Genomic DNA, 107,431 nt, shown 5'->3' with positions numbered 1-107,431 from the left:
GCATCTACCGGACGCTTAATGCCTCATCGAACCAATGAATGCGGCTTGACAGACATAGAAGAGTCCACCGAGGCCACACCGCACTCAAGGGTCAGCCACCCGCCAGCCGTGTCACCAACCTCCGTGGGTAATACACCTAGTTGGGCTCGTGGGCTCAAGTGCTGAGAGGTGCGGCAGCAACTGTGGGGAACGTGGGGGAGGAGGAGCCTCCCACAGGTTCCACCGTGATGCCAAGGGCCGCCGCCGAAGCGATGCCCTTCACCACGGCAGGCTTGGACAGCGCCGCTTCGTCCATCAGCCCCTGTGAAACCGGCGCCGATCCGTCCTTGGGGATCAGCCACATCTGGTAGACCTTGCCGGCCGGCGGTGCGGGAACCCCGTTCATCTTGACCACGACGGCGTCTTTGGAGGACGAAATCAGGACTGTGGCGGTACCTCCGGCGGAGACCGGCACCGACGCCTCACGGACGTCTTCTGCGCGGATCACCTGGTTGAGCGGATCATTCTGGTCTGCAAGGTAGGCGCCCACGCCCACGCCGCCAAGCGCGATCACGGCCGCTGCGGCAACACCGGCGAGCCAACGGCGGGCACTGCCCGGCCGGCGTCGATCTTCCCTGCGCTGACGGGCTGCGGATAGTTCGTCGCCGTCCACCGTGGGTGCAGGCTGATGCAACGGTGTGGCCTCCGGCGCGGCCGCGGCTGCCTGACCGGAACCCTGGGCCGGGAGCTGTGCCATGATACGGGCAAAGAGGTCCGACGGCGGCTCTTCCTCGGCAGTGAACGTCTTGGCCAGCGTTTCCCTGGCTTGGCGCACCCGCTCCTGGAATAATCTCTGCTCAGCCTCGGGGGCTGAGGAGATGTATTGGTCAATCGCCGCGCGCTCGGCGTCGGTCACCGCATCAAGGGCATACAGTTCCGCCAGGTCGACGGCGCGGCCCGACGCGAGATCGGCCGGCACGGTCTCGCCGAACGTCCCCCGGCTGCTGCTGCCCTGACTATTCATTTCTGTCATCTCAACTCACCCCCAGACAGGTCTTCAATCGGATCAGTCCATCGCGGATGCGGGACTTGATGGTGGGCACTGCTGCATTGAGCCGTTCCGCGACTTCCCTGTAGGTGAGTCCGCCATAGTAGGCGAGCCGAACAGATTCCTGCTGTGTTTCGGTCAGTGTCTCCAGGCAGCGGACCACGGCCTCGGCCTCGAGTTTGCTGCCCACCTCGTCGGACACGGAATCGTGGTCGATGTCCTGGCTGCTCGCGCCGTAGCGGGCTTCGCGGTCTGTTGAGGACTGCGAAGACCGTACTTTGTCCACCGCCCGCCGGTGCGAGATGGTCATCAGCCAGGAGAGTGGACTTCCGGCGTCGGGGTTGAACTTCGCGGCGTTCTGCCAGACCTGGATGAAGACCTCCTGGGTGGTGTCCTCACTGAGTTCCGGGTCAATCAGGACCCTCCGGGCCATGCCAAAAACACGGCGGGACGTCAACTGGTAAAACTCCGCGAACGCGTCCTGGTCGCCCTGGGCAATGCGGCCCAGCAGTGTGGCAAGGCGTTGGCTGACGTCGGTCGGTGACTCTGTGACGGCTGCAGGGGCCTCATAATTCGGCGCGTTGGGAGTTTCCATCACTTCCAAGCATAGGTGTCCGGGCATTGGTTCAGGAGCAGCCAGGCCCAGGTTGCCGCAGGTGCCAAGCAGGCCTGGCAGATCCGTGCTCCTTGCGGCCTCCGCTGCCCTCACCTGCCGCTCCTTGTCCACTGTGGAATGTCTCAGGAGTGATTCGTGCCAGGAAGGTGTGTGGATTGGCCGGTTCAGGAAAAATCCGCCAACCTCTGGAGTGCCGCCGCGATCCGCCTTGGGCGGCCTGGTCAGGTTTTGGCTCCGGCGAATCCTTGCTGCCGCCACGCCTCATAGACCGCGATGGAGGCAGCATTCGCGAGGTTAAGCGACCGAAGCGCTGGGAGCATGGGCAGCCGCACCGTGGAGGTCACGTGTGGGTCGTGTTTGATGTGTTCAGGCAGGCCCACGGATTCCTGGCCGAACATCAGGACATCACCGGGCTGGTAAGCGATGTCCGTGTAGCTGGCGGCCCCGTCTGAGGTGAACGCGTACACACGCTCAGGCTCGAGCGCGATCCAGGCGTCTTCGATGCTCTTGTGGACGGTCACCACTGCGAGGTCGTGATAATCCAGGCCGGCGCGGCGGAGCTTGGCATCAGAAAAATCGAACCCCAGGGGTTCCACCAGGTGCAGCTCGGCACCGGTAATGGCTGCGAGCCGGATGGCATTGCCGGTGTTGCCCGGAATTTCGGGGGAGTGGAAGAGGATGCGGAACACCATCCCATCCTAGCCACTGCGGTCAGTGCATGCCCCGCAGAAGCCTGGCAAGCACGGACACATTGACCGTGTTGGGTACCGGGCCTGAGGAGAGGAACTGCTTGAGGCCGCGGACCAGCCCGGCAGCGTTTACTACCTGGACCGTCTCGAGGGCATCCGCGGACCTTCTGTGGCGGTCGATCACCGGCTCATGCAGGTTCCCGCCGGGGCTGTGCACAACGGTCCAGCCGGTGACGTTCATTTCAGGGAAGATGTCCTGCATTGCGCGGACAACGTGCGCCAACTGTGGAGGAGGGATGGAACGCCCACCGTGGTTCAGGGTCCTGCCGTCCCAGGCGTACGCGCCTTTGGGCAGAAGCATGGAACCGATAACCGCCAGGCGGTAGCCGGACAGCAGCACATGGTCGATGTGGCTGTTGTCCGCCGGTGACTGTAATCCGTTGATAAGCCGTGCGGCCGGTATGGCAGGCAGGATCTGCCTGCTGATGAGTTGAACGGTCCGCATTTCGCGCTGGATGCGGGCATCGGCTCCGAAGATGCCGCGCTTCCTTGGCATGCCGTGCACCTGTTGGCTGGCCTGGACGAGCGGAATGAGGGGGACCGCGCCGGCCCGCTCGAATGCGGCCGGGTCGTAGGGCGGAATGTAGACAGGGGCGTCGCCGGCCGTGTTGCGCGGCGTGTTGGGACGGTGGACCGTGGCTGACGCGTGGCTTCCGGCAGCCGGCGCGTCAAAGTGCGGACCGGCATCGGCGTTGCCAGAATCGCCCCCGGTCCCGGCAGCGTAGGAGCGGTCGTAGGCGCTTCTGCGTTTGGGATCGATGAGTGTTTCGTAGGCTGCGGTGACGCGGCGGAAGGCGGCAGCGTCACCGCCGTGATCGGGATGAGCCTTGCGGGCCGCACGGCGGTAAGCAACTTTGATCTCCTTATCAGTGGCTGTCACGGCGATACGGAGCACCTGGTAATGGGAGTTGCTGCTCTCGGTCAAGCACTTGTCCTTTTGTTGGTGTGGCCAGTCCACAGCGACGGGGAGGGCCCATAGTCAGGTAGGCCCAGTTTAACGGCCTATTCTGACAACGTCCGCGCCGGCAGTTGAGGTTCCCGTGGCTGGCATCATCGGCGCCAGTGGATGTGGATTACGCCTGATGCGCGGCCCGACGGCGGATCCTGGCGTAGCTGCCAGGGCCTGGTCCGCAGTCGGACCTGTTTCCATTCCGCACTGAAGGACCGCCGCGACGTTTAGACTCTTTGAGGGGCGGAGCGAAGTACGCCCGAGGCGCCGGACAGCCGGCCAGGCATTGGGGTGGAATGAAATCACGGGGGACCACAGCAACGTCGGCGACGACGCTGCTCACCGCATCTTTGTTGGGTGCCGCAGTGCTGGGCGGCTGCAGTATTGACGTCCAGGACCCGTCCGCCCCCAGGGTGGAACACTCGACCCCCGGACTGGCCACCCCCACCATCACCCCGGGCCATGACGCCGAGGCGGTGGCAGCCAAGGACCTTCCCTTGGCCGCCGGCGGGACACTGGCGTCCGGAACTCCTGTGGGCATTTCCGACGGGCTGAAAGACGCGCCCGGCTGGAAGCCAGTCAAGGAAAACGTCGCGGGGGAGAGCCAGTATGCCAAGAGCGATGGCTGCCTCGTCGCCGCGAAGGTGCGGACGAACCAGACCCCTCTGGTCGCCACTGATGACCGGGCCTCCACAGTTGGCCTCTTCGCCTACCTTGATCCGAGCATCCTCCCTGAATACCTCAAGACGGAAACCCTGCGCTGGGGCGGAGAGCCGGACAAGCCCGGCCCCCGTGTTGAGGTGCTGGTGCTGGAGCAGCCAGTTGCGCCGGGAGCGAAGGCGACGGCCGTCATGGCCCGTTTGTTTAGTATTCCGGCCTCGTCCGTCTACATTTCGGTTTCGTGCCCCGACGCGTCCACGCTGGCAGCGGCGCGCCAGGACGTGGCCGCCCGCCTGATCATCGTTCCCCCATCCACTTGAGCCCTCTCTCTTTTCCTGGCTTGATGCCAGGGGATCTTCCGGAGGGACGTGCGCTGGTGAGCATAACGCCGCCGACCACCAGCAGGCCGCCCAGGATTTGGGGCAAACTGATGGCCGCGCCCAACAGGACCGTGATGACGGCCGTAAAAACCACCATGAGGTTGAGGTAGTTGCCCGCCGTCCCAGGGGTAGTCGTCTTGAGGGCCAGGTTCCACAGGAGGTAGGCGCCGAGAGAGGGGAAGACCGCGATGTAAGCCAATGACCAACTGCCGGCTGCCGTCCCGGGCAGCTGTGCTCCTGTTGCCACGGCGACCGGAGCGAGGACCACAGTGGCCATCGCAACCTGAACTGCCGTAGCGGAGATCGCAGGGATCGGCAGGCGGCGGGCGATGATGGTGTAGAAACTCCACACGGCAACAGCGCCCAGCATCAGGAGTTCGCCCAGGTTGAAAGAAAACCTCAGCAACCGCTGGAAGTCACCGCCGGTCAGGACAAGCAGAACCCCGGAAAGCCCCAATCCGATGCCTCCCCAGCCGAGGACGCCGGGCCGGTCGCCGAGTACCACTGCAGCCAGGACAACGATCAGCGCAGGGTTGGCCGCCGTGATGAGCGAGGCATTCAAGGCGGATGTGTGCAGCAGTGCGGTGTAAAGAAGCAGTGTGTAGCCCCCCATGCCAAGGAAGCTAAGGAGTAGCAGCGTGGGCCAGTGTCGCAGGACAGCCCGCCAATCGGGGCGGTCCACTATCTGGGCCAAGGCAATTAACGGCAGGGCAGCGAAAGCCCAGCGCCAGAAGGTCAGTTCCACTGGAGTCATCGACGTCACCGCTGCCTGTCCCACCACAAAGTTCCCGGACCAGAAGAGCGTGGCCAGGACAAGGCAGATGGAGGCTTTGGGGGACGTTTTCACCGCTCGAATCTATACCAGGGCCGGCGGCTAGAATTGATGGGTGCCCGTTTACCTCGATCATGCAGCAACCACGCCCCTCTCCGCAGAGGCGCTGGCTGCCCTGACCCGGGAGCTGGCCCGCACCGGCAACCCGTCTTCCCTCCACGGCTCCGGCCGCCGGGCGCGCCGCTCAGTTGAAGACGCCCGGGAAACCCTTGCCGCAGCCGCCGGGGCGCACCCCTCCGAAGTCATTTTCACGTCCGGCGGTACGGAGGCGGACAACCTGGCCGTCAAGGGCCTGTTCTGGTCCCGATCGGGTGAGAACCCCGCCCGGCGGCGCATTCTGTGTTCCGCCGTCGAGCATCATGCCGTGCTGGACACCGTGGAATGGCTGGAACGGCATGAAGGTGCTGTGGTCACCTGGCTCCCGGTGGACGGCGACGGCGTCGTTGACCTTGCGGTCCTCAAAGCAGAACTGGCGCGGGAACCGGAAACCATTGCCCTGGTGACCGTGATGTGGGCAAACAACGAGGTGGGCAGCATCCAGCCCATCCCGGAAATCGTTGAGCTGGCCCACGCGGCCGGCGTGCCGGTCCATTCGGACGCAGTCCAGGCTTTTGGCTCGCTGCCCATCAATTTCAAGGCGTCAGGGCTGGATGCGATGTCCGTTTCCGGCCATAAGATCGGCGGGCCCGTTGGGGTTGGGGCATTGTTTCTGGGACGTGCCGTCAAGCTGACCCCCGTGCAGCATGGCGGCGGCCAGGAGCGGGACGTCCGCTCCGGAACCCTGGACACTGCTTCCATCGCCGCCTTCGCTGCGGCGGCCGAAGCCGTAACCGTCAGCCTTCCCGAGGAATCAGCCAGGATCACAGCCCTGCGCGACCGGCTCATCGACGGCGTACGGCGGTCCATCCCGGAAGCCGTCCCTCGGGGAGCCCCTGATGGGGGACGGCTACCCGGCAATGCGCATTTCACCTTCCCCGGCTGTGAAGGCGACTCCCTGCTCTTCCTATTGGACCTCGCCGGGGTGGAATCGTCCACGGGATCTGCCTGCACAGCCGGAGTACCGCGGCCCTCGCACGTGCTCCTCGCCATGGGACTGGACGAGGAAACCGCCCGCGGCGCGCAGCGGTTCAGCCTGGGCCACACGTCAACGGAAGCAGATGTTGACGCGCTGCTTGCGGCACTCCCGGATGCCTATTCCAGGGCTCGGGCGGCCGGGATGGCCGGGCACGAATCCTCCATCCAAACCGCAGGGACAGTGGCTCGTCAGGCCTCCGGCAGGAGCACCTGATCCAGGCCAGTTGAGGCGTCTGCAAGCCGCTCGGGCCTCACCTGGTGGCGGCCCGAGATGAGGGCTTTGATGACCTTCTGCGCGCCGGGGCCCTCCCTGCGGGGCCAGTTGACGCTCATGCCGGCCACCACGCGGGAGTCGCGCTGCCAGAACGCGATGAATTCCTTGTCCTCGAGCGAACCCCGGATCACCGGTTCCGTGCCGGTTGCCAGAGCGGGGAATCCTGAGTATTCCATGCTGACCTCGAACTGGTCCGTGTAGAAGTACGGGATGGTGCTGTGCGTGGCGTCCTGGCCCAGCATCGCCCGGGCTGCCACCTTGCCGCCGTTCAGGGCGTTGGACCAGTGCTCGCTGCGGTAGTGCTCTCCGGTGAACGGGTGCAGGGCGTTGGCGACGTCTCCTGCCGCGAAGATCCCCGGAACGCTGGTCCGCAGGGACGCGTCGGTGAGGATGCCGTTGTCTACTTTCAGTCCCGCAGTGTGTGCCAGACCGACGGCGGGTTCAACTCCCACGGCAATCACCACAACATCGGCAGGGAGGTCTTCCCCGCTGTCGGTGACCACTGCGGTGACGGCTCCGTTGGAACCCCTGAGTTCGTGGGCTGACGCCGGAAGCCTGAAGTCCACGCCGTGGGCTTCGTGAAGCGACCGGAAGAACCGGCCCAACTCCGGGCCGATCGCGGCGGCCAGCGGAACGTCTTCCAAGCCGAGCAACGTGACGTTGTTGCCATACGTAGCCGCGGCTGCTGCCAGTTCCATGCCTATCCAGCCGGAGCCGATCATCACTACGTTCTTTCCGCCCTGGTCCAGGGACTTCCGCAGCCAGCGGCTGTCATCAAGGGTGCGGAACGTGGTGACCCCTGATAACTCGCTCCCCGGCAGCGGAATGGTGCGCGGTACCGCGCCAGTGGCCAGCAGCAGCGACTGGTACGGCAGTGCCGTTCCGTCGTTCAGCAACACCGTGCCCGCGTCCGGCCGTATACCGGTGACGGACGCGCCAAGGCGGAGGTCGACGTCGTTCTCCTCGTACCAGTCCCGCGGCACGACCGCGGCTTTGTCTTCGCTTTCCCTGCCCAGCAGGTAGTCCTTCGAGAGGGGCGGGCGAATATAGGGGTTGTGGCCCTCGCTGCCAATCAGGATGACGGGGCCGGAGTATCCCTCGGACCGGAGCGTCCGCGCAGCAGTGGCACCTGCCAGGCCTGCCCCTACGATCACGATGTTTCCGTCAACCTGTCCTGCTGCCATGGTGCCTGCGCCTCCTGGGTTCGGTAGCTCAACTATGGCCGAACCTTGCAGGCATTAGAATAGGTAAGCGTGCATTGTGTTTTCCAGCGATGCAGCCAGGCTCCCAAAGCCCCACACAACCCCAAACACACTTCCACCCAACGGAAAGCCAGCATGCGAGTTTTAGCAGCCATGAGCGGCGGAGTCGACTCCGCCGTTGCCGCAGCACGTGCCGTCGAGGCCGGCCACGACGTCGTCGGTGTCCACTTGGCGCTATCCAGGATGCCCGGCACGCTACGGACAGGCAGCCGCGGCTGCTGCACCATCGAAGACTCCCGCGACGCCTGGCGGGCGTGCGACGTGCTCGGGATCCCGTACTACGTGTGGGATTTCTCCGAACGTTTCAAGGAGGATGTGGTCCAGGACTTCATCGACGAGTATGCTGCGGGCCGCACTCCGAATCCTTGCATGCGCTGCAATGAGCGCATCAAGTTCGCGGCGTTGCTGGAAAAGGCCATCGCCCTCGGCTTCGATGCTGTCTGCACCGGCCATTACGCCAAGGTCATCGAAGACACTGACGGTAACCCCGAACTGCACCGCGCAGCAGACTGGGCCAAGGACCAGAGCTACGTCCTCGGTGTCCTCACCCATGAGCAGCTCAAGCACTCCATGTTCCCGCTGGCCGACGCTCCGTCGAAGGCCGAAGTCCGCGCCGAAGCAGAACGCCGCGGATTGTCCGTGGCAAACAAGCCGGACAGCCACGACATCTGCTTTATTCCCGACGGCGACACCGCAGGCTGGCTGGCGGAAAAGATCGAGATGACCGCCGGGGACATCGTTGATGAAACCGGCACCAAGGTAGGCCAGCACCCCGGTGCCAACGCCTTTACCGTAGGCCAGCGGAGGGGCTTGAAGTTGGGCACCCCTGCCGCCGACGGGAAGCCGCGCTTTGTGCTGGAGATCCGGCCGAAGGAAAACAAGGTCGTGGTGGGACCGGAGGCACTCTTGGCCATCGACGAGATCCGTGGAATCAAGGTCTCCTGGGCTGGTCTTCCCATCGCGGAAATAGCCACGGGTGAGGACTTCGACTGCTACGCCCAGGTACGCGCGCATGGTGACCCCGTTCCGGCGACCGCCCGGATGGAAGCACCTGGGGCAGGCGAAGTTTCGGGGCAACTGGTAGTGACCCTCACGGAGCCGCTGCGCGGCGTCGCCCCCGGGCAGACGGTAGTCCTGTACCAAGGCACGCGAGTGCTGGGCCAGGCCACCATTGACGCCGCCCGTTCGTTGCAGCGCGCGCAGTTGTAGCCAGCCTAAGCCGGCGCGAATCTTCGGTAGAGGCCCCACCCGCCACGCGGGTTGGGGCCTCACCCGCATTAAAGTGAGAGTTCGAACCCATTCAGGTAAATTTTGTGTCTCAACTCACATAATGAATCGATTCACAACAGCTTGGTCTGATTGAATCTAGGCATCAGGACAGCGCGCTGCCCGCTCAAGCAAATACACCCCATTAGCGGGCGGCGAACGCGTACTCATCGAACAGAAAGTTCACAGATGATCAAGAGCACCAAAGCCTTGCGGAGCGCTATCGCGCTCGCGGGTGTTTCCGCTTTCGCATTGACGGCCTGCACGGGTCCCTCAGGTGGTGGCGGCGGAACGTCCACCGAAAGTGCCGGTGGCGGCGCCATTACCTACGGAACGACGGACAAAGTGGTCACGCTCGATCCCGCCGGATCCTACGACGGCGGTTCCTTCATGGTGATGAACCAGATCTATCCATTCCTGCTCAACTACAAGCCCGGTACGGCCGAAGCCAGCCCCGACATCGCGGAATCGGCATCGTTCACCAGCCCCACGGAATACACCGTCAAGCTGAAGTCTGGATTGAAGTTCGCCAACGGCAACACCCTCGACTCGTCCGACGTTGTGTTTTCGTTCAACCGGGTGAAAAAAATCGACGATCCCAATGGTCCCGCCTCCCTGTTGGCGAATATGGAGAAGATCGAAGCCACCGACCCCGACACCGTAGTATTCACCCTCAAGGCCGCCAACGACCAGGTCTTCCCGGGCGTGCTCGCGTCCAACCCGGGGCCGATCGTCGATGAGCAGGTGTTCCCGGCTGACAAGGTCATGGACGACGACGCCATCGTCGCCGCGAAGCCGTTCGCCGGCCAGTACACCATTGAAAGCTATAAAAAGAACGAACTTGTCAGCTTCAAACCAAACGCCGACTACCAGGGCATGCTGGGCAAGGCCTCCAATGACGGCGCTACGCTCAAGCACTACGCCGACCCCAACAACCTCAAACTCGACGTCCAGCAGGGCAACATTGACGTTGCGGGCAGGATCCTGACTGCCACGGACATCGCCGACCTTGAGAAGGACTCGAAGGTCAAGGTCCACAAGGGCCCGGGCGGGGAATTGCGGTACATGGTATTCAACTTCGACACCATGCCGTTCGGAGCGAAAACCCCCGACGCCGACCCCGCCAAGGCCCTGGCCGTTCGCCAGGCAGTGGCTCACCTCGTGGACCGGGATGTCATTGCCTCGCAGGTCTTCAAGAACACCTACACGCCGGTTTACTCCTACGTTCCGAAGGAGTTTGAAGGTGCAACAGAGCCCCTGAAGAGCCTCTACGGTGACGGCAGCGGCAAGCCGAGCCTCGACAAGGCCAAGAAGGTGCTCGCGGATGCCGGCGTCACTTCCGTTGTGGACCTGAAGCTGCAGTACACGGACCGCTACGGCACCTCCGCGGCGGACGAATACGCGCTGGTCAAGGGACAACTTGAGAAGTCGGGCCTCTTCACGGTGGACTTGAAGTCGACAGAGTGGACCACCTACACCAAGGAACGCCGCGCGGATGCCTACCCGGTCTACCAGCTCGGCTGGTTCCCGGACTACTCTGACGCCGACAACTACCTGACGCCCTTCTTCATCCCGGGCAACTTCCTCGGCAACCACTACGAAAACGCAGCGGTCACCGAAGTCGTGAACAAGCAGTTGGTCACCGCGGACAAGGCCGAACGAAGCAAGTTGCTGGGCGAAGCCCAGGAAGCGATCGCCAAGGACCTCTCGACACTGCCGATGCTGCAGGGCGCCCAGGTCATGGTCGCGGGAACGGATGTGAAGGGTGTTGAAAAGACGCTCGATGCATCCTTCAAGACACGGCTCGGTGTGATGTCCAAGTAGGTCCACCAGCCACCCGGCTCTGACCACGCAAAAGGCGGGGCGCCTACCGGCGTCCCGCCTCCTTGCTGGTCAACGGCCAGCGCCCCGGGGGAGCCGCTGGTCCAGGCCACCACACAACGAGGTACCAATGACAACATTGATAGACGCGCCGCCAAGCGACGCAGACGGAATTCTTCCGTCCACCAAGAAATCCTCCGGCGGGGGGCTCGGCCAATACATCCTGGTCAGGTTCCTGCTGATTTTCCCGACGATTTTCATCCTCGTCACCATGGTGTTTTTCCTTATGCGGATCACGGGTGACCCCATTACAGCGGCCATGGGAGGACGGCTGCCTGAAGACCAGCTTCAGGAACGGATCCACAACGCCGGGTACGACCGTCCCATCCTGGTCCAGTATTTTGAGTATCTCGGACAGCTGGCCACCGGAAACTTTGGCCGGACCCTCACAGACAACCGCGCCGTATCGGAGATGCTGACAACCTACGGGTCCGCCACCCTTGAGCTGTCCATCAACGCGTTGTTGATCGCCTTGCTGGTGGGAATCCCGCTCGGGATGATCGCGGCACACCGCCGCGACCACGCGCCCGACGCCGTCCTTCGGGTCTTCGCGATCCTTTGCTACGCGACGCCCGTTTTCTTCGCGGGCATGCTGCTCAAACTCACCTTCTCCGTCTGGCTTGGCTGGCTGCCTGTCGCTGGCCGGGCCAAGACGTCCAGCGAACTCGCCCTGACGTCCCTGCAGGCACCCACAGGCATCTACTGGCTGGACGCGCTGCGCAGCGGAAACATGGCAGCACTCGGTGACGTAGCAGCCCACGCAGTCCTGCCCGCTGTAGCGCTTGGCCTGCTGACCGCAGGTATCTTCCTGAGGCTGGTCCGAACCAATGTGATCGGGACCCTGGGCAAGGACTACGTCGAGGCCGGCCGCTCACGTGGAGTGAGTGAATTCCGGCTCGTGACGAAGCACGCCTACAAGCCGGCGCTCATTCCCATCATCACGGTGATGGGCCTACAGATCGCAGTGATGCTCGGCGGGGCAGTGCTGACAGAGAAGACCTTTGAATGGAAGGGCCTGGGATTCCAGTTGGCCAACTACCTGACGGCCCGCGACTTCGTGGCCGTGCAGGGCATCGTGGTCCTGCTGGCCATCATCGTCGCCATCACCAACTTCATCGTGGACATTTTGGCCGCGCTGATCGACCCCCGCGTGAGGTACTGACATGAGTGTGACAGCAGGTCCTGAGCCCCTCGTTAATCCCCGGGCAGCGTTTTACAAACGGCTTCCCGTTATTTCCCATTTCAATAAGAGCGTCGGACTGCAGCGCGGGATGCTGGTGGCCGGCCTCATCCTGACAGGCCTGTTCCTGCTCACGGCCCTGTTCGCACCGCTGATTGCGCCCTTTGGCTATTCACAACTCTCGGACGAAGCAGGCAATTTCCCCACTCAAGAAGCGCCGGGCGGCCAGCACCTGCTGGGCACCACGGTGGGAGGATATGACGTTTTCTCCCGAGTGGTGTGGGGTGCCCAGACCGCCGTCCTGGTAATTGTGGTCGCAGTCCTCATGTCCATTGTTATCGGTGTGGTTCTTGGACTCGTCAGTGGCTACTTGGGCGGCTGGCTTGACCGGATCCTTGTAGTCATTGCGGATGCCGTTTACGCCTTTCCATCACTCTTAGTTGCCATCGTCATGGCCATCGTCATCAGCGGCGGACAATCAAGCCTGATCGGCGGCATTTTCGCTGCCGGAACCGCCATCACCATGGTGTTCATTCCGCAGTACTTTCGGGTGATACGGGCCGAGGCAGTCAGGCTGAAAGCCGAGCCGTTCGTCGAGTCCGCCAAGGTGGTGGGAGCATCGAACATCCGCATCATGGGGCGGCACATTTACAAAAATGCCACCCGCACGCTCCCGCTGATATTCACCCTCAACGCCTCCGAAGCCATCCTCACCCTGGCCGCACTCGGCTTCCTGGGATTCGGTATTGAACCGAGCTCCGCTGCCGAATGGGGCTTTGACCTCAACAAGGCTCTGGCGGACACCACGTCAGGGATCTGGTGGACGGGCCTGTTCCCGGGCCTCGCCATTGTCCTGACCGTGGTGGGCCTGACGTTGGTGGGCGAAAGCATCAATGACCTGAACGATCCGCGCCTTCGCGGACGCAAGGCGGCCGGAGGCAAGGGCGGACCGGGTTCGACTGCCGGCGCTCAGGCTGCCATCGACGTGGAAGTGAGAGGATCTTGACCATCAACCTTGGTTCCGTAGGGGACAGGCACAGCCCGGCAGGCCAGCCGGTCCTGGAAATAGACCACCTCAAAGTCACCTTTGCCACCGACGGGGGCGATGTCTACGCCGTGAAGGACGTCAGCCTTGAGGTAAAGGCCGGAGAAGTCCTGGCCATTGTCGGGGAATCGGGTTCCGGCAAGACGGTGACCGCCAAGACAATTCTTGGGCTGCTCCCGGAAACGGCCACCAGCGGCGGGGCCGTGCTGATCAACGGAAACAACGTCATCAGCGTGAGTGCATCGAAACTGCGGCAGATCCGTGGGCGCGATGTGGCCATGGTGTTCCAGGAGCCCTCCACAGCCTTGAACCCGGTATTCACTGTGGGCTGGCAGATTGCCGAAGGCATCCGTGCCCATGCCGGCGGAGGGAAACGCGTCTCCGGCAAGGAAGCGAAAGCCCGGGCCATTGAGGCGCTGCGCAAAGTGGGGATCCCGGATCCGGAACATCGAGTGAACTACTATCCGCACCAGTTCTCCGGCGGCCAGAAGCAGCGCGTTGTTATCGCTGCGGCCCTGGCCCTGAACCCGGGGCTGATTGTGGCCGATGAACCCACCACGGCCCTGGACGTCACGGTGCAGGCTGAGATTCTGCAACTGCTGCGGGACCTGAGGGACAAGTACGGGACCTCCATCGTGCTGATCACACACAACATGGGCGTGGTGGCCGACCTGGCCGACCGCGTCGTAGTGATGTATCAGGGCGACGTAGTGGAGGAGGCAACCTCCCGCGTGCTTTTTGCCGAGCCCAAACAGGATTACACCAAGAAGCTGCTGGCGGCCGTACCCCACCTGGGGCACAACTCGGCGTCGGAGGGCATGACGGAACGCGCCCACCAAAAGGCCAAGGTCCTCGTGGAGGCGAGGAACCTGACCATCGAGTACCCCGGCCGGCTGGGGACACCGTCCTTCAAAGCCGTCGACGGCGTCAGCTTCACCGTGTCCGAAGGCGAGGTTTTTGGGCTCGTGGGGGAGTCCGGCTCGGGAAAGACCACTATTGGCCGGGCCATCGCGGGGCTGAATCGGACCACAGGCGGCAGCCTGAAGGTGCTGGGATACGAGATGCTGAACCTGAAGGAGCGGACGTTCAAGCCGCTACGGAAGGACATCGGCTTCGTTTTCCAGGATCCGGCGGCTTCCTTCAATCCCCAGCTGACCATCGGGGACTGCGTCGCGGAGCCGATGATCATCCACACCAACCCGAGCCCGGCGCAGGCACGCAAACGCGTTGGAGAGCTGCTCGAATCAGTCCAATTGCCGGCGTCGTACGCGGCACGATACCCGCATGAGCTCTCAGGCGGCCAACGCCAGCGGGCCTCGCTGGCCCGGGCCCTCATCCTGAACCCGAAGCTGCTGATCGCGGACGAACCGACGTCGGCCTTGGACGTTTCGGTGCAGGCCAAGGTCCTGGAGTTGTTCAAGGAAATCCAGGCCGAATTCGGTTTCGCGGCACTGTTCATCAGCCACGATCTCGCAGTGGTGGACATCCTGTCCCATTGGGTGGGTGTCCTTTACAAGGGGAAACTCGTGGAACAGGGGATCGGCAGCCAGGTCATGGGGGCGCCGCAGCACGATTACACCAAACGCCTCATTGCCTCGCTTCCGGTGCCTGATCCTGAGGAGCAGGCACGGCGCCGGGAAGAACACCGGGCATTGCTGGGAATCTGACCAGCCAGCGGGGATGGACACTCCGGCCGAACGAGGCCAGAGTGTCCATCCCGGGGGCACGGAAGGGACGACGGCGGGATGGCTGCGGCGCGAGCTTAACACCGCAAGGGTTTTCCGCCCCTGCCCATAGACTTGGACCATGACGCAGCACAACCACGACGTTCCTGACTCAGAAACCTACGACGCCGCCGCCAGCTCGCTGGCCGGACAGGTGGACAACTCGGTCATGGCGGAACTGCTGTCCATCCGCTCCAGCATCGACAACATCGATGCCACCTTGGTTTACCTGCTGGCGGAGCGGTTCAAGGCCACCCAGAAAGTGGGCTTCCTGAAGGCTGCCCACCGTCTCCCGGCGGGCGATCCCGGCCGTGAAACAGCCCAGATTGCACGGTTGAAACGCTTGGCCGAGGACGCCCATCTCGATCCCGCGTTCGCCGAAAAATTCCTGAACTTCATCATCGGCGAGGTGATCCGCCACCACGAAGCCATCGCCGAGGACCACCAGGCAGCCGCGGAAAACCACGAGGCCGCCGTACACACGAACGTCGGCGAGGGGACGCAGCAGCCCTCAGGAATCCCCTCCGGGCCTCAGACGTCCGTCGTAGCGTGAGGAACGCCAGCCCACAAGAGCCAGGCCGGAACCCACAGGGGCAGGCCAACCTGGCCCTAAACCAGCCCGAGTCACTCCCTGCCGGTCCGCAGGAGGTAACCGCTACGGGTCTTGGTTCCTGGCCGGGGGAGGACCCCGTAGAAGCGGCCCGCATTATCCGCGGCGAACTCGGCAGTCCGCACTTACCGTTCCTGGCCGAACTTCCCGACCGCGGAGTGGGCTCGGATGCCCTGGGTCGCACGGCGTCGCTGCTGGTTGAAATGGCAGTGGATGTCCAGCCGTTCGGCTGGCGGCTGGTGGACCGCCCCGGCAAGGACGTTCGCCGGGCCGCGTCGGCGTTGTCAACCGACATCAACGTCCTCGCGGACGTTGCCGGAGCGGAGGATGCCCCCGCCAGGGAGCTGAAGGTACAGCTGGTGGGCCCCATGACGCTTGCAGCAGGTCTCCACCTGCATAACGGCGAACGCGCCCTCCTTGACTACGGTGCCCGCCGGGACGTAGCTGCTTCCCTGGCGGCCGGCGTGGGAAGCTACCTGTCGCGGGTGTCCGCGGCAGTTCCCGGGGCACGCCTCGTGGTCCAGCTCGACGAACCGGACATCGCTGCCGTGCTGGCAGGGACCATTCCGACGTCGAGCGGTTACCGCACGCTGCGTGCAGTGGCGGGGCAGGAGGCCACCGAGTCCTGGAGTGTGGTGACCGCCGCCCTGCGGGAAGCCGGGGCCGCGGAAATCATCATTGCCGTGCCGGAAATCGAAGCCCCCTTTGACCGCATCCTGGCTGCCGGGGCGGACGGCATCGCGGTGCCCCTGAAGGCCCTGACATCACGGCAATGGGAGCAACTGGCGGGCGCCGTCGAGGGCGGCAAACAGCTGTGGGCCGGCGCGCTGGACGTGGGCTCTGGGACCCTGCCAAAAGTGCCCGACGTCGTCGAATCCGTTTGGCGGCCGTGGCACCAGCTCGGGTTGCCGGCGTCGTCCCTGCGTACCTTGCGGGTCACACCCTCCGCAGGCCTCGCCGGACAATCCCCGGCGGTGGCCACGGCAGTGCTTACCAGGCTTACGCAGGTGGCCGACGGGCTGAACCAGCTGGCACTGGGGTAGATACAGTCCGACGTCGCCAGGCAGTGCTGCGGGCCGCCTGTCAGGTCCGGTCCTCCCAGCGGTCCGGATGCGCGTATCGGGGCAGGAAACTCCGGGCCGAACTCCCGCCCGCATAGGGACGCAGCCGGTAGTCAAAGCTGCCGGCATACACCAGGACCAGCCCGATCTGCGGCTGGAGAACTTTGACCTGGATGCGGTGTTTGCCATGTTCCCCGGCGGCAGGGTCCCACCACTGCTCGGCGTAGGCTTTGGCATCGAGAGCGGGAGGCAGCGGGATCCGGAGCGGGCCGAGGAACAGCCGGGAAGCTTCCGAAACACCCCGGAGGCGGCCCGATTCCGTGACGCTGAGGTTCAAGTCGGTAACCAGCCGCCGGAACCGGCCCACGTAGTCCACCAGCCGTGGGCCGTCGTTTGATTCAGTCACGCTGGTTGTGTCCTGGAAGATCCGGGTCCGGCCAGGGAACCTGATCTCGCGCCGGGCTGTCAGGCTGGACCGTCCAAAGGGATCTTCGTGGGCATGGTTTTCGATCCTGAAAGGAATGCGCTCGCCGTACTCGGGGAAGAAGGCCTCCTCCCCGGACGTCAGTTTCAGCAGCGGTTGCAGCCAGCGCTGCCTGCAACCGACGACGTCGAACACGCCTTCGCCGATGCCGTACTGCCCCGAACCGGGCACGAGTGAAAAGTAGTCCTGGAGTTCTGGCTGCAGCCGGTCGAAGTCCGCACCCAGAGCCTGCCGGTATATAGGGATATTCATCATGACCTCCTGGTGGCTAAATGGGCGCCGGCGCTTTTCCGTGATCTCACAATCTACCCGCCGCCTTCAGCCGGATATACATGTCTGCCAAGCGAGGCGGCAACTGGTGGGGTTCGGCATCCACGACTTCCACCCCGTGCTGGCGGAGCTGGGCGGTAACGGCCTCGCGTTCCAGCAGCGTGCGTTCGGCCGCAGCAGCCCGGAAAACGCCAGCAGCAGTCTCACGTTCCTTGAGCATCTGGCCCAACAGCGGGTCACGCACAGCGGCCACCACCACCACGTGCTGGGCTGCCAGCCGCGTGGCCACAGGGATAAGCCCTTCCTCAGGGGCTCCGCCTTCGAGGGACGTCAGGAGCACCACCAGCGAACGGTGGGCCGATACGGCCCTGATCTGGCCCGGGATCCCCTGCCAGTCCATCTCTATCAGTTCGGCCTCCAAGGGAGCCATGGCCTGAACAAGCTGGCCCAGGAGGTTTCCGGACACTGCCGATCCGGCCCTTGCCCGCGGGCGCCGGTCGAAGGCAAGGAAGTCCACCCTGTCACCCCCGCGTTCGGCCAGGACCGCCAGCAACAGGGCAGCTTCCATGCCGGTGTCCAGGCGCGGCTCATCCTCGATCCGCGCCGCCGACGTCCGTGAAGTGTCCAGCACAATGACCACGCGCCTGTCCCGTTCCGGCCGCCAGGTCCGTACGACGACGGCGGAACGGCGGGCGGTGGCCCGCCAGTCAATCGACCGGACGTCATCACCGCGCACATAGTCCCGCAACGAATCGAACTCCGTGCCCGCCCCGCGGATCTGCACAGCAGCTTTGCCGTCAAGTTCACGCAATTTACGCAGTTTGGACGGCAGATGCCGGCGGGAGTGGAAGGGCGGCAGGACGCGGAGGGACCCCGGGCAGGGCACGGTGCGCTGCCGGGCCGCAAGCCGCAGCGGCCCGTAGGAACGGAGGGTGACGTGCGGAGCCAGGAGGACTCCGCGCCGGACGGGCCGGAGCGTAACCTGCACGCGGCGACGCTCACCGGCGGGGATGTCCAACGGCTGGACCGGGTGATGCGCCCCGGCCGAGGGCTGCCAGGCGTCCCGGATGAACCCACGCAACTGGCGCCTGCCCTGGTTGCGGACCGTCAGGATTGAATGGGCCACGCCGTTCAGGGTCACCTGGCCCGGATCCTGGCGCTGGACCTCGATGGCGCGCAGGGACGCCGCGAGGCCAAGCTCAAGGCCCAGGATTGCTGCGAGCACAACGATAACGGCCAGGACGGTCCACCATCCGGGCAACAACAGCACCGGCAACAGCCCCAGCAGGGCAAGGACCACAAAGCGCCCGGACAGTGCCATCCCGGTCAGCGGGGAACGGCCACGGAGGCCAGGATGCTGGTCAGCACGTCATCCACCCGGACGCCGTCCATTTGCGCTTCCGGGTGGAGTGCCACCCGGTGCCGGAGGCAGGGCAACGCCAGGGCCTTGACGTCGTCGGGGGTGATGAAGCTCCTGCCGGACATCCACGCCCAGGCCCGCGAGGTGTTCAGGAGCGCTGTGGCTCCCCGGGGAGAAACACCCAGCTGGAATGAAGGTGCCGCCCTGGTGGCGCGGACCAGGTCCACGATGTAGCCGATGATCTCGGGTTCGACGGCGACGTTGGCCACCGCCTGCCGCGCGCGCTCAAGGTCCTGCGCGCCGGCGACTGCCCGGACACCAGCGCCGGCCAGGTCTCGGGGGCTGAATCCGGACGCGTGCCGACGGATCACCTCCATCTCCTCCGTTCGGTTCGGAAGCGGCATGGTGAGCTTGAGCAGGAACCGGTCCAGTTGGGCCTCGGGCAGGGGGTAGGTCCCTTCGTACTCCACCGGGTTCTGCGTTGCTGCCACGAGGAAGGGCGCAGGCAATGGCCGGGAAACTCCGTCCACCGAAACCTGGCGCTCTTCCATTGCTTCCAGCAGCGATGCCTGAGTCTTAGGCGGTGTGCGGTTGATTTCGTCGGCCAGCAGGATATTGGTGAAGACCGGCCCCTCGCGGAAACTGAACTCCGAGGTGTGGGAGTCGTAAACCAAGGATCCCGTCACATCGCCGGGCATCAGGTCAGGAGTGAACTGTACGCGTTTGGTGTCCAGGCTCAACGACGCCGAGAGCGCCCGAACGAGCAGCGTCTTTGCCACGCCCGGTACGCCCTCGAGCAGTACATGCCCCTGGGCGAGGAGCGCGATCAGCATCCCGGTGACGGTCGAGTCCTGGCCCACCACGGCCTTGGCCACCTCGTTCCGGACCTCCAGGAGCGCCTGCCGCGCAGGATCGTGCTGCATAGGGTCCAGGATCTGCGGGCCGCGGAGGTGTTCATTCATCGGGTTCTTACCTCGTTCTCTAGGTTGTCCAGCTCCTGGGACCATCGCACCAGCCTGGCTTCGTTCACTGGCCGTTCATTGATCAATTCCCGCAGGCTGCCCTCAGGCCGGTCGACAATCCGCGCCACGGCCCGGGCAACGTCATCGGCCGAGGCATCGGGTCCCAGCCGCAGTTCTTTGGCCAGCCTGACCAACGTACCCGCCCGGAGGTTGTCCCGGGCGCGGTCCACGGCATGGGAATCGTGATAGAGGCGCGCCCTGCCCTCCGCGGTTTCCGCGGCCTTAACCACCACAGGCAGCGGCTCAAAAACGAGCGGACCAAAGCGGCGGCCACGCCAGAGGATGGCAAGGGCGGCGACGAACACCAGCCATGGACCGAGGAACGCCACCCAGTCAGGAGCGAGATCGTTGAGCGTTTGCGGGGATCCGGCTCCGCTCACGTCGGCCAGTCCGGGAAGGTACCAGACCAAGTCGCCGGAACCACCGAGGGTGCGGAGGGCAAGGGCCGAATGGCCGCGTTCATCGAGCCCGGCGTTGCTGATCAGTTCAGTGCTTCCCAGGACTGACAGTGTCCCGTCTTCGGTGGTCGCGAGCAGGCCGGCCTCTGAACCGGGCGGGCGGTAGCACACAGTGTTCCCGCCATCGCCCTCAACGCTGTACAGGAATCCGGACTCCCCGGAAACCGTTCCCGCTGTTTCGGCGGCGTCGTTCCAGCACCCGGGCTCCAGCGTGGGGGAGGTTTCAGGCACCACCCCGGCCTGGCTGATTCCGGCGTCCAGCGCCGTCAGGGTACTGAGCCGCGGAGTCACGAGCACCACGCGCGTGGCCTCTACGGTGAGCCGTTCCAGCTGCGATTCGTCAAGGATGCCGTTCCGGTCGTACAGCAGCAGCGTTGAATCCGTGCCGGCCTGCAGGGCAGCCAGTGCCGTGCTGAAGGAGTCGACGCCGGCAACATCCACCCCGTGCCGGCCCAGGATTTCGCTGACTGCCCGTCCGCCGTCGGGCCCTGCATTCCTTATGGACAGGGGAACCGAGTCACCCTTCGGGGCCAGTTGCGTGATGATCGTGACGGCCAGCGCGACGGCGAACACCGCAGCCGCGACTGCCTGGCCGCGGTGGCGCCTGCCCCAGCCCGCCAGCCCGCCAGCGACGGGCTGCGGGGTTGCATCACCAGATACGGCTGGGTGGGCGTCGATGTCCGTTGTCATGGGGCGCCCACAGGAGAGGCCGGAGCGTCGCCGGGCCTCAGGGACTGCAGGGAAGCCTCGAGGGCTGTCATGGCCTCGTAGTCAGCACGCTCTGCGGCGCCGTGGCCGTAGCGGATCCGGTCGAAGGTCCTGGCGGCCCGGTCGAGTCGCTGTGCCTCAGGAACAAAAACGCCGGCCAGTTCGCTTGCCACTTCGTCTGCGGTCCTGCCCGGCCTGGCGTCGAGGATGCTTCGGTCTTCGGCGGCCCGGACCAGCGCACGGAATCGGTGCACGACGGCGGCGCCCCAGTCTCCGCGGTCCGCTGCGGCTGCGGCGCTTCCCCGGTAGTCCGAGGCACTGACGGAGGTGTCGTCGTCGAACACCTCCTGCGGCTTCTTCGTGCGGGCGTTCAAGCGCGGCCGTGCTACGACAATGGCGGCGGCTATCAGGACTGCTATGACCACCCCCGTCAGCGGCGCCGCAATATTTCCTTCCAAGCCGGAAGGGCCGTCCAGCGATGCGAGCCAGTCCAGGAAGTCGCGCCACAGCGCATCCAGCCAGCCAGGTTCGGCACTTCGGTACTCAGGTTTGGCCAGTTCCTCCACGGCCCAGCGGCGGGCTTCGTCGGCGTCGGGCAGGACGGGAGGTTCAACGGACATCGGGCCAGGCACGGTACACGGGTCCTGCATTGTTGGAAGGTCCACCCTGTGCTGGCCAGCCGTGTACCGGGATGCCGCGGCCTGGAACGCCGTCGGGCTCGGCCCCGGATTCCATCAGGCGCAGAAGTGCGATGTCCAGGCCATCCTTCCGCATCCTCAAGTCCAGGTAGAGCAGGGCCATCACCGCCGTCTGGAAGGCGTAACCTACGGCGCCGACAAGTGCGGTGACGATGGCGGTGATGACGGCCACGACCACAGCTGCTGCCATCGCCTGATCCGAGCCGCCATGGGGCGAGACAACAGACGTATAGAACGCCGGAAGCAGGCTCACAGGGATGGTCACCACCTGGGCGATGACGCCCACCATGATGGCCACCACCAAGGTGATTCCCAGGACCCGCCACCAGTTTGCCCGGGTCAGCTGCCAGGACCTGCGGAGTCCGTCGATGGCGCCCAGTTCCTCGATGACGACCGCGGCAGGGGCCACCAGGATTTTGATATAGATCCAGATGAAAAGAGCGAAGCCGCCGAATCCGAAGGGGATCAGGATGAGCGCGCCAATTCCACCGGCTGCAGCGATCACGGCGACCGCCAGGCCTACAAACAGTGCTACGCCCAACAGCCAGCCGAGGACTATCAGGCAGGCAAGCCGGATGAGTGCGCCGGCATGTGCCTTGGCCAGCGTCCACATTTGCCGGAAGCCCGTGGTGCGGTTGAGGACGGAACGGGCCACGGGCACCACCATGGCCCCTTGGAGGACTGCCGAAAGGAATACCGTCAGGACGACTACGAGCAGGGTTGCTGCCAGGAAGGCCAAACCCGCCGCCGCCATGTCTTGATCGTTGAGGCCCTCGATCCAGCTTTCCAGGGAGGCTGCGGAGGCCACCGAGCCTGCCGTCAGGACGGCGGTCAGGACCACGGCCAGCGACTGGGCCAGCAGGGCCGCGCCCAACATTGCCTTGGCATTGCGCCTGATGGTCTGGAAGGAGCCGTCAATGATTTCGCCGAACATCAGCGGCCGCAACGGGATAATGCCGGGTTTGGGCGGGGCAACGTATTGCGGCTGGCGGTAGGGCGGCGGACCGCCGTAGGGGTTGTAGGGCGGCTGGCCCCACTGCGTTGGATGCGCCGGGCCAGTGGGTGGTCCCCATGTAGGCTGGCCTCCCCATTGGGGCGGGCCGAAACCAGGTTGCGGCTGCCATGGCGGCCCGCCGCCCCGTGGTGGCTGCTGCACGTTCGGATCCTGCTGTGACAACCTGTTCCTTCCCCCGAGCGGAACCGGACACTTGCGGGCGGGCGCCTGTTGCCGCAGGTCAGCGGCCAAGGCGTCCGGCGAGGGCCGGCACGATCCCAGCCTATAGTTCCGGCGCCCGGCATCATAGCGTTGCGCCATGCCGTGGCGGCGATCAACAGGACAAAGGGTGGTCAATAAGGGAATATATAACTATGAAGGCACGCATCCTGGTAGTTGACGATGACGAAGCGCTGGCCGAGATGATCGGAATTGTCCTGCGCAATGACGGCTTTGAGCCGGTCTTCTGCGCTGACGGCAGCCAGGCGCTGGATGTGTTCCGTTCATCGAAGCCGGACCTCGTGCTGCTGGACCTGATGCTTCCCGGCGTGGATGGCATTGAGGTCTGCCGGCAGATCCGGTCCGAATCGGACGTGCCCATCGTGATGCTCACTGCCAAGTCGGATACGTCCGACGTCGTCCGCGGACTGGAGTCCGGTGCCGATGATTATGTCCCCAAGCCGTTCAAACCAGCCGAGCTTGTGGCGCGGGTCAGGGCGCGGCTAAGGCCGGGGGACCAGAAGGCTCCCGAAACCCTTCGGATTGCCGATGTCACCATTGATGTGGCGGGCCACACCGTCAACCGCGGAAACGAACGCATTTCCCTCACTCCGCTGGAGTTCGATCTGTTGGTCGCCCTGGCCCGGAAGCCGTGGCAGGTGTTTACCCGGGAACTGCTGCTTGAGCAGGTCTGGGGATACCGCCATGCAGCGGATACGAGGCTGGTAAATGTCCATGTACAGCGCCTCCGGTCAAAGATCGAACGGGACCCGGAGGCCCCGGAAGTAGTATTGACGGTTCGTGGTGTCGGCTACAAAGCAGGTTCCTGACCCAACAGGAGCAGATGGCGGACGCGCTCCGGATGTATCCGCAGAAGACCACGCTGCACGTCCGGAAGAACATCACGCTGCCCCTGAGCACACAGACTCTTTGGCGGCTGGTCTTGAGCAGCTTCCCTTCCGCGCCCGGATCTGGAAACGCCGGGCAGTCATCGTCGGCCTCCGTGTTGCCCGCCTCATCCGCACTGGTATCAGCCGGTTCTTCCCAGCCTTGCGGTACATCGTGCAGTCCCTGCATCGCCGGTGGCGCCGTTCCCTGCAATTCCGGACGGTCCTGACAACGCTGCTGCTGGCTGTGACATCGTTTGCCGTGGTGGGTGCCTACCTCTCGAACCAGATCGCCAACAACCTGTTCCAGGAGCGCCTTACCCAGGCCGAGTCCGAGACCCGCTACAACGTTAAACAGGTTCAGGACACCTTTGACGGTGCCCAGGTCACCGACCAGTCCAGCGTCATCACCCTGGTCTACGACACCCTGAACGCGGTCGAGGGCCGGGGTTCGGTGATCCAGCGGCGGTACGTTTTTGAAGCCATGCCGCAGCAGACCAAGCCCCGCAACCGCTGGGTGGAATCCCGGGCTTCTGACCAACTGACAGTCAGTGTCATCCCGCCGGACCTGCGCAAGGCGGTTCAGGAATCCGGCAAGGACCAGTACTGGGCCTCTACAGTGATTCCCGTGGGCACCGAAGACCGGCCCGGCATTGCCGTCGGCAACAAGGTGACCTTCAACGGAACAGTGTATGAGCTCTATCTGATCTACGACCTGAACACCGCGCAGCAAACCCTCGATGAGATCCAGAGCGTACTTTGGGCCGGTGGGGCGGTGCTGGTGTTGATGATCGGCGCCATTGCCTGGTACGTGACACGCAACGTGGTCAGCCCGGTCAGCCATGCCGCCGTGGTCTCCGAAAAACTGGCGGCGGGCCAGTTGCAGGAGCGCATGGTAGTCAAGGGCGAGGACGAGGTAGCCCGCCTTGGAGCGTCGTTTAACCACATGGCCGCCAGCCTGCAGGAGCAGATCACCCAGCTGGCCACGCTGTCGCAAATGCAGCAGCGGTTCGTCTCGGACGTTTCCCATGAACTGCGGACACCGCTGACCACCGTCCGGATGGCGGCGGAAGTGCTCTTCGATGCGCGCCATGATTTCGATCCCATCAACAAACGCTCTGCTGAACTGCTGTACAACCAGGTGGAGAGGTTCCAATCACTGTTGTCCGACCTCCTGGAGATCTCGCGCTTTGACGCCGGTGTGGCCATGCTTGACGCCGAACCGGAGGATATCCTTCAGGTCATCGCCCATGTCATTGAAGGTGCCGCGCCCGTGGCGGCTGAATACGGTTCGGAGATCGTCCTTCGGGCGCCGGCGGGCGGGATCGTGGTGGAGATGGACTCACGCCGGATCGACAGGATTCTGCGAAACCTGATCCTGAACGCCGTGGAACACGGGGAAGGAAAGCCCGTGACAATCACAGTGGCCGCCAACCAGACGGCCGTCGGGGTGGCCGTGCGGGACCAAGGCATTGGCATGACTCCTGCCGAAGCTGCGCGGGTGTTTGACAGGTTCTGGCGAGCAGATCCCGCCCGGGCGCGCACTACCGGCGGAAGCGGGCTGGGGCTGTCCATTGCCATGGAAGACACCAAGCTTCACAACGGCTGGCTGCAGGCATGGGGGAAAAAGGGCAGTGGAGCCAACTTCCGGCTGACTGTACCCCTCCGGCAGGGTGAAGAGATCGACAAATCGCCGGTGCAGCTTGAACCGGAGGACATCGTGCTGCCGGACGTGCCAGCAGGGTCGAATGACGTCCTGGTCTTGGGTAAGGGCCCGGCGGCCGAGCCCGCTGGGGCTCAAACTGTTCGCAAGGAAGCGCCTCCATCATCAAAGACCGCAGTGCACGTGCCGCCCAAGGAGCCGTCATGACAGGCCCGCAGCCGCGTCGGCGCACCAAGGCAGCTGTCCTCCTGCTGCTGCTGGTTCTTTTCGTCGCCGGCTGCGCGCGGATCCCGACCGCCGGACCGGTCGGGAAGAGCACCGATGAAAGCGCGGGCAACCTGAACGCCCCGGTCTTCCTGCCGGCCGCGCCGCAGCCCGGTGCTGCCCCCGAGAACATCATTGAAGACTTTTATCGTGCCGGGAGTGGCTATGAGGATGACTACGCTGTTGCCCGCGAATATCTGACCCAGGCCTCCTCGGTGGCCTGGAAACCGGACCAGCGTGCCTTGGTGTACCGCGAGGCACGCGTGGTGCGCACTGCCGTCGAAAACGTCTATAACTACGAACTGGACGTGGCGTATACAGTCGACGCAGACGGGATCGCAACGCAAACCCCCGAGGGTACCAAGGAGAATATTCCCGCCACGGTAACCCAGGTGGACGGTGAGTGGCGGATCTCGGCCATTCCGGACGGGACAGCCATCCCGGAGGAGACCTTTAAGGTCATCTACGGCGCGTATCCGATCTACTTCTACGATCCGAGTTTCACCTACGCCGTTCCCGACGTCCGGTGGTTCATCAAGAACAAAACCGTCAAGGCAATGACCAGCGCCCTGCTCGCCGGCCCCGCCCCCTATCTCCGCGGTGCTGTGGTCAGTGCGTTCCCGTCCGGCATCAAACTTGCCAGGGAATCCGTCCCCGTCGTGTCAGGCGCGGCGCAGGTGGATCTCACGGCCAAGGAACTGTCTGAGGCGTCCACGGAGGACAGGTTGCGGATGCAGACGCAGCTCGCGCTGACCTTCCGCAGCCAGCCGGACGTAGTTAACGTTGAGCTGCGTGCCAACCAGGACCTGGTCCGGGTGGAGGACAACGGTTCGGTGCTGCCGCCTGTACAGAACAAGGGCGTCCCGGCCCGGCAGATCGCCGTCAGCGGCAATGAGTTGGTCCGCTATGAGAACAACCGTGTTTCCCCGCTGCCGGACATGCAGCCGGTGTCCGCCCTGGGTCCGCGCTACCCGGCGGAATCGCCGGTGTCCCAGAGCGTTGCCTTCCTCAATGAAAGCCGGACCACGCTCTACAGCATGGTCCCGGGCCAGCCCGCGAGGGCACTCACCACTCGCACCACGCTCACGCATCCGTCCTTCAGTCTCCATGACTGGGTATGGACGGCCGGCCCGGGGGCTGCCGGCGGTACGGAAATCGTGGCTTACCGGCCGGCGGGGGTGGCACAAGGCGCGGACGTGCCGAACGTTACCCTGGCTCCGGCGTGGCTTGCCGGAAGGACGGTGAAGGACCTGAGGGTTTCCCGTGAAGGCGTGCGGGTGCTTGTCATCTCCGAACAAAACGGGAAGACCCGAGTGCAGGTTGCGGGCGTCATCCGTGCGGCCGACGGGACACCAAAGGAGTTGACGCCGCCCATCACGCTGGCCACCGGGAGCGAACCGGACCAGGGTGTTTGGGTGAGTGACACCGTTGTGGCGGTCATGAAGGGCGCGGCAGCAGCAAACGTGACCCCTGAGCTGTTGTCGCTGACTTCAGGGCAGCCACAGCAGCTCGCGCCGTGGCCCGGTCTGGTGGGGCTCAGTGCGGGCAACGGCGCCGAGGAGATCTACGGCCAATCCGCCGACGGCATCTTCCAGCGGCTGGGGAACGGCTGGTCGCCGCAGCTCAAGGGCCCGGTTGACCCGTCCTTTGCCGGCTGAGCGCAGCGTGCCGGTCTTTTCCACATAGGAGGCGCAGGCCCTTCGCCGGGAGTCTCCGGGCCGGCAGGATGAAGGGGTGTCCGCACCAGCATCCACCGAAAACAAAGACGGCACCGCCCGTCTGCTGGCCATTGATTCGTTGCCCGCGGATCCAGACCTTCGGCCGACGTCACTGCAAGCGGCCAAACACAGGGGAGTGCACCGCCGGCGGCTGATGCGTGCAGCCGACCTGGGGGCCGCCGCAGCTGCTGAGTTGCTGGCGCTGGCCGTCCCCGTCGACTGCGTCTGCTGCGGCGCTGAAGACCTGGTCCTGTGCGTGGCCTGCGAACGGCGGGTCCGGCACTTGACCCGCCACCCGTTCCGGGCCGAAGCGCAGGCGCCTGCACTCATGGATGTCGACGGCAGCGTGATACTCCCCGTCGTGGCGGCCGGCGCATACCGGGACGAGCTGGCGCAGGCGGTCCTTTCATTTAAGGGCCACGGCCAGCACCAGCTCAGGCGTGTTCTGTCGCGGGCACTGGTCCGCGCCATCGCTGCCGCTGCGCAGCACGAAGACCAGATCGCCCTGGTGCCTGTTCCGAGCAGCACCGGTGCCTTCGTGCGGAGGGGTTTCAGCCCTGTGCATCTGCTGCTTGGCCCTGCGAGCAGGCTGACGGACACTCCAGTGTTTGATGTGCTGCGGAAGTCGCGGTGGCGAAGGGGACCCGGAGGGCTGCCCGGCGGTCAAAAAGGCCTGGGCCGTGGAGCCCGCGCCAGCCGCGTCCGTGGATCGATGAGGGTCCCGGCGCGGAAGGCCGACGGCGTAGCCGGCCGCGGCTGCATCATCATCGACGACGTGCTGACCACCGGTGCGACACTCGCCGAAGCTGCCCGCGCACTGCACGAAAGCGGGGCCATTGTGGCCGGCGCAGTGGTCCTCGCAGCGACACGCCCCCCCGATTCAGCTGGCGGCGGAACGGTATCGGCGGAAGCTGGCGGAATGGGGCCTGACATAGAAAAAAATAAACGAAGAAAGGATGAATAACCTGTGGCTATGAACTAACGTCGGTTGTGGGTACCAAGAACAGATGTACCTGTCGATAGCGGCTCGGAAAGGGGCTCGACTGTCAAGCAGATCGGCCCTAGGAAGTGCCGCCGTCGTGTCACCGAAGTCATTTGGAGGGCACCATGGAGTTTATGATCAGCGGACGAAATCTGACGGTCTCAGACCGCTTCCGCGAATATGCCGGTGAAAAGATCTCGAAGATCGAATCGCTCGGCGACAAGGTCCAGCGGGTGGATGCGAAGGTCTCGAAAGAAACCAACGCCCGCCAGGCCGGCGACCAGCTCACCGTTGAAGTGACTGTCCTGGGACGTGGGCCCGTAATCCGTGCCGAAGCCAGCGCCGCAGACAAATTCGCTGCCTTCGACCTCGCCTATAACAAGCTGCTTGAACGTCTTCGCCGCGCAAAGGACCGCAAGAAGGTCCACCACGGACGCCACACGCCCAAGGCGGTCCGCGAAGCTACCGCGTCATTGGAGCCAGCAAGTGCCCATGAGCCCATTTATGTCGAGGCAAGCCACCGTAACGAACCGGCGGCCGTGGCAGCCGAAAAATCGCCGTACGACGTTGAGAACGACATTCCGGCTGGGGATTCGCCCGTACTGATCAGGCGCAAGGTCTTCCCCGCAGCATCCCTCTCGCTTGACGATGCCGTGGACAACATGGAACTGGTGGGTCACGATTTCTACTTGTTTGTGGACAAAGCCACGAACACACCTTCCGTCGTTTACCGCCGCCGCGGCTGGACATACGGCGTCATTACCCTGGACCATGAGTGCGAACCGGGCGAACAGGTTGTTGAAGAAAAGATCCTTGCCTACCGCTCGGATGACGAGGCTGCCAGGATCTAGGGTGGTGTACACCATCCATCGAAAGGACTGATGTGGCGGCGACGCTGAGCCTTGAACAGGCGCGGCGGATCGCACTGGCAGCCCAAGGCCTGGACAAAGGACGGCCCTCCGGACCCGTGACTTCACGGACGGTGGGCCGTACCTTTGCCCAGCTGCAGCTGGTCCAGATCGATTCCGTAAATGTGGTCTCGCGGAGCCACTTTCTTCCTTTTTTCTCGCGCTTGGGCAACTACGACCGCAGCATTCTGCAGCGGATGTCCAGCACGCACCCGCGGCGAATGATGGAGTACTGGGCACATGAAGCCAGTTACATCCGGCCCGAGCATTACCAGGACCTGGTGCAGTGGCAGAAGCGTAAGTGGGTTGGGGCCGCGGCCATGGACCCGGTGCTGCGCGAAGCCGTGGCCGGAAAGATCCTGGACGTTCTGGCCCGCGGACGTGCCATGACGGCGGCTGAACTGACAGTGGAAATCGGGCATGTCGAGGACCGCCGGGATGACAACTGGGGGTGGAACTGGAATGCCGTCAAAAGGGTTCTGGAACATTTGTTTGAAGCCGGCCTCGTTTCCGCGGCGTCGCGAACGGAACAGTTCGAGCGCAGATATACGCTCACCGCGAGGGTTGTCCCCGATCGGCAAGCCCCGGCGGAGGGCCCGCGGGACCCTGACGAGTCCATGTATCGGCTGATCGATGCGGCAGCCCAGGCCCACGGCATCGGAACACTGAGATGTTTCGCTGACTATTTCCGCATGCCGATCAAGCCCGCTGGCGCTGCAGTAGAACGTCTGGTGGGTTCCGGACGGCTGGAGCCAGTGACCGTTACCGGCTGGAACAGAAAGGTCTACCGGCACGCTGAAGCCAGGATGCCGCGTCGGGCCGCAGGCCGGGCCCTCTTGAGTCCCTTTGACTCGTTGGTCTTTGAACGCCGTCGACTTGAGGAACTGTTTGGCTTCCACTACCGCATCGAGATTTACACCCCCGAGCACCGGCGGCGCTTCGGATACTACGTGCTCCCGTTCCTGCTGGGCGAAAGCTTGGTGGCGCGGGTCGACCTCAAGGCCGACCGTGCGGCCGGAAAGCTGTTGGTCAGGTCCGCCTACGGCGAGCCGGACGCCCCGCCGGAGACCGCCGTCGAACTTGCAGCCGAGCTGGAACTGATGGCTGAATGGCTTGGGCTGGGGGACGTTCTGGTCAGCCCGACAGGAGACCTGGCGGGGGACCTGGCTGCAGCCGTTGGAGCGGCTGGAAGTGCTATCCGCTCTCAGGGAACACAGGCATCGCGGCCGGTGTCTCTCCCGTAGACTAAAAACGCCAGAATTCGGCGGCAGAGACTGGGAGCATCTTCACGTGGCATCACTTATCGAAAAACTTCTCCGTACGGGTGACAAAAAAACCCTGCGTCAACTGCGGAACTATGCCGATTCCATTAATGCTCTCGAAGACTCGTTCAAGACGTTTACTGATGCCGAACTCCGGGAAGAAACCGACCGCCTGCGGGCGCGCCACCAGGACGGCGAGAAGCTGGATGACCTTCTGCCAGAGGCCTTTGCCGCAGTGCGGGAGGCCTCATCCAGAACCTTGGGCATGCGCCACTTTGATGTCCAGATGATGGGCGGCGCCGCCCTTCATCTGGGCAATATCGCCGAGATGAAGACTGGTGAAGGTAAAACCCTGGTGGCCACTGCTCCGGCCTACCTCAACGCCCTGACCGGCAACGGCGTCCATGTCATCACGGTTAACGACTACCTGGCCGAATACCAGTCAGACCTGATGGGCCGCGTTTACCGGTTCCTCGGCCTGACCAGCGGATGCATCCTGTCCAACCAGGATCCGTCCGTTCGCCGGGAGCAGTATGCCGCGGACATCACCTACGGCACTAACAACGAATTCGGTTTCGACTACCTGCGCGACAACATGGCTTGGGACAAGTCCGAGCTGGTCCAGCGTGGGCACCACTTCGCCATCGTGGATGAGGTCGACTCCATCCTGATCGACGAGGCCCGCACGCCGCTGATTATCTCCGGGCCCGCCCAAGGTGACACCAACCGCTGGTACAGCGAGTTCGCCAAGGTAGTTCTCCGCCTGCAGCCTGAACACGACTACGAGGTGGACGAGAAGAAGCGCACGGTCGGCGTCCTGGAAAGCGGTATTGAAAAAGTCGAGGACTACCTTGGTATCCAGAACCTCTACGAGTCTGCCAACACACCGCTCATCGGCTTCCTGAACAACGCCATCAAGGCCAAGGAACTGTTCAAGCGCGACAAGGACTACGTCATCCTGGACGGCGAAGTCCTGATCGTCGACGAACATACTGGCCGTATCCTTGCCGGCCGGCGGTACAACGAGGGGATGCACCAGGCGATCGAGGCTAAAGAAGGCGTCGAGATCAAGGCTGAGAACCAGACCCTTGCCACGGTGACGCTTCAGAACTATTTCCGCATGTACGGCAAGCTCTCCGGCATGACGGGCACCGCGGAGACCGAGGCCGCAGAGTTCATGGGCACCTACAAGCTCGGCGTTGTGGCTATTCCCACCAACCGCGACATGCAGCGGATCGACCAGTCCGACCTCGTGTTCAAAAACGAAAAAGTGAAGTTCGACGCCGTGGTGAAGGATATTGCTGAGCGCCACGAAAACGGCCAGCCCGTCCTGGTGGGCACCACGAGCGTCGAGAAGAGCGAATACCTTTCCGGGCTGCTCGCCAAGGAGGGCATCAGGCACGAAGTCCTGAACGCCAAGAACCATGCCCGCGAGGCTGCCATTGTGGCCCAGGCTGGCCGCAAGGGTGCTGTCACTGTCGCAACGAACATGGCCGGCCGTGGCACCGACATCATGTTGGGCGGCAATGCCGAATTCACGGCTGTCGCTGAGCTCGCCAAGCGCGGACTGGACCCCGAAGAGAACTCCGAGGAGTACGAGGCCGCGTGGCCGGCTGCCTTCGAAGCGGCCAAGCAGTCGGTCAAAGACGAGCACGAGGAAGTGCTGAGCCTCGGCGGGCTCTATGTCCTGGGCACCGAACGGCACGAGTCCCGCCGCATTGACAACCAGCTCAGGGGCCGCTCCGGCCGTCAGGGTGATCCCGGCGAATCGCGGTTCTACCTTTCCCTGACCGATGACCTGATGCGGCTCTTCAACTCAGGGGCAGCAGAGCGCCTGATGAACAGTTCGGTGCCGGACGATGTCGCGCTCGAATCCAAGCTGGTGTCCCGCGCCATCGCCTCTGCCCAGGGGCAGGTGGAGGGCCGCAACGCCGAACAGCGCAAGAACGTCCTGAAGTACGACGACGTCCTGAATCGGCAGCGCGAAGCAATATACGGCGACCGTCGGCGGATCCTTGAAGGCGACGACCTGCACGAAAAGGTGCAGTTCTTTATCGAAGACACCATCACTGCTCTTATCGACGCCGCCACAGCCGAAGGCAACGGCGATGACTGGGACTACAACCAGCTCTGGACCAACCTGAGAACCCTCTATCCGGTGAGCGTTACCGCAGAGGACATCATCGAAGAGGCCGGCGGAAAGTCCCGGCTCACCGTGGAGTTCCTCAAGGAAGAGCTTCTTTCCGACGCCAAGCTGGTGTACCAGGCGCGTGAGGAGGCCATCGGCTCGGACAGCATGCGCGAGCTGGAGCGCAGGGTGGTGCTCTCCGTCATAGGGCGCAAGTGGCAGGAACATCTTTATGAGATGGACTACCTTAAGGAAGGCATTGGCTTGCGTGCCATGGCCCAGCGTGACCCGCTCGTGGAGTATCAGCGCGAGGGTTTCACAATGTTCCAGAGCATGATGGAAGCCATCCGTGAGGAGAGCGTGGGTTTCCTGTTCAACCTTGAAGTGGAGGTAACCCCGGCACAGGATGTTGTGGTTGCCGATGCCGCAGGCGGGCACACCGAGCACGTTGAGCCACAGATCCATGCCGCTGGCCTGGAAGCACCGGAGAAGCCTGCGCAGCTGCAGTACACGGCACCGGGTGAAGACGGCGCAAGCCAGACACGCGTAGAAAGCCGTTCATCCGGACGGTCGGGCAACCCGGCTAAGGCGGCCGTGCAGGATGCCAGCAAGAAGCCAGCCAAGAAGAAGCGCCGCTGATCACTGGCAAATGAACAACGACGTCTGACCCAAGACGTGAGAACCACAGGGAAGGGCCCGGAACCAGAGTTCCGGGCCCTTCCCTGTGACTCCGGCTGCGGGGGATCAGCCAATCACGAGTTCAGTGACGCGCCACAGCTCCTTGCTTTGTTCCAGCCGGACAGCCACCGCACGTGCCCGCACGTCGTCAACGACGACGGCGCTTGCTTCGTAGATGCCCGGAGCGGCCTCGCACAGCCGGACTGACCTCACGACGGAGTTTTTGTGCAGCCTCGCCAACGACGGCGACGATGAGCGGGCAAGCTCGCGCCGGATCAGCGACGCGCGGTGTTGCAGAGCCGAAAGGCAGCGCGGGTCCAGCCGGCGGGCAAGTTGATGGACTGGGCGAATTCCTGCCAAGACCTCCATTGAAGCCTGGACGGTGCTCCGTATGATTGCCAGGACCTCCGCCTTTTCATCGACGGCCCTGAGGGGACGCGGGGCATGTCCCGTCCTGTCAGGCACCAGCCGCACGGCTGGAGATAGCTTTGAAACAGGCGCTGCTGGGCGGATCGGCGTTACTGCACTCATGGTTTCCCCTTTTCGTATTGTGCTGCGCGTTTTCGTCAGCTAGGCCGCGGCGGGTGGTTTCAGGACTTGGCCCGGGAGCAGGACGTCCGGGTTCTCACCAATTTGAGTTTTGTTGGCCTGGTACCAACGAGGCCAGTGCAGGGCCACCTCGACGTCAGAGGCGGTGGATCCCAGGTCCCGGGCCGCGATGTCCCAGAGCGTGTCCCCGGCAAGTACTGTGACGCCTGCCCGCGCTGTCGGAGGCGCCTGCCTGGCCCGCGAGGGCGAGGCGACAACGAGGTCTGGTTCAGTAATGGGGGAAGTTGGCCGCCAGTTCGGATGCATCCCCGACAGGGGAGCCTGATGTTCCAACGCCATACCCCCGGAGTCAGTTGATACTTGGGCAATTGTGCCGGCGGTAGGTACCCATACAGCCGGCGCCGCGACGGATTGCGTTGGGCCCCAGCCAGGTCCGGAAACCCGTTCATCGGCATGGGCGAGAGGGGTGGAGACGATCTGAACGGCCAAGAATGCGAGCGCGAGCCGGCGCATAAAAGCCGGACAGAACCTGCTTGCCGTAGCGGCCGCGCGTTTCCGGCCCGTGCGTTCCAAGGCTGCCGCGAGGAAGGCGCAGGACATGCAGAGTATCCACCAGCCGGCAACTCCCACGCCCGCCGCGGTTGTGGCGGCACCGAGCAATTGGTCCAGATCAGGTCCGGGTCTGCCCGCGGCGGCGAGGACCCACGGTGCCGCGAGTCCATGTCCTGCGACCAACAGGAAGCCGCCCAACAATAGGACGGCCGATGCCATGCCGGCGTCAGTGCCAAGCTTCCCCTGCCCTGTTGCTGCCATGGCTACTCCTTGGTCTTTGATGCTGTTTAGTGCCGTTTGGTGTATCTAAACATAGTTTGCGCCACTTTACTTGTTTTTGTCCATGCGTTGGAGTGAATCAGGATGTGAATTGACCTCACGGCGGGGTCGCCTTACTCTGGCCGAATGCGTTGGGATGCCCTGTTCAATGACATGGAGGCCCAGTTTGCCGAAGGCGACAGGCTTTCGATGGAGGCCGAAATCTCTGAACGCGCCAGAGTGGATGCAGCCGGACTCTGTTTGGCGGACCGCCTGCGTGGATCCTTGGGAACCATCGTGAAGGTGCACCTCGTCTCCGGTGCTTTTTTGGAAGGGACCCTGACATTTGCGGGGGCTGATGCCTTTGTCCTGAATGACAAGCGGCACCAGGTGCTGATTCCGCACGGTGCCGTTTTGAGGTATGCCGGATTAGGCCGGTTTTCCGTGGGTGAGCCTTCTGCGGTGCGCAGCCGCATTGGCCTGTCGAATGCCCTTCGTGCCCTGGCCCGGGACCGGTGGGAGCTGACAGTCACGCTCCGAGGGGCGGATCTGGAGGACTCCGGAGTGACGGGCGTCATCGACAAGGTAGGCCGCGACTACATCGACCTGGCTGCGCTCCGGCACGGGGAAGCCCGACGGGCTCTGAATGTGGGACAGGTGTCTACTATTCCGTTTTCCGCCCTTGCCTCCGTCAGGTCACCGTTCAGAAGCGAAATGTAGCCCTCATGTTGTTGGCGTCCGGCAGGGACAGGGCCGAATCAGACTGATTTTGACTTGGATTTCTGGATCATCCGGCTCGCTTCGGCGTAGCGTTCCTCGATGTACTGCTCCAGCATCTTTTCCTCCACGCGCCATTGGCCGCGGCCGCCAACCTGGATCGCCTTGAGTTCGCCGCTGCGGACCAGTGCATAGGCTGCCGGCGAGTTGATCTGGAGTTGCTCTGCGACGTCTGCAAGGGTGAGGAATCGGGGCATAATGCCATTTTGCCACTTCAGGGGCCCTTCGGTGCAGTTTTCCACAATCTGATGCTCTTTGGCCTTTTTGACTTCCTGTTCAGCCTTCCATGCCGTAACAATGAGGTTGTCCGGCGTGCGGCTAACTGCGCCGGTGCGGAGCGAGGGGGAGACTGCGCGTGAGTATTGATAGTGGGACCACATCGGCGAGGTTGAAACGGCCTTCCTGGAAGGATCCTCGGCTTCTTGTTGGCGTTTTGCTTGTCCTTGCCTCCGTGGCGGGCGTTATTTCGCTTGTCGGCAGCGCCGACAGGACGACCGAGGTCTATGCGGCCCGCGATGCCATCGCGGTCGGTGAGGCGCTGACGCAGGACAACGTGGTCCGCGCCAAAGTGCGGCTAGGTGATACCGAACAGCACTACTTCACTGTCGAGGGCGGCCTGCCTGAAGGTGCGGTGGCAGTCCAACGAATTGGAAAGGACCAGCTCGTTCCGCGGGAAAGTCTGGGCACCGCCGATGCCCTGGACCGCAAGCCCGTAGCGGTTACGGTAGAGCAGGTGCTGCCAAACCAAGCCGTAGCCGGTACAAGGGTGGACGTGTGGGTTGCCTTACCCGATACGAAGAATGGATACAACGAGCCGAAACTGCTCCTTCCAAACGCCGAAATTGCGCAGGTCACGTCGGGCTCTACAGCGTTGGGTTCGTCGCGAAGCACCGTGCTGATGGTTCTGGTGTCAGATAGCCAAATGCCAGCGCTGCTGGGCGCCCAGGCCAATCAAGCCAAGATCGCCGTGGTGTGGAACCCTGGCGGGGCCGCTTCGTGAGCATCCCCGTAGTGACCGTCGGGCAGGCGCAGGAAGATGTTGTCGGCGGACTCGAACGGTTGCACGGTCCGGTCACGGTGGTCCGTCGATGCGCCGAACTCACAGAATTGCTCGCCGCCTGCCAAAGTGGTTTGGCCCGCGCCGCCGTGGTCGCGGACGGATGTGAAGGATTGACCGCCTCCCTTGTGGACAGGCTTGGCGCCGTCGGCGTGGTGATCATCGCCCTCACTGATGATCCTGATGAGGCATCCCGGCTCCGCGGAATCGGTGTCGCGTCAGCTCTTTCGGGTGTTGAGCCTGCCGCGTTGGCGGCACGGATTTCCGAGGCTGTCGGCCGATTGGGGGGTTCCTTGAAGCCCGGCAATCCATCGTCCGGCCTGGCCGATCCCTCCGCGGCGTTAAGGCCTGTGCCTGCAGTGCCGGAGGAGGTTCCGGACGCTCCCGGTGCCGGCAGCATCATTGCTGTCTGGGGTCCCACAGGATCGCCCGGACGGACCTTCGTAGCCGTGAATATGGCGGGCGAGCTTGCCGCTGAGGGCAAATCCGTGCTGCTCATTGATGCCGACAGCTACGGGGCCAGCGTTGCGGCGGTCCTGGGCCTCTTGGACGAATCGGCAGGCCTGGCACAGGCCTGCCGGCTCGCGGACCAGGGACTTCTTGACGCCGACGCAATGCTCAGGATTGCCGCGCCAGTGGCAACCAGGCTTGGCACATTCCGGGTCCTGACCGGCATTACCCGGGCGGACAGATGGACCGAACTGCGCGCGGCAGCCCTTTCCCTGGTTCTTGACCGGGCCCGGGATATCGCCGATGTCGTGGTCATCGATACGGGATTCTGCCTGGAAGCGGATGAAGAGCTCAGTTTCGACACCATGGCCCCGCGACGCAACGCAGCCACGCTGCGGAGCCTCGAACTCGCTGACACGGTCTATGCCATCGGGTCGGCAGACCCTCTCGGCGTGCCCCGGCTGGTCCGCGGCGTGGCCGAACTTGAGCTCGCCGTCCCGCATGTTGCTCCGATTGTGGTGATGAACAAGGTCCGTGCCGGCGCTGTCGGCAGGGCGCCCGAACGCCAACTGCGCGACGCGTGGAACAGGTATGGACCAGCCGCGGGAATCAGTGCGTTCCTGCCGGCAGACGCTCCCGCTGCCGATTCGGCCCTGCTCGGAGGCTCGCTGCTACTTGAATCCTCGCCCGAATCGAAGCTGAGGGCTGCGATCGCTCAATTGGTCTGTGCATCAGTCCAGCAAAAAGGCAGATCCTCTGTATTTTCTTCCACAGCGAGGCGCCGACTAAAGGGTTAGGCTCACCATAAGGGCTGCAAAGGTGCAGCATTAATCTTGTGATGGAGGCGTTTGTCGATGTCGTCTGGATCCAGCGTGGAGGATCAACCCCTTGCCATTGGGGACCGTGAAGGTTTCCTGGGGGACTACTACCAGCATCTAGCCGAAGAGGATGCGCGCAGTTATTCGCAGGATGTGCTTGCCTCCCGGGCCGAGATGCACCGCGAGGTCGCCGCCGTTCGCCTGCCCGGCCAAGCCAAGATCGCGATCAGCACGGAGGCGGACAGCAGCGTTGTGTATGTTGTCACGGACGACATGCCGTTCCTCGTTGACTCGGTTAACGCTGAGTTGGTCCGCCAGAACTCTGCTATCCACCTGGTCATCCACCCCCTTTTCGTGGTCACCCGCAATCGCGAATCGGGACAGCTGGTCAGGGTCGACCGCGTGCCGTCCCAGTTCGGAATTTCCAGCGGCGACACCGCCGCCATGCCCAGCATGTCGCACCTCATCGCTACAGGCGACAACGCGTCCCACATGGAGTCCTGGATCGCCGTAGAAATCGATCGCACCAATGACGACGCCCGGGACGCACTGCTTGCCGGCCTGGAACGCGTCCTGGGTGATGTCCGGGCCGCCGTCGAGGACTGGCCAAAGATGCGCAACAAGGCCCTGCAGATTGCCGAGAGCCTGGACAAAGTTGCCAACCCTGCCCAGATCACGGAGCTGAGACAGGCCCAGGATCTCCTCCGCTGGCTCGATGAAGGAAACTTCACCTTCCTGGGCTACCGGGAATACGACCTCATTAACGTCGACGGCGAAGACGTCCTCGAGCTGCGCGAAGACAGCGGGCTCGGACTCCTGCGGGCTGCAGCTGACTCCCACCATGTCCAGCACCTGACTGACGCCGGCCGGAAGAAGGCGCGTGAAAAGCGCGCACTCGTAATTACCAAGGCCAACTCAAGGTCAACGGTGCACCGGCCCGCGTACCTCGATTACATTGGCGTGAAGAGCTTCGACGCCGCGGGAAACGTCAACGGTGAGCGACGCTTCATTGGACTGTTTGCCACCAGCGCCTACGCCGGGTCGGTTCGCAACATCCCCATCGTCAGGGAAAAGGTGGATGCCGTCCTGAGGAGTGCCGGCTTCCCGCCTGATTCGCATTCCGGCAAGGACCTGTTGGGAATCCTGGAGACATATCCGCGCGACGAGCTGTTCCAGATCGAGATCCCGGACCTCGCGGCGACCGCGATGGGGATCCAGCGGCTGCAGGAACGCCGCCGCACCCGGCTGTTCCTTCGGCCGGATATTTACGGCCGGTTCATGTCCGCCCTCGTATACCTTCCGCGTGACAGGTACACCACCAACGTACGGCTCCGCATAGAGGACGAGTTGCGGGAAACGTTCCAGGCCGTCTCCATCGACTACGAAGCCCGGATGACCGAGTCCGCCCTGGCTCGCCTGTTCTTCCGCATCCGCCTGCCTAAAGGCGCCGACGTCAGCCACGTTGACGCCGAAGAGTTGGAGAAACGGCTGGTTCGTGCTGCCCGCTCATGGAGCGAAGGCATCGCAGAAGTCCTGCGAGGGCGCGAGGACGATGACCAGGCCAAGGAACTGGCCTCCATCTGGTCGGAGGCGTTCCCGGCGAGCTACCGCGTGGACTACGAAGTCGAGGAGGCCCTCCAGGACATCTCCCGCTTCGAAAAGTACGGCGCCGAAGCGGAACGCATCGCTGGGGCCAAGCAGGAGCGACCGGGTGTCCATGTCTATCTCCCCGAAGGCGCAGGAGCGACCCTCGAGGAAGACGCCCGGGTCAAGCTCTACATGCTGGAACCCAAAAGCCTCAGCCAGATTCTGCCCTATTTCCACAACATGGGCCTTGAGGTACTGGATGAGCGGCCTTTCGAGATCGAGACGGCTGACCGCCGCGACTTCTTCCTTTACGACCTTGGGCTCAAGTACCCGGCTGGTGTAGACCCGGTAGCCACCGGCGAACTGCTGGCAGACTCCTTCGGGGCCGCGGTCTCCGGTGCCATTGAATCGGACAGCTTCGACCGCCTCGTGCTCCGTGAGGGAATGCACTGGCGCCAGATCACCGTTTTGCGGGCCTACGCGCGCTACATGCGGCAGATGGGAAACACCAACTCCTTCGGGTTCATCGCTGACACCCTGCTTGCCAATCCTGCGGTGACCAAAGGCCTCAGCGCGCTCTTCGCAGCCCGTTTCGATCCCGCTGTCGATGAAAATCAGCGGGCCGCGACCCAGGGCTCTGTCCGGGCTGCACTGAACGAAGCGATCGAACAGGTCGCAACCCTAGACGCCGATCGTATTCTCCGCACCTTCGTGAACCTGATCGAAGCCACGCTGCGCACCAATTACTACCAGTTCAAGCAGCACTTGAGCTTCAAGCTGGATCCGACGAATATCGACGGGCTGCCATTCCCGCGGCCGAAGTTCGAGATCTGGGTGTATTCGCCAAGGGTGGAAGGCGTGCACTTGCGGTTTGGCAAGGTGGCACGCGGCGGACTTCGCTGGTCTGATCGCCGCGAAGACTTCCGGACCGAGATCCTGGGCCTGGTGAAGGCCCAGACCGTCAAGAACGCGGTGATCGTCCCCACCGGTGCCAAGGGCGGCTTCTTCGCCAAACGGCTCCCTGATCCGGCAGCAGACCGCGCGGCCTGGATGGCCGAGGGCATTGAAAGCTACAAGACCTTCATCCGAGGGTTGCTGGACCTTACGGATAACCTGGTTACCAGCCCTGACGGCGAAAACCTCGTGCCGCCGTCGGACGTTGTGCGGCACGACGACGACGACTCCTACCTTGTGGTGGCGGCGGACAAGGGAACGGCTACCTTCTCCGACATCGCCAACGGCCTGGCCGCCGAGTACGGTTTCTGGCTTGGAGATGCCTTCGCCTCCGGCGGTTCCGTAGGCTACGACCACAAAGCCATGGGGATTACGGCGCGCGGCGCCTGGGAATCGGTCAAGCGCCACTTCAGTGAATTGGACCTGGACACCCAGACCCAGCCCTTCACCGTCGTCGGTGTCGGGGACATGTCAGGTGACGTCTTTGGCAACGGCATGCTCCTGTCCCGCCATATCCGCCTGCTCGCCGCCTTCGACCACCGCCACATTTTCCTCGACCCCAATCCCGATGAGGAATCGTCTTATGCTGAGCGACAGCGGTTGTTCGAACTGCCCCGCTCCTCGTGGGATGACTACGACAAATCGCTGATTAGCGAGGGCGGCGGCGTTTTCGTCCGCCAGGCCAAGACTGTCCCTGTTTCCGAGCAGGTGCGTGCGGCGCTGGGCCTCCCGGAATCCACCACCCAGCTGAGCCCGCCGGAACTTCTTCGCGCAATTCTGTTGGCGCCTGCCGATTTGCTCTACAACGGCGGAATCGGAACATATGTGAAGGCAAGCACCGAGTCGAATGCCTCCGTCGGGGACAAAGCGAATGACGCCATCCGGGTGGATGGCCGTGACCTGCGGGTGAAAGTCGTCGGTGAAGGCGGCAACCTGGGGATGACCCAACGCGGGCGCATCGAGGCAGCACTGCAGGGCGTGATCCTCAACACTGATGCCATCGACAACTCGGCTGGCGTGGACTGCTCCGACCACGAAGTCAACATCAAGATCTTCGTGGACCGGATGGTGGCCGCTGGCAAACTCTCCGCAGAAGAACGCGCCGGATTCCTCTCGTCGATGACCGAGGAGGTGGGCAGGCTGGTGCTCCAGGACAACATTGACCAGAACATCCTGCTCCTGAACGACCGGATGCGTGTTGCCGAGTGGAGCCCCAGCTATGAACGCCTGATGGATTGGCTTGAAAAATCAGCCGACCTCAAGCGTGATCTGGAAGCCCTGCCTTCCACGGAGTCGTTGCGGGAAAGGCTGACCCAAGGACAGGGCCTGACGTCCCCGGAACTTTCGGTACTGGCGGCGTACGCCAAGATCGAGCTGACCTCCGCCTTGCGGGAAAGCGACCTCGCCGACGATCCCTGGTTCCGCAGCACTCTGCGGGCCTACTTCCCCCGTCAGCTCCGCGAACGGTTTGATGCCGAGCTCGACACACATCCGCTGCGGCGGGAGATCATCGCGACCGTTGTGGCGAACGACATGATCAACATGGGCGGCATCACCTTCGCCTTCCGGACGATTGAAGAGACGTCCGCCACGGAAGTCGCTGTTGCCAAGGCGTTCGTGGCCCTCCGCGAGATTTACGAGCTGGACGTCATGGTGGATGAACTCAACAGCCTCCCGGCGTCTTTCCCCACGGAGCACTGGAGCACCGTCCACCTGGACATTCGGCGGCTGCTGGATCGCGCCGTGCGCTGGCTCGTCGGGCAAGGCGGAGCCAGCAGGCCCATCGCTGATATCGTCGCCGAATTCAAACCGGTCATGGATCCCATGCGAGCCCGCCTCCTCGACTATGTGAGAGGTGACGACCGGGAGCGTCTCTCCGCTTGGCTTGAAGAAGCCAGGGAATGGAAGCTGCCGGAAGGCCTGGCTCTGCGCTGGGCTGAACTCTTTGAAAGTTTCGTGCTCCTGGACATTGCCAAGATCGCCAAGGTCCGCAAGGATCCGGTCGAGGAGATCGCCTCCGTTTACTACACCGTGTTTAATCGCTTCCACGCTGATGCCCTGCTCGAAAGAATCAGCAGCCTGCCAAGGCAGGACAGGTGGCAGGCGCTGGCACGTGCGGCCTTGCGGGACGACCTCTACTCGACGGTGTCGGACATGACCATGGCGGTGCTCGAATCCACCGGTTCGGGGCTTTCGCCGGAGGACCGGCTGAAGGAATGGGAAAGCCAGAACGCTGAACAGCTGGGCAGGGCCAAGAGCATGTTCGACGAGGTCAATTCCCTCGAAGCGGACGATATGGCGTCACTGTCGGTAGCATTGAGGCTCTTGAGGTCAATCGTCCGACGCTAGGGATACTGGCGTCGCAACTGGAGGTGCAGTGGCAATCTTTACGGACCCCATCAGGGAACATGCTGATTTCGGGCCGGGCGATGCCGAATGGCTGCACCTCCTGGTGGGTGACTGGCAGATGGTTGCCGACCTCGCGTTTGCGGACCTGGCCCTCTGGTTCCCCCACCCGGACTACGGCTATGTGGCGTTGGCGCACGTCCGGCCGTCCACCACGCACACCGTTTTCCACGGGGACTTTGTGGGGGAGGGTATCAGGTCGGATCTGCAGCCCCTTGTGGACAAGGCATGGTCCAGCCGTGCCATTGAACGGTCCAGCGAAACAAACTGGAGCAGCGACATGGCTCTGCGGGTTGAGGCCGTGCCCATGGTCCGCAACGGCCGCACCTTGGCCGTTGTAACCACTCATATGGATCTGTCCAGTTCTCGAATGCCCTCAAGGCTGGAACTCACCTATCGGCAATGTGCCTATGACTTGCTGCGAATGGGCACGTTGGGGCTGTGGCCAGATTTTGCCTCGCCCACTGGATCCCGTCGTGGCGCACCGCGGGTGGGAGACGGCCTGATCAGGCTCGACGCTGAGGGCATCGTGCAGTATGCGAGCCCTAACGGCGTGTCCGCCTTCCGGCGGCTGGGCGACGGTGAATCGTTGGAGGGACGTTCGCTTGCGGAGGTGACAGCCAGCCTGCTGAAGGACAGGCGAATGGTCGATGAGACGCTGCCACTGGTGGTGACGGGCCGCATGCCGTGGCGCAGTGAGATTGAATCCCGCGGCGTGAGCCTGTCCCTGCGGGCAATTCCGCTTCGTGATGAGCAACACCGTTTTGGGGCGCTCGTTCTATGCCGCGACGTTTCCGAACTGAGGCGGCGCGAAATGGAACTCGTGACCAAAGACGCGACCATCCGCGAGATCCACCACAGGGTGAAGAACAATCTGCAGACCGTGGCGGCGCTGCTGCGTATGCAGTCGCGCCGCATGGTCAGCGATGAGGCCAAGCAGGGCCTGGAGCAGGCGATGCGCCGCGTAGCCACCATTGCCCTGGTCCACGAAACGCTCTCACAGGGGCTCGCGCAAAGTGTTGACTTCGACGAACTGATCGGGCGCCAGTTCAGGCTGTCCGCTGAGGTTGCGTCACCTTCGCAGCAAGTCAAGACTCAACGGGCAGGGTTGTTCGGCGAACTGCCCAGTGACTTCGCGACCCCGCTGGCGCTGGTGATTAATGAATTGGTGACCAACGCCGTCGAGCACGGCCTCGAGGGACGCACGGGGACTGTATGGCTTCTGGCTGACCGTTCTGAAGGGGACGACGGTGAAGAACTGCTGACGGTTACCGTCGCAGATGACGGCGTGGGCCTGCCGGAGACCCCGCATGTCGAGGGACTGGGGCTCCAGATCGTCCGGACACTGGTAACCAGTGAGCTCGGCGGCACCATCGCGTGGCAGCCCCGGGAGGGCGGGGGAACCGCCGTCCGGATCCGGCTGAGCCTCATGCCGAAGTAATCGCCGCACGTGCGCTTGCCGTAGTCATCCGCCTGCCAAAAGGAATGGCCGCAACCCCTTGGGGTTGCGGCCATTGCTGTCTGTTGTTGCCTTAGCTCAAATCACGAGGCCCGGCGGGCGCGGGCGGCCCGCCGCTTCAGTGCGCGACGCTCGTCCTCGCTCATGCCGCCCCAGACGCCGGCATCCTGTCCGGACTCCAGCGCCCACTGGAGGCAGGTATCAACAACGGGGCAGCGGCGGCAAACGCTTTTGGCTTCCTCGATTTGGAGGAGGGCAGGGCCCGTGTTTCCGACCGGGAAAAACAGTTCCGGGTCCTTGTCAAGGCACGCTGCGCGGTTACGCCAATCCATGCTGATCAGTTGCTCCATTTCTGGGAAGAGCTCTTTGTGAAATTATTCACTAGTAGCTACAAAGGAAAGGGGCCCTGCGGGCCCCCTTGGTCATCTGAATTAAGCCTGTCATGTTAACGCTGTGTAAACAAGGGGTAATTAGGCTTGAAATCCCCGGAAAGCTGAGCGATACATCACATCGGTGTTAGTGGCCCTCACCACTGTCCGACTATGTCCGGTAGGGTGCCAGTGTGTCAAGACCCCCCGTACCCCCCTCGAACGCCCTTCCCGACCCTGATGCTGAAGAACCTGGACGGACAGCCGTGCGGCCCCGGGCCATCACGGTCATCGTTTCTGTCGTCGCTTCTGAAGCCACAGCTTTGCTTGGTGCAGCTGCCTGGTACGGATACGAACTCGTTACCGGTTCCCCGGTTCTCTCCTTCTGGGGAGCCGTCTTCACTTTGGCACTGCTCCTCGCCTTTGCCGCGTGGCTCTATGCAGTGGGTCATTTCCTGTACCGCGGATACCGCTGGACCCGGGCGGCTAGTTTAGTGGCCCAGCTTTTCGTCCTGACCATCGGATTCCCAACCCTGACGGGGGGCCTTGTCTGGGCAGGTCTTGCCATGCTCATCCCGGCGGTCCTTGTCATCGTCCTCCTCTTCGACAAGCGGGTTGTTACTTATGCGTCAAGGACCGGCGGTTCCGCGCCGGCCATCTGACGGGCCACGCTCCCTTCTTTCGTGGCAGGCCGAACCCAGCCCAGCTGGATCGGGAGCGGCCGGCCGTTTGCTATCAGAATGCTCCGACCCGGTGGCGGAGTGGGCTCCACCTCGAACCTGACTCCAAACAGGTCGCCGTCCATGACGCTTCGGGGCGCGATCAGCATCCCGTTCCCCGTGCCCCGGGTGCTGAGCGCCAAAGGTACTCGCTGGGTCAGCAGGGGACTGTACCCGGCAGTGAAAATCACACTGACCCCTCTTCCGTTAAGTTCCGCAAGATCCTGGTGTGTTGACTGCGGGAGCAAATCGGCATCATCGACAAGCGCGATGGCGTGCCGGTCCACAGCCCCGGCCGCAGCCTCCCGAAGCACACCGGCCCAGTATTCGCATGGTCCGACACCCTCATCCGGGGCCAGCCACCGAGCTGACCGTCCGTTGAGCGCCGGCAACACGTGCAGAAAGTTGGTCTTGCCGGCACCAGGCCCACCGAGCACGGCGAAAACTCCGCCAGAGGAAATCCGGAGTGAGGCCGGGGCCAATTCGTCGCCGCCGAGGCCAATGAGAAAGGTCCGTGGGCCGGGCTGGGCGGCTGCAGTCCTCGGAGCCGTGGCCACCAGAAGGTCTGATGTCGCGTCCCCTCCGGGTATTCCTCGGGCCACGAGGTCCTCTACCGTGATTCTCGTAGGCAGTGGTTCCACGCGGAAGGGTCGGCTGATGACGGAGTGGCCGCCGGCTTTCTCCGCGGCAGGCCACAGGGATTCTTCGCCACCAGGGTGGGCATAAAACTGGCAAACGGCAGTTTTGCCGGCCGATACCGGTCCGAAGGCCACCGCTCTGCCAGGGACTGGAGCAGTGGTGGGCATCTTCGGCCAGGCAAGGCGGCTGTCGTCGTTCGCGCCACATGGAAAATAGACACGGTTCGGCACCGACGCGAAGAATCTGGCTGTCACCAGTTCGCGTTGTCCCGAAATAGCGACGATGATTCCTGCACGGCCGCCGTCGCGGAGAAGGTCGTGGACCAGGTCTTCCGCCCAGGCCAGCGGCCCCGACCGGAGGGACGAGGCCCACGTTCCCCATCCTGCGATGACCAACAGCAGGGGAGTCCGATGACCGTCCCTGGAGCCCATCAGCCGCTCAGACAGCTCCTGTTTGAGTCGTTCCAGTATCCGTACAGCCCGTCGGAGGTCATGCGGACCAGCTTGAGCACCGAGGCGGCCGCCCCAGTCGATGCCGTCCAGGGAAGCGTCCGCGTCAAGGATGTAGAAATGAGCCTCGGACGAATGCGATGCGAGGGCACTGACGGCCACCGCCAGAGCCTCGGGCAGGCCTGACGCAGGTGCTCCAACGAGCCCCAGATGCCCGTGTTCGGCGGGAAGCCAGTCGAGCGGTGCTATCCGCTGCTCGTCCGGAAGATCCATGAGGCCAAGGCGGATGACCCAGTCCTGCGGTGCGCCATTCCGGGACGCTGGGGCAGGGCAAATATCTTGGACAGCTGACGCCAACGGTGGCTCCAGGATGAACGGGAGTGGCGGTGCGACCGGTGGCCTTGCCGGCTGGCCCTCCAGGACCTCCCACAGGCTGGACATTATGCTGGCGAGGGGCGCGGCAGCCAGCGTGGGGGTCAGGTCCTCGTTGTCGGCGACCTGAGTACGTTCGATGTCTGGGTCCTTGAGCACATCAGACGAAAGACGAACACGGACCCCATCGGGGAGGCTCGTTTGTGCCGGATCCTGCAAGGACGCTGCCTGAAATTCGATCGGATCTTCCGTGCCGCGGACAAGGAAGGCCCTTCCTGGTGTCCTCAGGCTGATGTGTGACGCGGCGTTGGAATTGATGATGTCCAGCGACTCCAGATCGGATTGGACACGCAGGGCGATGCTCGTCGTCACGTTGGCGCGAATATCTGCTGTCAAAGCCCCCTGCGGGCGCTGTGTCGCCATGATCAGATGGATGCCCAGGGAGCGCCCGATAGCGGCGATCCTCATGAGTTCCGTCAGGGCCGCGGGCGCCTGGTCAACAAGCATCCGGAACTCATCAATGACCACAACGAGGTGGGCTAACACTGGATCCCCATCTGTCCGGGCAGCGCGATACGAAGCCAAATCGGGTGCCTGCGCGGATGCCAGTAATTCCTCACGGAGCCGGATCTCGGCCCGAAGTGATATCAGCGACCGCTCAAGCTCGTGATGTGCAAGGTCAGTCAGCATTCCCACACAGTGCGGAAGGCCCAGGAGCGGTCCCAGGCCGGAGCCGCCTTTGAAGTCCACAAACAGGAAATTAATGCGGTCCGGCGGGTAAGAGAGGGCTAACGCGATGGTCATGCTGCGCAGGAGTTCGGATTTTCCCGACCCAGTGGTCCCTGCTACCAGCAAATGGGGTCCGTCCCGTTGGAGATCCAGCACGCGTTCGCCGTCGGCGGACTGACCGATTGGCACGGCCAGTCCGGGCCGGTGGCGGGACGCTACCCACCGGGCCGACGTTTCAGCGCTGCCGGGGTCGAGCAGGTCGCGTAGAAGGCAGGATTGCGGCACGAGTCTGTCCAGCGGGGCGGCGTCGCGGGCGTGCAGCCGACAAAAGCGGTTGAAGACGTCACGGGGAGCGAGGTCCGGTACGAAGCGCGTTGGGCCCCCCGGTCCCTGCAGTTGGCCTGCACGGTATGACAGTTCAATATCGGCCAGCGCCATCATGGCGGACCGGGGGCGGAAATGGATGACTTGCCAGTGGTTTTCGATCGCGAGCGCGATGACGTCGACCTCGTCCGAGTCTCCGGCGTCGACGACCAAAAGCACACCGGGTGTTTTTGGGGGAGCGCCCTCCGGTGCCAGCACGGCAGTTGCCGCGGCAGCTGTGGCTGTCAGCGTGACATCCGACAGAAAACGGGCGCTGAGTGGAAGCTGCGCGGCTGGCCCATGCACTGCAACGCGGATGTGTGCGGCCCTCGGATAACCAGCCAATTGCATGATGAGTGACCGCATAAGACCTTCCACGGACTCGTGTGGGCCGCTGACGACGGTGACGCGGCGGGCAGGATCAAGGGTCAGCGGCAGTACTCCGGCCGACGGAATTCTCAGATCCGGTGCGGCCGGCTCGAAACGGATATTGGCCGGTTGGACTGCCAGCCCGAGGCGTAGCCAGATCCCTTGTTGGCCGGAACTTTGCTCACCCGAAGTGCCGGACGGCAGGCCACTGGCGAGAACCAGTTCGGAAAGGGGCGGGCCGGCGCGTCGACGGCGGTCCTGGTCCTGGCGGAGCGCGTTCGCAACCGCTGTGGACAATTCCTTTCGCTGGCGTCTTCCGGAGAGGACCGGTACCAGAACGGATACGGCAGACACTGCCGTGAAAGCGAGGAACATCCACATGCCTGTGACGACCGCCAGCCCCACCCCAATGGCCAGTGGGAGCCCGGCCGTCAGCACAAGCGCGGCGCGGTTTCCGGATTCCACACGCCGGTTGATCACCAGCGGTTCCTGCACGTCTGTCCCTGCGGGTCCCAATTTCGGGCCCTCAGGATCCATAAAGACCAGCGACATCGAGGAGTTGCCGCACCGGATGACGGAGCCGGTTGCTATCACCGTATTTCGCACATACTCGCCGTCGACCTCCGTCCCGTTGGCACTGTCCAGGTCCTCGATGGTGATGGCGGTGTCGGAAACCAACAGACGGGCATGCTGCCTGGACAGGTCAGGATCGGGGACGACTATGTCCGTGTTGCTTCGCCCGATGGTGTAGCTTCCTCGTCCCAGGGGCACTACCGTCCCGGCGCCGGCGCCGCTATGGACTGCCAAGGCGAGCGGTGCCGACAAGCTGTCGACTCGTCGTGGCCTGAGGGCGGGGCTCCGCGTGCCGCCGTCGACTATTACCGCCCCGTTCACCAGCGGCGGCTCGCCGACTGTCAGGGAGGAGAGTTGCACGCCGTCCACGGACAGGGCACCGGTGCCGAATCCGGTTTCCAGCGCTGCCTGAATTTCCGCACCACACGTTCCCACGGTGGCGTCCACCGTGAGTTCCAATGGTGGTTGGGCTTTCCCCGTGCCGGGGCTGCGAACCAGAGTGCACTCGAGCGGCATGATGGTGAATTCCTAACGGTGGGCCGGTCTACGCGTCCACGCTAGTAACACGGTGGGCATGCTGTCCCGCTTGGAGTGTCCCATGTGGATAAGCAGCGTCTTCGTTGGGTGATGGCGCGCTCCGCGCGCTGGCGGACTGTAACATCCGAGGCAGGCCTCCCGCCGGGTTTGGCCAGCCGCTGCAGCGTCTCGGGTAGGCTAGAACAGCAGACTTTGCACAACATTGCGCTGCCCGTATTCGAAACTGGAGATTTTGTGACTGCTGACCTCGTCATTGTAGGGTCGGGCTTTTTTGGCCTGACAATCGCAGAACAGGCCGCGACTGAGCTCGGCTTGAAGGTGGTCGTTATCGATCGTCGACACCACATCGGTGGGAACGCCTACAGCGAAAAAGAAGAGCAGACCGGGATCGAGGTGCACCGCTACGGTGCCCACCTTTTCCATACGTCCAATGAACGGGTGTGGGAGTACGTCAACCGGTTCACGACTTTCACCAATTACGTCCACAAGGTCTATGGCGTGCACAAGGGCGAGGTCTATTCGCTCCCCATCAACCTGGCCACCATTAACCAGTTCTTCCGCGCCAACCTGACGCCAGGCCAGGCACAGGCCCTGATCCAGGAGCAGGCCGGAGAGCTCGCCGGGACTGATCCGCAGAACCTCAACGACAAAGGCATCCAGCTCATTGGCCGGCCGCTGTATGAAGCGTTCATCAAGCACTACACCGGCAAGCAGTGGCAAACGGATCCCAAGGACCTGCCCGCCGGAATCATCTCCCGGCTACCGGTGCGGTATAACTACGACAACCGCTACTTCAACGACACGTACGAGGGCCTGCCCACCAACGGCTATACCGCGTGGATCGAGAAGATGGCGGAGCATCCGAACATCGAGGTGCGCCTCAACACGGACTTCTTCGACGAAACGCAGGAGTACAGCAAGGACAAGGTTGTCGGCAATATCCCGGTGATCTACACGGGTCCGATAGACCGCTATTTCGACTTCGCTGAAGGTGACCTTTCCTGGCGCACCATCGACTTCGAAGAAGAAGTACTGGAAGTTGGGGACTTCCAAGGCACGTCCGTGATGAACTACAACGACGCCGACGTGGCCTATACCCGGATCATCGAACCGCGCCATTTCCACCCGGAGCGGGATTACCAGACCGACAAAACAGTCATCATGCGTGAGTTTTCCCGGGCTGCCGAAAAGGGCGATGAGCCTTACTACCCGATCAACACTGCTGCGGACAGGGAAAGACTGCTCAAATACCGCGACCTCGCCGCGGCAGAGCAGAGCGTACTGTTCGGAGGGCGCCTGGGAACGTACAAGTACCTGGATATGCATATGGCAATTGGCTCTGCCCTGAGCATGTTTGACAACAAGATCCGGCCGCATTTCGAAGACGGCGCCAAGCTTGAAAGTGGAGGAGTGGACGCATGAGCGAGACGACAGACTCGAAGACGTGGTCAACGTTGCAGAGGGTGATCCTTCCATCCGCAGACCAGATGGACACGGTGTCACTTTACGTTGACGCCGGTACGGCCAGCGGCATCCGCCTTCGGGAGAATGACGAGCTGGCGCGCACTCCCAAGCTGCCTGAACAGAAGCTGCAGATGTTCAGCTCCGGCAGCCGTGAAGCACATTTCGAAGACCTGCTGACGAGGCAGTCGATGCGCGTCCGCTCGGGAGAGCAGATGTCATTTGGCACCTACTTCAACGCCTTTCCTGCCAGTTACTGGAAACGGTGGACTTCAGTCCGGGACGTTCGCCTGGTGGTACGGACGAGCGGCACCGGAACTGTCACCGTGTACAAGTCCAACGCACGCGGGTCGGTTCAGCGCGTTGACGGTAAGCACGTCGACGGCGCTGCCACCTCAGTTTTTGACCTCACCTTGAAGCCGTTTGGCGACGGCGGCTGGTACTGGTTTGACCTGGCCGCAAGTTCAGGCGAACTGCTGTTGGAGAACGGCGAATGGCAGGCCGAGAGCAGCCGCGATTCCAAGGGCCAGGTCACCCTTCAAATCACCACGATGAACAAGCCCGATTTCTGCCTGAATAACGCCCGAATCCTGGCAGGGAATCAAGACGTCCTCGAGAACGTCAAAGAGATCCTGATCGTGGACCAGGGGACGCAAAAGGTCGAAGCCGAAGATGGCTTCGCCGCAGTCAAGGAATCATTGGGCGGAAAGCTCAGGGTCATCAACCAAGCGAACCTGGGCGGATCCGGTGGGTTCGCGCGTGGGATGTACGAGTCGGTGGAGAATGGCAGTGACTACGTGCTGCTCCTTGACGATGACATCGTGGTGGAGCCGGAAAGCATCGTTAGGCTGCTGACATTTGCTGACCACTGCAAGAAGCCAACTATCGTTGGCGGGCACATGTTTGACCTCTACAACCGCAGCGTGCTCCACACCTTTGGCGAGGTTGTTGACCCGTTCCGGATCGTCCCGGCACTCCCGCACGCGGACATGGAAGTACGGCATGACTTCAGCATTGCAAACCTCCGCCAGACCGCGTGGCTGCACCGGCGCGTGGACGTGGACTACAACGGCTGGTGGATGTGCCTGATCCCCACCGAGGTCATCAGGGAGATCGGCCTGTCGCTGCCCCTATTCATCAAATGGGACGACGCCGAATACGGCCTTCGCGCCCGCGAAGCCGGATTCGCCACAGTATCCTTGCCTGGCGCCGCAGTGTGGCATGTTTCCTGGATCGATAAGGACGACCTCGTGGGATGGCAGGCGTACTTCCACGAACGCAACCGCTTGATTACCACCTTGATTCACAGCCCCTACCCGAAAGGCGGACGGGTTCTGCGCGAATCCGTGCAATCCGACGTCAAGCACCTGGTATCGATGCAGTACTTCACCGAACATGGCCGGATCGAGGCCTTGAAGGACCTTTTCAAGGGGCCGGAAGACCTCCACCGGGTGCTCGGCACCAAGTTGCCTGAAATCAACGCCCTGAAGGCGTCCTACCCGGACGCCCAATTGAAGGATGACGTCGACGACTTCCCCGCCCCGAAACTGGGCCGTGGTCCGATGGGGGGCACCGTCGTCGGAATGCCCAGCAAGAAGGAGCTGATTCCCTGGGGCATCAAGACTGTTGCCCGGCAACTGATCAAGGCGCCCGGACCGGAAAGCGCCGAGCGCCCCCAAGGGTATCTCGCCCACCGGGATAATCGCTGGTTCCGGGTCGCCCACTACGACAGCGTGGTGGTCTCCAACGCCGAAGGAACGGGTGCCTCCTGGTACCAGCGCGACCCCCAGAAGCTGAAGTCGATGCTGACAGAGGCAACCCGCCTGCATGTCCGGCTTTTCCGTGAGTGGGACAGGCTGGCCGAGCAGTACCGCAATGCCGTTGCGGAGGTCAGCTCAATGGAGTCCTGGAAGAAGACCTTTGATGCCGCTTCGGAGGATTCGAAGTAGATGGCCGGCAGCACTGAAGGAATGATCCGCCCAGGCCAGGGGCGGGGCCTCCTTGACGTCTATGACCATCGGTTCCTGCTCAAGCTATTGGTGCGGAAGGAGATCAAGGTCCGTTACCGCGGGTCGATTCTGGGTCTCCTGTGGTCCTACGTCAAGCCATTGATGCAGTTCCTCATCTATTTCGTGGCATTGGGAATCTTCCTGAACCTCCAGCGCGGAACCCCGAACTACGCCATCTACCTGTTCGCAGGCATTGTCTTAGTGAACTTCTTTACGGAGTCGTTGGGCAACGCCACCAGGTCCATCGTGGACAACCGCGACCTCATCCGGAAGATTTATCTGCCCCGTGAGCTGTTTCCGGTGGCAACCGTGTGGGTTTCAGCAGCACATTTCCTGCCTCAAATGGTAGTGCTCATCGGTGCCTGCCTCATTGCGGGGTGGACGCCGACAGTCCTTCAACTGGCCGCCGCAATCCTGGCTTTTGTGCTGGTCTCAGTCCTCGCGACCGGACTGGGCCTGCTGTTCAGCGCCGCAAACGTCTACTTCCGTGATTCGGAAAACATCGTTGACATGATCCTCATGGTGGTGACTTGGGCTTCGCCGGTGCTCTACGTCTGGACGATGGTGAGGGACGTGATGGGGTCCTGGTACTGGTTGTATCAGCTCAATCCCATGACCGTCGCTGTGGAAATCTTCCACTGGGCCTTCTGGTTCCCCACTTTGAAAGAGGATCAGCTGGAGCTCGCGGCGATGCCGCCGGACCTTATGACGGTTTGGCTTCCGGTGGCTTTCCTGATTTCCATCGCAGTGCTGTTTGTGGGCCAATTGGCCTTCCGGCGCTCGGCCGTCCATTTTGCACAGGAGCTCTAACGTGACAGCACGAGGCGAGATAGCAATCAGCTGCAAGAAGCTGCGCAAGCAGTTCGTGTTGCGCCATACCCGGTCCATGAAAGAGGCCGTGGTCTGGCTGGTCAAGGGACGGAAGGGCGACCTCTCCAAGAAGTTCATGGCGCTCACGGACGTGTCCCTTGAAGTGCAACAGGGTGAGACGGTGGCCTTGCTTGGGCTCAACGGTTCCGGAAAGTCCACGCTGTTGAAGCTGATCTCTGGCGTTCTTCAGCCCGACGGCGGTACCGTCCACACCCGCGGACGGGTTGCGGGCCTTATCGAGGTTGGAGCAGGCTTCCACCACGACCTGAGCGGGCGCGACAACGTCTATCTGAACGGTGCGATCCTCGGCATGACCGAGAAGCAGATCGATGACATGTTCGATTCAATCGTTGAATTCTCGGAGATCGGCGAGTTCATCGACACCGAGGTCAAGTTCTACTCTTCCGGAATGTACCTGCGGCTGGCGTTCTCCATTGCCGTGCACACCGACCCTGAGGTTTTCCTTATCGATGAAATCCTTGCGGTGGGGGACGAGCCGTTCCAGCGCAAGTGCATTGCCAAGATCAAGGAACTGTCGGACAAGGGCAAAACCCTCTTTGTAGTCAGCCACGACCTGGATCTGGTTTCCACTGTCTGCGAGCGGGGTATCCTCCTCGAACACGGCGAGGTCATCATGGACGGCGAAGTGCATGAGGTTGTGGCTGAGCTTCGGAGCCGCACGGCCGCCTGACTGAACTGACCGGGGCGTGCCCCGGTCAGTTCAGGCAGGCCGTGATGTGATAAAGCCTGGCCTCGCCTTGGCTGTCCACCAGCTGCACGCCCGGATTCCGGTCAAGGTTTCTGAGCCCGGCCGGAGTATGGCTTCCGCCATGGACTTCCTTGGACCCAAAGTCGAGGACATAGAACGCGTTTTCATTCCTGACCGCGCTGCAAACGTCCGGGTCAGTCTCCACGGAGCCGAGGTCGTTATAAATCTCCTGCAGTTCAGGGGACACGTAGCTGAGGATATGCATCTGCGCGGCCTTCCGATCTCCGATCGCGTAGGAGAGCGCGGCGCCGGTGTAGGGATTTCCCAACAGGACCGTGTCCGCCGGCACAGTCTCCGGGAGCCGGTCCATGAGTTCGAGTTCATCGGCTGATACCAGCGGGGAATCATTGCTGATGGCATAACGCGTCGACGCCTGAGCCGCCTCGTGCTGCACACCACCCTGTTGTCCCAGCGCAACCGCACCCACGGAAAGCACACCAACGGCGGCGATTCGGAGCAGTCGCCCCCTGCCCTCGGAGCCAGCAGCCCGTTGGAATATTGCCAGGGCCGGACTCGGCCGCTGTCCTGTGCTTAGTTTTGCCTCTGCCCAGTTCACGCCGATGGCCACCAAGAGCACGGCGGCTACGGGAAGAAGGGCCGCAAGGCGGTAGCTGTCGTTGTACCAGACGCCGGCCAGGAAGTTCCTGATGGGCGAGATCGGGAAGCCGGAAACAACAACGAAGATGGCAGAGAAAATCAGGAAAGCAGCTCCGGCCCAGACGAGGTTTTTGCTCGTCCTGAAGCAGGCCCAGAGTCCTACGAGTGCCAAGGGTGCCACCAGCCAGGCGGGGGCGAGCCCCATGGGTGCGAGGAAGAGGGCCTCACCCAACGCCTGGGGGACCGTGTGATACGGACCCCAGAATGACGCCTCCTCGGGTGGCCTCAGGAAGATCCACAGAGCGAGGAAAACAAGGCAGTACCCTACGAGGCCGGCCGCCTGAAGGTTGAAACGACGCCGGTTGGCGGCCCGATCTCTCCATAGTCCGGAAGCCGACCTGTATGCGGAGAAAGCCACCATGGGAAGCGTCCAGACCAGCCAAGCCATAAACGTTGTCGGGTGGGCCACGATCAGGCCTGCGAGGCTCAAGAGCAATGCAAGAATTGCAGGCAGACCCGGTCTTTGCGTAGTCGGCGCCGCTCCCGTGATCCGGGCTGCCAGGGCGATGCTTGCCGGCAGGATGCTGATAGCCAGCAGGTTCGGGTACAGGACACCGAAGTCCATCATCAGCAGCGGGAAAGCCCCGAGCGAGGCACATGCTATGCCGGTTGCAATCGTTGCAGCCGTCTGGCGTCCCGCAACCCAGGTTGTCATCAGGAGGCAGCTCAACGGCCAAAAGACCGCTGCCAGGACAATGCTTGTGATGTTTACGGCGACCGGTACGGCAGCGCCTGTCGTTAAGGCCACAAAAGCTGCTACCGCGTTCCACCCGGCCGGGTAGAACCCGCCTCCGGTCATCGCGCCAATGGTGAGGGAGGAAGCCTGCCCCGTGTCCAGCGCGAACCGCACGGAGTTAAGGTGAAATACAGCGTCGTAAGTCTGGGAAATCGATTCCGGGGACCCCAAGACCTGAAAAGTCCGCCAACCCAGCAGCACCGCGGCAACAGTAACCGCAATGAACGGCGCCAACTTGGCCAACATTGGCCTTCCTTGGCCAGCGTGCTGTTGTTGCGGGCTGAGACGGCCCAGGAAAAATCCCAGGGAGGCCAGCAAAGCCGTGGCGACGCCGACAGGCAGCACCCCAAACCTCACCCCAAGGAACGGGGTTGCGGTGGCAGTCAAAACGATGACTCCCACCGACAAAGCCGGCGCAAGCGAGAGCGCGTTGAATGACCTAAACCGCAGGGCCAGGGAAACTATGAAGCCAGGGGCCAGGAGCAGGAGTGCGGCAATGAAAATTTGCGGAAGGACAGGCAACCACATCTGGCTTGCTACGGCTCGAGCAAGCCGAGGAGGTAGGCTCCGTAGCCGCTCTTGATCAGCGGCTCTGCCCTTTCGCGGAGCTCGTCATCAGTCAGGAAGCCCTGCCGCCAGGCGATTTCCTCAGGTGCGCCGATCTTGAGGCCCTGCCGGTTTTCCACCGTACGGATGAAGTTTGACGCATCATTGAGGTCGTTGAAGGTCCCAGTGTCCAGCCACGCTGTTCCTCGGGGCAGGATTTCTACGCGCAGATTTCCTGCCTCGAGGTAGGTGCGGTTGACGTCCGTGATCTCAAGTTCGCCGCGAGGTGACGGCTTGAGGTTTTTGGAGATCTCCACGACGTCATTGTCGTAGAAGTACAGGCCGGGCACAGCATAGTGGGATTTAGGCTTTGCAGGTTTCTCTTCGAGCGAGATGGCCTTGCCGTCGCCGTTGAATTCCACAACGCCATAAGCCTTGGGGTCCTTGACCCAGTAGCCGAAGACGGCGCCGCCGTCGATTTCAGCATGCTTGCGGAGCTGAGTGCCCATCCCTTGGCCGTAGAAGATGTTGTCTCCCAGGACGAGTGCCACTGTTTCGCCACCGATGTGTTCCTCCCCAAGGATAAAGGCCTGGGCGAGTCCATCCGGTGAAGGCTGCTGCACGTACGTGAGGTTGATTCCGAATTGGGACCCGTCACCGAGCAGGCGCTGAAACTGCTCTGCATCGTGGGGAGTGGTGATGACCAGGATGTCCCGGATGCCGGCAAGGATCAGCGTTGACAGCGGGTAGTAGATCATCGGCTTGTCGTACACAGGGACGAGCTGCTTACTGATGCCGTGTGTGATGGGGTGAAGACGTGAGCCGGTTCCGCCGGCAAGAATTATTCCGCGCATGGACTATATCCTTCCTTACGGCCTCCACTCAGCAAAACCCGACATGGGCGGACAACAGGCGCCGTCATGCTCCGGGTTTCTTGCCCGTACGTCCGCGGAGACCGTCGGTGAGGCCGGTCAGGACCGACGCCAGCCTGGCCCGTCGTCCTGGGGCCAACGCCGTAACGACGGCCAGATGACGCAAATCTGCCCACCAGCCGGCCGCAACCCATGCTGGATGTCGCGCCGCGTACACGCGGGAGACCAATATCCTGTTCCTGAAGATGTAGTAATAGCGCCAGGAAGCTGCGATCCGGACCTTGAGCCGCCCGCCCGGCCGGGGGACCGGCAGCCCGAAAATCCGGGCCTCCACGAACGTTCCGAGTGAATGATCGAATTCAGCGTCGGCCAGAACGGTCGGAAAGCCCGCGTCCAACGCGCGGAGGTAGAACTCCGTGTCCACAAGGTCAATAAACAGCTCTGCTCGAAAGTCGCCAAGGGTGTTGAGGGCTTCCACGCTCACCAGCAGTCCGGACTGGATGGGCTCCTTGCCCAATAAGACACCATTCAGCGTGCCGCCGGAGAGAACAGGGTTGCCGTGAATCCTGGCGGGGCCGATAAGCCCCGGGACTACCCCCTTAGCCCGTGCACCGGTCTCCGCGGCCAAAAGGGACTCAACGTAACCCGGCGGAAGCGTTGAATCCTGGTCTACCGTGAGCACGTGCGTGATGTCGCTGTTTTTCCGGGCTTGGTGTACCCCTGCATTCAAGGCGGCTCCAATCCCGGAGTTTACGGGGAGAGCAACAACGTCAGCACCAGCCGCCGCAATGTCGGCGAAGATGGATTCGAAACCGGGCCCGCTGCCGTCGTCGACCACGATGACGGTTGCGGTCTGCGCCAAGAGGGCATGAACATTCTCGAGGATCTGCGGCGATGGGCGGAAAGCAGTCACAACACAGGCAACACCTGGGCAGCGGCCAGGCCCAGCGGGAGTCCCAGCAGGTTCCATCTCATTTGCCGAATGCATGACCCACCAGCGTCTTCATGGCGTCACGGCGACCGTGGCGGAGCGCCAGAGGTAGGAACAGCAGGGCGTGGGCGCGGGACGTGATCCGGAGCCGGGCGGCCTGGCTTGCTTTGCGCCAGCCTTTCTCGTCACAAAGCCGCGATGCGAGTTCGAAGTACTCACGTTCTCCGTCAAAGCGGGATCCGTCCAGAAGTTTGGCCGCAGATGCGCTGCTGGAGTGCCGGCGGTATGCAAAGCAGACTTCTGGTTCGATGAGGAGCACGGCACCCTCAAGTACCATGTCGATCACCAGGCCAAGATCCTGGATGACGGGCAGCCCGTCACGAAAATCAAAGTCGCGGATGCGGTCACGCCGGAAAGCCAAGGACGGCCAGTACAGCCAGTCCCCGTGAAGGAGGCTGACGGCCAAAGGTTCACCGGCAACCAGCCGGGGACCGTTGCCCCGTGGCTTGACGAGGCGGTTTTTGACGATGTCGGTCAGGGGGGTTGTATTCCGGCCAGCATCATCAATGACCTGGACCCCGGGCTGGATGATCCACGCTTCAGGAAAGGACTCGTGCGCATTGAGTACAACATCTACGAAGTTAGGCAGCAGGGCGTCATCGCAACCCACAACAACCAGAACGTCCTGAGTCGCCAGCGATACGCACGTCCGAAAATTCTCGGTGATGCCCTCGTTGGTTTCTTTGCGGATGTACTTGATTCGCGAATCGTTGACTGAAGCCACGTACTCCTGGATGGCATCTCCCGGGTAGGCGTCGTCGACTATTGTCAGCAGCCAGTTGCCGTTCCGCTGATTGAGGACGCTGTTGATGGCCTCTTTCATGAAGGCAACATCACCCCAGTAGGGAATAAAGATGTCCAGTGCCATAGAGCAGCTGTGTCCTTACTTAGAAGACGGAGCGGAAGTATTGCCGCCGGCGTTTCGGGCTGACATTTCTTCGACCTGCGCCCGGAGGATCGCGACTTCTTCCGCGAGTGTGCGTGTTTCGTCTTCTACAACAGAAATCTCCCACGACAGGTGGAGGCACACACCCAGCAGCAGGAGGATGCTGATGATGAAAAGGAGGTTTGACGGCAGTTGTACGCCGACCAGCTCGGCGACAATCGTCAACAGGCTCGGGAACGCAGCGAGGATCAGCGTACCGAGTCCCACAACGATCCACAGCGCGGCGTACTTCTCGCGCAGCTTCTTGCGGCGGAGCATTTCGAACACAACACCGACTATGGCCAGGGACAGCAGGAATGCAGCTAGATTTCCCATGTGCTAGGAGGCCCCCTGTACAGAGAGTAAGGCGGCAGGCGTCTCGGATCGCTTGCGGGTCAGTGCAAAGAGCAGTGCAAAGACCGAGCGGCCGAGGTAGACGGCTGCCTTAAGGGGATTATGGCTGGGCGTTCCGCCTTGGCGCGGCCGCATTGCGACCGGTACTTGGGTAACGGTGCACCCGGAACGGATGGCCACCACCAGCGAGTCGATGGTGTCGCCCAGGTATTCGGCCGGGTAATGGTCCAGATACTGCGCTATCGCCCGTTCGTTCCCGGCCCGGAAGCCGGAGGTCACATCGGTTAGCCTCGTCTTCGCGAGGCCGGAGATGACTTTCGCCAGGAACTGCATGGCCCACTTCCTGGGGCCGCTGACTTTATAGTCGCCCTTGTCCGCGAACCGGGCGCCTATGGAGATGTCGGCGTGCTCCAGGCCGGCCAGGACTTCTTCAATGCTCCGGGGGTCGTGCTGGCCGTCGGCATCCACTTGGATGACGCGTCGGTAATTGAGCCGTTGAGCGTACTTGAAGCCGGCCCGCATCGCGCCGCCCACTCCGAGATTAAAGGGGAGGTTCAATACTGTGGCGCCAGCTTCGCTGGCGGAATCGGCGGTTGAGTCGGTCGAGCCGTCATTAACGACCAGGACGTCATAGGCGCGGCCCATGCTGAGCACTTCGCGAACTGTGTTTCCCACCGACTCGGCTTCGTTCCAGGCAGGCATGATGACCAGGACCTGCTTAGAGTCATGAGCTTCCATCGTTCTCCAATATAGATATCAACGTGTCTTAAAGCGGTTCACGAGTTCCTGGCTGATCCGGCCCTGCTTCCCTCGGCAGGCGTCCATGAATCCTTCCCAGGCTGCCACCGCGAGGTCCTTGCGGTCAGGACTGAATGAGAAACGCAAAAGCTGGGCTTTTGACTCCTCAGCGAGCCGCCGAAGGATCCACGTGGGATTACTGCGCCAGTACCGTCGCACCAAAGTAGTCCCGTTGCGCATTATGTAGTACATCCTGAACGGCGAATAGTAGTTGAAGGACAGTTCCGTGCCGCCGAGACGGACCGGTCGGCCCCAAAGCTTCGCCGGGATACGCGCCCCCAGACGGTGGGCAACTTCGCAGCCTCGCCCAAGAAGTATGCTGAAGCCGGCCGCCCTCGCCCTCGCTGTGAACTCTGAGTCAACACAATCTATGAAGAATCCGGCGTCGAAGCCACCGATGGCGGCGAATGTTGACGACGGAATGACGTAGCCGGACTGCATGGGATCGAACGCTTCCGCGAACCCTTTGGACAGGCCCTGTACGGGCACCTTGTGCCCGCTAAAGGATTCGGCGCAAATCAGCCCCACCTTCAAGCCGGAGGCGGTTGCCACATCATATGTATCCAAAGCTCGTGAAACGTAATCAGCGACGGGGAGCGAGTCCTGGTCAAACGTCAGGATGAAATCGGGAGCCTGGGGAGATGACAGCTCTGCGATTCCGCGGTTCAGGGCAGCGGCGATGCCAGAGTTTGTCGGCTGCTGGACGACGGCGACACCCCGCTCCCGTAATTCGTCAAAGATTGCCCGCGCAGCCTCTGAGGTGCTTGCATCGTCCACAACGACTAACTCTTCAACCTGCTGCCTGATAGCGGCTGCATTGCCGAGGAGATCGTTGTCCGGATTGAAGGCCGCGATGACGGCTGCTACGCGCCGGTTCTGTCGTTGGGTCACGCTGAAGATCCTACCCTTCGCCTTTCACGGCCCTGAGCGGAAGGCAGCAGCGCTAATGCCGGTACAAGCAGGCCGAGCAGCAGGAGCGCTTCGCTGACGGCCATGCCCAACGCAATCCCCGGGATATTCCCTAAGACTCCGGCGGCCACCATGAGCAGTACGCCGACCACGGCTGAAATTGCCGTCCAAAGCAAGACGGTCCGCTGACGCCCAGCTGGTATGAGGACGTTCCTTATCAGCGGGGTGGAAGCCGACAGGAAGAAAAAGGAAAGACCATAAAAGAGTGATGTCAGTGTGTCCGCCTTTAACGCCTCACCAAAGATCAAGCCGGATGCCCAAGGCCCCAGCGCGGTGAGGAACGCCGCTCCCAGGGCGCCAAGGAGTACGTGGGCGTAGATGGCCACAAAATGGCGGCGCCGCGGATCGGCGGCATCACGCTCAAGGGTCCATCCTTGGAAGGTATTACCAACGGCCACGATACTGAACAGCCCGAGGCGGTAGATAGTGTCAGCGGAGGAAAAGCCGGCAGTAGCGCTGGCGACTGGAATTGTGGCCGTCGCAATGGGCACCGGAGAAGATGCATAAGCGTTGCCGGAGAAACTGATGGCCGCTACACCGCCGCCTGGCAGGATCTCGCGGACAACTTTGGCCGGATTCCGCGGAAACCATGAGCCGGCTTCGCCAAATCGTCGTTGGAACGCCATGAGCGCTATTCCCGTAGTGAAAATTGAGATGAGGCCATAAAGCCATACTTGGCTGGACAAGATAATCAGCGGTGCGCTCAGGACCGCAGCCAGGAATCGTGGAACGGTGTCGTAGATCGCCAGTATGCGTGGATTCCCTGCGCCGATGCCATACCAAGCGGGCGAGAACCCGGTGAGGGCCGTCGCCCACGCCATCGTTACAGCGTCAAGGCGGAAGCCGTCGTGGGCGATGAGGACAACAAGGAGAGACATCAGCGGGAAGACAAGTGCGGCAATAAGGAGGCGGGAGCGCATGCTTCGCGAATAGATGCCCGCCCGGGACTGCTCTCCGGCAGTTCGTGCGATCTCTACGGGCCCCGAAATATTCCAGCTCCAAAGTATGACCGTCGCCGCGAAGACTCCTATGGCCTGCCCTGCTGTGATACTCGACCAGCCGTCCGGTCCAACCACGCGTGAGACGACTGGGAGGAGGAGGAACGGCAGCACCAGGGCCAATAGGGGGAGCAGGGTGAAGCCTGCCAGCCGGAGTACTACTGTTTTCATTCGCAGTTCTGTCCTAGTGCTGGAGGGCTTGACTTTACGATGATACGCGATGACCGGCGACAGCCCACGTCACCTAGAGTGGTCAGCATGAACGATTCGACGCCGCCGGAAGGGCGGGAAATCCGCGTCAGCGTGTGCATGGCAACCTATCGGGGCGAGCCCTTCGTACGGGAACAACTCGAGTCGATATTGGCGCAACTCAATGACCACGACGAAGTCGTGGTTGTTGACGACGCTTCGCCCGATGGCACGGCCTCGGTGGTGGAAGGGATCTCCGACCCCCGCGTCAAACTCGTGAAATCCACCAGCAACAAAGGATATGTCCGCACCTTTGAAGAGGCTGTCCGCATGAGCCGGGGCCAGTATGTGTTCCTGTCAGACCAGGACGACGTCTGGGCACCGGGACGGGTTGAACTAATGCTCAAGGCTCTTTCGTCGCATTTGGTCGTAGCCAGCAATTTCGATATGCATGGCTCAGCGGGTCGTCCATGGATCCCACGCCTCAGGTCCTCGGACTCCGGCCGGCATCTGGCCAACCTCGGTGCCATCCTCGTGGGAGTCCGGGCCTATTACGGCTGCGGGATGGCATTTCGCCGGGAGGCCGTGAGTTATTTTCTTCCGATTCCCAGCTACGTTCGTGAGTCCCACGACCTTTGGCTGGCTATCTGTGGCAACATAGCGGGATCGATTGCGCACTTGGATGAATCGACGATTTATCGGCGGCTTCATGACGAGAACCAGACGCCTGCCGGATGGCGGTCTTTGCCGAAAATCATCGCGGCGCGGGTCATGCTTCTCAGGCTGATGACCGAGGCCATCCTGCGTAAGCGCAACCAAAAGAAGGCATGAGGCCTGCGTTCGGTAGGCTTGGCACATGCAAAAATTCCTGGTTACCGGCGGTGCCGGCTTCATTGGTTCGAATTTTGTCCACTACGTTCTGGAAAACACGGACAACCACGTCACGGTCCTGGACAAGCTGACCTACGCAGGCAACCTGGCTTCACTCGAGGGGCTGCCGGAGGACCGTTTCCGGTTCGTCCAGGGGGACATCGCCGATAATGCCCTGGTGGACGGGCTCGTGGCCGACACCGATGTGGTGGTGCATTACGCTGCCGAGTCACACAACGACAACTCCCTGCATGACCCCCGGCCGTTCCTGGACACGAACATCATCGGCACGTACACGCTGATTGAGGCGGCCCGGAAGCACAACAAGCGTTTCCACCACATCTCCACCGACGAGGTCTACGGCGACCTCGAACTCGATGACCCGGAGCGCTTCACGGAGCAGACACCGTACAACCCGTCCAGCCCCTACTCATCCACGAAGGCCGGCTCAGACCTGCTGGTGCGCGCCTGGGTGCGTTCCTTTGGGCTGCAGGCCACCATCAGCAACTGCTCGAACAACTATGGCCCGTACCAGCACGTGGAGAAGTTCATCCCGCGCCAGATCACCAATGTGATCGACGGAATCCGCCCCAAGCTGTACGGCAAGGGTGAGAATGTGCGGGACTGGATCCACGCCAACGACCACTCTTCGGCGGTGCTGGCCATTATCGCCAAGGGCAAGATCGGCGAGACCTACCTAATCGGTGCCGACGGGGAGAAGAACAACAAAGACGTCGTGGAACTGATCCTCAAGCACATGGGCCAGTCCCCGGACGCCTACGACCACGTCGTCGACCGGCCCGGGCATGACCTGCGCTACGCGATCGACTCCACCAAGCTCCGCGACGAACTGGGCTGGGAACCGCAGTTTTCAAACTTCGACGCCGGCATCGAGGACACCATCGAGTGGTACCGGGACAACGAGGACTGGTGGCGGCCGCAGAAAGCCCAGACCGAAGCCAAGTATAAGGAACAGGGCCAGTAAACGATGACCATCGAGTTCTCGAAAAAGCTGACCACACACGAAACGCCGATCCCCGGCGTCGTCCTGTACGACCTTCCGGTCCATGGCGACAACCGGGGCTGGTTCAAGGAAAACTGGCAGCGGGAGAAAATGGTGGCCTTGGGGCTGCCCGACTTCCGTCCAGTGCAGAACAACATCTCCTTCAATGAGAAGGCCGGAACCACCCGCGGTATCCACGCTGAGCCGTGGGACAAATTCATTTCTGTTGCCACCGGAAAAATCTTCGGCGCGTGGGTGGACCTTCGCGAGGGGCCTTCCTTTGGGGCGGTATTCACCGCCATCCTGGACCCCAGCCAAGCCATTTTTATCCCCAGGGGAGTGGGTAACGCTTTCCAGACCCTGGAGGACAATACTGCCTACACCTACCTCGTCAACGACCACTGGTCGGCCGACGCGCAGGGCCAGTACACCTTCCTGAACCTGGCTGACGAGACTGCCGCCATCGAATGGCCGGTGCCGCTGGCGGAGGCCGAACTCTCGGACAAGGACAAGGCCCATCCCAGGCTCGGCGAGGTAGTCCCGATGCCGCCGAAGAAGACACTGATCCTCGGCGCGGACGGCCAGCTGGGCAAGGCATTGCGGGAACTTTACGACGGCGACACGTCAGTCGAGTTCGCCGGCCGCACCGACTTCGACATCACCAGTGTGGACGCGTATGCCCGGACGAACTGGAAGAATTACTCCGCCGTTATCAATGCGGCCGCGTACACCGCAGTTGACCAGGCGGAGACTGCTGAGGGTCGGGCTGCAGCTTGGAAGATCAATGTGGCGGCTGCCGCCCACCTGGCCCGCACCGCCGTCGAGCATGACCTGACCCTGGTCCATGTATCCTCGGACTACGTTTTTGACGGTTCCCGTGCGTCGCATGACGAAGACGAAACCTTCGCTCCGCTGGGTGTGTACGGGCAGACCAAGGCTGCAGCTGACGCTGCTGTCAGCATAGTTCCCCGACACTACATCGTTCGGACAAGCTGGGTCATCGGTGAAGGCAACAACTTTGTCCGCACCATGGCGTCCCTAGCCCGAAGGGGAGTCAAACCCGCCGTGGTCAACGACCAAATCGGAAGGCTGAGCTTTACTGCCGACATCGCTGAGGCCATCCGGCACCTTCTTGACAGCGAAGCACCCTACGGTACCTACAACTGCACCAATGACGGAGCCCCGCAGTCCTGGGCCGAGATCGCGGCTCAAGTGTTCGAGCTGGCAGGGGCATCAGGATCAGACGTCACTGGTATTACGACGGCGGAGTATTTCAAGGACAAGAAAGCTGCTCCCCGGCCACTGAACAGCGTCCTTGAGCTCGGAAAGATTAAGGCAACAGGCTTCAGCCCGCGTCAGTCATCTGAGCGGCTCACCGAGTACGTGCGCGAAGAAAACTTGAGCGTGCCAGTCTAGCTTCTTGTGCTCTACTTCCTGGCAAGCAAAGGATCCGCCTGGCAGATTGCCTGGGCGGATCCTTTGCTTAAACGGTGGAGTGCCTTCGCCTCGTCCGGGCGTCCATAATTTTTTCCCTTAAGCGGGAGAGCGGCGGGATGAGGTTGTGGCCCGGGAACAGGTGGGAAAAAAACTTCGCGGATGCGTAGAGGAGGACGATCCCAAAAAGCAGCGTAAGTCCCTCCCAAGTCAGTGGCGGCTGCCATGATGGCACTGTAACCATGGTCTGCCAGTTACCCGAATCGGTGAGCCCGACCACATATCGGCGCAGGACGTAGACGAAGCCGTAGAGGTGCGCTGCACAAGCGGCCAGTATAACGATGCGTGTCAGTCGGCGGACACGTTCGTTGGGGGGCAAGGCATGGAACCTGAATGCCAGACCGGCAGAGATGAGGGCTATCGAAAACAACGGAAGGCTGTAACGCCCCTGCCAGATGTAGCCACTGCTGTTGACAAGGGCGGCCTGCAGCGCCGACGGAACGACGGCGAGCATAGCGAGGGCTATCCAGAAGCCGATCTGCAACCGGTAGGGCCGCACCAGGAAGACCATCAGAAGTGCCGCCATGGCCAGCATGTTCCAGAACATAAAGACGGCTTGAGGCATGGGCGTATCAAGCCACCCGGCAACTCCGATGTATTGACTGACATAGTCAAAGGCCCGGTCCAGCATGGTGAGGAACGCATTATAGGGACGGATTTCGCCATTGACGTTGGAAATGCCCAGCGGCGCTTCGCCAGCCGAGGCAGGAGCCCTGAGCATCAGGAAATTCCAAGCGATTCCCAGCGCGACGGCGACTGATGCCGCTGCCGTAACAACAATCACCAAACGGTTCTGGAACATCGCCTTGATGTCCGCGAACTTAAAGAAGGAACACGCCACGATCACACCGCACAAGAGCCAAAGCAAAGAGACATTGCGTGTGTTGGCGAGGGTTGCTGTTGCCAGTCCCACGGTCAGGATGCCCGGACGCGCACGCCTGAGCTGGCGGGAATTCTCAAGGACGCAGACCAGCCCGCAAAAGGCAGCCATGGAGGCGGCAACTTCCAAGGAATTGGGGTTTATTCCTGTCGAAAGGAAGAACACCATAGGAGTGACAGAGATGCTGGCAGCGATAAGGGGCCATTTAGGGTTCCGTAGCCGGGACAGCGCCGTGAACGCAGCCGCGTAGAAAGCGGCTGACAGGAGTCCGCTCACGATTCTCATCGCAAAGAGTGCGGGAGCCCCCGACATCACAAGGCTAGGCAGTCCCACCAGCCAGTAATAGAAGGGGTTATACAGGCCAGCTGACGTGACGCCGATGGTTGTATACGTGTCATCGAGCGGGATTTCGGGGGCACAGTCAGCGGTGTCGGCTTTCTTGAACGCGAAACACATCTGGGATTGGACATTGGCGATGTAGGACGGAACTTCAACGTGCACGCCATGACCGTACGACTCGCCAGGCCCTGGGAAGAACTGTCCCCGTGCCACAGCTGCAGCCTTGATGGTGTGGGCCGGTTCATCAGGGTAGGCCATGAGCGGCGTGGCAGCGATCCAAATGGTGATGAGGAGCGAAAACAGTCCGAAGACCGGCAGGAAGAACCGAAGACCTGCCCGGGTGTCCGGTGAAAGTGTATATCGCCGGCGTGCGCTGGCTGCGGCGGAGACAGATTCCCCTGTTGCACGGTTCCCGGTTTCAGCCGCGGCGGTCATTTACTCTCCTTGATGGTTTCAATCCGCCGTCTTGACTCCTTGAGGGCAGTTTCACTTGGTGAGGCGACGCTCGCAAAGAATGTGGTGGCAACCTGGCCGTCTGGGCTCACCACAAAGTTTCCCCACGAACGAACAAGGGAAGCGAGCTGCGCGTTCTTGTAGGTACTGCAGTACGCCTGGTAGCTCACGACGCCAAGGGAGTATCCGTGCTCACTCGTTTCAGGCAGCGTGTACTCAACGCCTGTTTCCGACACTCGCGTTTCGCCTTCCTGGACGGCCGCGGCGACTGAGTCCTTGGAGAGGCGGACAAATCCGCTTCCGAAGTCAAGGAGCGCGGTGTCAAAACGTGAACCGATGTATCCCAGATCCATAAAGGCGATGGAACCGGCGGTTTGGTCCACCTCGTCGGCAATCTCCCGGTTTTTCTTAACGCTCTTCGACGTGTCGGTTTTGTTCCATGTGTTCGAGATACCAGCCGACCATGCCCCCGATTTGCTGAGATACGTGGTGGCTGCCTTAACTTGGGCGGAGGGTTCCGTCGGAAGGACGGGGATGATCTCGGCGTCCGGCAGGGTGGCATCCGGATTCAAGACAGCGATGGGCTCAGCGTCCCAGCGCGAAATTTCGCCCGAGAAGATGCCGGCAAGCACATCGCGGGAAAGTCTCAGGCCGCGGAGGCTTGGCATGTTGAACGCAACGCCAATCGGGGTAATGGAAACGGGCACCGAGAAGGCGCCGTCAGGACCGCAGCTTGCTGTCGTCCTCGCCTGCTGCTCAGGGGTCAATGGCGCGTCCAGCGCCGCGAAGTAGGCCTCGCCCGAGGAGAGCGCATCAAGCCCCACGACCGCGCCGTCCGGTGAGTAGTTCAGGGAGGTTGCGTTATTGTTCTTACGCCAGGCGTTGCTCCATGCACCGATTGGATCGCTTTGGATGGGGCTGCCGATGGCGGTGAGTGCCCCCCTGACCTCCGATGTGGCCGTACCGCCGGAGCAGGCAGTTAGTACAAATCCCGCTAGCAGAAGGCAGGCGAGTACGCTGCGTGACGGCCGATTATGCAAAACCGGAGTCCTTTCATGGTGGCATTGCCCTGAAGCACTAGTTCCTGACAACACTAGCGTCTTCCCAGAGCAACCTGTCAGAAGTTCGCTTCCACGCGCTCGGAGGCTTCGGTGGCGGTAGCGGATGCGACGTCAGTAAGTTGCGGTAGGGGATGCGACGTCAGTAAGTTACAGAACTACACCCCAGCAGTGTGTTGCCAGTGCTGAACTCTGCCAGTCCGATGCCGTAGTGGCAAACCGTGTATCGCCCTCGTTGTGTCACGGCCAAGCTGGCTGAGTAGCCATGGTTGCCGGAAATGCCCAAGGCTTTGTTGACATCCAGGCGGCTGATATTCGTTGGGTAGGCGTAACCCCTTTGCGTTCCGTCTGGCGAAGTAACGTATATGTGGACAGGATTTGAGGCCCCGGGAACTGCAGGGTCGTACGTCCACCCTGCCGCTTTGATTGACGCCCCACCGCTGGTGGTCTCAAGCTTCGTTGAATCCACGTAACCAACAGGGGCGGGGGTTTGCTTGACCTCGATCGACTTGCATCCCAGCGCTGTGTTACCGGCCGAGACCGGTGCGATGGGGATTGCGTAGGCACACACCGAATACGTGCCAGTCCGGTTGACGTTTACCGCATTCTGAAAGCCGTGGTCGCCAACTGTTGCTAAGGCCTGGTTCACATCCGAACGTGGGCGGTTGGCTTGGAAGGCATATCCGACGTTGGCCCCATCCGGCGACCGGACATAGACGTGGACTGGGATGCCAGCCGCAGGATTCGTTGGATCAAGGGCCCAGCCGCTAACGTTCAAGGTCGTGGCATTGGGTGCCTGCCCGACGGTAATGGAGTCATAGCTGCCTATTGGCGATGGGTTAGGCCCGACGTTGATTTCCCGGCATCCCAGAGGTGTGTTGGTGTACTGCCCGATCGAGAATACGCAAGCCTTGTAGGTACCTGCGAGTGCAACATCGATGAGTTTGTCGAACCCGTGGTCCGGGCCAAAGCCTGTGGCTGAGTGGACGTCGGCACGGGCAGTGTTGGCGGTGATGCGGTATCCCGTTGTTTTACCGTCCGGCGCAGTGATGTATGCGTCGGCGTATGACGGACTTGTGCTGTTGGCACGGTCAACCGCCCAGCCCGTCAACCGCAGGGAAACTGACGCTGCTGTCCTAACCTGGGTGAGGCTGTCGAAGGAACCTATGGGAGGTTCCACGCCCGCAGCTTGCAGTGACTTGCAGCCGAGTTCCTTATTGCCGTAAGTACCGATTGCGAATGCGCAAGCCCGATACGTACCTGACGTGGTTATCCGGATCGATTCATCGAAGCCGTGTGAGGGGCCGTAGCCCAGTGCGGCGTTCACATCCGGCCTGGGCTGCGCCGCGATGTAGGAGTATCCAACAGTTTTATTGTCGGGTCCCGTGAAGTAGATATGGACCGGGCTTGCGTTGGACATTTGTGCTAGGTCAACTGCCCACCCTCGGCTCCGCAGGTAAACGGCGTCACCGCTACGTGTGAGATCGAAGTTATCGAAGGCCCCGGTTGCCGGAGCGCCTGCGAAGGCCTTAAGGCTGTTGTAGTCCCCGTTCCAGACATTCGAGTCGCCCGCGAACGGGCCCGTGCTGCTGTACTGCCAGATGCTGTAGGTGCCCCAACTCCCAGTGGGAACGGGTCCCGCGTTATTAGTAGGGGAGCTGGGGTAGGCAGCCACCCACAGCGGGTAGTCCCCAAAGCCGGCGGGGTTGCCCAGGCACTGATTCCACCAGTTCGTGTTGGTGTAAATGACAGGAAGCCGGCCAGTCAAGGACTGCATGGTGCTTCCGAAATCGCGTACCCAGGAGGCAAGCTGGGCGGGAGACATGTTGTAGCAGGTGTTGCCGAAGTAGAACCCGTTGATGGTACGGCCTTCATACGGGTTGAACTCAAAGTCCAGGACCGGTGGCATCGTGTATCCGTCTGACGACCAGCCACCCCCGTTCTGAACGAAGTAACGTGCTTGGTCGGCGCCCGAAGACCAATTCGGGATGGCAAAGTGGTACGCCCCGCGGATCATGCCAACGTTTCGCGAACCCTGATACTGGGAACTGTAGGAAGGGTTCGTGTAGTAGTTGCCCTCGCTGGCCTTCACGTAGGCAAACCTGGCACCCATGTTCCATTGCTGCTGCCAGTCAACGTTCGGTTGATGGCCACTCACGTCGAGTCCTTGGACGCCAAAAGTTGGCATCCATGTGCCTTCCGTTCCCAGGGCCTCAGCGCTGAGCTTCTTGAAGCTGGTGCTTGAGCTCGACGCAGCGACGCGGGCAGACCTTTGACCCATCTCTGCCCCACCAATGCCTACTGCCTCCGCCATGGACTCGTTGGTGTTCGAAGGTGCGGGGTTCGGAGTAGTCGTTGCCGTCGTTGCCGTCGTTGCCGTCGTTGCCGTCGTGGCAGGCGAGGCTGCCTGCGTCGAATCGGTAGACGACGGCCTTGCCGTCGCAGCCGGATCAGGAGCGGGCATGGGCCCTGCGGAGGGGTAGATTGTTGCTGGTGTCGAGGAGGAGTCAGGCGCAGGGGTGGGTTCGTCAGCGAAAGCGCCTCCCGCCAACCCCGGACCGGCCACAAGCGCGGCAGCCAAGGCTGCTGTTCCCAAGACTTGGAGGACTGGGCGACGGTGAGACTGGTTCCGCTTCATATTGGCTCCGGAGGCAGACGGTGCGCTCCCCAGAGAGCACCATTTGGGGTGTGCAGTTCCTCTGTCACCGGGGCTGGCGACGAGGGACTGGAACGTGGATCTTAACGCGCTCACCCTAGCACCGTGATGCTGGTGAAACCAGAGGTTCTGTTGTTGCCAAAGTGAAAGATGCGTCAGCGTTATCCACAACCGAGGCAATATGACTTGGTCGCATGGTGTAGGGTGCCTAGGCTGTACCTCAGTTACACTGCTCCGCTGGGGCGGCAGTTGTATGGGGGAATCATATGGACGCTGTGCAAATCGTGGAGGACGAAGTCCGCGAGCTGATCCGACGTCGTGGCCTGGACCCGTCGCGGCAGGCCGGAGAGGTCCGTCGGCTGGTTGAGGCTGCTGTCAGCGACTACGACGAACGGGCTCTCGTGGGGCCACTTCCTCCGATCGGTCCGCTTGAGACCGCCCGCAGGTTTGTTTTCGATGCTGTTGCAGGGTTCGGGGTCCTTCAGCCTCTGCTGGATGATCCCACCATCGAGGAAATTTGGCTCAACGCCCCGAACGAAATCTATGTCGCACGGAATGGAGAATCCGAGCTGACGTCCCTGAGCCTTACAGACCAACAGGTCCGCGACCTGGTGGAACGGATGCTGAAGAGCTCTGGCCGCCGTCTGGACATGTCATCGCCATTCGTGGACGCCGCCCTTCCGGATGGATCAAGGCTCCACGTAGTCATACCGGATGTAACGCGCCGGCACTGGGCAGTGAATATCCGGAAATTTGTCGTGAAGGCGAGCAGGCTCGAGCACCTGGTTGAGCTCGGCACGCTGACGCCGCAGTCGGCACGGTTCCTGGGGGCGGCCGTCGCAAGTGGACTGAACATCCTTGTGTCCGGCGCCACCCAAGCCGGGAAAACCACCATGCTGAACTGCCTGGCCGCGAGCATCGGTAGCAGGGAACGGGTGGTCACCGTAGAGGAGATCTTTGAACTTCAATTTCCGCTACGTGATGTCGTGGGCCTGCAGTGCCGTCAGCCCAACCTGGAAGGCCAGGGCGAGATACCACTGCGCCGGCTGGTGAAAGAAGCGCTGCGGATGCGTCCGGACCGCCTGGTGGTGGGGGAGGTCCGGGAGGCTGAGAGCCTGGACATGTTGATTGCCTTGAATTCCGGACTCCCCGGGATGTGCACAGTCCACGCGAACTCGGCCCATGACGCAGTGACCAAGATCTGTACCCTTCCGCTGCTCGCCGGTGAGAACATCTCGTCAGCTTTTGTTGTACCCACGGTCGCATCATGCATTGACCTGGTGGTCCATTGCAGCCGCCAGGCCAACGGGCGCCGCCAGGTCACCGAAGTACTGTCGCTGGGGAGGAGAGTCGAAAACGGCGTTATCGAGTCGTCGATGGTTTTCGGTATGGACGACGGGATGCTCCAGCCACGGGCCAACTCCATGCCGGCAGCTGAGAAATTTGCGCGCGCCGGCTACGACGTCGCGGCGCTGTTGGAACCGCACTGATGGCACCGCTCATGGGGGTACTTGCCGGCGCTGGGTTCTTTCTTATCTGGTGGTCGTGTTGGGAGAATCCGCAACCGGCCGCCCGGCCGGCCAGGTCAAACAGGCTGGAAGACCTTCTGGCGTCCGCCGGTATTGAGAAAGTCTCGGCGGCCGGTTTGATGGCCAGTTGCCTTGGACTGGGCCTTTTTGTGGCGCTTGTATTCTTCGCCGTCAGCCGCTCATGGCCGATGGCGGCGTGCTTCGGCCTCTTCGGTGCCTGGCTTCCGGTCAGCGTGATCCGCTGGCGTGCCAGGAAGAGAACGGCGCTGCTCCGTCAGTTGTGGCCGGACGTCGTGGACCACCTCAGATCCGCTATCCGGGCGGGACTGTCACTGCCGGAGGCCCTCATCCAGCTCGGGGAGAAGGGCCCCGAAGAACTGCGGTACGTCTTTAGGAATTTCGGCTCGGACTACCGCGCCGGAGGCCAGTTTGATGCCTCACTGAACAAACTCAAAGACCGGCTGGCCGATCCCGTGGCTGACCGGATCGTGGAAGCACTGCGGCTGACGCGCGAAGTCGGAGGCGCGGACCTGGGGAAACTGCTCAGCACGCTTGCGGAGTTCCTGCGGGAAAACGCCCGCACACGAAGTGAGCTTGAGGCCCGCCAGTCGTGGACCATCAACGCAGCCAGGCTGGCGGTTGCTGCTCCCTGGATCGTCATGGTGCTTCTGGCCACGAGGCCAGAGGCGGTCCAGGCATACAACACGCCGGTGGGTGTCGCTGTTTTGTTGGGCGGCCTTGTTGTGTCCCTTCTCTGCTATTCGCTGATGCTGAGGATTGGCGCCCTCCCACCGGACGAAAGGGTTCTCAGATGACGGGCTCTCAGGCCGCGGCCATGATCTGCGGGATCGTCCTCGGAGTGGGACTTTGGCTGGTCTTCGTCAGGTTGCCGATAATGCGCGCCACTACACTGGCCGAACGCATTGAACCGCAGCTGAAATCACAAAACCTTGAGTCAAGGCTGCTGCGCGCAGCGGGGGCCCAGAACGTCACACCGTTCGGCCCGCTGGAACGCATTATGCGGCCCCTGGTCCGCGACGGCTTCGCCGCGCTGGGCGGGCTGAACCTGGGATCCAAGGGCCTTGCACGACGCCTCGCCCAGGCAGGCATCAACAAACCTCCGCTCGACTTCCGGGCTGAGCAGCTGCTCTGGGCTGTGGCAGCCTTCAGCCTTTCGCTGTCGTTGGTGGTCTTCGGTGCCCTAGCGGGCCGCTTCAGTCCATTGCTGGCGGTCCTCGCGGTCGTTGGGAGCGGGTTCGGCGGGTTTCTGTTCCGCGACTACTGGCTGGGGGTCCAGATCAGGAACCGGGAAGCCCGGATGATGGCTGAGTTCCCCAGCCTGGCCGAGTTGATGGCGCTCGCGGTCGGTGCCGGCGAAAGCGCCACCGGCGCGCTGGACCGCGTCTGCCGCAGCGCGCACGGGGAACTGGCCAAGGAGTTCTCCCGGATCCTGGCCGAAACCCGGGCCGGCAGGCCACTCGTGGAGGCCATGCAAGGGTTCTCCGCCCGAACCGACCTGGGTCCGCTGATCCGGTTCGTTGACGGCATTATCGTGGCCGTGGAACGGGGGACCCCGTTAGCGGACGTACTCCGGGCCCAAGCCCAGGATGTCCGGGATACGGCCAAACGGAACCTCATGGAGTCGGCCGGTAAAAAAGAGATTGGGATGATGGTGCCGCTCGTTTTCGGTGTCCTGCCCTTGACCGTGATCTTCGCTGTTTACCCCGGCATTGCAGCTATCAGCCTTGGCCTATAGGCAGCCTCGCTGGGCAACCATAACCAGCCAGGCTGCCGGCTTTGAGAACGCGACTACTGAATAGGATGAAAAATGAAAAACCTGGGATTGCGCAGCGGATTGCAGCTTTTGGGCATCGTGGCCGGAATCTGGTGCTTAGCTCGGATAAGCCTGCAGCCGTACGGGGCGCTGCCCGCCGGGCGAAGCAACGCGGCCTCCGAACACCCTGAGCGTGGCGACGTCCCTGGCTGGGTGATGATCACACTAATGTCGGCGGTCCTCGTGGCAGCGTTGTTGGCTTTGGCGGGTCCGGCCCTGGAGTCGATGTTCAACCAGGCAATGGACAGGGTCGGAAACTGACCATGCCCCGACGCCTTGGGCGGGACCTTCTCCGCCGCGGCAGTTCCGTTGCAGTACAAGGCCGTTTCAGGGGTGCGTCAACGGGCGAACGCGGTTCGGCCGTGGTGGACTTCGTCCTGGTGGGTGGCCTGCTCAGCATGTTTTTCCTGGCCATCATCCAACTCACCTTGGTCCTTCACGTCCGAAATACCCTGATCGACGCCGCGGCATCAGGCGCCCGCTACGGCGCCTTGGCAGACAGGGGCGCCGCCGATGCCCAGGAGCGCGCCGGGGCGCTGGTTGGAATGGCACTTAACGAGGACTTCGCCCGCGATATCAGCACCTCCGAAGTGACCTTCCAAGGCCTCCGGACGCTGGAAGTGACCATCAAGGCCCCCATGCCGGTTATCGGATTGATCGGGCCCCGGGACATGTTGGAAGTCAAGGGCCATGCCGCTGTCCAGCCGTGAAGCCATCCATTCGGCCGTAGTCCGAAGGCTGAGGTTCGCGTGTGGCCTCCCGGCCACGACCGCTCCGCCACCGGACGACAACACCAGGGCCATCCGGGAACAGGGGAGTGCAGTGGTGGAATTTACGTTCCTCGCGCTGCTTCTGATGGTTCCGCTCGTGTACTTCATCATTACCATGGGCCAGATACAGGGCGGATCCTTTGCCGTCGTTGGGGCGGCCGACCAGGCCGCAAAAGTGTATGTCGCCCAGCCTGACGCTGCCTCGGCGCAGCGCGCGGCCGAGCAGGCGGCCCTGGTTGCCCTCGCAGATTACGGTCATCCTGCCGACAACGCCCAAATAACCACGAATTGTGACCCGTCTGCCTGCCAGGCAGCCGGAACAGCAGTGACCGTGACCGTCAATTTGAGGGTGCCTCTGCCGTTTGTGCCGTTCAGTGACGAGCTCAGACTCAACGCCAGTAACGTCGAAGCATCTTCCACCCAACTGGTTGGCAGGTTCCGGTGAAGGCAAAGAATGCCGGGGAGGACGGCCAGATGATTGTCCTCATCATCGGATATGTCCTGCTGGCACTCTTGGTGACCACTGTCGTCGTCGGCATCTCCAGTGTCTACCTGGAGCATAAGCGTCTCCTGTCCCTGGCCGACGGAGCGTCCCTGGCCGCGGCCGACAGCTTCACCCTGGGTGATGTGGGATCTGACGACGGCGGTCCCTCCGCTGTCCTCGGTTCCGAACGCGTCAGGAACGTTGCCCGCGACTTCATCGGCAGAAATCCAGCCGCGGCGCGTTTCGACCGCTTGGACGTCGCCCCGGCGACAGGCAGTCCCGACGGCTCCACCGCCGTCGTTGTCCTCACCTCTGCCGTCCATCCGCCAGTGGTGAATTTCCTCATGCCCGACGGAATCAGGATCGAAGCTTCCTCCACGGCCCGTTCCCGGCTTACGCGGTGACCTGCGGCGGGGAGTCGGGGCCTCCGGCCGGATAGCGTAGGCTTAAACAACCATGGCCAATATTGATTTTTCCGCAGAAATCCGCGCCCTTCGCGCCACCTACACCTCCATCGAGCGAGTCAGCGATGTTGAGGCTCTGAAGGAAGACATCGCTGAACTCAGCGAGCGGGCCGGCGAGCCGAACCTGTGGGATGACCCTGCTGCTGCCCAGAAAATCACGTCCCGGCTGTCCCACCGCCAGTCGGAACTGGAGCGGCTCAACACTCTGGCCTCCCGGATTGACGACCTCGAAGTCCTTGTGGAGCTCGGTCAGGACGAGGACGACGCTGATTCCATGGGCGAAGCGGCCGCGGAACTCGAGTCCATCAGGAAAGCACTGAAGGAGCTCGAAATCGTCACGCTGCTCTCCGGTGAATACGACGAACGTGAAGCGGTAGTGTCCATCCGTGCCGGAGCCGGCGGGGTTGATGCAGCTGATTTCGCCGAGATGCTGATGCGGATGTACCTGCGCTGGGCGGAGCGGCACGGTTACCCGACCACTGTTATGGACACTTCCTACGCCGAGGAAGCCGGGCTGAAGTCCGCCACTTTTGAGGTCAAGGCACCTTACGCCTTCGGAACGCTGAGCGTGGAGGCCGGCACCCATCGCCTGGTACGGATCAGCCCCTTCGACAACCAAGGACGGCGCCAGACCTCCTTTGCCGCCGTCGAAGTGATCCCACTCATCGAACAAACTGACTCCATCGACATTCCCGACAACGAGATCCGCGTCGACGTATTCCGGTCCTCGGGCCCCGGCGGACAATCGGTCAACACCACGGACTCTGCTGTCCGCCTGACCCACATCCCCACCGGCACGGTGGTGTCGATGCAGAATGAAAAGTCCCAGCTACAGAACCGCGCGGCCGCGATGCGGGTCCTCCAGTCAAGGCTCCTGCTCCTGAAGAAGGAGCAGGAGGACGCCGAAAAGAAGGCGTTTGCCGGGGATGTCAAGGCATCCTGGGGCGACCAGATGCGCTCGTACGTCCTGAATCCGTACCAGATGGTCAAGGACCTGCGGACCGACCACGAAGTCGGCAACACGTCAGCGGTTTTCGACGGCGAGATCGATGACTTCATCGACGCCGGCATACGGTGGCGTACTGACAACCGCAACGCCGAGAAGTAACTGTCCGGCGGTCCTCACGGCACTGATCGCGCGACACGCCCCCGGAAGCCCCTAAATACGGCCTCCGGGCTGCGTATAGTCGAGGAGCCGGAGCTCTACTTCCCCCAAACAGAAGCCCGCGCACCGGCTGCAGATCTGGGCTGCGTAACGATCAGCCGTGCCTGCAGGGTACTTAGGGTCATGATCCGATTCGAAAATGTCACCAAGGTCTACGACCAGCAGGCACGGCCCGCGCTGGATTCTGTCAACCTTGAGATCGACCGTGGCGAGTTCGCCTTCCTCGTAGGCGCTTCCGGATCCGGAAAATCCACCTTCCTGCGGCTGGTGTTGAAAGAGGACCGCGCCTCGTCCGGGGCCGTCTACGTGGCGGGGCAGAACGTTGCCAAGATCTCAAGCTGGCGGGTGCCCCGTCTCCGCCGCGGCATCGGCGTCGTCTTCCAGGACTTCCGCCTCCTGCCGCAGAAAAACGTCTTCGCCAACGTCGCCTTCGCAATGCAGGTCATCGGCAAGAGTCGCAGCGTCATCCGGGACACGGTGCCCGAGGTACTCAAGACAGTGGGGCTCGAAGGTAAGGAAAACCGGCTCCCGCACGAACTCTCCGGCGGCGAGCAGCAGCGCGTGGCCATTGCCCGTGCGGTGGTTAACCGGCCGGGCATCCTCCTGGCGGACGAGCCGACGGGAAACCTGGATCCCACGACGTCAATGGGCATCATGGGGGTGCTGGACAAGATCAACCAAAATGGCACCACAGTAGTAATGGCCACGCACGATGACGACATCGTCAATGAGATGCGCAAGCGCGTAGTGGAGTTGAAGAACGGCGTAGTCATCCGCGATGAAGCGAAGGCCCTCTACACTTCCATGATCCCGGTGGTTGGCCAGTCGCGGCGGCTTAAGGACGCCAGCGGCCGGGAGGAGCCACCGCCTGCCAGCCCTGAAGGACAACGCGATGGCTCAGGGGAGGGACAGCGATGAGGCTCGCTTTTATCCTCGGCGAGATCGGCAGCGGCCTGCGGCGGAACGTGACCATGGTCGTTTCCGTCATCCTGGTGACCTTTGTTTCCCTGACCTTCGTTGGCGCAGCCGGGATGCTCCAGCTACAGATCAACCAGATGAAGGGCTACTGGTACGACAAGGTCCAGGTAGCGATCTTTCTTTGCAGTGACGGTTCGACGGCCGCCGGGTGCGCCGCCGGCCCGGTCACTCCGGAGCAGCAGGACAACCTGCAAAGCCTCCTGGAGTCACCGGCGGTGGCTCAGTACATCAACGATTTCCAGTTTGAGTCCAAGGAAGAGGCGTACAAGCACTTCAAGGACCAGTTCTCCAATTCCCCAATTGTTGACTCTGTCACGCCTGACCAGCTTCCGGCCTCCTTCCGGATCAACATGAAGGATCCGGAAAAGTACCAGATCATCAGCGAGACCTTTTCGTCCCAGCCCGGCGTCGAGACTGTTATTGACCAGCGCCAGTTGCTGGAACGGCTCTTCTCCGCCATGAATGCCGCTTCCCTCGTGGCTGTCAGCGTCGCGGGCGTCATGATTGTCTGTGCCATCCTCCTGATCGCTACCACTATCCGCCTCTCGGCGTTCAGCCGACGCCGCGAAACGGGCATCATGCGCCTCGTGGGCGCCTCCAAAACAGTCATCCAGCTGCCGTTCATCCTCGAAGGTGTCATTGCTGCCGTGATCGGCGCTGCGCTGGCGTCCGGAACGCTGTGGGCCGTGGCGCACTTCTTCCTGGGGGAGTACCTGTCCAAGCAGTACCCGGACACGGCCTTCATCTCGCCGGCGCAGACACTCATCCTTGCGCCCGCCTTGCTGATCCTTGGCGGATCCTTGGCAGGAATTTCGTCTCTCTTGACCTTGCGCAGATATTTGAGGGTTTAGGCTGTGCAAACCGACCAAGGAAAGCTTATGACTGGCATGAATCGTACTTCCCGCGCGCCCGGCAAAACCGGCAACCGTCAGCCGCGCCGCGCCGGCATCATCAGCGGTGTCCTGGCGCTTGTCCTGGCGGCAAGCCTGGGCGCTTCAACGCCGGCAGCTTTCGCCGACGAACTGGAAGACAAGCAGGCCGCCCTCGAAGCCGAGGCCGCCCGGGTTCAGCAGTCCCTTGAATTTGTTGACTCGCGGATAGCCAAAGCCGCGGGCGACCTGGTGATCTACCAGGGCCAGCTTCCCGGCGCCCAACAGGCACTTCTTGAAGCCCAGGGCAGGGTTGCCAGCGCCGTCAAGGAAGTCGAGGCGCTCTCAGCGCGGGTGGACCTGGCACAGCAGAACAAGGCCAAGATCACGCAACAGCTGGAGACAGACAAGCAGAAGATAGCGGACACAAAGAAGCTGATCGGCCAGATTGCTACGCAGGCGTACAAGTCCGGCGGGGTTCCCTCCAACCTCACGCTCTTCTTCGGATCCAACGCAGGCGGGAGCCTGACCGATACGATGGACCTCGCCGACCAGGCCATGCGCAGCCAAAACTCGGCCATGGACAAGCTGTCCCAGCAGAACGCCACCAACGTCAATTCCCAGGCTCGGCTTGCGGCAGTTGAAGCGGAGATCCAGGACCTGAAAGCCAAGGCCGACGCAGCGCTCGAGCGGGAAAAGGCGGCCCGCGACGAAGCCGCCGCCAAGAAGGCGCAGGTTGACCAGCTGATCGCCGACACCACCCGGCTGGATGCCGAACTCCAGGCCGCACGGCCAGGCATTCAGAGCCAACTGGCAGCCGTCGAGGCCAGCCAGAACGCAGTCGCCAACGAGATTGCCGAGCGTGACCGCAGGCTGCGGGAAGCCTGGGAAGCAGAACAACGTCGCCGTGCTGAGGCGGCGGCAGCAGCCGCGGCGGCAGCGGCCGCTGCAGCGGGCCAAGCTGCCCCGCCGCAGGCGCCCTACGCTCCGGTGACCGGGTCGCCGTCGGCGTTTGGCCTGCGGCACCCCTTCGCCGGTTCCGTGCCCATCACGTCCGGCTTCGGTTGGCGGGCCACTCCGCCGGGAACCATCGATTTCTACGGCACCGGCGGTTACATGCATACCGGCATAGACTTCGGAGCAGCGTGCGGCACCCCGGTTTATGCGGCCGCGGCCGGTGAGGTCTTTTCCTCGGGCTGGAACTCAGCCGACGGCGGCGGATGGCGGGTAAAGCTTTCCCACGGTGTGATGGAAGGCAACTCCCTGACCACCATCTACTACCACAACAGCAGCATCGCCGTCTCCAACGGCCAGAGGGTCTCCCAAGGCCAGCTCATTGCCTACTCGGGCAACACAGGGAACTCCACAGGCTGCCATGCACACTTCGAGACCTGGCTGAACGGCGCAGCGGTCGATCCGATGCGGCTGCTGTAACGCCGCTCCGCAGCTGCCGTACACTGGTATGACTTCGCGCCGGAACGGCCGGAGCCACTGACGATCCAAGAACCGAGGAGTTCCACCGTGCCCAAAGAAAGTGGCCGTAAAGTGGTGGCCACCAACCGCAAGGCCCGGCATGACTACCACGTGCTGGACACCTATGAGGCGGGAATAGCCCTCATGGGAACAGAGGTCAAGTCGCTTCGCGAGGGCCACGCGTCCATGGTCGATGGCTTCTGCACCTTCTACAACGACGAGTTGTGGATGGAGGGCATCCACATCCCGGAATATAACCAGGGAAGCTGGACCAACCATGCTGCCCGCAGGCGCCGGAAGCTGCTCCTCCACCGCGAGGAACTGATCAAGATTTCGCACAAGATCAGGGAGTCCGGGTTCACCATCGTCCCGCTCCAGCTGTACTTCGTCGACGGCCGTGCCAAGGTGGAGATCGGGGTCGCCCGCGGTAAGCGGGAATACGACAAGCGACAGAGCCTGCGTGAGCAGCAGGACAACCGTGAGGCACTGCGCGAGATCCGGGAACGCAACCGGAGGTAGCGCGCCGCGGGGTGGAATGATTTCCACCGGCTGTGCGTTATGATTGGTAGTCCGGCAGGCATTGGGACGCAAAACCTGACCTGCCGGGTTTGATAACAAAATACGGGGATGATCGGTTTCGACGATGTTAGTCGCGACAGGTGAAGCGGGCCGAGGATGCAGAATTATCTCGTAAACGCTGTCTGCAAACCAATAAGTGCCGAATCTAAGCGCACTGACTTCGCTCTTGCTGCCTAAGCAGTAAGACAGTCCGTCAGCCCGAGGTTGCTATTGCCCCGGAACCTGGCGTCATTTAGATAGCCACTGCTGTTTGCCTCCGTCATCGGGGCAAACGGGACTCTTAGATGACTGGGCCCGGATCAGCCAGCTGTTTGCAGCATGGCTGGGGCCGAGAAAATCCGACGCAAACTGCGCCCGGAGAAGCCCTGACAACACGACATCGGACGGGGGTTCAATTCCCCCCATCTCCACATTTTGCGATGCCGCAAGGCACGCAGAACGGCCCGGACCTTGGTCCGGGCCGTTCCGCTTTAAGCGCAATGCAGCAGCTGACGCTGTCATTTCCCCCCGTTCACCCACGGCGTAGACACGCAGGGAGTAGGACGGCAGGCCGAATGGTTGAGACAAGTAGGACCAGCAGCCAGTCCGGAGCCAATCGGCTGCCATAACCCCAGGAGGTGGGCCATGGACCAGGTGCGGAAGCCCGGTTCACCAGAGTCCGACGACGGGCCTCTGGACTCGTACTCGGAGACGGTCATGCGCGTGGCTGAGACAGTCACCCCACACGTTGCCGCCATTGAAATGACGGGAAACCGTCGGAATGGCCGATTTCGTGTGGGCGCCGGATCGGCAGTGCTGTTCACGGAGGACGGTTACCTGCTGACAAACTCCCACGTAGTGGCTGGCACCCGCCAAGGCAACGCTGTTTTCGCGGACGGTGCCCGCACCGACCTGGAGCTCGTGGGCGCCGATCCATTGTCCGATCTTGCCGTTGTGCGCGGCCGCGCGCCCAAACTCCCGCCTGCCGAGTTCGGCGACGCGGAAACCCTGCGGGTGGGGCAGCTCGTCGTTGCGGTGGGGAACCCGCTGGGGCTGGCCGGATCCGTGACTGCTGGCGTCGTCAGCGGCCTGGGCAGGGCCATCCCAGTCTGGGCAGGAGGCAACCGGAGGGTGATCGAGGACGTTATCCAAACGGATGCGGCCCTGAACGCCGGGAGTTCCGGCGGTGCGCTGGCGGACACCCACGGGCGGATTGTCGGCATCAATACAGCGGTGGCCGGCGCCGGACTGGGGCTGGCGGTGCCCATCAATGCAACCACGCGAAGGATCATCGCGGCGTTGCTGGCTGACGGGCGCGTTCGCCGGGCCTACCTTGGTGTCGTCAGCACGCCCATCCGCCTAAATGCCAGTGCCGTGGTTCGGACCGGGCAGCGGGACGGGCTGCGCGTGGTGGAGGTCCTGGCAGGTTCACCCGCGGACCGGGCAGGCCTGGCGGCGGGTGACATCATCCTGACAGCAGGCGGCCGTCCCGTCAGCAACGCTGAAAGCCTGCAGAAGCTGCTGTTCGCCGACGCTATCGGCCAGCCCCTGCGGATTGCGGTACTGAGGGACGGCAAAGAAACTGACCTTGTTGCCGTGCCCGAAGAAATGGCGGCTAACGGGTAGTGGCCGCTACCGGCGCTTCTTCAGGTGCGCGACCGGATCCTGCGGGCCGTCAATGGGGCTCTTGGCCTTCTTTTCGGCGCGTTTCTCTTTGATAGTCTTGACCGGCTTCTTGGACAGATTCTGGTGAGGTGTCTTGTCAGGCATGGCGTGCTCCCTTATTAGGCGGGACGGCGTACGTCCCATCTCGTAAATTACGCCTGATTCGCCCTTAAGGAAATGCCCGGATTCAGTCCGGGACGGCGACGTCCGCGATGCCCACAAAACGGGTCCCAACGCCGTCGAACTCGCTGCGGACAAAGCCCGGACGTGGGGGCGGCAGCTCACCGGGAGGATGGTGACCGCAGCTGACATAGGTAAACTCGGGCCACCATTTTTTTGGCCGCGCCGCTTCCTCGTAGCCGCACACGGCACATTCCAGATGAACCCACACCGGACGCTTCCCGGTGCGGTTTGCCCGCGATTGGACAAGCCAGGGCGGCGGGTTGTCCAGGATTTCGCCGAGGTCGGCTTCCGTCAGCCATTTTGGGATGCCATGGCGTTGGGCCATCTCCAGGGGTACATCGAGGGCAATTGCCGCGTCACGTCTGCTAATCATCACAGTCAACGATACGGGACTGCGTTAGAGGCCGCCGCCGCCCACCAGGCAACCGGAAGCACAGAGTGCGCTGATTCAGCTAGGACGCAAGGGCGATGCCCACAGCAGCAGCGGCGAATCCCGCGACCAGATTGGCCGCCACGTTCAAGGCTGCTGCGGCAATCCGGGATTCAGCCAGCAGCCTGATGGTGGCGGTTGTCCACGAACTAAAAGTAGTCAGGCCGCCGGCGAGGCCAGTTGCCACAGCGGCATGGAGGTCTTCGGGCAGTCCCAGCCGTCCTGTCATTCCAACGGAGAGCCCTATGATCAGGCACCCGGCTACGTTGACCACCAGGGTGGCCCACGGCCAGTGCTGCGGCGTCCGACCGGCGGCGTCCTTGGCGCGCGGGCCCGTGGAGGTAGCGGCGGGCCGATGAGCGAACCAGCTGTCCACGGCGAAGCGCAGCAGAGCACCGGCCACGCCGAAGACGCCTACCAGCATTGCGGCGGTCACGCAGGGGCTCCGGAGCGGTCGGCCAGCACTTTGCCCGTCCTCCAGCCAGCGGCCGCGGCGCCGAACCCCAGCAGAAGTGACAGGCCGAGGTACGCAATCCACACCAGGTGGAGGTTGGCACGGGAGAACTGATCCACCGCGAACACCACTGCGGAAAACGTCGTGAAGGATCCCAGCAGACCGGGCCCGAGCCCCGCCCGGAGCCAGAAAGCAATGCGGGGCCTGGCGATCCAGAACGTAGTCAGGGCTGCCAGGACAAAGCTCCCGGCCACATTGATGCCCAGCGTGGTCCAGGGCATCATTCCCGCGGCATCAGGGAAGGCCAGGCCCAGGCCGTACCGGAGTTCGGTCCCGAGGAGTCCGCCGCCGGCCACCGCCAGCCATGCACGCCAGCCAGGGGTCCCAGTGCCGGCCATTCAGCCGTTTCCGAGGACGCAGCCGGCGTGCGGCGCGTCGCTGTGCACCCACAAGGCCGAGGTGATTTCATCAGCGAGGTCATACTCCCGGGTCTTACCCGCGGAGCTGATTCGCACTACAAGTGCCCCGCCGAATGGCTTGCGACCCACTACCTCCACCTCGGCGTCGAGGTCGATTTCCTCGGCAGACAGGTACCGGAGCAAGTCAGGGTTCTCATCGCTGATTCGGGTGATCCGGCCGGTGTGTCCCTGATCCAATTCATTCATCAGGTGGGCGTGTGGCATCCGGACCGTGCCATCGGCGCCGGGGATGGGGTCGCCGTGGGGATCCCGAAGTGGATTTCCCAGTTTCGCCGCCATCCGCTCAATAAACGTGTCCGAGACGGCGTGTTCGAGATGCTCGGCCTCATCATGGACCTCATCCCAGCTGTAGCCAAGCTGTTGGACCAGATAGGTTTCGATCAGCCGGTGCCGCCTGACCATGGAGAGCGCAAGCCGCACGCCGGCGTCGGTGAGGGTGATTGCGCTGTACGGCTTGTGGTCCACCAGGCCCTGGTCCTTGAGCTTGCGGACCATCTCGGACACGGAGGAGTTTGCCACACCCAGCCGTTGCGCAAGTTGGGAGGAGGTAATGGGTTTGTCCTGCCACTCCGTGAAGGAGTAGATGACCTTGACGTAGTCCTCGATGGAGGAGGAGGGCGCGCTGGTCTTCACGACACCAAGCCTACCCGTTGCGCGGAGGGCGTCACGCTTTTGCGGCCCGCCATGTCAGGGTGAGGTAGGGCAGTCCCAGGCCCGCGCCGGGGGAGTGTCCCAGATGGTCGTGGAGGTACCAGTCCAGGTTGGCGAGGACCTTGGCGCGGGTGGTATCGCCGGAACGGAGGTAGTAGCTCCGCGACTTGGCAAGCTCCATGATCTCTGTCGTGGTGAGCGCGTCTTCCCAGCGGGTGACATGGCTTTCCAGCTCCACGAACTCCGGTCCCAAGGGCGGCTGGAAGTGCGGCCGGTAGACATCCCCGGCGTGCATGATGCGGGAAAGCCGGTGAACCCAAGGGACTGAAGTGTCCAACTGGTTCCAGATCAGCCCCAACCTTCCGCCGGCGCGGAGAACCCGTGAAAGCTCCGTACTGGCGGCCAGGGGATCGCACCAGTGCCAGGCCTGCGCCACGCTGACGACGTCGAATGAGGAGTCCCCGAATCCCGTCGCCTCGGCAGTGCCCACAGTTGCCGCAACGCCGGGGTGCAGGATCCGCAACTGGTCGAGCATGTCGGCGGAGGGGTCCACGGCGGAAACGGACAATCCGCGGTCGAGCAGCAGGACCGTGAATTTTCCGGTGCCGGCGCCCACGTCCAGGGCATCCCGGGCCCCCGCCGGAATAAGCCAGTCGGCCGAATCGCCGGGGTAACCGGGGCGCACGCGTTCGTAGTGTTCGCCTCCGTCCTGGAAGCTCTGTCCAAGCTCCTGACGGCGTACGTGGTCAAGTTTGGGGCCACCCCGTGCCACGTGCAGCCTCCTTCGCCAGATGCCCTTGGGTATCCTTCGAATTTACCGCATGGGCGGGGTAACCCGGGTCAGTCGTCGATGCAGGGGGCAGCGCCTGCCGTGCCAGGCGTATTGGGTGCCCAGTCCGGGTATTTGCGGGTGTCGTTAGCCGGAACCCAGCGACCCGAGTCAACCACATAGTCCCAGCCCAGGCCGGTTCGGCGGAGTTCCTCGATGCCAGCCAGGAGACGCTGGGCGTCTTCGAGGCGGGACCCTACGCCGAAGCTTGCCCGCAGGGAGCCGGAAGGGAGGCCCAGGCGCTTCAGCAGGGGGTGGGCACAGAACCGGCCGTCGCGGAGGCCTACGCCGTGTTCTGCTGACAGGTAGGCAGCCACCAGGCCGGCGTCGTAGCCTTCCACCGAGAAGTTCACTACGCCGATGGTGTCGGTGTCCGGATCGGTGTCCTTGAAGATCTGGTGTACCGTCACGCCTTCGATCTTCTGCAGTCCCTCCACCAGGAACGACCGGATAGCCGACTCGTGGGCGTGCCACCGGTCCTGATCCAGCGATGCGATGACCTGGGTGGCGCGAGCCAGTGTGGCTGCGCCCAGGACGTTGGGCGAACCGCCCTCGTGCCGGGCTGGGCCGGTGGCCCAGCTGACGCCGTCGAGCCTGGCCTCCCGCACCGCGCCGCCACCGGCAAGATGCGGCGTACCCGCGTCGAGCCAGTCCGACCGCCCCACGAGGACGCCTGCGCCGAAGGGCGCGTAGAGCTTGTGGCCCGAGAAAGCGAGGTAGTCGACGTCGTCGGCGCTGATGTTGATCCGGCGATGTGGCGCGAGCTGCGCGGCATCGACGACGATCCGGGCGCCGTGCTGGTGGGCAAGGGCGGCGAGGGCACGGATGGGCAGGATTTCGCCGGTGACGTTGGAGGCGCCCGTGACGGCGAGCAGGCTGATTCCGCCCTGTTCCAGTTCGGCACCGAGGGCCTCGATGGTGCCGGCCACGGTGTCGGCCGCAACGACGCTGCGGTGCGGGACGCCCTGCCACGGCAGGAGGTTGGCGTGGTGCTCGATGTCGAGGTACAAAACCTCCCCCGTGGGGCGGCCGTCCGCGGACGGAAGGCACCCGGCGAGGAGGTTCAGGGAGTCCGTGGTGTTCCTGGTGAAGATGACGGAGTCACCGGGCCGGCCTCCCACGAAGTCACGCACGATGTTCCGGGCGTTCTCGTAGACGGACGTGCTGATCTGGGATGCGTAGCCGGCGCCGCGGTGGACGCTGGCGTAGAACGGCAGGATCTCGTTGAGGTAGGCGGAGACAACCGAGAGGGCCGGGGCGGAGGCGCCGTAGTCCAGGTTGGCGTAACGCACGTGGCCGCCCTGGATCAGCGGGGCCTGGATTTCGGCGCCGGTGACGGCGGAGAGCGGCCGTCCCGCAACGGCGAGCCGTTCGCTGAACAGGGCTGCGGTCTCGTTTGCGGCCAGGGTACGGACGGCGGAGTTGGGGGAGACGGTGGCTGTTGTCACAGAGACCTCACTTTAGAGGGACTCCCTGTCCCGGGAATCCGCGCTTGCCGGGTCCGTTCCGGACCGGCCTGGTCGTCACCCGGGGCACCCCACCGCGAATGGAGGGTTGCCGGCCAGCAAACCGGGGTTTCGCGCTGGCACTCGTGACCTGTTAAGAGCGTAGAACATGGGCGGGGCGGGCAGGAAGCCCGTCCGAATGTTAAGGCTTTTGTTACGCGCGGATGGAAATACCCATGGTTATCCGAAGATACGACGGCGGACGCCCCCATCAGGAGGCGTCCGCCGTTGATAATTCGGCACTTGGGCTGCTAGAGGAGGTCGTCCAGGTCAGGGTTGAGCCGTTTGAGGACTTCCGAATGCAGGATGGAGTTCGTCGCAAGCGCGTTGCCGCCAAACGGACCGTCTTCACCCTCGAGGGAGGTGAAGCGGCCGCCGGCCTCCACCACGATCGGGACCAGTGCCGCCATGTCGTAGAGATTCAGCTCCGGCTCACACGCGATGTCCACGGAGCCTTCGGCCACCATGCAGTAGGACCAGAAGTCGCCGTAGGCACGCGTGCGCCAGACGTCTTCGGTGAGGCCAAGGAAGTCATCCAGGTTCCCGCGGTCCTTCCAGCCGCTCAGGCTGGAGTAGGACAGGGAAGCGTCCGAGAGTTTCGACACGTCTGAGACCTTCAGCCGGGTGGCCGCAGCCAGTGACCGGCCCATGTAGGCGCCTGCGCCCTTGGCAGCCCACCAGCGCTTGCCCAGGGCAGGGGCACTGACGACGCCGACGACGGGCTCTCCTTCGTCCACAAGCGCAATCAGTGTTGCCCACACCGGTACGCCACGGACAAAGTTCTTGGTGCCGTCGATGGGGTCGATGATCCAACGCCGGGAGCCATGGCCTGAACTGCCGAATTCCTCGCCCAGGACCGCATCGCGGGGGCGGGAACGGGAAAGCTGGCCACGGATGGCTTCTTCGGCGGCCTTATCGGCATCAGTGACCGGGGTCAGGTCCGGCTTGGTCTCGACGTGGAGGTCCAGTGCCTTGAAGCGGCTCATGGTCTGGTCGTCCACGGAATCGGCCAGCACGTGGGCCAGGCGCAGGTCATCGTTGTAGCTCGAAGCGGGTTGGATCATGGTTCCAAACTACCGTCAAAGCGCCGTGTGGTTGGGGACCCCGGCTTCGGGCGGCGTCCTGAACAGCCCGGGCGCTGCTCCCAGCCCGGCCGGGCGGGTCAGTTGACGCTGCCCAATTCCTTGGTTTCTTGCCCCTCCATGCGGGGATCGGTGCCGAGCAGGCGCCGGAGGGACGCGAGCCTGGCAGGTCCGGTTGGGCCCGCATGGCCTTCGGCAACCCAGGAGTCCAGGCCGCAGTTGACTGCGCTGGCATTGTGTTTGCAGCCCCGCTCGCACGCATCAGTGCCCGGCTCCAGGTCCGGAAAGGAGCGGAGGATGCGGTCTGCGTCGACATGCGCCAGTCCGAAGGACCGGATGCCGGGGGTGTCGATGATCCAGCTTCCAGCAGGGGCGTCGGCCAGCTTTAGGGCCAGGGCTGAGGAGGACGTGTGGCGTCCGCGGCCTGTCACGGCGTTGACTCCGCCCGTGGCTCGCTCGGCTCCGGTCAGGGCGTTCACCATGGTGGACTTGCCTACGCCTGAGTGCCCCAGCATCACCGTGACCTTGCCATCGAGGTAGGCCCGAAGCTGGGCGACGGCATCGCTGTCCAGGCGCGCCGAGAGCCCGTCGTCGGAGCGGGCATCGATGCCGGATGCAGCGGCGTCGGCCGTCCGGCTGATGATGACCGGGAAGTCCAGGTGCTCGTAGTTCGACAGAAGTTCGGCAGGGTCTTTGACATCGGCTTTCGTGACCAGCAGGATCGGCTCGATGCCGGCGTCGTACGCGGCGACGAGTGCGCGGTCAATGAAGCCGGTGCGTGGTTCGGGATTGGCCGCCGCCACCACAACAACGAGCTGGTCGGCGTTGGCCACAACTGCCCGTTCAACGGGGTCGGTATCATCGGCGCTGCGCCGCAGGAGCGTCCTGCGGTCCTGGATCCGGACCAGCCGGGCAAGCGTGTCCGGTTCCCCGGAGACATCTCCCACCAATGAAACGAAGTCACCAGCGACCACGGGGGACCGGCGGAGTTCCCGTGCCCGTGCGGCGATGATGATGCGTTCTTCCCCTGAATCTTCGCCGACCACCGCTGTGTATCGGCCGCGGTCCACGGTAATGATCCGTCCTGTCACGGCGTCGTCGTGGCTGGGGCGGTCCTTGGTGCGGGGCCGGGAACCTTTCTTGCTGGGGCGGATCCGGACGTCGGATTCGTCCCAGGAGTCAGTGCTGCGTGCCACTATGCGTTACCAGCGGGTTCCGGCGTACCAGGTTCCTGGCCCTGCGCGATCATGTCTTCCCACAGCCGCGGGAAATCGGGCATGGTCTTGGCCGTGGTGGCGATGTCTTCTACTTCTATGCCCTCCACTGCGAGGCCCAGTATCGCCCCTGCAGTTGCCATTCGATGGTCCGCATAGCTGTGGACGACGCCGGAATGCAGCTTGGCCGGGCGGATCACCAGCCCGTCGCTGGTTTCCTCGGCGTCGCCGCCCAGCCGGTTGATCTCGGCGACCAGGGCGGCGAGCCGGTCAGTCTCATGGCCGCGGAGGTGTGCGATACCGCTGAGCCGGGAGGGGCCGCTGGCAAGCGCGCAGAGCGCCGCGACAGTGGGGGCAAGCTCACTGGTTTCATCAAAGTCGGCGCCCTTGATCTGAGCTCCGCCGGTGACCGTGAGGACGCCGTCGGCCAGGCTGACCGTGGCGCCCATGTCCGCAAGGATACTGCGCCAGAGGTCACCCACCTGCGTGGTTCCAGTGGGCCAGTTGGGAATCCGGACCGTGCCGCTGGTGGCCAATGCGGCGGCCAAGAAAGGGCCAGCGTTGGAAAGGTCCTGCTCAATGCGCTGGTCAAACGCCCGGATAGTTCCTGGCGCCACGACCCAGTGATTGGGGACGGAATCATCCACGGACACGCCCACGCCGCGAAGGACTGCCACTGTCATGTTGATATGGTCCAGGCTCGGCACCGGCTTACCGACATGCTCCAGGTGCAGCCCCTCGGTAAAGCGTGCACCCACCAGCAGTAACGCAGAGACAAACTGGGACGAGGCACTGGCGTCGATCACCAGATGTCCGCCCCGGACTTCCCCGGTTCCGGCCACGTCAAAGGGCAGGGACGCCGGTGTCCCGCCGTCCTCTGCCGTCACGGCCACACCGAGCGCCTTCAGGGCTTCGATGATGGTCCCCATGGGGCGGTTCCTGGCGTGCGGATCGCCGTCGAACACGCTGACGCCGTTCCGCAGTGCAGCGAGCGGAGGAACAAATCGCATGACGGTGCCGGCCAGTCCGCAGTCGATCCGGGCCAGCGACGACGGCGCGTCCTGGCTGAGGGGAACGACCTCAAGGTCCGGGCCGAAGGCTCCGTCGCCGGGAACTTCCGTGATGGAAGCCCCTAACTGCCGCAGGGCCTCAATCATCAGGGCGGAGTCCCTGGAGTGCAGCGGAGCGCGGAGCCGGGACGGTCCGTCAGCCAGCGCCGCCAGGACCAGGAACCGGTTGGTCAGGGACTTCGAACCCGGCACGGTCACCGTGGCATTGATGGGCCTGGTGGCGAACGGTGCGGGCCAGAGCGGAAGAGCTTCGGCAGCGTCAGGCTGCGAAAGGGCGGTAGTGGATCCGGTCATGCGTCCTTATGCCCCCGTTGCCTGGTCCACCACACGACGCACGGCCTTGTCGGCCTTGTGGAGTTTCTTCCCAGTGCTCTTGCGGGCGTCAGCTGCCAGGTGCGAAGCGCCCTTCCTGGCGTCGGCAGCGAGGTGTTCCGCTCGCCAGGCCAACCCTGGCTTACCGGCAGTATCCACCGAAGCCAGCAGGGCCCCGCCGCTCAGGGACAGGTTCTTCAGGAGCTGGTTGCGGCGTGCCACACGGGCCTCTTTGGTGCTGATGTCGGCGCTGCGCCATTCGACGAATGTGTTAAGGGCAGAGATGACCGTGAGCAGCGTCGCAGAGAACCGCGCGAACTTGCCCAGGCCAAACAGCACTCCGGCGCCCACCTGCACCCCGCCGATGACCCGGGCCAGTGTCTTGTCTTCCGTACGGAAAGGCAGTGAGGCCGTGGCTTTGCGCAGAAGCGGCGACAGCTGCTGGGCAGTGTCATCCGCGTTCTTGAGCTTATCCAGTCCTGCGAGTACGAAGCTGGATGCCAGCATGGGCCGGGCGAGGGTACGGACAAAGGACATGGATTTCCTCCTGGCTGGACGAACCGCGTCGAATGCGGCGGAGTCGGTTCTAGTCTTGCACTTTTGGGGAATATTTGCCCGCCACTAAAGGTTATGGATTGCGGGTCCGGCAGTGACGGACGAATCACGGCGCACACTGCGCCATGGCGGTTGGGTTGCGGGTTGCAGGTCCGGGCGCATCGAACGGTACAGGGAAATGGAGTTGGCCTTTGGGGTTGGTGAAGGACGGCATGGACGTGGCAGGCCCCGTGGCGATGGAGGCTTTGGAAACCGGTGCCCCGGAGTACGGGTCGCCGCGTGCCCGGAGCGTCACAGTAGACTTGGGAGCGATGAGCACCCTGGATCCGGCCCTCGAGGCCATGTATGAGGCCTCCGGGCGCGAAGCCAAGACCGCGGATGTCTCACCGGACGCCGCGGAGTCAGGCGGAACGCCTGATGCCGCGCTGTTGCCGGACACGGCGGCCACAGAACCCGAAGCCCCGGCAGTTGACCTTGCCACGGAAAGCACGGAGGAGCGCCGGATTCGTTTTGAGCGCGATGCCATGCAGTACGTGGACCAGCTCTACTCAGCGGCCATGCGGATGGCGCGGAACCCCGCTGATGCCGAGGACCTTGTGCAGGAGGCCTACACCAAGGCATTTTCGGCCTTTCACCAGTACAAGCCCGGTACCAACCTCAAGGCGTGGCTGTACCGCATCCTGACCAATACCTACATCAATTTGTACCGCAAGCGGCAGCGCGAACCGCTGCAGTCCAACTCGGACACCATTGAGGATTGGCAACTCGCCAGGGCAGAGTCCCACACGTCCAGCGGGTTAAGGTCGGCCGAAGCAGAGGCCTTGGACCACCTGCCTGACACCGACGTCAAGAGGGCGCTGCAGGCCATTCCCGAAGAGTTCCGGCTCGCGGTGTATTTCGCCGACGTAGAAGGCTTCGCGTACAAAGAAATTTCAGACATCATGAACACGCCCATCGGCACTGTGATGTCCCGGCTCCACCGCGGCCGGAAAATGTTGCGGGACATGTTGGCGGAATATGCCGCCGAGCGGGGATTCAAAACCGCCGTCGATCCTCAGGAAACGGCCGGAAGCACACAACAGGAGAACAGGAAATGAGCGACTGCCAGGGATTGGGCGACTGCGACGACGCCCGGATGCAACGCATCTACGAATATCTTGACGGGGCACTGACCCGGGAAGACATCACGGACATCAAGCACCACCTCGATGACTGCCCGGAATGCACCCAGCAGTATGACCTCGAATGCGTCATCCGCAACATGGTCAAACGCTCCTGCACGGAAGCGGCACCGGAGAACCTGAAGAACGCCATCCTGGACCGGATCCATTCAATCCGTCCCGTCGAGGCCTGAGGGCACCGAACCGGCCACACACCGTAAGAGACGAAGAACCCCGGAAGCCATGTGACTTCCGGGGTTCTTCGTTTGAACCGTCATACCAAGCTTTTGCTTAGGTGTTGGGGCGCTTGCCGTGGTTCGCGCCGCCACGCTTACGGTCACGACGTTTACGTGCACGCTTGCTCATAGCTGGCCTCCTTAATGTTGGTACTCAAAAGAGCTGCCCTCAAGTCTCCCACATGATGGCACGGGCCGCGAACCAAGACCGCCCTTGAAGCGGACGCTCAGCCCGGCAGGGAATTCCGGATGGAAATGCGGGCCTGGTCCAGTACCGTTCGGACGGTTTCGAGCACAATGGGGCTCAGCGGCTCCCTGTTAGCCTGCAGCCTCAGCTCGACTCGGAGGTCGTCGCGGAACGCCTGGAGGAGCATCTCGGCTTCCTTGAGCGTGCGTTGTCCTTCGGGTGACTGCCGGGGTCCGACCGAACTGAAGTCACCGTTCCGGACCGAGGCCCTTGCTGCCTCGGCCGTTGCTGCGAGATCTGCCCGCAGGCCACGCATGTTGGTCCGGATATCGTCGCGGAGGCTATCCGCCAACCGCCGGACGGAGGCGGAAATGTCGTTTTCGACGCCGGCCAGCTCGTCCCGGCGGGTGTTCAGTTCAGCCAGGCCTGCAGGCGTGATGTGGTAGTTGGTACGGCGGCCTGCGGATTCCGTGGCGACGAGCCCTTCCTCTTCCAGCTTCCCCAACCGCGGGTAAATGGTGCCCGCGCTGGGGGAGTACGTGCCGCCGAACCGTTCATTGAGGGCCTTGATGAGCTCGTAGCCATGCTTGGGCCCGGACTCGAGGAGGGCAAGGAGGTAGAGCCTTAGGGCGCCGTGGGCGAAGACAGGAGGCATCAGTACTCTGTTTCCGGGGCCCCGGCTGTCTGGCCATGGAAGATGGAGGTCTTGCCGGAGACGGAGTTGGTCCGGACAATCATCAGCTTGCCGTCCGGGCCGGCGATTGTTTCCACCTTGCCGCCGGGCTGGGAGTACTGCTGGTTGTCGATGACCAGCGTGCCGCTGGCCGACTTGGCCACGATGTCCACGCCGACGTCGTGCGGAAGGCGGATAGTAAGGTCGCCCGAAACTGAATTGGCGCCAAAATCCTGGGTGAAGCCCAGGAGGTCGAAGCTCATATCACCGCTGACAGTGTTGGCCCGGATGTGGCTAAACCTTCCAGAGGCGGTGACTTCACCGGAGATGCTCTTGGCGGTCAGGACGCCGTCGTGGTTGCGTGCGATCACCTCGCCGCTGACCGTGTTCACGTGGAGGTCACCGGCGGTTCCATCCGCCATCACCGAGCCAGACACCGTGTTGAGCCGTATGTGGCCGCCGATACCCGACACCAGGCCATCACCGCTGACCGTTCCGGCTTCCACGTCAACGCCCTCGGGCAGGGCGATGCTGATGACAGCCGAATTGTTGCTGTTGTGGTTGACGGTCCCCATGAGGTTCTTGAACCACCCCTGCGGCCCGTGCAGCTGGTGCCGGACCTCCAGCCGGCCGTCAACCAGGCTGATGGCTACGGGATCGCCCTGGACTTCGGAAACCTCAACGCGCGCTACGGTGTCCGTGTGGGTGACTATGTCGAACCGCCCGCGAACCATTCCCAGCTTCAGCGACGTGACACCGTCGACGTCGATAATGCGGGGCTCGGTGACGGCCCAGCTGCTCTCTGCCATGGATCCTCCAAGATCGCGATATATCGTGACTGATACCCCACGGTATAACGCCTCGGCGGACGGGTCAAGATATATCGCGATTGGCAGCGTGTGGGTTACTCCGGGGCGTCCATGCCCAGCCACTGGAACCAACCACGGTGCAGGACCAGCCAGGCCATGAGGCCGTAGCCCGACTGGCCGGGTGTCCCGCCGTTCGCCGCGAGGTCCTGGCGCCACTGCTCGTGGTTCAGCAGGGGTGAGAAGGTGTCAACATAGAGGTGCTTGCGCCTGGTGGTTACATCGGCGAAAGCTGTGTTGAGCTCTCCCAGCCGGCGGTTCTGGGTGGGGTCCAGCGTAGGTGGCGGGCCAACCACAAAGACTTCGATCCGGTTCTGCGAGGCGGAGTCCAGGATGTTGGCCAGGTTAAGGCGGCTGCGGGCGGTGGAGAGGCCAAACTCAATATCGCGGCCGGAGAGCCCGATGACCAGCCGGTTTTCGTGGAGGTCGCTGAAACGCCGGCCGGCTTCCTCCAGCCAGCGTGCGGCCAGTCCTTCCGTTCCTTCCTGTGGACAGGGGAGGGCATAACTCTCAAGTGCCATGCCATCCTGCGGAGTGCGGGCCAGGACGCGGCCCAGCCAGCCGAGGGCCCTGGGATCGCCCAGTCCGGCCAGCAGTTCGTCTCCAACAGCTGCGATGCGCAGCTTCCTGTCTTCCACAAGTTCCTCTTTACTTCCGTACTGAATGGCGCCCCATGCCGGCAGCGCGGGACGGGCCGGGCAGACTCTGCCCGTTGGTACCCTCGCAACCCATTAAACAGAACTGCCCGGCCGGAGTCTGGTATTTCGACGTCCGGCCGGGCAGCCCCCGTGGTTACTTACGGGCGAAAGCCTGCTTCAGGAGTGTGTCCTGCTCGGCTGCGTGCCGCTTCATGGAGCCGGCGGCAGTGGATGCCGACGCCGGACGGGACACGAGCCGGACCCTGCGGTCAAGCGCATCGGGAAGGTTCAGGCCCATAAACGGCCACGGTCCCTGGTTGGCGGGCTCATCCTGTGCCCAGACAACCTCCGCGTTCGGGTACTTGGCGAGCTCCGCCGCAATTTCCGCCGCGGGCAGCGGATAGAGCTGCTCGACACGGACGATCGCCGTCGTCTTGTCCTCGGTCTTCTGCCGGGTGGACAGGAGGTCGTAGTACAGGCGACCGGATACGAGCAGCACGCGTTCGACGGCGTCAGCCGCCAGCTGCTCGTGCTCACCGATGACCGGGCGGAAGCTGCCAGTGGTGAAGTCTTCGACCGAGGATGCGGCTCCCTTGAGGCGGAGCAGCTGCTTTGGCGTGAAGATGATCAGCGGCTTGCGCGGCCTGCTGTACGCCTGGCGACGCAGCAGGTGGAAGTGCGATGCGGCTGTCGTGGGATTGGCAACGATCATGTTCTCTTCCGCGCACATCTGCAGGAAGCGCTCGATACGTGCCGAGGAGTGGTCCGGGCCCTGGCCCTCGTAACCGTGCGGCAGCATCAGCACGAGCGATGAACGCTGGCCCCACTTCTGCTCGGCGGAGGAGATGAACTCATCGATGATGGTCTGCGCGCCGTTGACGAAGTCGCCGAACTGCGCCTCCCACAGCACGAGCGCGTCAGGGCGCTCCACTGAGTAGCCGTACTCGAAGCCCATGGCCGCGTATTCGGACAGCAGGGAGTCGTAGATCCACAGCTTTGCCTGGTTGTCTGAGAGGTTGCCCAACGGAAGCCACTCGTTGCCATTGGAGCGGTCGTGGAACACGGCGTGGCGCTGCACGAAGGTTCCACGGCGCGAATCCTGACCTGCGAGGCGGACGGGAACGCCTTCCATGATGAGCGAACCGAAGGCTGCGATCTCGCCGAAGCCCCAGTCGATGCCGCCTTCACGGGACATCTGCTCGCGCTTCTCGAGGAGCTGCTTGAGCTTGGAGTGGACGGTGAAGCCCTCCGGGATTTCGACGTGTGCCTTGCCGATCCGGGCCAGGGTCTCCGGGGAGATGGCAGTGGATGCGGGAGCGTTGGTGCCGAAATCGGACTGCTGGGCGATGGGACGTTCGATGTCCGAAACCGCTGCGGAGTCCGCCGTGATGATCGGGATCGGGGAAGTCTGGGCGGCGTGGGTCTCGGCGAAGACCCGCTCCAGGCGCTCCTGGTAGTCGCGGAGCAGCTGCTCTGCTTCATCTTCGGTGATGTCGCCACGGCCAATCAGCGATTCGGTGTACAGCTTGCGGACGGAGCGCTTGGCTTCGATCAGGTTGTACATCAGCGGCTGGGTCATCGAGGGGTCGTCGCCCTCGTTGTGGCCACGCCGGCGGTAGCAGACCATGTCGATCACAACGTCCTTGTGGAAGCGCTGGCGGAACTCGTAGGCGAGCTGGCCGATGCGGACCACTGCCTCCGGATCGTCACCGTTCACGTGGAACACCGGAGCCTGGATCATCTTGGCAACATCCGTGGAGTACGTGGATGAGCGTGAGGACGATGGAGCTGTGGTGAAGCCGACCTGGTTGTTGACCACAACGTGGATGGTGCCACCGGTGCGGTAGCCACGGAGCTGGGACAGGTTCAAGGTTTCTGCCACCACGCCCTGGCCGGCGAAGGCGGCGTCGCCGTGCACCATGATGGGCAGGACGGGGAAGGCCTCGCCCTGGTCCAGGCGGTCCTGCTTGGCGCGGACGATGCCTTCGAGCACGGAGTCCACGGCTTCAAGGTGCGAGGGGTTGGCAGCGAGGTAAACCTTGGTTTCGTTGCCATTGTCCGACGTGAAGGTGCCCTCGGTGCCAAGGTGGTACTTGACGTCACCCGAGCCCTGGACGGAGCGCGGATCCTGGGTGCCCTCGAATTCGCGGAAGACCTGGGCGTAGGTCTTGCCGGCGATGTTGGTCAGCACGTTGAGGCGGCCGCGGTGGGCCATGCCAATGGCGACTTCGTCCAGGCCGTCATCGGCGGCGTCTGACATGATCGCGTCAAGGAGCGGGATCAGGGACTCGCCGCCCTCAAGGGAGAAACGCTTCTGGCCCACGAACTTGGTCTGCAGGAACGTCTCAAAGGCCTCTGCGGCGTTCAGCTTGGAAACAATGCGCAGCTGTTCTTCACGGGTGGGCTTGGAGTAGGGGTGCTCCAGCTGGTCCTGGAACCACTTGCGTTCCTCCGGCTCCTGGATGTGCATGTATTCGATGCCCGTAGTCCGGCAGTAGGCGTCACGCAGCACCGCCAGGATGTCGCGGAACTTCAGCATGGGCTTGCCGCCGAAGCCGCCGGTGGGCCACTCGCGGTCCAGGTCCCACAGGGTCAGTCCATACGTCAGGACGTCGAGGTCGGGGTGCTTACGCTGGACGTACTCCAGCGGGTCGGTGTCCGCCATAAGGTGGCCGCGGACGCGGTAGGAGTGGATCAGCTGCTGGATCCGGGCGACCTTGTTGATCTGGTCGGACGGGTCAACCTGCAGGTCCGGGCTCCAGCGCACGGGCTCGTACGGGATGCGGAGGGACTCAAAGATTTCGTCGTAGAAGTTCTGTGCCCCCAGCAGGAGCTGATGGACGAGCTTCAGGAACTCGCCGCTGCCGGCTCCCTGAATGACGCGGTGGTCATAGGTGGAGGTAAGCGTCAGGACCTTGCTGATCGCATTGTGCGCGATGATCTTTTCGCTTGCGCCCTGGAACTCAGCCGGGTAGTCCAGCGCGCCCACGCCGATGATGGCTGCCTGGCCCTTGGAAAGGCGGGGCACTGAGTGGACAGTGCCGATACCACCGGGGTTCGTCAGGGAAACAGTGGTGCCCTGGTGGTCGTCGGCGGTCAGCTTGCCGCTGCGGGCCCGCTTGATGAGGTCTTCATACGTGTGCCAGAACTCGGAGAAGTTGAGGGTCTCCGCCTTCTTGATGTTGGGAACCATCAGGAGGCGGGTTCCATCGGGCTTGGGCATGTCGATGGCGATGCCGAAGTTCACGTGGGCCGGCTGGACGGCGACGGGCTTGCCGTCCACCTCGTCGTAGTACACGTTCATGGACGGGAACTGGGACAGGGCCCGAATGACGGCGTAGCCGATCAGGTGGGTGAAGGAGACCTTGCCACCGCGGGCCCGCGCCAGGTTGGAGTTGATGACCACGCGGTTGTCGATCAGCAACTTGGCCGGGATCGCACGGACGCTGGTAGCGGTGGGAACCTCAAGGCTGGTCACCATGTTCGTGGCGATGGCCTTGGCCGGGCCACGAAGGATGGAGACGACGTCTTCCTCAGGCGCCGTGGGTGCCTTGACGTTCTTGGGAAGCTGGGCGGGGATCGGCTGTGATCCGGAGCCCGGCTCGGTCTTCTTCGCGCCGTCACGCGCCACGGTGGCCGGTGCCTTCTTAACCGGCGCCGGTGCCGGGGGAGCAGGAGGCGCAGCTGCAGCGGGGGCAGGCGCGGCCGGCTGTGCTGCCGGCGACGGTGCCGGAGCTGCGGGGGCCTGCGCCTGGGCTACGACGGGCATTTCGCGGGTTGCGGGATGAGCAACCGCAAGGGCCGAATTTCCGTTGGAGGAAGAACCGCTGCCCGAGTCGAAGGATTCGAACAGGGGCCACCACTTGGCATCCACCGCGTTTTTGTCCTGCTGATACTGCTCGTACAGTTCGTCAACGAGCCACTCGTTTCCGCCAAATTCCTCTGGTAGACGGTGGCTAGGCTGCTCTGGCACTTGAAATACGCCTCTTCCATGAGTTTGATTTCTCTCTGGCCGCCACGGTGCCTCAGCACAACATCCGAACCAGTCTCTGCGTCCTCTGAACCCAGACCTTTGCCAGTCTAATGAGCATTCTGTATTAACTGCCAATAAGGGTGACCCAAATCATGAAGTGACGCGTAGATTGGCAAATATGGCGCCGCCGGTCCCTGCCCGACGCTCATGGAGGGCTATCCCAGGGGACGCTTCAGGATGCCGGGATTTGCTCCTGTAGACTGAAATTCTTATGGACAGTAAATCTAGGTGCCGGCCTGGGGGCTGTCAGCGGAGCATGAAGTACAGCAACGCGCAGCCGACCCGCCGAGCCGGCAAACCCCGAACACGCGCCCATCACACTCCGTCGTTCCACGCCTCCGGAGCCTTCAAGGAGACAGCGTCCGCTTCGGCGGACCATCCTCCGCCTGGCAGACTTCCCCGGATCCAGCCCGGAACACGGACCTGCACCATCACCCCGCCCCAGCATCACCGGGCGGGCTGCTGAATGGAATGGTTACTCCTCGCGGCAGGCCTCCTGCTGATCGCCGGCACCGGCTTCTTCGTCGCCGTCGAATTTTCCCTCATTGCCCTGGACCAGGCGACTGTCCAACGCGCGATCGACAACGGTGACACCGGTGCCGTTGCGCTGCTCAAGTGCCTGAAGTCCCTTTCAACCCAGCTCTCCAGCTGCCAGCTTGGCATCACCCTGACCACCCTCCTGACCGGCTACGTCATGGAACCCTCCGTCGGCAAACTGCTTGAGGTGCCCCTGACCGCCGCCGGGATCCCTGAGGCCGCAGCAGCGTCCATTTCCCTTGTCATCGCGATGGTGCTGGCCACCCTGCTCTCCATGCTCCTGGGCGAGCTGGTGCCCAAGAACATGGCCATCGCCCTGTCATTCCCCGTGGGCCGCGCACTCGCGAGGCCGCAGCTGATGTTCACGGCCATTTTCAGACCGGCCATCGTGGTCCTCAACGGGTTTTCCAACAAAGTCCTCAACGTCTTCGGCCTCGAAGCCAAGGAAGAGATTTCCGGCGCCCGAACGCCTGCCGAGCTCGCGTCCTTGGTGCGTCGTTCGGCTGCCATGGGAACGCTCGACGCCGGAACGGCCAACTTCGTGGCGCGGACACTGAATTTCTCGGCCAGGACGGCAGCCGACGTGATGACACCACGGATCCGCGTGGAAACCATCGACGCCGACCAGCCCGTTTCGGACATCGTGGAGGCCGCCCGCCGCACGGGTTACTCCCGGTTCCCGGTCATTGGTGAGTCTGCCGATGACATCAGGGGATTGGTCCACGTCAAGAAGGCTGTGGCCGTACCTTCGGCACGCAGGGCAAACCTGGAGGCCGGAGCCATCATGACCGACGTCCTTCGAGTCCCGGAAACCATCCACCTCGATGCCCTCCTCGCTGAACTCCGCGAGGGAAACCTCCAGCTCGCCGTGGTCCTTGATGAGTATGGCGGCACCGCCGGAATCGCGACGCTCGAAGACCTCGTGGAGGAAATCGTAGGAGAAGTGGCGGACGAGCACGACAAAGTCCGTCCGGGGCTCCTGCAAAGCGCATCGGGTGACTGGTACTTCCCTGGGCTGCTGCGTCCGGACGAACTCTCCGAACAGATTCCCGGCCTGACCGTTCCCGACGAAGCAGCCTACGAGACGGTGGGCGGCTACGTCATGAGCGAATTGGGGCGGATCGCCGCCGTCGGGGACACCGTGGCGGTGGGCGGCGGAACGTTGAGCGTGACCAGGATGGACGGGCGCCGGATCGACAGGATTTGCTTCCGGCCGGCCGCCCCTGACGCAGAGCCTGACCCGAATGACAGGACGGAACGATGAGTGACTGGGCCGGAATTTTCTGGCTGGTAGTGCTCCTGCTGGGTAACGCTTTTTTTGTTGCCGCCGAGTTCGCCGTGATGTCGGCCAGGCGCAGCCAGATTGAACCGCTGGCCGACGCCGGGTCCAAGCGCGCGCAGACCACCTTGCGGGCCATGGAGAACGTGTCCCTGATGCTGGCGTGCGCGCAGCTGGGGATCACGGTCTGCTCCCTGCTGATCCTGCTGGTGGCCGAACCGGCCATCCACCATCTCCTGGCTGCCCCGCTGGAAGCCGTGGGGCTGCCAATGGAGATCGCCGATGTGGCGGCGTTCGCCGTCGCGCTGATGGTGGTTACCTTCCTGCACGTGACCTTCGGCGAAATGGTGCCGAAGAACATCTCGGTTTCGGTAGCTGACAAGGCCGCACTTTTCCTGGCGCCGCCGCTGATGTTTGTTGCCCGACTGGTCAAGCCCGTTATTGTGGCCCTGAACTGGTCGGCCAACCACATCCTGAAGCTCCTCCGGATCGAACCCAAAGACGAGGTGAATTCCTCGTTCACCCTGGAGGAAGTCCAATCGATCGTCCAGGAGTCCACCCGGCACGGTCTGGTGGACGATGATGCCGGGCTGATCACGGGTGCACTGGAATTCTCCGACCACACCGCCTCGGACATCATGGTGCCGCTGGACAAGCTGGTCATGCTAAAGGCCGCCACCACGCCGGTGGAATTCGAGAAGGCAGTCAGCAGGACCGGATTCTCGCGGTTCCCGATGCTGGACGATGACGAGATGCTCTACGGCTACCTGCATGTCAAGGACGTACTGTCCATCCCCGATGCGGATTATCAGCACCCGATTGCGGAAAGCCGGGTCCGCTCTCTTGCCAACCTGGCGCTGGGCGATGAGATCGAGAAGGCGATGTCGGTCATGCAGCGAACCGGTTCGCACCTGGCCCGGGTCATCGGCCCCGACGGCCAGACGCAAGGGGTGCTGTTCCTGGAAGATGTGATCGAGCAGCTTGTCGGCGAAATCCGGGATGCTACGCAGGCGACCGGGATCCGGAGGCTCGGCCAGCCGAACGGGGAGTGATGCCCGCGGGCTGGCGCTTTTCTAAATAGGAATCATTCCTATTTGGAGATAGACTCTCCGGAGTTGCTTTTGTCCCTCCTGAACTGATCTGAGGTTTCCGTGCGCCGTCCATCCGCCGCCCGTGCATCCCTGGCCGCCCTCGCCGGCCTTGGCCTGATGCTGTCTGCATGCTCTGCTGAGGGGGCGCCCTCCGGCGCCTCTTCGGCCGCCGAGGGAATCAATGTGGTTGCCTCCACGAACGTCTACGGCGACATTGCCAAGGCCATCGGTGGCGACAAGGTCAACGTCACGGCGATCATCAACAAGACCAGCCAGGACCCGCACTCCTACGAGGCGACCGCCCAGGACCGGCTGGTAGTGTCCAAGGCCGACCTCGTCATTGAGAACGGTGGCGGCTACGACGGCTTTATCCACACGCTCGCAGACGACAGCAATATCCCCCACGACAGCATTGTCAGTGCCGTGGAAGTATCGGGACTGGCGCCGGAGGAGGAAGCATCCGAGCCTGCGGCTGCGGAAGCCACCGAGCCGGCTGACGACCACGTCCACGATCACGGCGAGTTCAACGAACACGTGTGGTACAGCCTTTCGGCGATGGGGAAGCTGGCAGATGTCCTCGCTGCCAAGTTCGGTGAAGCCGAGCCGGGTTCAGCTGCAGCCTTCGAGGCGAACGCAGCCACGTTCAAGTCCGGCCTGGAGGGGCTCACGGGTAAACTGGCAGCATTGTCGGCGGCCGATGCCGGAGCTCCTGTTGCAGTTACTGAGCCAGTTCCGTTGTACCTGCTGGAGGCCGCCGGGCTGGAGAACAAGACGCCGGAGGACTACACTGCAGCGATCGAAGAAGGCACCGACGTACCGCCAGCCGTGCTGAAGGCGGCAACCGACCTTGCGGGTTCCAAGAACCTGAGCTTCCTGGCGTACAACCTGCAGACCGAAGGTCCCCAGACCGAGGCGCTGAAGAAGGCGGCAGAAACAGCCGGCGTTCCGGTGGTCGACTTCAGCGAAACACTGCCGGAGGGCAAGACGTACCTGCAGTGGATGACGGACAATGTGGACAACATCAGCAAAGTTTTGGAGAAAAAGTAGTTGAAACCGGTTGTGAGCCTCCGTGGGGCGTCCCTGCAGTTTGGCAGGAGGGCGCTGTGGGAGGGTCTCGACCTGGACATCAGGCCCGGTGAATTTTTCGCCGTGCTTGGTCCCAATGGAAGCGGGAAAACCAGCTTCCTGAAAGTGCTGCTCGGGCTGCAGCAACTCCACTCGGGCACTGCCAGCCTTGGAGCACACCCCGTGGAGCGGGGGAGCCGGATGATCGGTTACATCCCGCAGCAGAAATCGTTCGCTGTGGACACGCCGATGCGTGCCAGGGACCTGGTGGGCCTGGGCGTCGATGGCCACCGGTGGGGCCTGCGCCTGGGGGCCGCCAAAGCAAACCGCAGGATCGACGAACTCCTGGAACTTGTCGGTGCCACGGACTACGCCAAGGTCCCGGTGGGGCAACTCTCCGGCGGTGAGCAGCAACGACTTCGGGTGGCCCAGGCTCTGGCGACGGACCCGAAGGTCCTGTTGTGCGACGAGCCGCTCCTGTCCCTGGATCTTCACCACCAGCAGGCGGTCAGCGCCCTGATCAACAAGCAGTGCCGTGAACAGAACAGTGCAGTGGTGTTTGTGACCCACGAAATCAATCCGATTATCGATTACGTAGACCGCGTGCTGTATCTGGCCGGAGGCCGCTTCCGGGTGGGAACTCCCCAGGAAGTCATGACCACCGAGGTTCTCTCCGACCTCTATGGCAGCCACGTGGAGGTCATCCACGCCAACGGACGCATTGTCGTCGTCGGACTTCCGGACGCAACCACGCACCATCACGCGGATGTCCACGCCACCGCCGCTGAGGTGGCGTGATGGACGCCGACAGCATCATCGGGTCGATCTTCAGCTTCGAAAACTATGGCGAACTCCTGGTCCTGGTCCAGAACTCCATTTGGGCCGGCGCGGTCCTGGGGCTGCTGGGCGGCCTCGTTGGGACGTTTGTGATGAAGCGTGACCTCGCCTTTGCGGTTCACGGCATTTCCGAACTTTCCTTCGCCGGGGCTGCCTTTGCGCTGCTCATCGGCGCTGACATCGTCTTCGGCTCGCTCATTGGGTCAGTGGCGGCCGCGCTGCTCCTCGGGCTCATGGGCGTGCGGGCGCGGGACAAGAATTCGATCATTGGCGTGATCATGCCGTTTGGACTGGGGCTCGGCATCCTGTTCCTGTCGCTCTATGAAGGGCGGGCGGCGAATAAGTTCGGCCTGCTGACAGGCCAAATCGTCTCTGTCGACACGGTTCAGCTGCAGGCCCTGGCCGGGACAGCGGTGGTGGTCATGGTGGCGTTGGTGATCATCTGGCGGCCGCTGAACTTTGCCAGTGTCGACCCCGAGCTCGCCGAAGCCCGGGGGGTTCCCGTGCGGACCTTGGCCCTGGTCTTTATGGTCCTGCTGGGCGTGAGCGTGGCCCTGTCCATTCAGGTGGTGGGTGCCTTGCTGGTCCTGGCCCTGCTCATTACGCCAGCCGCAGCGGCTTTGCGGGTAACGTCCTCACCGGTGGTGGTGGTGGTGCTGAGCGTGGCATTTGCGATGACTGCGACCGTGGGAGGGATCTTGCTGGCACTGGGCGGCCGCATCCCGATCAGCCCCTATGTCACCACGCTGTCATTCGTCATCTATGTGGTGTGCCGGATCATCGGAACGGTCCGAGCCAAGCGCGGGCTAAACGGCCGGCTGCTGCACGCGGCCTGAGGATCTCCCGCGGACTACGGTCCGTGTTCGACGACGGACCAGGCTACAGGAGGCCAGCGGCCTTGCGTGCCGTGCAGTCGGGGCACAGCCCAAAGATCTCCACGGTGTGGGCCACCTCGGTATAACCATGTTCCTTGGCTGTCCGCGCGGCCCACGTTTCGACTGCGGGTGCTTCGACCTCAACGGCCTTTCCGCAATTCCGGCACAGGAGGTGGTGATGGTGGCCGGTTACGGCACATCGGCGGTAGACGGCCTCACCCTCACCGTTGCGCAGAACATCCACCAGCCCGTCGTCAGCCAGCGACTGCAGGATCCGGTACGCCGTGGCGAGGGAGACGGAAACGCCCTGGTTCTGCAGGATGCGGTAGAGCTCCTGCGTGCTGACGAAGTCATCCAGTTCGTCCAGGGCAGCGCTAACGGCCAGGCGCTGCTTAGTGACGCGCTGCTCTTTGCCCGGGGTTGTGCCTGCCCGCGGCGCGGGGGTTGACGGCGTCGATTCGTCAGCCTTGGTGCCAAACGGCATGGATTGACTCGCTTCCCTGAGGGATGGTGGCAAAGATCCAGATTACCAGCCAGACCTTAGCGGGCAGGAGTTCCGTGGACACCTGCCCGGACAGGACCCTAGGCTGGCGCTATGAAGCTGACTAAATACACCCACGCCTGCGTCCGGCTCGAAGTAGACGGGCGTGTTCTGGTCCTTGACCCCGGCACGTTCTCCGAAGTGAAGGAAGCACTGGACGGCGCACAGGCAGTGCTGATCACGCACGAGCACGGCGACCACGTGGACGTAGCCGCCCTGGTCAATGCCCTGCGGGGTGAAGGCGAGCTCGCTGTTTTCGCGCCTGCGGGGGTGGCAGGCAACCTGCGCGAGGAAGCGCCGCAAGCCGCAGACCGGATCCATTCGGTTGAACCCGGGACATCCTTTGACGCTGCCGGGTTCAGCGTCCGCAGCTTCGGCGGCCAGCATGCCCTGATCCATCCCCAGGTTCCCGTGGTGGCCAACGTGGGCTACCTCATTGACGAAAATGTCTATCACCCGGGCGACTCCTTCATCGTCCCCGACGGCATCAGCGTCAAGACGCTGCTGGTTCCCATCCATGCACCGTGGAACAAGGCCAGCGAAGTTGTGGACTTTGTCATCGGCGTCCGGGCACCGCAAGCCTTCCAGATCCACGATGGGCTCCTGAACGAGATGGGCCTGAAGATGGTGGAGTCTCACGTGACCCGGATCGGAGCCAAGTACGGCACGGAATTCACGCACCTGGCGGTCCGTGAAACAGTCGAAGTCTAGGGTGCCCAGATGCCGGTTTCGAAGAAGCGGCTGATGACTGCCTGATGGGGCTCGGGGTCCATCCCCTGGGTGGCCAGCCATGCCGGGTTGTAGTAGTTGCCCGCGTAGCGGTCGCCGCCGTCGCACATCAGCGACACAATACTTCCGCGCTGGCCCGTGGCGATCATCTCCGCCACCAGTTGCCAGACACCCCAGAGGTTGGTGCCGGTGGAAGGCCCTGCGTGCAGGTCCGTGAGTTCCCGAAGGTGCCGCATTGCGGCCACGGATGCGGCGTCAGGCACTTGGATCATGCGGTCGATGACGGATGGGACAAAGCTGGGTTCCATCCGCGGCCGCCCGATGCCTTCGATCCGTGAGGGAATGCCGGTGGTGAATTCCGGCACGCCGCCCCGCCAGCCGGGGTAGAAAGCAGAGTTCTCGGGGTCAACCACTGCCAGGGAGGTGTCATGGGAGTGGTACCGGAGGTAGCGGCCGATCGTCGCGCTGGTTCCGCCAGTGCCGGCACCCACAACGATCCAGCGGGGGACGGGGTGCTCCTCCATGGACAGCTGGTCGAAGATGGACTCTGCGATGTTGTTGTTGCCTCGCCAGTCGGTGGCCCGCTCGGCGTAGGTGAACTGGTCCATGTAATGCCCGTTGCTGGTTGCTGCGACCTGCTCCGCAGCGGCGTAGACCTCAGACGCGTGGTCCACGAGCAGGCAGGCGCCGCCGAACTGTTCAATGAGGGCGATCTTTTCCGGGCTGGTGGTCCGGGCCATCACAGCAATGAAGGGCAGGCCCAGCAGCTGTGCGAAATAGGCTTCGGAGACGGCGGTGCTGCCGCTGGACGCCTCCACGATAGTGGTGTCCTCCCGGATCCAGCCGTTGACCAGGCCAAAGAGGAACAGGGAACGGGCCAGCCGGTGCTTGAGGCTGCCGGAGCGATGGGTTGATTCGTCCTTGAGGTACAGCTGGACTCCCCAGTGCTCCGCAAG

97 protein-coding genes, 1 other RNA gene and 1 riboswitch (1 of these 99 only partly in view) are annotated in these 107,431 nt (G+C 63.0%); of the genes, 52 read left to right on the top strand and 46 right to left on the bottom strand.

Features of this window, described 5'->3' with window-relative positions; translation table 11 throughout:
- Positions 1 to 154: 154 nt before the first annotated feature.
- The 4 genes from ACLKOZ_RS14050 to ACLKOZ_RS14035 form a co-directional block, all read right to left on the bottom strand.
- Positions 155 to 1,012, bottom strand: coding sequence for an anti-sigma factor (locus ACLKOZ_RS14050; protein ID WP_436475835.1), 858 nt, complete (start codon positions 1,010 to 1,012; stop codon positions 155 to 157).
- Between the two features lies 1 nt (position 1,013).
- Positions 1,014 to 1,622, bottom strand: coding sequence for a sigma-70 family RNA polymerase sigma factor (locus ACLKOZ_RS14045; RefSeq protein ID WP_337350960.1), 609 nt, complete (start codon positions 1,620 to 1,622; stop codon positions 1,014 to 1,016).
- A 242-nt stretch (positions 1,623 to 1,864) separates the two neighbouring features.
- The gene (locus ACLKOZ_RS14040) at positions 1,865 to 2,332 is read right to left on the bottom strand and encodes a tRNA (cytidine(34)-2'-O)-methyltransferase (RefSeq protein ID WP_337345935.1); all 468 of its coding nucleotides are present in this window, start codon (positions 2,330 to 2,332) and stop codon (positions 1,865 to 1,867) included.
- 22 nt (positions 2,333 to 2,354) lie between these two features.
- Entirely contained in the window at positions 2,355 to 3,317 is a 963-nt protein-coding gene (locus ACLKOZ_RS14035; RefSeq protein ID WP_436475832.1) for a J domain-containing protein, read from the bottom strand.
- Positions 3,318 to 3,637: 320 nt separating this feature from the next.
- On the opposite strand from ACLKOZ_RS14035, the gene ACLKOZ_RS14030 reads away from it, so the two are divergent.
- Positions 3,638 to 4,321, top strand: a complete 684-nt coding sequence (locus ACLKOZ_RS14030; RefSeq protein WP_436475830.1) for a hypothetical protein — start codon at positions 3,638 to 3,640, stop codon at positions 4,319 to 4,321.
- Here the strand turns inward: ACLKOZ_RS14030 and ACLKOZ_RS14025 are convergent.
- Positions 4,299 to 5,228 carry a DMT family transporter gene (locus tag ACLKOZ_RS14025; RefSeq protein WP_436475828.1) on the bottom strand — a complete coding sequence of 310 codons (930 nt, stop codon included), beginning with the start codon at positions 5,226 to 5,228 and terminating at the stop codon, positions 4,299 to 4,301. The two genes, ACLKOZ_RS14030 and ACLKOZ_RS14025, sit on opposite strands and share 23 nt — an antisense overlap.
- 40 nt (positions 5,229 to 5,268) lie before the next feature.
- On the opposite strand from ACLKOZ_RS14025, the gene ACLKOZ_RS14020 reads away from it, so the two are divergent.
- Positions 5,269 to 6,501 (top strand): cysteine desulfurase family protein, encoded by a 1,233-nt coding sequence (locus ACLKOZ_RS14020; RefSeq protein WP_436475826.1) that lies wholly within the window; start codon positions 5,269 to 5,271, stop codon positions 6,499 to 6,501.
- On the opposite strand, the gene ACLKOZ_RS14015 is transcribed toward ACLKOZ_RS14020, so the two are convergent.
- Positions 6,477 to 7,745 (bottom strand): NAD(P)/FAD-dependent oxidoreductase, encoded by a 1,269-nt coding sequence (locus ACLKOZ_RS14015; RefSeq protein ID WP_436475824.1) that lies wholly within the window; start codon positions 7,743 to 7,745, stop codon positions 6,477 to 6,479. The two genes, ACLKOZ_RS14020 and ACLKOZ_RS14015, sit on opposite strands and share 25 nt — an antisense overlap.
- Before the next feature lie 153 nt (positions 7,746 to 7,898).
- On the opposite strand from ACLKOZ_RS14015, the gene mnmA reads away from it, so the two are divergent.
- The 7 genes from mnmA (at position 7,899) to ACLKOZ_RS13980 (ending at position 16,572) form a co-directional block, all read left to right on the top strand.
- Positions 7,899 to 9,032, top strand: a complete 1,134-nt coding sequence (mnmA, locus tag ACLKOZ_RS14010) for a tRNA 2-thiouridine(34) synthase MnmA (protein WP_436475822.1) — start codon at positions 7,899 to 7,901, stop codon at positions 9,030 to 9,032.
- 246 nt (positions 9,033 to 9,278) lie between these two features.
- Positions 9,279 to 10,913 carry an ABC transporter substrate-binding protein gene (locus tag ACLKOZ_RS14005; protein WP_436475820.1) on the top strand — a complete coding sequence of 545 codons (1,635 nt, stop codon included), beginning with the start codon at positions 9,279 to 9,281 and terminating at the stop codon, positions 10,911 to 10,913.
- Positions 10,914 to 11,040: 127 nt separating this feature from the next.
- Positions 11,041 to 12,132 (top strand): ABC transporter permease, encoded by a 1,092-nt coding sequence (locus tag ACLKOZ_RS14000; RefSeq protein ID WP_337345752.1) that lies wholly within the window; start codon positions 11,041 to 11,043, stop codon positions 12,130 to 12,132.
- Position 12,133: 1 nt separating this feature from the next.
- Complete coding sequence (locus ACLKOZ_RS13995) at positions 12,134 to 13,156, top strand: ABC transporter permease (RefSeq protein WP_436475818.1); 1,023 nt, start codon at positions 12,134 to 12,136, stop codon at positions 13,154 to 13,156.
- A complete protein-coding gene (locus ACLKOZ_RS13990) occupies positions 13,153 to 14,862 on the top strand; it encodes an ABC transporter ATP-binding protein (protein WP_436475817.1) in 1,710 nt (569 codons plus the stop codon). Before ACLKOZ_RS13995 ends, ACLKOZ_RS13990 begins: the two co-directional genes overlap by 4 nt.
- A 139-nt stretch (positions 14,863 to 15,001) precedes the next feature.
- Positions 15,002 to 15,472 carry a chorismate mutase gene (locus ACLKOZ_RS13985; RefSeq protein WP_436475815.1) on the top strand — a complete coding sequence of 157 codons (471 nt, stop codon included), beginning with the start codon at positions 15,002 to 15,004 and terminating at the stop codon, positions 15,470 to 15,472.
- A gap of 50 nt (positions 15,473 to 15,522) precedes the next feature.
- The gene (locus tag ACLKOZ_RS13980; RefSeq protein WP_436475846.1) at positions 15,523 to 16,572 is read left to right on the top strand and encodes a hypothetical protein; all 1,050 of its coding nucleotides are present in this window, start codon (positions 15,523 to 15,525) and stop codon (positions 16,570 to 16,572) included.
- Positions 16,573 to 16,612: 40 nt separating this feature from the next.
- Here the strand turns inward: ACLKOZ_RS13980 and ACLKOZ_RS13975 are convergent, their stop codons facing one another.
- Genes ACLKOZ_RS13975 through ACLKOZ_RS13950 form a run of 6 tightly spaced genes read right to left on the bottom strand, consistent with a single transcriptional unit; the run spans position 16,613 to position 22,746 of the window.
- Positions 16,613 to 17,326 carry a DUF4166 domain-containing protein gene (locus tag ACLKOZ_RS13975; protein WP_436475814.1) on the bottom strand — a complete coding sequence of 238 codons (714 nt, stop codon included), beginning with the start codon at positions 17,324 to 17,326 and terminating at the stop codon, positions 16,613 to 16,615.
- Between the two features lie 46 nt (positions 17,327 to 17,372).
- The gene (locus tag ACLKOZ_RS13970) at positions 17,373 to 18,665 is read right to left on the bottom strand and encodes a DUF58 domain-containing protein (protein WP_436475812.1); all 1,293 of its coding nucleotides are present in this window, start codon (positions 18,663 to 18,665) and stop codon (positions 17,373 to 17,375) included.
- 5 nt (positions 18,666 to 18,670) lie between these two features.
- On the bottom strand, positions 18,671 to 19,666 hold the full coding sequence (locus ACLKOZ_RS13965) for an AAA family ATPase (RefSeq protein ID WP_337350971.1): 996 nt from the start codon (positions 19,664 to 19,666) through the stop codon (positions 18,671 to 18,673).
- A complete protein-coding gene (locus ACLKOZ_RS13960; RefSeq protein WP_436475810.1) occupies positions 19,663 to 20,874 on the bottom strand; it encodes a DUF4350 domain-containing protein in 1,212 nt (403 codons plus the stop codon). The genes ACLKOZ_RS13965 and ACLKOZ_RS13960 overlap by 4 nt, the downstream gene beginning before the upstream one ends.
- Positions 20,871 to 21,512 (bottom strand): DUF4129 domain-containing protein, encoded by a 642-nt coding sequence (locus tag ACLKOZ_RS13955; RefSeq protein ID WP_436475808.1) that lies wholly within the window; start codon positions 21,510 to 21,512, stop codon positions 20,871 to 20,873. The genes ACLKOZ_RS13960 and ACLKOZ_RS13955 overlap by 4 nt, the downstream gene beginning before the upstream one ends.
- Complete coding sequence (locus ACLKOZ_RS13950) at positions 21,502 to 22,746, bottom strand: DUF7847 domain-containing protein (RefSeq protein WP_436475806.1); 1,245 nt, start codon at positions 22,744 to 22,746, stop codon at positions 21,502 to 21,504. The genes ACLKOZ_RS13955 and ACLKOZ_RS13950 overlap by 11 nt, the downstream gene beginning before the upstream one ends.
- Positions 22,747 to 22,958: 212 nt before the next feature.
- Here ACLKOZ_RS13950 and mtrA point away from each other — a divergent pair, with 212 nt between their 5' ends.
- The 7 genes from mtrA (at position 22,959) to secA (ending at position 33,254) form a co-directional block, all read left to right on the top strand.
- Positions 22,959 to 23,633 (top strand): MtrAB system response regulator MtrA, encoded by a 675-nt coding sequence (gene mtrA / locus ACLKOZ_RS13945; protein ID WP_337345761.1) that lies wholly within the window; start codon positions 22,959 to 22,961, stop codon positions 23,631 to 23,633.
- Between the two features lie 100 nt (positions 23,634 to 23,733).
- Positions 23,734 to 25,560, top strand: a complete 1,827-nt coding sequence (gene mtrB, locus ACLKOZ_RS13940; protein WP_436475803.1) for an MtrAB system histidine kinase MtrB — start codon at positions 23,734 to 23,736, stop codon at positions 25,558 to 25,560.
- Positions 25,557 to 27,275 (top strand): LpqB family beta-propeller domain-containing protein, encoded by a 1,719-nt coding sequence (locus ACLKOZ_RS13935; protein WP_436475802.1) that lies wholly within the window; start codon positions 25,557 to 25,559, stop codon positions 27,273 to 27,275. Before mtrB ends, ACLKOZ_RS13935 begins: the two co-directional genes overlap by 4 nt.
- A 76-nt stretch (positions 27,276 to 27,351) precedes the next feature.
- The gene (locus ACLKOZ_RS13930) at positions 27,352 to 28,299 is read left to right on the top strand and encodes a ComF family protein (protein ID WP_436475800.1); all 948 of its coding nucleotides are present in this window, start codon (positions 27,352 to 27,354) and stop codon (positions 28,297 to 28,299) included.
- 143 nt (positions 28,300 to 28,442) lie between these two features.
- Positions 28,443 to 29,168, top strand: coding sequence for a ribosome hibernation-promoting factor, HPF/YfiA family (hpf, locus tag ACLKOZ_RS13925; RefSeq protein ID WP_337345765.1), 726 nt, complete (start codon positions 28,443 to 28,445; stop codon positions 29,166 to 29,168).
- Between the two features lie 32 nt (positions 29,169 to 29,200).
- Entirely contained in the window at positions 29,201 to 30,469 is a 1,269-nt protein-coding gene (locus ACLKOZ_RS13920; protein WP_436475797.1) for a winged helix-turn-helix domain-containing protein, read from the top strand.
- Between the two features lie 46 nt (positions 30,470 to 30,515).
- Entirely contained in the window at positions 30,516 to 33,254 is a 2,739-nt protein-coding gene (gene secA, locus ACLKOZ_RS13915; RefSeq protein WP_436475795.1) for a preprotein translocase subunit SecA, read from the top strand.
- 105 nt (positions 33,255 to 33,359) lie between these two features.
- On the opposite strand, the gene ACLKOZ_RS13910 is transcribed toward secA, so the two are convergent.
- Both ACLKOZ_RS13910 and ACLKOZ_RS13905 read right to left on the bottom strand, forming a co-directional pair.
- Positions 33,360 to 33,824: an Rv3235 family protein gene (locus ACLKOZ_RS13910; protein WP_436475793.1), complete on the bottom strand. Its 465-nt coding sequence runs from the start codon at positions 33,822 to 33,824 to the stop codon at positions 33,360 to 33,362.
- Between the two features lie 39 nt (positions 33,825 to 33,863).
- Positions 33,864 to 34,655: a LysM peptidoglycan-binding domain-containing protein gene (locus tag ACLKOZ_RS13905; protein ID WP_436475791.1), complete on the bottom strand. Its 792-nt coding sequence runs from the start codon at positions 34,653 to 34,655 to the stop codon at positions 33,864 to 33,866.
- Positions 34,656 to 34,799: 144 nt separating this feature from the next.
- Here ACLKOZ_RS13905 and ACLKOZ_RS13900 point away from each other — a divergent pair, with 144 nt between their 5' ends.
- Positions 34,800 to 35,372, top strand: a complete 573-nt coding sequence (locus ACLKOZ_RS13900) for a hypothetical protein (RefSeq protein WP_436475789.1) — start codon at positions 34,800 to 34,802, stop codon at positions 35,370 to 35,372.
- A 38-nt stretch (positions 35,373 to 35,410) separates the two neighbouring features.
- Here ACLKOZ_RS13900 and ACLKOZ_RS13895 read toward each other — a convergent pair whose 3' ends face one another.
- A complete protein-coding gene (locus ACLKOZ_RS13895; protein ID WP_436475787.1) occupies positions 35,411 to 35,626 on the bottom strand; it encodes a helix-turn-helix domain-containing protein in 216 nt (71 codons plus the stop codon).
- 191 nt (positions 35,627 to 35,817) lie between these two features.
- Between ACLKOZ_RS13895 and ACLKOZ_RS13890 the strand changes: the two genes are divergently transcribed.
- The 4 genes from ACLKOZ_RS13890 to ACLKOZ_RS13875 are packed head-to-tail and all read left to right on the top strand — an operon-like array spanning position 35,818 to position 44,142.
- On the top strand, positions 35,818 to 36,429 hold the full coding sequence (locus ACLKOZ_RS13890; RefSeq protein ID WP_436475844.1) for a hypothetical protein: 612 nt from the start codon (positions 35,818 to 35,820) through the stop codon (positions 36,427 to 36,429).
- Entirely contained in the window at positions 36,426 to 37,733 is a 1,308-nt protein-coding gene (locus ACLKOZ_RS13885; protein ID WP_436475785.1) for an AAA family ATPase, read from the top strand. Before ACLKOZ_RS13890 ends, ACLKOZ_RS13885 begins: the two co-directional genes overlap by 4 nt.
- 57 nt (positions 37,734 to 37,790) lie before the next feature.
- Positions 37,791 to 42,644 (top strand): NAD-glutamate dehydrogenase, encoded by a 4,854-nt coding sequence (locus tag ACLKOZ_RS13880; RefSeq protein ID WP_436475783.1) that lies wholly within the window; start codon positions 37,791 to 37,793, stop codon positions 42,642 to 42,644.
- Between the two features lie 28 nt (positions 42,645 to 42,672).
- On the top strand, positions 42,673 to 44,142 hold the full coding sequence (locus tag ACLKOZ_RS13875) for a sensor histidine kinase (protein WP_337345774.1): 1,470 nt from the start codon (positions 42,673 to 42,675) through the stop codon (positions 44,140 to 44,142).
- 101 nt (positions 44,143 to 44,243) lie between these two features.
- On the opposite strand, the gene ACLKOZ_RS13870 is transcribed toward ACLKOZ_RS13875, so the two are convergent.
- Entirely contained in the window at positions 44,244 to 44,492 is a 249-nt protein-coding gene (locus ACLKOZ_RS13870; RefSeq protein WP_003804966.1) for a WhiB family transcriptional regulator, read from the bottom strand.
- Positions 44,493 to 44,722: 230 nt separating this feature from the next.
- Here ACLKOZ_RS13870 and ACLKOZ_RS13865 point away from each other — a divergent pair, with 230 nt between their 5' ends.
- Positions 44,723 to 45,190, top strand: a complete 468-nt coding sequence (locus ACLKOZ_RS13865) for a hypothetical protein (RefSeq protein WP_436475780.1) — start codon at positions 44,723 to 44,725, stop codon at positions 45,188 to 45,190.
- Here the strand turns inward: ACLKOZ_RS13865 and ACLKOZ_RS13860 are convergent.
- Positions 45,151 to 49,257 (bottom strand): FtsK/SpoIIIE domain-containing protein, encoded by a 4,107-nt coding sequence (locus ACLKOZ_RS13860; protein WP_436475778.1) that lies wholly within the window; start codon positions 49,255 to 49,257, stop codon positions 45,151 to 45,153. The two genes, ACLKOZ_RS13865 and ACLKOZ_RS13860, sit on opposite strands and share 40 nt — an antisense overlap.
- Positions 49,258 to 49,512: 255 nt before the next feature.
- Here ACLKOZ_RS13860 and glf point away from each other — a divergent pair, with 255 nt between their 5' ends.
- The 4 genes from glf (at position 49,513) to ACLKOZ_RS13840 (ending at position 54,309) form a co-directional block, all read left to right on the top strand.
- Positions 49,513 to 50,700 carry a UDP-galactopyranose mutase gene (glf, locus tag ACLKOZ_RS13855; protein ID WP_436475776.1) on the top strand — a complete coding sequence of 396 codons (1,188 nt, stop codon included), beginning with the start codon at positions 49,513 to 49,515 and terminating at the stop codon, positions 50,698 to 50,700.
- Positions 50,697 to 52,688 carry a glycosyltransferase gene (locus tag ACLKOZ_RS13850; protein WP_436475774.1) on the top strand — a complete coding sequence of 664 codons (1,992 nt, stop codon included), beginning with the start codon at positions 50,697 to 50,699 and terminating at the stop codon, positions 52,686 to 52,688. The genes glf and ACLKOZ_RS13850 overlap by 4 nt, the downstream gene beginning before the upstream one ends.
- Positions 52,689 to 53,558 (top strand): ABC transporter permease, encoded by an 870-nt coding sequence (locus ACLKOZ_RS13845; RefSeq protein WP_337345778.1) that lies wholly within the window; start codon positions 52,689 to 52,691, stop codon positions 53,556 to 53,558.
- A 76-nt stretch (positions 53,559 to 53,634) separates the two neighbouring features.
- Positions 53,635 to 54,309 carry an ATP-binding cassette domain-containing protein gene (locus ACLKOZ_RS13840; protein WP_082979333.1) on the top strand — a complete coding sequence of 225 codons (675 nt, stop codon included), beginning with the start codon at positions 53,635 to 53,637 and terminating at the stop codon, positions 54,307 to 54,309.
- A gap of 25 nt (positions 54,310 to 54,334) precedes the next feature.
- Here the strand turns inward: ACLKOZ_RS13840 and ACLKOZ_RS13835 are convergent, their stop codons facing one another.
- The 8 genes from ACLKOZ_RS13835 to ACLKOZ_RS13800 form a co-directional block, all read right to left on the bottom strand.
- Positions 54,335 to 56,308, bottom strand: coding sequence for a DUF6541 family protein (locus ACLKOZ_RS13835; RefSeq protein WP_436475772.1), 1,974 nt, complete (start codon positions 56,306 to 56,308; stop codon positions 54,335 to 54,337).
- Between the two features lie 8 nt (positions 56,309 to 56,316).
- Positions 56,317 to 57,180 (bottom strand): glucose-1-phosphate thymidylyltransferase RfbA, encoded by an 864-nt coding sequence (gene rfbA, locus ACLKOZ_RS13830; RefSeq protein ID WP_436475770.1) that lies wholly within the window; start codon positions 57,178 to 57,180, stop codon positions 56,317 to 56,319.
- 64 nt (positions 57,181 to 57,244) lie between these two features.
- Positions 57,245 to 58,111 (bottom strand): glycosyltransferase, encoded by an 867-nt coding sequence (locus tag ACLKOZ_RS13825; RefSeq protein WP_436475768.1) that lies wholly within the window; start codon positions 58,109 to 58,111, stop codon positions 57,245 to 57,247.
- A gap of 58 nt (positions 58,112 to 58,169) precedes the next feature.
- The gene (locus tag ACLKOZ_RS13820; protein WP_436475766.1) at positions 58,170 to 59,057 is read right to left on the bottom strand and encodes a glycosyltransferase family 2 protein; all 888 of its coding nucleotides are present in this window, start codon (positions 59,055 to 59,057) and stop codon (positions 58,170 to 58,172) included.
- 15 nt (positions 59,058 to 59,072) lie between these two features.
- Positions 59,073 to 59,450, bottom strand: a complete 378-nt coding sequence (locus ACLKOZ_RS13815; RefSeq protein ID WP_436475764.1) for a DUF2304 domain-containing protein — start codon at positions 59,448 to 59,450, stop codon at positions 59,073 to 59,075.
- Positions 59,451 to 59,453: 3 nt separating this feature from the next.
- The gene (locus ACLKOZ_RS13810; RefSeq protein WP_436475763.1) at positions 59,454 to 60,206 is read right to left on the bottom strand and encodes a glycosyltransferase family 2 protein; all 753 of its coding nucleotides are present in this window, start codon (positions 60,204 to 60,206) and stop codon (positions 59,454 to 59,456) included.
- 18 nt (positions 60,207 to 60,224) lie between these two features.
- Positions 60,225 to 61,157, bottom strand: a complete 933-nt coding sequence (locus ACLKOZ_RS13805; protein ID WP_436475761.1) for a glycosyltransferase — start codon at positions 61,155 to 61,157, stop codon at positions 60,225 to 60,227.
- Positions 61,154 to 62,404, bottom strand: coding sequence for a polysaccharide biosynthesis protein (locus ACLKOZ_RS13800; protein WP_436475759.1), 1,251 nt, complete (start codon positions 62,402 to 62,404; stop codon positions 61,154 to 61,156). The genes ACLKOZ_RS13805 and ACLKOZ_RS13800 overlap by 4 nt, the downstream gene beginning before the upstream one ends.
- An 87-nt stretch (positions 62,405 to 62,491) precedes the next feature.
- Between ACLKOZ_RS13800 and ACLKOZ_RS13795 the strand changes: the two genes are divergently transcribed.
- Genes ACLKOZ_RS13795 through ACLKOZ_RS13785 form a run of 3 tightly spaced genes read left to right on the top strand, consistent with a single transcriptional unit; the run spans position 62,492 to position 65,711 of the window.
- Entirely contained in the window at positions 62,492 to 63,253 is a 762-nt protein-coding gene (locus ACLKOZ_RS13795) for a glycosyltransferase (protein ID WP_436475758.1), read from the top strand.
- Between the two features lie 25 nt (positions 63,254 to 63,278).
- On the top strand, positions 63,279 to 64,277 hold the full coding sequence (gene rfbB / locus ACLKOZ_RS13790) for a dTDP-glucose 4,6-dehydratase (protein ID WP_436475756.1): 999 nt from the start codon (positions 63,279 to 63,281) through the stop codon (positions 64,275 to 64,277).
- A 3-nt stretch (positions 64,278 to 64,280) separates the two neighbouring features.
- On the top strand, positions 64,281 to 65,711 hold the full coding sequence (locus ACLKOZ_RS13785; protein ID WP_436475754.1) for a sugar nucleotide-binding protein: 1,431 nt from the start codon (positions 64,281 to 64,283) through the stop codon (positions 65,709 to 65,711).
- 67 nt (positions 65,712 to 65,778) lie between these two features.
- Here the strand turns inward: ACLKOZ_RS13785 and ACLKOZ_RS13780 are convergent, their stop codons facing one another.
- The 3 genes from ACLKOZ_RS13780 to ACLKOZ_RS13770 all read right to left on the bottom strand — a co-directional run bounded on the left by ACLKOZ_RS13780 (position 65,779) and on the right by ACLKOZ_RS13770 (position 70,707).
- Complete coding sequence (locus tag ACLKOZ_RS13780) at positions 65,779 to 67,443, bottom strand: DUF2142 domain-containing protein (protein WP_436475752.1); 1,665 nt, start codon at positions 67,441 to 67,443, stop codon at positions 65,779 to 65,781.
- Positions 67,440 to 68,501: a substrate-binding domain-containing protein gene (locus ACLKOZ_RS13775; protein ID WP_436475750.1), complete on the bottom strand. Its 1,062-nt coding sequence runs from the start codon at positions 68,499 to 68,501 to the stop codon at positions 67,440 to 67,442. The genes ACLKOZ_RS13780 and ACLKOZ_RS13775 overlap by 4 nt, the downstream gene beginning before the upstream one ends.
- A gap of 160 nt (positions 68,502 to 68,661) precedes the next feature.
- Positions 68,662 to 70,707 carry a lysozyme gene (locus ACLKOZ_RS13770; protein ID WP_436475748.1) on the bottom strand — a complete coding sequence of 682 codons (2,046 nt, stop codon included), beginning with the start codon at positions 70,705 to 70,707 and terminating at the stop codon, positions 68,662 to 68,664.
- A gap of 106 nt (positions 70,708 to 70,813) precedes the next feature.
- On the opposite strand from ACLKOZ_RS13770, the gene ACLKOZ_RS13765 reads away from it, so the two are divergent.
- The 15 genes from ACLKOZ_RS13765 (at position 70,814) to ACLKOZ_RS13695 (ending at position 82,925) form a co-directional block, all read left to right on the top strand.
- Complete coding sequence (locus tag ACLKOZ_RS13765; protein ID WP_436475746.1) at positions 70,814 to 71,002, top strand: hypothetical protein; 189 nt, start codon at positions 70,814 to 70,816, stop codon at positions 71,000 to 71,002.
- 439 nt (positions 71,003 to 71,441) lie between these two features.
- Complete coding sequence (locus ACLKOZ_RS13760) at positions 71,442 to 72,665, top strand: CpaF family protein (RefSeq protein ID WP_436475744.1); 1,224 nt, start codon at positions 71,442 to 71,444, stop codon at positions 72,663 to 72,665.
- Positions 72,665 to 73,519 (top strand): type II secretion system F family protein, encoded by an 855-nt coding sequence (locus ACLKOZ_RS13755; RefSeq protein ID WP_436475743.1) that lies wholly within the window; start codon positions 72,665 to 72,667, stop codon positions 73,517 to 73,519. The genes ACLKOZ_RS13760 and ACLKOZ_RS13755 overlap by 1 nt, the downstream gene beginning before the upstream one ends.
- Positions 73,516 to 74,460, top strand: coding sequence for a type II secretion system F family protein (locus ACLKOZ_RS13750; protein ID WP_436475741.1), 945 nt, complete (start codon positions 73,516 to 73,518; stop codon positions 74,458 to 74,460). The genes ACLKOZ_RS13755 and ACLKOZ_RS13750 overlap by 4 nt, the downstream gene beginning before the upstream one ends.
- A gap of 72 nt (positions 74,461 to 74,532) precedes the next feature.
- A complete protein-coding gene (locus ACLKOZ_RS13745) occupies positions 74,533 to 74,799 on the top strand; it encodes a hypothetical protein (protein WP_436475739.1) in 267 nt (88 codons plus the stop codon).
- Entirely contained in the window at positions 74,796 to 75,248 is a 453-nt protein-coding gene (locus ACLKOZ_RS13740; protein WP_436475842.1) for a TadE family protein, read from the top strand. The genes ACLKOZ_RS13745 and ACLKOZ_RS13740 overlap by 4 nt, the downstream gene beginning before the upstream one ends.
- Positions 75,229 to 75,753 carry a hypothetical protein gene (locus tag ACLKOZ_RS13735; protein WP_436475737.1) on the top strand — a complete coding sequence of 175 codons (525 nt, stop codon included), beginning with the start codon at positions 75,229 to 75,231 and terminating at the stop codon, positions 75,751 to 75,753. Before ACLKOZ_RS13740 ends, ACLKOZ_RS13735 begins: the two co-directional genes overlap by 20 nt.
- Before the next feature lie 29 nt (positions 75,754 to 75,782).
- A complete protein-coding gene (locus tag ACLKOZ_RS13730) occupies positions 75,783 to 76,196 on the top strand; it encodes a pilus assembly protein TadG-related protein (protein ID WP_436475840.1) in 414 nt (137 codons plus the stop codon).
- A gap of 52 nt (positions 76,197 to 76,248) precedes the next feature.
- Complete coding sequence (prfB, locus tag ACLKOZ_RS13725; protein ID WP_337345802.1) at positions 76,249 to 77,364, top strand: peptide chain release factor 2; 1,116 nt, start codon at positions 76,249 to 76,251, stop codon at positions 77,362 to 77,364.
- A gap of 180 nt (positions 77,365 to 77,544) precedes the next feature.
- Complete coding sequence (gene ftsE, locus ACLKOZ_RS13720; RefSeq protein ID WP_337351017.1) at positions 77,545 to 78,339, top strand: cell division ATP-binding protein FtsE; 795 nt, start codon at positions 77,545 to 77,547, stop codon at positions 78,337 to 78,339.
- Positions 78,336 to 79,250, top strand: coding sequence for a permease-like cell division protein FtsX (gene ftsX, locus ACLKOZ_RS13715; RefSeq protein WP_337345804.1), 915 nt, complete (start codon positions 78,336 to 78,338; stop codon positions 79,248 to 79,250). Before ftsE ends, ftsX begins: the two co-directional genes overlap by 4 nt.
- Positions 79,251 to 79,286: 36 nt before the next feature.
- Positions 79,287 to 80,702 carry a peptidoglycan DD-metalloendopeptidase family protein gene (locus ACLKOZ_RS13710; RefSeq protein WP_337351038.1) on the top strand — a complete coding sequence of 472 codons (1,416 nt, stop codon included), beginning with the start codon at positions 79,287 to 79,289 and terminating at the stop codon, positions 80,700 to 80,702.
- 87 nt (positions 80,703 to 80,789) lie between these two features.
- A complete protein-coding gene (smpB, locus tag ACLKOZ_RS13705) occupies positions 80,790 to 81,260 on the top strand; it encodes an SsrA-binding protein SmpB (RefSeq protein ID WP_066292645.1) in 471 nt (156 codons plus the stop codon).
- Positions 81,261 to 81,364: 104 nt separating this feature from the next.
- Positions 81,365 to 81,733, top strand: a transfer-messenger RNA (tmRNA) gene (gene ssrA, locus ACLKOZ_RS13700).
- Positions 81,734 to 81,944: 211 nt separating this feature from the next.
- Entirely contained in the window at positions 81,945 to 82,925 is a 981-nt protein-coding gene (locus ACLKOZ_RS13695) for a S1C family serine protease (protein ID WP_436475733.1), read from the top strand.
- A 6-nt stretch (positions 82,926 to 82,931) separates the two neighbouring features.
- Here ACLKOZ_RS13695 and ACLKOZ_RS13690 read toward each other — a convergent pair whose 3' ends face one another.
- The 11 genes from ACLKOZ_RS13690 to ACLKOZ_RS13640 form a co-directional block, all read right to left on the bottom strand.
- On the bottom strand, positions 82,932 to 83,069 hold the full coding sequence (locus ACLKOZ_RS13690) for a hypothetical protein (protein WP_310161748.1): 138 nt from the start codon (positions 83,067 to 83,069) through the stop codon (positions 82,932 to 82,934).
- An 82-nt stretch (positions 83,070 to 83,151) separates the two neighbouring features.
- The gene (locus tag ACLKOZ_RS13685; RefSeq protein ID WP_436475731.1) at positions 83,152 to 83,520 is read right to left on the bottom strand and encodes a hypothetical protein; all 369 of its coding nucleotides are present in this window, start codon (positions 83,518 to 83,520) and stop codon (positions 83,152 to 83,154) included.
- A gap of 79 nt (positions 83,521 to 83,599) precedes the next feature.
- Positions 83,600 to 84,013 (bottom strand): fluoride efflux transporter FluC, encoded by a 414-nt coding sequence (locus ACLKOZ_RS13680; RefSeq protein WP_436475729.1) that lies wholly within the window; start codon positions 84,011 to 84,013, stop codon positions 83,600 to 83,602.
- Positions 84,010 to 84,429 (bottom strand): fluoride efflux transporter FluC, encoded by a 420-nt coding sequence (locus ACLKOZ_RS13675; RefSeq protein ID WP_436475727.1) that lies wholly within the window; start codon positions 84,427 to 84,429, stop codon positions 84,010 to 84,012. Before ACLKOZ_RS13675 ends, ACLKOZ_RS13680 begins: the two co-directional genes overlap by 4 nt.
- Positions 84,430 to 85,143: a metal-dependent transcriptional regulator gene (locus ACLKOZ_RS13670; RefSeq protein ID WP_337345808.1), complete on the bottom strand. Its 714-nt coding sequence runs from the start codon at positions 85,141 to 85,143 to the stop codon at positions 84,430 to 84,432.
- 31 nt (positions 85,144 to 85,174) lie between these two features.
- Positions 85,175 to 85,933: a class I SAM-dependent methyltransferase gene (locus tag ACLKOZ_RS13665; RefSeq protein ID WP_436475724.1), complete on the bottom strand. Its 759-nt coding sequence runs from the start codon at positions 85,931 to 85,933 to the stop codon at positions 85,175 to 85,177.
- A gap of 68 nt (positions 85,934 to 86,001) precedes the next feature.
- Entirely contained in the window at positions 86,002 to 87,438 is a 1,437-nt protein-coding gene (locus ACLKOZ_RS13660) for an aminotransferase class V-fold PLP-dependent enzyme (RefSeq protein ID WP_436475722.1), read from the bottom strand.
- A gap of 35 nt (positions 87,439 to 87,473) precedes the next feature.
- A riboswitch (SAM riboswitch) is annotated at positions 87,474 to 87,587 on the bottom strand.
- Positions 87,588 to 87,746: 159 nt separating this feature from the next.
- Complete coding sequence (gene hisN, locus ACLKOZ_RS13655) at positions 87,747 to 88,559, bottom strand: histidinol-phosphatase (RefSeq protein ID WP_376044153.1); 813 nt, start codon at positions 88,557 to 88,559, stop codon at positions 87,747 to 87,749.
- A gap of 98 nt (positions 88,560 to 88,657) precedes the next feature.
- On the bottom strand, positions 88,658 to 89,773 hold the full coding sequence (rsgA, locus tag ACLKOZ_RS13650) for a ribosome small subunit-dependent GTPase A (RefSeq protein ID WP_376044151.1): 1,116 nt from the start codon (positions 89,771 to 89,773) through the stop codon (positions 88,658 to 88,660).
- Positions 89,773 to 91,155, bottom strand: a complete 1,383-nt coding sequence (aroA, locus tag ACLKOZ_RS13645) for a 3-phosphoshikimate 1-carboxyvinyltransferase (protein WP_436475719.1) — start codon at positions 91,153 to 91,155, stop codon at positions 89,773 to 89,775. The genes rsgA and aroA overlap by 1 nt, the downstream gene beginning before the upstream one ends.
- A 6-nt stretch (positions 91,156 to 91,161) precedes the next feature.
- Positions 91,162 to 91,710 carry a DoxX family protein gene (locus ACLKOZ_RS13640; protein ID WP_337345813.1) on the bottom strand — a complete coding sequence of 183 codons (549 nt, stop codon included), beginning with the start codon at positions 91,708 to 91,710 and terminating at the stop codon, positions 91,162 to 91,164.
- 254 nt (positions 91,711 to 91,964) lie between these two features.
- Between ACLKOZ_RS13640 and ACLKOZ_RS13635 the strand changes: the two genes are divergently transcribed.
- Together ACLKOZ_RS13635 and rsrA are read left to right on the top strand one after the other, a co-directional pair.
- Positions 91,965 to 92,825, top strand: a complete 861-nt coding sequence (locus ACLKOZ_RS13635) for a sigma-70 family RNA polymerase sigma factor (RefSeq protein ID WP_436475838.1) — start codon at positions 91,965 to 91,967, stop codon at positions 92,823 to 92,825.
- Positions 92,822 to 93,082, top strand: coding sequence for a mycothiol system anti-sigma-R factor (gene rsrA, locus ACLKOZ_RS13630; protein WP_131131627.1), 261 nt, complete (start codon positions 92,822 to 92,824; stop codon positions 93,080 to 93,082). The genes ACLKOZ_RS13635 and rsrA overlap by 4 nt, the downstream gene beginning before the upstream one ends.
- 97 nt (positions 93,083 to 93,179) lie before the next feature.
- Here rsrA and ACLKOZ_RS13625 read toward each other — a convergent pair whose 3' ends face one another.
- The 5 genes from ACLKOZ_RS13625 to ACLKOZ_RS13605 all read right to left on the bottom strand — a co-directional run bounded on the left by ACLKOZ_RS13625 (position 93,180) and on the right by ACLKOZ_RS13605 (position 99,461).
- Positions 93,180 to 93,254, bottom strand: a complete 75-nt coding sequence (locus tag ACLKOZ_RS13625) for a 50S ribosomal protein bL37 (RefSeq protein ID WP_369299106.1) — start codon at positions 93,252 to 93,254, stop codon at positions 93,180 to 93,182.
- Positions 93,255 to 93,351: 97 nt separating this feature from the next.
- Positions 93,352 to 93,966 carry a PadR family transcriptional regulator gene (locus tag ACLKOZ_RS13620; RefSeq protein ID WP_436475718.1) on the bottom strand — a complete coding sequence of 205 codons (615 nt, stop codon included), beginning with the start codon at positions 93,964 to 93,966 and terminating at the stop codon, positions 93,352 to 93,354.
- Positions 93,966 to 94,793, bottom strand: coding sequence for a DUF4097 family beta strand repeat-containing protein (locus ACLKOZ_RS13615; protein ID WP_337345815.1), 828 nt, complete (start codon positions 94,791 to 94,793; stop codon positions 93,966 to 93,968). Before ACLKOZ_RS13615 ends, ACLKOZ_RS13620 begins: the two co-directional genes overlap by 1 nt.
- Positions 94,794 to 94,888: 95 nt before the next feature.
- Positions 94,889 to 95,488, bottom strand: a complete 600-nt coding sequence (locus ACLKOZ_RS13610; RefSeq protein WP_337345816.1) for a GDSL-type esterase/lipase family protein — start codon at positions 95,486 to 95,488, stop codon at positions 94,889 to 94,891.
- A 154-nt stretch (positions 95,489 to 95,642) separates the two neighbouring features.
- Positions 95,643 to 99,461: a multifunctional oxoglutarate decarboxylase/oxoglutarate dehydrogenase thiamine pyrophosphate-binding subunit/dihydrolipoyllysine-residue succinyltransferase subunit gene (locus tag ACLKOZ_RS13605; protein ID WP_337345817.1), complete on the bottom strand. Its 3,819-nt coding sequence runs from the start codon at positions 99,459 to 99,461 to the stop codon at positions 95,643 to 95,645.
- 526 nt (positions 99,462 to 99,987) lie between these two features.
- Between ACLKOZ_RS13605 and ACLKOZ_RS13600 the strand changes: the two genes are divergently transcribed.
- The 5 genes from ACLKOZ_RS13600 to ACLKOZ_RS13580 all read left to right on the top strand — a co-directional run bounded on the left by ACLKOZ_RS13600 (position 99,988) and on the right by ACLKOZ_RS13580 (position 105,166).
- On the top strand, positions 99,988 to 101,322 hold the full coding sequence (locus ACLKOZ_RS13600) for a hemolysin family protein (RefSeq protein ID WP_436475715.1): 1,335 nt from the start codon (positions 99,988 to 99,990) through the stop codon (positions 101,320 to 101,322).
- Complete coding sequence (locus ACLKOZ_RS13595) at positions 101,319 to 102,389, top strand: hemolysin family protein (RefSeq protein WP_436475713.1); 1,071 nt, start codon at positions 101,319 to 101,321, stop codon at positions 102,387 to 102,389. The genes ACLKOZ_RS13600 and ACLKOZ_RS13595 overlap by 4 nt, the downstream gene beginning before the upstream one ends.
- Positions 102,390 to 102,488: 99 nt before the next feature.
- Complete coding sequence (locus tag ACLKOZ_RS13590; RefSeq protein WP_436475711.1) at positions 102,489 to 103,475, top strand: metal ABC transporter solute-binding protein, Zn/Mn family; 987 nt, start codon at positions 102,489 to 102,491, stop codon at positions 103,473 to 103,475.
- Positions 103,476 to 104,291 carry a metal ABC transporter ATP-binding protein gene (locus tag ACLKOZ_RS13585; protein ID WP_337345821.1) on the top strand — a complete coding sequence of 272 codons (816 nt, stop codon included), beginning with the start codon at positions 103,476 to 103,478 and terminating at the stop codon, positions 104,289 to 104,291.
- A complete protein-coding gene (locus ACLKOZ_RS13580; RefSeq protein WP_337345822.1) occupies positions 104,291 to 105,166 on the top strand; it encodes a metal ABC transporter permease in 876 nt (291 codons plus the stop codon). The genes ACLKOZ_RS13585 and ACLKOZ_RS13580 overlap by 1 nt, the downstream gene beginning before the upstream one ends.
- A 43-nt stretch (positions 105,167 to 105,209) precedes the next feature.
- On the opposite strand, the gene ACLKOZ_RS13575 is transcribed toward ACLKOZ_RS13580, so the two are convergent.
- Positions 105,210 to 105,689 carry a Fur family transcriptional regulator gene (locus ACLKOZ_RS13575; protein WP_436475708.1) on the bottom strand — a complete coding sequence of 160 codons (480 nt, stop codon included), beginning with the start codon at positions 105,687 to 105,689 and terminating at the stop codon, positions 105,210 to 105,212.
- A gap of 111 nt (positions 105,690 to 105,800) precedes the next feature.
- On the opposite strand from ACLKOZ_RS13575, the gene ACLKOZ_RS13570 reads away from it, so the two are divergent.
- Positions 105,801 to 106,457, top strand: coding sequence for an MBL fold metallo-hydrolase (locus ACLKOZ_RS13570; RefSeq protein ID WP_337345824.1), 657 nt, complete (start codon positions 105,801 to 105,803; stop codon positions 106,455 to 106,457).
- Here ACLKOZ_RS13570 and ACLKOZ_RS13565 read toward each other — a convergent pair.
- Positions 106,454 to 107,431, bottom strand: partial view of a PLP-dependent cysteine synthase family protein gene (locus ACLKOZ_RS13565; RefSeq protein WP_436475706.1) — the 3' portion only. Its footprint extends 102 nt past the window's final position; only the last 978 of its 1,080 coding nucleotides appear in the window; the start codon falls outside the window, past its right edge; it ends in the stop codon at positions 106,454 to 106,456. The genes ACLKOZ_RS13570 and ACLKOZ_RS13565 overlap by 4 nt on opposite strands.

The organism is Arthrobacter sp. R4, assembly GCF_051365025.1.
Lineage (GTDB): Bacteria > Actinomycetota > Actinomycetes > Actinomycetales > Micrococcaceae > Arthrobacter.
This window is presented reverse-complemented; position numbering and strand designations above follow the sequence as displayed.

Excerpts from the sequence above, each read along its gene's own strand:
- ACLKOZ_RS14050 (WP_436475835.1), bottom strand. The coding sequence starts at position 1,012 with ATGACAGAAATGAATAGTCAGGGCAGCAGCAGCCGGGGGACGTTCGGC.
- ACLKOZ_RS14045 (WP_337350960.1), bottom strand. The coding sequence starts at position 1,622 with ATGGAAACTCCCAACGCGCCGAATTATGAGGCCCCTGCAGCCGTCACA.
- ACLKOZ_RS14030 (WP_436475830.1), top strand. The coding sequence starts at position 3,638 with ATGAAATCACGGGGGACCACAGCAACGTCGGCGACGACGCTGCTCACC.
- ACLKOZ_RS14015 (WP_436475824.1), bottom strand. The coding sequence starts at position 7,745 with ATGGCAGCAGGACAGGTTGACGGAAACATCGTGATCGTAGGGGCAGGC.
- mnmA (WP_436475822.1), top strand. The coding sequence starts at position 7,899 with ATGCGAGTTTTAGCAGCCATGAGCGGCGGAGTCGACTCCGCCGTTGCC.
- ACLKOZ_RS14005 (WP_436475820.1), top strand. The coding sequence starts at position 9,279 with ATGATCAAGAGCACCAAAGCCTTGCGGAGCGCTATCGCGCTCGCGGGT.
- ACLKOZ_RS14000 (WP_337345752.1), top strand. The coding sequence starts at position 11,041 with ATGACAACATTGATAGACGCGCCGCCAAGCGACGCAGACGGAATTCTT.
- ACLKOZ_RS13995 (WP_436475818.1), top strand. The coding sequence starts at position 12,134 with ATGAGTGTGACAGCAGGTCCTGAGCCCCTCGTTAATCCCCGGGCAGCG.
- ACLKOZ_RS13985 (WP_436475815.1), top strand. The coding sequence starts at position 15,002 with ATGACGCAGCACAACCACGACGTTCCTGACTCAGAAACCTACGACGCC.
- ACLKOZ_RS13975 (WP_436475814.1), bottom strand. The coding sequence starts at position 17,326 with ATGAATATCCCTATATACCGGCAGGCTCTGGGTGCGGACTTCGACCGG.
- ACLKOZ_RS13970 (WP_436475812.1), bottom strand. The coding sequence starts at position 18,665 with ATGGCACTGTCCGGGCGCTTTGTGGTCCTTGCCCTGCTGGGGCTGTTG.
- ACLKOZ_RS13965 (WP_337350971.1), bottom strand. The coding sequence starts at position 19,666 with ATGAATGAACACCTCCGCGGCCCGCAGATCCTGGACCCTATGCAGCAC.
- ACLKOZ_RS13960 (WP_436475810.1), bottom strand. The coding sequence starts at position 20,874 with ATGACAACGGACATCGACGCCCACCCAGCCGTATCTGGTGATGCAACC.
- ACLKOZ_RS13955 (WP_436475808.1), bottom strand. The coding sequence starts at position 21,512 with ATGTCCGTTGAACCTCCCGTCCTGCCCGACGCCGACGAAGCCCGCCGC.
- mtrA (WP_337345761.1), top strand. The coding sequence starts at position 22,959 with ATGAAGGCACGCATCCTGGTAGTTGACGATGACGAAGCGCTGGCCGAG.
- ACLKOZ_RS13935 (WP_436475802.1), top strand. The coding sequence starts at position 25,557 with ATGACAGGCCCGCAGCCGCGTCGGCGCACCAAGGCAGCTGTCCTCCTG.
- hpf (WP_337345765.1), top strand. The coding sequence starts at position 28,443 with ATGGAGTTTATGATCAGCGGACGAAATCTGACGGTCTCAGACCGCTTC.
- ACLKOZ_RS13910 (WP_436475793.1), bottom strand. The coding sequence starts at position 33,824 with ATGAGTGCAGTAACGCCGATCCGCCCAGCAGCGCCTGTTTCAAAGCTA.
- ACLKOZ_RS13905 (WP_436475791.1), bottom strand. The coding sequence starts at position 34,655 with ATGGCAGCAACAGGGCAGGGGAAGCTTGGCACTGACGCCGGCATGGCA.
- ACLKOZ_RS13900 (WP_436475789.1), top strand. The coding sequence starts at position 34,800 with ATGCGTTGGGATGCCCTGTTCAATGACATGGAGGCCCAGTTTGCCGAA.
- ACLKOZ_RS13895 (WP_436475787.1), bottom strand. The coding sequence starts at position 35,626 with ATGCCCCGATTCCTCACCCTTGCAGACGTCGCAGAGCAACTCCAGATC.
- ACLKOZ_RS13880 (WP_436475783.1), top strand. The coding sequence starts at position 37,791 with ATGTCGTCTGGATCCAGCGTGGAGGATCAACCCCTTGCCATTGGGGAC.
- ACLKOZ_RS13870 (WP_003804966.1), bottom strand. The coding sequence starts at position 44,492 with ATGGATTGGCGTAACCGCGCAGCGTGCCTTGACAAGGACCCGGAACTG.
- ACLKOZ_RS13860 (WP_436475778.1), bottom strand. The coding sequence starts at position 49,257 with ATGCCGCTCGAGTGCACTCTGGTTCGCAGCCCCGGCACGGGGAAAGCC.
- ACLKOZ_RS13850 (WP_436475774.1), top strand. The coding sequence starts at position 50,697 with ATGAGCGAGACGACAGACTCGAAGACGTGGTCAACGTTGCAGAGGGTG.
- ACLKOZ_RS13845 (WP_337345778.1), top strand. The coding sequence starts at position 52,689 with ATGGCCGGCAGCACTGAAGGAATGATCCGCCCAGGCCAGGGGCGGGGC.
- ACLKOZ_RS13840 (WP_082979333.1), top strand. The coding sequence starts at position 53,635 with ATGAAAGAGGCCGTGGTCTGGCTGGTCAAGGGACGGAAGGGCGACCTC.
- ACLKOZ_RS13835 (WP_436475772.1), bottom strand. The coding sequence starts at position 56,308 with ATGTGGTTGCCTGTCCTTCCGCAAATTTTCATTGCCGCACTCCTGCTC.
- rfbA (WP_436475770.1), bottom strand. The coding sequence starts at position 57,180 with ATGCGCGGAATAATTCTTGCCGGCGGAACCGGCTCACGTCTTCACCCC.
- ACLKOZ_RS13820 (WP_436475766.1), bottom strand. The coding sequence starts at position 59,057 with ATGGCACTGGACATCTTTATTCCCTACTGGGGTGATGTTGCCTTCATG.
- ACLKOZ_RS13815 (WP_436475764.1), bottom strand. The coding sequence starts at position 59,450 with ATGGGAAATCTAGCTGCATTCCTGCTGTCCCTGGCCATAGTCGGTGTT.
- ACLKOZ_RS13810 (WP_436475763.1), bottom strand. The coding sequence starts at position 60,206 with ATGGAAGCTCATGACTCTAAGCAGGTCCTGGTCATCATGCCTGCCTGG.
- ACLKOZ_RS13800 (WP_436475759.1), bottom strand. The coding sequence starts at position 62,404 with ATGAAAACAGTAGTACTCCGGCTGGCAGGCTTCACCCTGCTCCCCCTA.
- ACLKOZ_RS13795 (WP_436475758.1), top strand. The coding sequence starts at position 62,492 with ATGAACGATTCGACGCCGCCGGAAGGGCGGGAAATCCGCGTCAGCGTG.
- rfbB (WP_436475756.1), top strand. The coding sequence starts at position 63,279 with ATGCAAAAATTCCTGGTTACCGGCGGTGCCGGCTTCATTGGTTCGAAT.
- ACLKOZ_RS13785 (WP_436475754.1), top strand. The coding sequence starts at position 64,281 with ATGACCATCGAGTTCTCGAAAAAGCTGACCACACACGAAACGCCGATC.
- ACLKOZ_RS13780 (WP_436475752.1), bottom strand. The coding sequence starts at position 67,443 with ATGACCGCCGCGGCTGAAACCGGGAACCGTGCAACAGGGGAATCTGTC.
- ACLKOZ_RS13770 (WP_436475748.1), bottom strand. The coding sequence starts at position 70,707 with ATGCCAACTTTTGGCGTCCAAGGACTCGACGTGAGTGGCCATCAACCG.
- ACLKOZ_RS13765 (WP_436475746.1), top strand. The coding sequence starts at position 70,814 with ATGCCTACTGCCTCCGCCATGGACTCGTTGGTGTTCGAAGGTGCGGGG.
- ACLKOZ_RS13760 (WP_436475744.1), top strand. The coding sequence starts at position 71,442 with ATGGACGCTGTGCAAATCGTGGAGGACGAAGTCCGCGAGCTGATCCGA.
- ACLKOZ_RS13755 (WP_436475743.1), top strand. The coding sequence starts at position 72,665 with ATGGCACCGCTCATGGGGGTACTTGCCGGCGCTGGGTTCTTTCTTATC.
- ACLKOZ_RS13750 (WP_436475741.1), top strand. The coding sequence starts at position 73,516 with ATGACGGGCTCTCAGGCCGCGGCCATGATCTGCGGGATCGTCCTCGGA.
- ACLKOZ_RS13745 (WP_436475739.1), top strand. The coding sequence starts at position 74,533 with ATGAAAAACCTGGGATTGCGCAGCGGATTGCAGCTTTTGGGCATCGTG.
- ACLKOZ_RS13735 (WP_436475737.1), top strand. The coding sequence starts at position 75,229 with ATGCCGCTGTCCAGCCGTGAAGCCATCCATTCGGCCGTAGTCCGAAGG.
- ACLKOZ_RS13730 (WP_436475840.1), top strand. The coding sequence starts at position 75,783 with ATGATTGTCCTCATCATCGGATATGTCCTGCTGGCACTCTTGGTGACC.
- prfB (WP_337345802.1), top strand. The coding sequence starts at position 76,249 with ATGGCCAATATTGATTTTTCCGCAGAAATCCGCGCCCTTCGCGCCACC.
- ftsE (WP_337351017.1), top strand. The coding sequence starts at position 77,545 with ATGATCCGATTCGAAAATGTCACCAAGGTCTACGACCAGCAGGCACGG.
- ftsX (WP_337345804.1), top strand. The coding sequence starts at position 78,336 with ATGAGGCTCGCTTTTATCCTCGGCGAGATCGGCAGCGGCCTGCGGCGG.
- ACLKOZ_RS13710 (WP_337351038.1), top strand. The coding sequence starts at position 79,287 with ATGAATCGTACTTCCCGCGCGCCCGGCAAAACCGGCAACCGTCAGCCG.
- ACLKOZ_RS13695 (WP_436475733.1), top strand. The coding sequence starts at position 81,945 with ATGGACCAGGTGCGGAAGCCCGGTTCACCAGAGTCCGACGACGGGCCT.
- ACLKOZ_RS13690 (WP_310161748.1), bottom strand. The coding sequence starts at position 83,069 with ATGCCTGACAAGACACCTCACCAGAATCTGTCCAAGAAGCCGGTCAAG.
- ACLKOZ_RS13685 (WP_436475731.1), bottom strand. The coding sequence starts at position 83,520 with ATGATTAGCAGACGTGACGCGGCAATTGCCCTCGATGTACCCCTGGAG.
- ACLKOZ_RS13675 (WP_436475727.1), bottom strand. The coding sequence starts at position 84,429 with ATGGCCGGCACTGGGACCCCTGGCTGGCGTGCATGGCTGGCGGTGGCC.
- hisN (WP_376044153.1), bottom strand. The coding sequence starts at position 88,559 with ATGATCCAACCCGCTTCGAGCTACAACGATGACCTGCGCCTGGCCCAC.
- aroA (WP_436475719.1), bottom strand. The coding sequence starts at position 91,155 with ATGACCGGATCCACTACCGCCCTTTCGCAGCCTGACGCTGCCGAAGCT.
- ACLKOZ_RS13640 (WP_337345813.1), bottom strand. The coding sequence starts at position 91,710 with ATGTCCTTTGTCCGTACCCTCGCCCGGCCCATGCTGGCATCCAGCTTC.
- ACLKOZ_RS13635 (WP_436475838.1), top strand. The coding sequence starts at position 91,965 with ATGGAGGCTTTGGAAACCGGTGCCCCGGAGTACGGGTCGCCGCGTGCC.
- rsrA (WP_131131627.1), top strand. The coding sequence starts at position 92,822 with ATGAGCGACTGCCAGGGATTGGGCGACTGCGACGACGCCCGGATGCAA.
- ACLKOZ_RS13620 (WP_436475718.1), bottom strand. The coding sequence starts at position 93,966 with ATGCCTCCTGTCTTCGCCCACGGCGCCCTAAGGCTCTACCTCCTTGCC.
- ACLKOZ_RS13615 (WP_337345815.1), bottom strand. The coding sequence starts at position 94,793 with ATGGCAGAGAGCAGCTGGGCCGTCACCGAGCCCCGCATTATCGACGTC.
- ACLKOZ_RS13600 (WP_436475715.1), top strand. The coding sequence starts at position 99,988 with ATGGAATGGTTACTCCTCGCGGCAGGCCTCCTGCTGATCGCCGGCACC.
- ACLKOZ_RS13595 (WP_436475713.1), top strand. The coding sequence starts at position 101,319 with ATGAGTGACTGGGCCGGAATTTTCTGGCTGGTAGTGCTCCTGCTGGGT.
- ACLKOZ_RS13580 (WP_337345822.1), top strand. The coding sequence starts at position 104,291 with ATGGACGCCGACAGCATCATCGGGTCGATCTTCAGCTTCGAAAACTAT.
- ACLKOZ_RS13575 (WP_436475708.1), bottom strand. The coding sequence starts at position 105,689 with ATGCCGTTTGGCACCAAGGCTGACGAATCGACGCCGTCAACCCCCGCG.
- ACLKOZ_RS13570 (WP_337345824.1), top strand. The coding sequence starts at position 105,801 with ATGAAGCTGACTAAATACACCCACGCCTGCGTCCGGCTCGAAGTAGAC.